General features: G+C 50.5%; 100 protein-coding genes and 4 tRNA genes (2 of these 104 running past the window's edge). 71 read left to right on the plus strand and 33 right to left on the minus strand.

Going from position 1 to position 115,343, the window contains the following annotated elements; all coding sequences use genetic code 11:
* Positions 1–1,637, plus strand: partial view of a carbohydrate binding domain-containing protein gene (locus ACX1DY_RS04485; protein WP_458963002.1) — the 3' portion only. The gene continues 1,345 nt to the left of window position 1, outside the view; only the last 1,637 of its 2,982 coding nucleotides appear in the window; its start codon lies off the left edge, out of view; it ends in the stop codon at positions 1,635–1,637.
* 136 nt (positions 1,638–1,773) lie between these two features.
* On the opposite strand, the gene ACX1DY_RS04490 is transcribed toward ACX1DY_RS04485, so the two are convergent.
* Positions 1,774–2,436 (minus strand): Crp/Fnr family transcriptional regulator, encoded by a 663-nt coding sequence (locus tag ACX1DY_RS04490; protein ID WP_458963003.1) that lies wholly within the window; start codon positions 2,434–2,436, stop codon positions 1,774–1,776.
* A gap of 160 nt (positions 2,437–2,596) precedes the next feature.
* Here ACX1DY_RS04490 and ACX1DY_RS04495 point away from each other — a divergent pair, with 160 nt between their 5' ends.
* Together ACX1DY_RS04495 and ACX1DY_RS04500 are read left to right on the plus strand one after the other, a co-directional pair.
* Positions 2,597–2,917 carry a cupin domain-containing protein gene (locus tag ACX1DY_RS04495; RefSeq protein ID WP_458963004.1) on the plus strand — a complete coding sequence of 107 codons (321 nt, stop codon included), beginning with the start codon at positions 2,597–2,599 and terminating at the stop codon, positions 2,915–2,917.
* A gap of 24 nt (positions 2,918–2,941) precedes the next feature.
* Positions 2,942–3,286, plus strand: a complete 345-nt coding sequence (locus tag ACX1DY_RS04500; protein WP_458963005.1) for a cupin domain-containing protein — start codon at positions 2,942–2,944, stop codon at positions 3,284–3,286.
* A 314-nt stretch (positions 3,287–3,600) separates the two neighbouring features.
* On the opposite strand, the gene ACX1DY_RS04505 is transcribed toward ACX1DY_RS04500, so the two are convergent.
* The gene (locus ACX1DY_RS04505; RefSeq protein ID WP_458963006.1) at positions 3,601–4,608 is read right to left on the minus strand and encodes a LacI family DNA-binding transcriptional regulator; all 1,008 of its coding nucleotides are present in this window, start codon (positions 4,606–4,608) and stop codon (positions 3,601–3,603) included.
* A gap of 203 nt (positions 4,609–4,811) precedes the next feature.
* Between ACX1DY_RS04505 and pnpS the strand changes: the two genes are divergently transcribed.
* The 9 genes from pnpS to ACX1DY_RS04550 all read left to right on the plus strand — a co-directional run bounded on the left by pnpS (position 4,812) and on the right by ACX1DY_RS04550 (position 15,206).
* Complete coding sequence (pnpS, locus tag ACX1DY_RS04510) at positions 4,812–6,605, plus strand: two-component system histidine kinase PnpS (RefSeq protein ID WP_458963007.1); 1,794 nt, start codon at positions 4,812–4,814, stop codon at positions 6,603–6,605.
* Between the two features lie 390 nt (positions 6,606–6,995).
* Positions 6,996–7,724 carry a response regulator transcription factor gene (locus tag ACX1DY_RS04515; RefSeq protein WP_458963008.1) on the plus strand — a complete coding sequence of 243 codons (729 nt, stop codon included), beginning with the start codon at positions 6,996–6,998 and terminating at the stop codon, positions 7,722–7,724.
* A gap of 173 nt (positions 7,725–7,897) precedes the next feature.
* Positions 7,898–8,653, plus strand: a complete 756-nt coding sequence (gene pstB, locus ACX1DY_RS04520) for a phosphate ABC transporter ATP-binding protein PstB (protein WP_458963009.1) — start codon at positions 7,898–7,900, stop codon at positions 8,651–8,653.
* A 68-nt stretch (positions 8,654–8,721) separates the two neighbouring features.
* Complete coding sequence (gene phoU / locus ACX1DY_RS04525) at positions 8,722–9,381, plus strand: phosphate signaling complex protein PhoU (protein WP_458963010.1); 660 nt, start codon at positions 8,722–8,724, stop codon at positions 9,379–9,381.
* Between the two features lie 177 nt (positions 9,382–9,558).
* Positions 9,559–12,228 carry a DNA polymerase I gene (gene polA / locus ACX1DY_RS04530; RefSeq protein ID WP_458963011.1) on the plus strand — a complete coding sequence of 890 codons (2,670 nt, stop codon included), beginning with the start codon at positions 9,559–9,561 and terminating at the stop codon, positions 12,226–12,228.
* A 51-nt stretch (positions 12,229–12,279) separates the two neighbouring features.
* The gene (gene mutM / locus ACX1DY_RS04535; protein ID WP_458963012.1) at positions 12,280–13,122 is read left to right on the plus strand and encodes a DNA-formamidopyrimidine glycosylase; all 843 of its coding nucleotides are present in this window, start codon (positions 12,280–12,282) and stop codon (positions 13,120–13,122) included.
* Positions 13,123–13,287: 165 nt separating this feature from the next.
* Positions 13,288–14,040 (plus strand): manganese efflux pump, encoded by a 753-nt coding sequence (locus ACX1DY_RS04540; protein ID WP_458963013.1) that lies wholly within the window; start codon positions 13,288–13,290, stop codon positions 14,038–14,040.
* A 9-nt stretch (positions 14,041–14,049) separates the two neighbouring features.
* Positions 14,050–14,646, plus strand: a complete 597-nt coding sequence (gene coaE, locus ACX1DY_RS04545; RefSeq protein WP_458963014.1) for a dephospho-CoA kinase — start codon at positions 14,050–14,052, stop codon at positions 14,644–14,646.
* The gene (locus ACX1DY_RS04550; RefSeq protein WP_458963015.1) at positions 14,643–15,206 is read left to right on the plus strand and encodes a lytic transglycosylase domain-containing protein; all 564 of its coding nucleotides are present in this window, start codon (positions 14,643–14,645) and stop codon (positions 15,204–15,206) included. The genes coaE and ACX1DY_RS04550 overlap by 4 nt, the downstream gene beginning before the upstream one ends.
* Before the next feature lie 87 nt (positions 15,207–15,293).
* On the opposite strand, the gene ACX1DY_RS04555 is transcribed toward ACX1DY_RS04550, so the two are convergent.
* Positions 15,294–15,509: a small, acid-soluble spore protein, alpha/beta type gene (locus tag ACX1DY_RS04555; protein ID WP_458963016.1), complete on the minus strand. Its 216-nt coding sequence runs from the start codon at positions 15,507–15,509 to the stop codon at positions 15,294–15,296.
* A gap of 129 nt (positions 15,510–15,638) precedes the next feature.
* Here ACX1DY_RS04555 and nrdR point away from each other — a divergent pair, with 129 nt between their 5' ends.
* The 7 genes from nrdR (at position 15,639) to ACX1DY_RS04590 (ending at position 19,606) form a co-directional block, all read left to right on the plus strand.
* Positions 15,639–16,115 carry a transcriptional regulator NrdR gene (nrdR, locus tag ACX1DY_RS04560; protein ID WP_458963017.1) on the plus strand — a complete coding sequence of 159 codons (477 nt, stop codon included), beginning with the start codon at positions 15,639–15,641 and terminating at the stop codon, positions 16,113–16,115.
* A 274-nt stretch (positions 16,116–16,389) separates the two neighbouring features.
* A tRNA-Ala gene (locus ACX1DY_RS04565) sits at positions 16,390–16,465 on the plus strand.
* An 11-nt stretch (positions 16,466–16,476) separates the two neighbouring features.
* A tRNA-Lys gene (locus ACX1DY_RS04570) sits at positions 16,477–16,549 on the plus strand.
* Positions 16,550–17,266: 717 nt separating this feature from the next.
* The gene (locus ACX1DY_RS04575; protein WP_458963419.1) at positions 17,267–17,344 is read left to right on the plus strand and encodes a hypothetical protein; all 78 of its coding nucleotides are present in this window, start codon (positions 17,267–17,269) and stop codon (positions 17,342–17,344) included.
* A gap of 223 nt (positions 17,345–17,567) precedes the next feature.
* A complete protein-coding gene (locus ACX1DY_RS04580; RefSeq protein ID WP_458963018.1) occupies positions 17,568–18,578 on the plus strand; it encodes a zinc-dependent alcohol dehydrogenase family protein in 1,011 nt (336 codons plus the stop codon).
* A 12-nt stretch (positions 18,579–18,590) separates the two neighbouring features.
* Positions 18,591–18,785, plus strand: coding sequence for a hypothetical protein (locus tag ACX1DY_RS04585; RefSeq protein WP_458963019.1), 195 nt, complete (start codon positions 18,591–18,593; stop codon positions 18,783–18,785).
* 32 nt (positions 18,786–18,817) lie between these two features.
* On the plus strand, positions 18,818–19,606 hold the full coding sequence (locus ACX1DY_RS04590) for an SDR family oxidoreductase (RefSeq protein ID WP_458963020.1): 789 nt from the start codon (positions 18,818–18,820) through the stop codon (positions 19,604–19,606).
* 214 nt (positions 19,607–19,820) lie between these two features.
* On the opposite strand, the gene ACX1DY_RS04595 is transcribed toward ACX1DY_RS04590, so the two are convergent.
* Entirely contained in the window at positions 19,821–21,254 is a 1,434-nt protein-coding gene (locus ACX1DY_RS04595; RefSeq protein WP_458963021.1) for an MDR family MFS transporter, read from the minus strand.
* Positions 21,255–21,363: 109 nt separating this feature from the next.
* Here ACX1DY_RS04595 and ACX1DY_RS04600 point away from each other — a divergent pair, with 109 nt between their 5' ends.
* From ACX1DY_RS04600 to ACX1DY_RS04615, 4 genes are all read left to right on the plus strand, one after another.
* Positions 21,364–21,972, plus strand: a complete 609-nt coding sequence (locus tag ACX1DY_RS04600) for a TetR/AcrR family transcriptional regulator (RefSeq protein ID WP_458963022.1) — start codon at positions 21,364–21,366, stop codon at positions 21,970–21,972.
* Between the two features lie 477 nt (positions 21,973–22,449).
* A complete protein-coding gene (locus tag ACX1DY_RS04605; protein WP_458963420.1) occupies positions 22,450–24,651 on the plus strand; it encodes a right-handed parallel beta-helix repeat-containing protein in 2,202 nt (733 codons plus the stop codon).
* A 399-nt stretch (positions 24,652–25,050) separates the two neighbouring features.
* A tRNA-Ala gene (locus tag ACX1DY_RS04610) sits at positions 25,051–25,126 on the plus strand.
* Positions 25,127–25,136: 10 nt separating this feature from the next.
* Positions 25,137–25,209 (plus strand) — tRNA-Lys (locus ACX1DY_RS04615).
* Positions 25,210–25,444: 235 nt separating this feature from the next.
* Here the strand turns inward: ACX1DY_RS04615 and ACX1DY_RS04620 are convergent.
* From ACX1DY_RS04620 to ACX1DY_RS04660, 9 genes are all read right to left on the minus strand, one after another.
* On the minus strand, positions 25,445–26,356 hold the full coding sequence (locus ACX1DY_RS04620; RefSeq protein WP_458963023.1) for an SDR family oxidoreductase: 912 nt from the start codon (positions 26,354–26,356) through the stop codon (positions 25,445–25,447).
* A gap of 206 nt (positions 26,357–26,562) precedes the next feature.
* Positions 26,563–27,564, minus strand: a complete 1,002-nt coding sequence (locus ACX1DY_RS04625) for an ABC transporter ATP-binding protein (protein WP_458963024.1) — start codon at positions 27,562–27,564, stop codon at positions 26,563–26,565.
* The gene (locus ACX1DY_RS04630) at positions 27,564–28,346 is read right to left on the minus strand and encodes an ABC transporter permease (RefSeq protein WP_458963025.1); all 783 of its coding nucleotides are present in this window, start codon (positions 28,344–28,346) and stop codon (positions 27,564–27,566) included. The genes ACX1DY_RS04625 and ACX1DY_RS04630 overlap by 1 nt, the downstream gene beginning before the upstream one ends.
* Before the next feature lie 28 nt (positions 28,347–28,374).
* On the minus strand, positions 28,375–29,193 hold the full coding sequence (locus ACX1DY_RS04635; protein ID WP_458963026.1) for an ABC transporter permease: 819 nt from the start codon (positions 29,191–29,193) through the stop codon (positions 28,375–28,377).
* On the minus strand, positions 29,193–30,386 hold the full coding sequence (locus tag ACX1DY_RS04640; protein WP_458963027.1) for a serine hydrolase domain-containing protein: 1,194 nt from the start codon (positions 30,384–30,386) through the stop codon (positions 29,193–29,195). Before ACX1DY_RS04640 ends, ACX1DY_RS04635 begins: the two co-directional genes overlap by 1 nt.
* 204 nt (positions 30,387–30,590) lie before the next feature.
* Positions 30,591–31,892 carry a TerD family protein gene (locus tag ACX1DY_RS04645; RefSeq protein WP_458963028.1) on the minus strand — a complete coding sequence of 434 codons (1,302 nt, stop codon included), beginning with the start codon at positions 31,890–31,892 and terminating at the stop codon, positions 30,591–30,593.
* Between the two features lie 52 nt (positions 31,893–31,944).
* Positions 31,945–32,511 carry a hypothetical protein gene (locus ACX1DY_RS04650; RefSeq protein ID WP_458963029.1) on the minus strand — a complete coding sequence of 189 codons (567 nt, stop codon included), beginning with the start codon at positions 32,509–32,511 and terminating at the stop codon, positions 31,945–31,947.
* A gap of 156 nt (positions 32,512–32,667) precedes the next feature.
* Complete coding sequence (locus ACX1DY_RS04655; RefSeq protein WP_458963030.1) at positions 32,668–33,033, minus strand: VOC family protein; 366 nt, start codon at positions 33,031–33,033, stop codon at positions 32,668–32,670.
* A gap of 14 nt (positions 33,034–33,047) precedes the next feature.
* Complete coding sequence (locus ACX1DY_RS04660; RefSeq protein WP_458963031.1) at positions 33,048–33,920, minus strand: LysR family transcriptional regulator; 873 nt, start codon at positions 33,918–33,920, stop codon at positions 33,048–33,050.
* Positions 33,921–34,032: 112 nt separating this feature from the next.
* Here ACX1DY_RS04660 and ACX1DY_RS04665 point away from each other — a divergent pair, with 112 nt between their 5' ends.
* Both ACX1DY_RS04665 and ACX1DY_RS04670 read left to right on the plus strand, forming a co-directional pair.
* Positions 34,033–34,458, plus strand: coding sequence for a tautomerase family protein (locus ACX1DY_RS04665; RefSeq protein WP_458963032.1), 426 nt, complete (start codon positions 34,033–34,035; stop codon positions 34,456–34,458).
* The gene (locus ACX1DY_RS04670) at positions 34,445–34,774 is read left to right on the plus strand and encodes a carboxymuconolactone decarboxylase family protein (RefSeq protein ID WP_458963033.1); all 330 of its coding nucleotides are present in this window, start codon (positions 34,445–34,447) and stop codon (positions 34,772–34,774) included. The genes ACX1DY_RS04665 and ACX1DY_RS04670 overlap by 14 nt, the downstream gene beginning before the upstream one ends.
* A 57-nt stretch (positions 34,775–34,831) precedes the next feature.
* Here ACX1DY_RS04670 and ACX1DY_RS04675 read toward each other — a convergent pair whose 3' ends face one another.
* Entirely contained in the window at positions 34,832–35,719 is an 888-nt protein-coding gene (locus ACX1DY_RS04675; RefSeq protein ID WP_458963034.1) for a fructose bisphosphate aldolase, read from the minus strand.
* A 247-nt stretch (positions 35,720–35,966) separates the two neighbouring features.
* Here ACX1DY_RS04675 and ACX1DY_RS04680 point away from each other — a divergent pair, with 247 nt between their 5' ends.
* The 3 genes from ACX1DY_RS04680 (at position 35,967) to ACX1DY_RS04690 (ending at position 40,303) form a co-directional block, all read left to right on the plus strand.
* The gene (locus ACX1DY_RS04680) at positions 35,967–38,042 is read left to right on the plus strand and encodes a serine hydrolase (RefSeq protein ID WP_458963035.1); all 2,076 of its coding nucleotides are present in this window, start codon (positions 35,967–35,969) and stop codon (positions 38,040–38,042) included.
* A 160-nt stretch (positions 38,043–38,202) separates the two neighbouring features.
* Positions 38,203–38,787: an RNA polymerase sigma factor gene (locus tag ACX1DY_RS04685; RefSeq protein ID WP_458963036.1), complete on the plus strand. Its 585-nt coding sequence runs from the start codon at positions 38,203–38,205 to the stop codon at positions 38,785–38,787.
* Positions 38,753–40,303, plus strand: coding sequence for a DUF4179 domain-containing protein (locus ACX1DY_RS04690; protein ID WP_458963037.1), 1,551 nt, complete (start codon positions 38,753–38,755; stop codon positions 40,301–40,303). Before ACX1DY_RS04685 ends, ACX1DY_RS04690 begins: the two co-directional genes overlap by 35 nt.
* A 90-nt stretch (positions 40,304–40,393) precedes the next feature.
* Here ACX1DY_RS04690 and ACX1DY_RS04695 read toward each other — a convergent pair whose 3' ends face one another.
* Complete coding sequence (locus tag ACX1DY_RS04695; protein ID WP_458963038.1) at positions 40,394–41,284, minus strand: GyrI-like domain-containing protein; 891 nt, start codon at positions 41,282–41,284, stop codon at positions 40,394–40,396.
* 172 nt (positions 41,285–41,456) lie between these two features.
* Here ACX1DY_RS04695 and ACX1DY_RS04700 point away from each other — a divergent pair, with 172 nt between their 5' ends.
* Positions 41,457–42,371 carry a nucleotidyltransferase gene (locus ACX1DY_RS04700; RefSeq protein ID WP_458963039.1) on the plus strand — a complete coding sequence of 305 codons (915 nt, stop codon included), beginning with the start codon at positions 41,457–41,459 and terminating at the stop codon, positions 42,369–42,371.
* Positions 42,372–42,399: 28 nt separating this feature from the next.
* Entirely contained in the window at positions 42,400–45,267 is a 2,868-nt protein-coding gene (gene uvrA, locus ACX1DY_RS04705; protein WP_458963040.1) for an excinuclease ABC subunit UvrA, read from the plus strand.
* A 1,193-nt stretch (positions 45,268–46,460) separates the two neighbouring features.
* Here the strand turns inward: uvrA and ACX1DY_RS04710 are convergent.
* The 3 genes from ACX1DY_RS04710 to ACX1DY_RS04720 form a co-directional block, all read right to left on the minus strand.
* Positions 46,461–46,925: a hypothetical protein gene (locus ACX1DY_RS04710; protein ID WP_458963041.1), complete on the minus strand. Its 465-nt coding sequence runs from the start codon at positions 46,923–46,925 to the stop codon at positions 46,461–46,463.
* A 236-nt stretch (positions 46,926–47,161) separates the two neighbouring features.
* Positions 47,162–47,941: an ABC transporter ATP-binding protein gene (locus tag ACX1DY_RS04715; protein WP_458963042.1), complete on the minus strand. Its 780-nt coding sequence runs from the start codon at positions 47,939–47,941 to the stop codon at positions 47,162–47,164.
* 38 nt (positions 47,942–47,979) lie between these two features.
* The gene (locus ACX1DY_RS04720; RefSeq protein ID WP_458963043.1) at positions 47,980–48,666 is read right to left on the minus strand and encodes a FadR/GntR family transcriptional regulator; all 687 of its coding nucleotides are present in this window, start codon (positions 48,664–48,666) and stop codon (positions 47,980–47,982) included.
* Positions 48,667–49,812: 1,146 nt separating this feature from the next.
* On the opposite strand from ACX1DY_RS04720, the gene ACX1DY_RS04725 reads away from it, so the two are divergent.
* Entirely contained in the window at positions 49,813–50,181 is a 369-nt protein-coding gene (locus ACX1DY_RS04725) for a DUF4180 domain-containing protein (RefSeq protein WP_458963044.1), read from the plus strand.
* A 381-nt stretch (positions 50,182–50,562) separates the two neighbouring features.
* Here the strand turns inward: ACX1DY_RS04725 and ACX1DY_RS04730 are convergent, their stop codons facing one another.
* Positions 50,563–51,126 (minus strand): FlxA-like family protein, encoded by a 564-nt coding sequence (locus ACX1DY_RS04730; RefSeq protein ID WP_458963045.1) that lies wholly within the window; start codon positions 51,124–51,126, stop codon positions 50,563–50,565.
* A gap of 194 nt (positions 51,127–51,320) precedes the next feature.
* Here ACX1DY_RS04730 and pyk point away from each other — a divergent pair, with 194 nt between their 5' ends.
* The gene (pyk, locus tag ACX1DY_RS04735; RefSeq protein ID WP_458963046.1) at positions 51,321–52,439 is read left to right on the plus strand and encodes a pyruvate kinase; all 1,119 of its coding nucleotides are present in this window, start codon (positions 51,321–51,323) and stop codon (positions 52,437–52,439) included.
* 15 nt (positions 52,440–52,454) lie between these two features.
* Here pyk and ACX1DY_RS04740 read toward each other — a convergent pair whose 3' ends face one another.
* Positions 52,455–53,222 (minus strand): ABC transporter ATP-binding protein, encoded by a 768-nt coding sequence (locus ACX1DY_RS04740; protein ID WP_458963047.1) that lies wholly within the window; start codon positions 53,220–53,222, stop codon positions 52,455–52,457.
* Positions 53,222–54,328, minus strand: coding sequence for a FecCD family ABC transporter permease (locus ACX1DY_RS04745; protein ID WP_458963048.1), 1,107 nt, complete (start codon positions 54,326–54,328; stop codon positions 53,222–53,224). Before ACX1DY_RS04745 ends, ACX1DY_RS04740 begins: the two co-directional genes overlap by 1 nt.
* Positions 54,329–54,526: 198 nt before the next feature.
* Between ACX1DY_RS04745 and ACX1DY_RS04750 the strand changes: the two genes are divergently transcribed.
* The 7 genes from ACX1DY_RS04750 (at position 54,527) to ACX1DY_RS04780 (ending at position 67,292) form a co-directional block, all read left to right on the plus strand.
* Complete coding sequence (locus tag ACX1DY_RS04750; RefSeq protein WP_458963049.1) at positions 54,527–55,597, plus strand: ABC transporter substrate-binding protein; 1,071 nt, start codon at positions 54,527–54,529, stop codon at positions 55,595–55,597.
* A gap of 675 nt (positions 55,598–56,272) precedes the next feature.
* Entirely contained in the window at positions 56,273–57,328 is a 1,056-nt protein-coding gene (locus tag ACX1DY_RS04755) for an Atu2307/SP_0267 family LLM class monooxygenase (protein ID WP_458963050.1), read from the plus strand.
* Between the two features lie 47 nt (positions 57,329–57,375).
* Complete coding sequence (locus ACX1DY_RS04760; protein WP_458963051.1) at positions 57,376–58,491, plus strand: SMI1/KNR4 family protein; 1,116 nt, start codon at positions 57,376–57,378, stop codon at positions 58,489–58,491.
* Positions 58,436–58,633 carry a hypothetical protein gene (locus ACX1DY_RS04765; protein ID WP_458963052.1) on the plus strand — a complete coding sequence of 66 codons (198 nt, stop codon included), beginning with the start codon at positions 58,436–58,438 and terminating at the stop codon, positions 58,631–58,633. Before ACX1DY_RS04760 ends, ACX1DY_RS04765 begins: the two co-directional genes overlap by 56 nt.
* A 113-nt stretch (positions 58,634–58,746) precedes the next feature.
* Positions 58,747–59,418, plus strand: a complete 672-nt coding sequence (locus tag ACX1DY_RS04770; RefSeq protein WP_458963053.1) for a hypothetical protein — start codon at positions 58,747–58,749, stop codon at positions 59,416–59,418.
* Positions 59,419–59,620: 202 nt separating this feature from the next.
* Positions 59,621–66,433, plus strand: a complete 6,813-nt coding sequence (locus ACX1DY_RS04775) for a choice-of-anchor I family protein (RefSeq protein ID WP_458963054.1) — start codon at positions 59,621–59,623, stop codon at positions 66,431–66,433.
* Between the two features lie 145 nt (positions 66,434–66,578).
* On the plus strand, positions 66,579–67,292 hold the full coding sequence (locus ACX1DY_RS04780; RefSeq protein WP_458963055.1) for a glycosyltransferase: 714 nt from the start codon (positions 66,579–66,581) through the stop codon (positions 67,290–67,292).
* Between the two features lie 64 nt (positions 67,293–67,356).
* On the opposite strand, the gene ACX1DY_RS04785 is transcribed toward ACX1DY_RS04780, so the two are convergent.
* Positions 67,357–67,896: a hypothetical protein gene (locus tag ACX1DY_RS04785; protein ID WP_458963056.1), complete on the minus strand. Its 540-nt coding sequence runs from the start codon at positions 67,894–67,896 to the stop codon at positions 67,357–67,359.
* A gap of 174 nt (positions 67,897–68,070) precedes the next feature.
* Between ACX1DY_RS04785 and ACX1DY_RS04790 the strand changes: the two genes are divergently transcribed.
* Positions 68,071–68,463: an iron chaperone gene (locus tag ACX1DY_RS04790; RefSeq protein WP_458963057.1), complete on the plus strand. Its 393-nt coding sequence runs from the start codon at positions 68,071–68,073 to the stop codon at positions 68,461–68,463.
* 73 nt (positions 68,464–68,536) lie between these two features.
* Here the strand turns inward: ACX1DY_RS04790 and ACX1DY_RS04795 are convergent, their stop codons facing one another.
* On the minus strand, positions 68,537–70,228 hold the full coding sequence (locus ACX1DY_RS04795) for a M3 family oligoendopeptidase (protein ID WP_458963058.1): 1,692 nt from the start codon (positions 70,226–70,228) through the stop codon (positions 68,537–68,539).
* A gap of 98 nt (positions 70,229–70,326) precedes the next feature.
* Here ACX1DY_RS04795 and ACX1DY_RS04800 point away from each other — a divergent pair, with 98 nt between their 5' ends.
* Complete coding sequence (locus tag ACX1DY_RS04800) at positions 70,327–70,809, plus strand: DUF1801 domain-containing protein (RefSeq protein ID WP_458963059.1); 483 nt, start codon at positions 70,327–70,329, stop codon at positions 70,807–70,809.
* Here the strand turns inward: ACX1DY_RS04800 and ACX1DY_RS04805 are convergent.
* On the minus strand, positions 70,781–71,554 hold the full coding sequence (locus tag ACX1DY_RS04805; RefSeq protein ID WP_458963060.1) for an alpha/beta fold hydrolase: 774 nt from the start codon (positions 71,552–71,554) through the stop codon (positions 70,781–70,783). The two genes, ACX1DY_RS04800 and ACX1DY_RS04805, sit on opposite strands and share 29 nt — an antisense overlap.
* A gap of 133 nt (positions 71,555–71,687) precedes the next feature.
* Here ACX1DY_RS04805 and ACX1DY_RS04810 point away from each other — a divergent pair, with 133 nt between their 5' ends.
* From ACX1DY_RS04810 to ACX1DY_RS04825, 4 genes are all read left to right on the plus strand, one after another.
* A complete protein-coding gene (locus ACX1DY_RS04810; RefSeq protein ID WP_458963061.1) occupies positions 71,688–72,125 on the plus strand; it encodes a GNAT family N-acetyltransferase in 438 nt (145 codons plus the stop codon).
* Positions 72,126–72,646: 521 nt separating this feature from the next.
* Positions 72,647–73,726 carry an IS200/IS605 family element RNA-guided endonuclease TnpB gene (gene tnpB / locus ACX1DY_RS04815; protein WP_458963062.1) on the plus strand — a complete coding sequence of 360 codons (1,080 nt, stop codon included), beginning with the start codon at positions 72,647–72,649 and terminating at the stop codon, positions 73,724–73,726.
* Positions 73,727–73,844: 118 nt separating this feature from the next.
* Positions 73,845–74,111: a CD3324 family protein gene (locus ACX1DY_RS04820; RefSeq protein ID WP_458963063.1), complete on the plus strand. Its 267-nt coding sequence runs from the start codon at positions 73,845–73,847 to the stop codon at positions 74,109–74,111.
* A gap of 332 nt (positions 74,112–74,443) precedes the next feature.
* Positions 74,444–75,007 carry a GNAT family N-acetyltransferase gene (locus ACX1DY_RS04825; protein WP_458963064.1) on the plus strand — a complete coding sequence of 188 codons (564 nt, stop codon included), beginning with the start codon at positions 74,444–74,446 and terminating at the stop codon, positions 75,005–75,007.
* Positions 75,008–75,029: 22 nt separating this feature from the next.
* On the opposite strand, the gene ACX1DY_RS04830 is transcribed toward ACX1DY_RS04825, so the two are convergent.
* Entirely contained in the window at positions 75,030–75,845 is an 816-nt protein-coding gene (locus ACX1DY_RS04830; protein ID WP_458963065.1) for a sugar phosphate isomerase/epimerase family protein, read from the minus strand.
* Positions 75,846–76,012: 167 nt separating this feature from the next.
* Between ACX1DY_RS04830 and ACX1DY_RS04835 the strand changes: the two genes are divergently transcribed.
* The 3 genes from ACX1DY_RS04835 to ACX1DY_RS04845 all read left to right on the plus strand — a co-directional run bounded on the left by ACX1DY_RS04835 (position 76,013) and on the right by ACX1DY_RS04845 (position 79,226).
* Positions 76,013–77,005: a Gfo/Idh/MocA family protein gene (locus tag ACX1DY_RS04835; protein ID WP_458963066.1), complete on the plus strand. Its 993-nt coding sequence runs from the start codon at positions 76,013–76,015 to the stop codon at positions 77,003–77,005.
* Positions 77,006–77,055: 50 nt separating this feature from the next.
* Complete coding sequence (locus ACX1DY_RS04840) at positions 77,056–77,868, plus strand: GNAT family N-acetyltransferase (RefSeq protein WP_458963067.1); 813 nt, start codon at positions 77,056–77,058, stop codon at positions 77,866–77,868.
* 71 nt (positions 77,869–77,939) lie between these two features.
* Positions 77,940–79,226, plus strand: a complete 1,287-nt coding sequence (locus tag ACX1DY_RS04845) for an amidase (RefSeq protein WP_458963068.1) — start codon at positions 77,940–77,942, stop codon at positions 79,224–79,226.
* Positions 79,227–79,458: 232 nt separating this feature from the next.
* Here the strand turns inward: ACX1DY_RS04845 and ACX1DY_RS04850 are convergent, their stop codons facing one another.
* The gene (locus ACX1DY_RS04850; RefSeq protein ID WP_458963069.1) at positions 79,459–80,685 is read right to left on the minus strand and encodes a hypothetical protein; all 1,227 of its coding nucleotides are present in this window, start codon (positions 80,683–80,685) and stop codon (positions 79,459–79,461) included.
* A 28-nt stretch (positions 80,686–80,713) separates the two neighbouring features.
* Positions 80,714–81,967: a S8 family peptidase gene (locus tag ACX1DY_RS04855; RefSeq protein ID WP_458963070.1), complete on the minus strand. Its 1,254-nt coding sequence runs from the start codon at positions 81,965–81,967 to the stop codon at positions 80,714–80,716.
* A gap of 168 nt (positions 81,968–82,135) precedes the next feature.
* On the opposite strand from ACX1DY_RS04855, the gene ACX1DY_RS04860 reads away from it, so the two are divergent.
* The 6 genes from ACX1DY_RS04860 to ACX1DY_RS04885 all read left to right on the plus strand — a co-directional run bounded on the left by ACX1DY_RS04860 (position 82,136) and on the right by ACX1DY_RS04885 (position 89,189).
* A complete protein-coding gene (locus ACX1DY_RS04860; protein WP_458963071.1) occupies positions 82,136–82,519 on the plus strand; it encodes a hypothetical protein in 384 nt (127 codons plus the stop codon).
* A 179-nt stretch (positions 82,520–82,698) separates the two neighbouring features.
* Entirely contained in the window at positions 82,699–83,415 is a 717-nt protein-coding gene (locus tag ACX1DY_RS04865) for an alpha/beta fold hydrolase (RefSeq protein WP_458963072.1), read from the plus strand.
* A gap of 138 nt (positions 83,416–83,553) precedes the next feature.
* Positions 83,554–84,528, plus strand: coding sequence for a phosphotransferase enzyme family protein (locus ACX1DY_RS04870; protein ID WP_458963073.1), 975 nt, complete (start codon positions 83,554–83,556; stop codon positions 84,526–84,528).
* Between the two features lie 53 nt (positions 84,529–84,581).
* Positions 84,582–85,424, plus strand: a complete 843-nt coding sequence (locus ACX1DY_RS04875; RefSeq protein ID WP_458963421.1) for a phosphotransferase — start codon at positions 84,582–84,584, stop codon at positions 85,422–85,424.
* A gap of 150 nt (positions 85,425–85,574) precedes the next feature.
* Positions 85,575–86,999: an FAD/NAD(P)-binding protein gene (locus tag ACX1DY_RS04880; protein WP_458963422.1), complete on the plus strand. Its 1,425-nt coding sequence runs from the start codon at positions 85,575–85,577 to the stop codon at positions 86,997–86,999.
* Between the two features lie 348 nt (positions 87,000–87,347).
* Positions 87,348–89,189 (plus strand): UbiD family decarboxylase, encoded by a 1,842-nt coding sequence (locus tag ACX1DY_RS04885; RefSeq protein WP_458963074.1) that lies wholly within the window; start codon positions 87,348–87,350, stop codon positions 89,187–89,189.
* Positions 89,190–89,806: 617 nt separating this feature from the next.
* Here the strand turns inward: ACX1DY_RS04885 and ACX1DY_RS04890 are convergent.
* Complete coding sequence (locus tag ACX1DY_RS04890; protein WP_458963075.1) at positions 89,807–90,970, minus strand: stalk domain-containing protein; 1,164 nt, start codon at positions 90,968–90,970, stop codon at positions 89,807–89,809.
* Between the two features lie 205 nt (positions 90,971–91,175).
* Here ACX1DY_RS04890 and ACX1DY_RS04895 point away from each other — a divergent pair, with 205 nt between their 5' ends.
* Positions 91,176–91,748 (plus strand): GNAT family N-acetyltransferase, encoded by a 573-nt coding sequence (locus ACX1DY_RS04895; RefSeq protein WP_458963076.1) that lies wholly within the window; start codon positions 91,176–91,178, stop codon positions 91,746–91,748.
* A 6-nt stretch (positions 91,749–91,754) separates the two neighbouring features.
* Positions 91,755–92,672, plus strand: coding sequence for a helix-turn-helix transcriptional regulator (locus ACX1DY_RS04900; protein WP_458963077.1), 918 nt, complete (start codon positions 91,755–91,757; stop codon positions 92,670–92,672).
* Positions 92,673–92,799: 127 nt separating this feature from the next.
* Here ACX1DY_RS04900 and ACX1DY_RS04905 read toward each other — a convergent pair whose 3' ends face one another.
* On the minus strand, positions 92,800–93,960 hold the full coding sequence (locus ACX1DY_RS04905; RefSeq protein WP_458963078.1) for a glycosyltransferase family 4 protein: 1,161 nt from the start codon (positions 93,958–93,960) through the stop codon (positions 92,800–92,802).
* Positions 93,961–94,105: 145 nt separating this feature from the next.
* On the opposite strand from ACX1DY_RS04905, the gene ACX1DY_RS04910 reads away from it, so the two are divergent.
* The 6 genes from ACX1DY_RS04910 to ACX1DY_RS04935 all read left to right on the plus strand — a co-directional run bounded on the left by ACX1DY_RS04910 (position 94,106) and on the right by ACX1DY_RS04935 (position 99,950).
* The gene (locus tag ACX1DY_RS04910; protein ID WP_458963079.1) at positions 94,106–94,825 is read left to right on the plus strand and encodes a lantibiotic protection ABC transporter ATP-binding protein; all 720 of its coding nucleotides are present in this window, start codon (positions 94,106–94,108) and stop codon (positions 94,823–94,825) included.
* Positions 94,818–95,576 (plus strand): lantibiotic immunity ABC transporter MutE/EpiE family permease subunit, encoded by a 759-nt coding sequence (locus tag ACX1DY_RS04915; protein ID WP_458963080.1) that lies wholly within the window; start codon positions 94,818–94,820, stop codon positions 95,574–95,576. Before ACX1DY_RS04910 ends, ACX1DY_RS04915 begins: the two co-directional genes overlap by 8 nt.
* A 1-nt stretch (position 95,577) precedes the next feature.
* Positions 95,578–96,342: a lantibiotic immunity ABC transporter MutG family permease subunit gene (locus tag ACX1DY_RS04920; protein ID WP_458963081.1), complete on the plus strand. Its 765-nt coding sequence runs from the start codon at positions 95,578–95,580 to the stop codon at positions 96,340–96,342.
* A 20-nt stretch (positions 96,343–96,362) separates the two neighbouring features.
* On the plus strand, positions 96,363–97,049 hold the full coding sequence (locus tag ACX1DY_RS04925; RefSeq protein ID WP_458963082.1) for a response regulator transcription factor: 687 nt from the start codon (positions 96,363–96,365) through the stop codon (positions 97,047–97,049).
* Positions 97,050–97,064: 15 nt separating this feature from the next.
* A complete protein-coding gene (locus ACX1DY_RS04930) occupies positions 97,065–98,495 on the plus strand; it encodes a sensor histidine kinase (protein WP_458963083.1) in 1,431 nt (476 codons plus the stop codon).
* A 138-nt stretch (positions 98,496–98,633) separates the two neighbouring features.
* Positions 98,634–99,950, plus strand: coding sequence for an MFS transporter (locus ACX1DY_RS04935; RefSeq protein ID WP_458963084.1), 1,317 nt, complete (start codon positions 98,634–98,636; stop codon positions 99,948–99,950).
* Between the two features lie 170 nt (positions 99,951–100,120).
* Here ACX1DY_RS04935 and ACX1DY_RS04940 read toward each other — a convergent pair whose 3' ends face one another.
* A complete protein-coding gene (locus tag ACX1DY_RS04940; protein ID WP_458963085.1) occupies positions 100,121–101,101 on the minus strand; it encodes a zinc dependent phospholipase C family protein in 981 nt (326 codons plus the stop codon).
* A gap of 193 nt (positions 101,102–101,294) precedes the next feature.
* On the opposite strand from ACX1DY_RS04940, the gene ACX1DY_RS04945 reads away from it, so the two are divergent.
* The 3 genes from ACX1DY_RS04945 to ACX1DY_RS04955 all read left to right on the plus strand — a co-directional run bounded on the left by ACX1DY_RS04945 (position 101,295) and on the right by ACX1DY_RS04955 (position 105,740).
* Complete coding sequence (locus ACX1DY_RS04945) at positions 101,295–101,711, plus strand: VOC family protein (protein ID WP_458963086.1); 417 nt, start codon at positions 101,295–101,297, stop codon at positions 101,709–101,711.
* A gap of 380 nt (positions 101,712–102,091) precedes the next feature.
* Complete coding sequence (locus ACX1DY_RS04950) at positions 102,092–103,783, plus strand: methyl-accepting chemotaxis protein (protein WP_458963087.1); 1,692 nt, start codon at positions 102,092–102,094, stop codon at positions 103,781–103,783.
* Positions 103,784–103,955: 172 nt separating this feature from the next.
* Entirely contained in the window at positions 103,956–105,740 is a 1,785-nt protein-coding gene (locus ACX1DY_RS04955) for an aminopeptidase P family protein (protein WP_458963088.1), read from the plus strand.
* Between the two features lie 171 nt (positions 105,741–105,911).
* Here ACX1DY_RS04955 and ACX1DY_RS04960 read toward each other — a convergent pair whose 3' ends face one another.
* Positions 105,912–106,805 (minus strand): NAD-dependent epimerase/dehydratase family protein, encoded by an 894-nt coding sequence (locus tag ACX1DY_RS04960; protein ID WP_458963089.1) that lies wholly within the window; start codon positions 106,803–106,805, stop codon positions 105,912–105,914.
* 36 nt (positions 106,806–106,841) lie between these two features.
* Positions 106,842–107,594 (minus strand): RNA polymerase sigma factor, encoded by a 753-nt coding sequence (locus tag ACX1DY_RS04965; protein WP_458963090.1) that lies wholly within the window; start codon positions 107,592–107,594, stop codon positions 106,842–106,844.
* A gap of 186 nt (positions 107,595–107,780) precedes the next feature.
* On the opposite strand from ACX1DY_RS04965, the gene clpP reads away from it, so the two are divergent.
* The 5 genes from clpP (at position 107,781) to ACX1DY_RS04990 (ending at position 113,227) form a co-directional block, all read left to right on the plus strand.
* A complete protein-coding gene (gene clpP, locus ACX1DY_RS04970; protein ID WP_458963091.1) occupies positions 107,781–108,362 on the plus strand; it encodes an ATP-dependent Clp endopeptidase proteolytic subunit ClpP in 582 nt (193 codons plus the stop codon).
* Positions 108,363–108,381: 19 nt separating this feature from the next.
* Positions 108,382–108,588: a hypothetical protein gene (locus ACX1DY_RS04975; RefSeq protein ID WP_458963092.1), complete on the plus strand. Its 207-nt coding sequence runs from the start codon at positions 108,382–108,384 to the stop codon at positions 108,586–108,588.
* Positions 108,589–109,412: 824 nt separating this feature from the next.
* Positions 109,413–110,612 (plus strand): saccharopine dehydrogenase family protein, encoded by a 1,200-nt coding sequence (locus tag ACX1DY_RS04980; RefSeq protein WP_019911926.1) that lies wholly within the window; start codon positions 109,413–109,415, stop codon positions 110,610–110,612.
* Between the two features lie 20 nt (positions 110,613–110,632).
* Entirely contained in the window at positions 110,633–111,769 is a 1,137-nt protein-coding gene (nspC, locus tag ACX1DY_RS04985; protein ID WP_458963423.1) for a carboxynorspermidine decarboxylase, read from the plus strand.
* A 477-nt stretch (positions 111,770–112,246) separates the two neighbouring features.
* Entirely contained in the window at positions 112,247–113,227 is a 981-nt protein-coding gene (locus ACX1DY_RS04990; RefSeq protein ID WP_458963093.1) for a phosphotransferase enzyme family protein, read from the plus strand.
* Between the two features lie 359 nt (positions 113,228–113,586).
* Here the strand turns inward: ACX1DY_RS04990 and ACX1DY_RS04995 are convergent, their stop codons facing one another.
* Positions 113,587–115,179 carry a stalk domain-containing protein gene (locus ACX1DY_RS04995; protein ID WP_458963094.1) on the minus strand — a complete coding sequence of 531 codons (1,593 nt, stop codon included), beginning with the start codon at positions 115,177–115,179 and terminating at the stop codon, positions 113,587–113,589.
* Positions 115,180–115,328: 149 nt separating this feature from the next.
* Between ACX1DY_RS04995 and ACX1DY_RS05000 the strand changes: the two genes are divergently transcribed.
* A protein-coding gene (locus tag ACX1DY_RS05000) for a deoxynucleoside kinase (protein WP_458963095.1) crosses the window boundary here: on the plus strand, positions 115,329–115,343 show its 5' end (the start). It continues 609 nt past the right edge of the window; the window shows 15 of its 624 coding nt (coding positions 1–15); it begins with the start codon at positions 115,329–115,331; its stop codon lies off the right edge, out of view.

Genomic DNA, 115,343 nt, shown 5'->3' on the forward strand with positions numbered 1-115,343 from the left:
ATAATCCGGCGCTCCGCACAGGCACCCAGCGTGAAATGTGGTCTGCCCAGAATTTGTACGCGTTCTCCCGCCGTGTAGACAGCGGAACTAATGTGGGCCAGGAGGTTATCTCCGTATTCAGCAACAAATCCAGCGGATCGCAGACAGTCACCATTCCGCTGCGCGCAGAGAGTACGCTGGCTGTTGGAACTGTTCTGATTAATCAATTGAATACATCCGACACGGTAACTGTTCAATCAGGCGGCGCAACCGGCAAGCAAATTACCGTAACGGTGGATGCAAACTCAGCCAAAATCTATTCCAAGACGCAGCCTATTGTGGATACTGAGGCTCCGTCTGTCCCGGGAAATGTGACGGCCACAGTGCAGAGTGCATCCAGTGCGCTCGTAAGCTGGACGGCTTCCACTGACAATGTCGGGGTAACCGGATATGAGATTTACCGCGATGGGGTGAAGGTGGGTACCTCTGCCACAACCTCTTACACCGACAATGGGCTTTCCGCCCAAACGAGCTACAGCTATAAGGTAAAAGCTTTTGATGCGGCAGGCAATCTGTCGGCACTCAGCGCAGCGGCTCTGGTAACCACTCCTGCCGGAAATAATGTAACCATCTATTACAAGCAGGGCTACACTACGCCATACATTCATTACCGTCCGGCAGGAGGAACGTGGACGACAGCACCGGGTGTAGCGATACCGGTATCCGAAGTGCCGGGCTATAATAAAATTACGATTAACATCGGCTCAGCCTCTCAGCTTGAGGCCTGCTTCAATAATGGCAGCGGCACTTGGGACAGCAACGGCGGCAGTAATTATCTGTTCGGCACCGGCACCTGGACCTATACGCCAACCGGAAGCATCCAGTCGGGCGGACCGGTGACACCAACGGCGTCGCCAACGCCGACAGTGACACCAACACCAACGCCAACGCCGACAGTAGCACCAACGCCTACACCAACGATTACGCCAACACCGACACCAACGCCAACAGCAACACCGACGGTTACGCCGACAGCGACGCCAACCGCGACACCTGTGGGTACCACGGCGACGATTTATTACAAGAATACAGCGTATACGAACTCGTATATCCATTATAAGCTGGACGGTTCGACAGTATGGACCACAGCACCGGGAACGCAAATGCAGGCTTCCGCGTTCTCTGGCTACAAGGCCATTACGCTCCAACTGGAAGGTGCATCAGGGCTGACCGCAGCCTTTAATAACGGAAGTGGCACGTGGGACAATAACGGCGGCAATAATTATCATTTTGCCGCAGGGGTCTGGAGTCTGGTGAATGGCAGCATCGCGGCAGGTGAACCCCAGGCGGACAGCGTGACGTTCCGGGTCAGCGTTCCCGGCTCGACGCCTGCGAGCGGACCAGTCTACCTGACAGGCTCATTTAACAGCTGGAATGCGGCGGACCCCGCTTATCAGCTGACCAAAGGCAGCGATGGCGTGTACTCGATTACGCTGAGCCTGCCGGCCGGTACGGCAGTACAGTATAAGATTACGCGCGGAAGCTGGGCGACCGTCGAGACGGCCTCCAGCGGCGCAGATATCGCGAACCGGACATTGACCCCGGCAGGCGGGGCCCAGACCGTTTCCTTGACCGTGCAGCGCTGGAAGGATCTATAGAGACAGCCCAGTCCATTTAATAACCGCAAAAAGACAACAGAGCAGCGATTCTCCCATTTTTGGAGGATCGCTGCTCTTGCATTTTCGGTCATTTATAACGGTTTGTCGGCTTGCGTCGGCAGAACGAAGAGACCCGTTATTCACTTTGAAGAAGCCGGAAGGCATTGCGGGAATACGTGAGGACACCTTCTGCCTTCATCCGGCTTAGCTCGCGGGACAAGGCGCTTCTGTCCACACCCAAGTAATAGGCCAGCTCCTCCCGCGAAAAGGGAATGGTGAAGCTGGGGCTGTTATTTTTTTTCGCTTGCTGCTGCAAGTAATAGAGAATTTTGTTGCGAAGATTTTTATGCGTCACGATGTCCAGCTTGTCATACAATTCCTGATTCTTGTGCAGAATAAGGCTGACGAGATTCTCAATAATCCTGGCTCTCAGCGAGCAGATCACCTGGCCGGGACGCACGATCTGATCAATCCGGATAAACAGCACTTCGCAATCGGTTGCCGCCGCAATCTCATAGCCTGTCTGCTGCTGGCCGGCATGAAGCGCCGTTTCCCCGACAATGGCCCCTGCGTTTAGCTCCGAAAAAATAAACCGCATCCCCATAGGATCTTCCTTGCACATGAACAGGGTGCCCTGCAGAACGACCCCAATCGAATGCAGCCGCTCCTCTTTGTTGATAATAATCTCTTTCTTCCGGTAGGTTTGGCTGTACCCGCCCAGACAGGCTAGGGACTGAACAATCTCCTGCTCGGAAAAACCTTTGAACAACGCCGTTTCCTTAAACGTATTGCTGTACATTTTCGAAAATTGTCACCTCCTGTTGCCATGGCAACCGAAAATTAGCGTAAGCTCTGCTATACTTTCAGTAATTGATAAACATTCTCAATGACTTGCTAAGTCCATTATAGTTCATTTTGCAAGTTGTGACTGCTATTTTTGCATAAGTTAGGAGGCTGCTATGAACATTCCCTTTGAGCAGGCAGTAAATTTGCCCGATTTGGTGGTATACCGTGACCGGCAAATTACGAGCCGCACACTGGCAAGCGAGGTTAATATGGATCTGTTGCTGTACGCAATGGACTCCGGTGAGAGCATCAGCAATGAATCCTCGCCGAATACGAAGGTCATCTATGTGCTGGAAGGACAACTGAATCTAACGCTTCAAGGGCAAACTGTTGCCGTTAACACCGGTGAATTCTTCGCAATTACAAGGAATACGGAGCACTCTATCGAGGCGCCGGCCAGATGCAAGTTTGTGCAAGTGAATGGGTTAAATTAACAGAAGAAGAGGAGCATGATCCATATGGAAAACAACCAATATATCAAAAAGCTGCCGCACTCGCAGGTCATGAAGCTGGACGAGCTGATCCCGGTAGCCCCTAATCAAACCTCAAGCATGACACTGGTGCAGCGCCCGAATCTGGGCATGACGTTATTCTCTTTGGACCAAGGGGAAGGCATTAAGATGCATACGACAAAAGGGGATGCGCTGGTTCAGATACTGTCGGGCGTGGCCGAGATTACGATTGGCGATCAGCAATATACCGTCTCGCAGGGGGAATCCATTGTGATGCCTTCAGAGATTCCGCATGCGCTGCAGGCGCGGGAAGCTTTTCACATGCTGCTGACGGTGGTCAAGCCGGACTAAGAATAGAGATCAGGGGGGCGGGGGTTCTGAAGCCAGGCGGGGTGTTATTGACTCATGATATTATGCTGACCCCGAGCACTCCCGAAGGTCTGGTGGATTCCTTAAGGGGCATCATTCGGGTGAATGTATCAAAAGTCTAAATTATATCGTAGTCAGCAGTAGAAAATAATACGTAGCTACCGGGGCGTCCCATACGGGCGACCCTTGCGGCGCAAAAAGAGGCCAAATACGGCCTCTTTTTGTTGCGGGCAGGAACTGGCAGCTTATTCATCAAATTCTGGAAAGCATCCGGATTTTTAATGTGAAGTTAGCTGTTATCTCGCAGAGGACTCCCGCACAATAAGCTCCGGCTCCAGCTGCATTTGCCGTGATGCCATGCCGCTGCCCTGAATGCGCTCCATCAGCCACTGGCCGGAGGTTACGCCAAGCTTGAAGGTATCGATATTCAGCGAGGTCAAGGGAGGAGTCGTATAGCGTGACAAGGGATATTCGTCAAAAGCAGCAACGCCAAGCTGTGCGGGAACTTCAATTCCCAGCTCGCGGGCGGCTTTCAGCACGCCGAAGGCGACATAGTTGGTCATGCATACAACAGAGTCAGGGCGTTCTTCAGACGATAAAAGCTCCCGTGCGGCCCGGTAACCCTCATGCTCGTCGGCCCGGACGTTTACAGTCCAGTCCTCCCGGGCGCTGAGGCCTGCCTGCTGCAAAGCCTGAAGATAGCCGCTTAGTCTCCGGGTGAAAATCCGCTCATCCCGTTCTCCGCCAATAAAAGCGGGTCTGGCATAACCCTGCTGCAATAGATGGCTGGTCAGCATTCTGCCCCCGGCTTGATTGTCGAAATCCACCCAGCTTGCGGGAGCATCAATCTCACCGATGGAGACATAGGGGAAGTCCAGCCGGTCCAGCTCCATGGACAGCTCTTTGGTCAGCACCGAGTTGTTGGCAATAATGCCGTCGACACGCTGGTTCAGCACAAGCCTGTTCAGGAAATGGCCTTCCTCATCATTATGCTGAACATTGCAGATCGTTAATTCATATTTCAGAGGTCCGATTACACTCTCAATCCCCCCGATAATATTGTAAAAGAACTGGTTGAGGAATTCGCTTTCCTTGGACATGTCCACCAGCAGCCCGACCGTATGGCTTCTCTGTCTGGCCAGACCCGTAGCTATACTGCTCGGTGTATAATTCATTTGCTTCATGATCTCGCGGACTCTGAGCTTGGTTTCAGCGGAGATTTTGGGAGAATCGTTCAGCACCTTGGAGACGGTGGATTTAGCCACATTGGCAGCTTTGGCAACATCCGAAATTGTTACTTTCATCGGCTTCCCTCGCGAACTTTAACATTTTTGTGAGCATGAGCTTCTGCTTGTCATAATACCATAATTTCAAAAAGGCCTCTATTCGGCTTTAAGCTCCTCTTAAGTTTACACTGCGTTGATAATCTTTGAGGAACTGGTATTTTGGCGAAAATGAAGGTAGGATGTTCTCAAGGACATAATGATAAGAAAGAGGACTAATTCTGATGAAACCGTTTCGCATTCGCCTCACGGTCATACTGATGGCACTGATTGGAATATCCATGATCGGCGCCGGTATAACTATGGCCCAATTGTTTAAGAACTCCCATATTTCGGCGCTCGAAGAGAACATGTCCCGGGAAATAAAATTGCTCTCCGGCACCTTCAAATTCACTGATATGAATGGTCCGGATGCTATGACTTACTACACGGCGGAGGCTAAACGTATCGCCAAGCTGACCAATTCACGAATAACCTTCATTACAAAAGATGGCAAGGTTATCGGTGATTCAGAGAAGAACCCGCTGGAAATGGACAACCACTCGACCCGTGAAGAGGAAATGCTTGCAGCCAAAGAAGGAATTGGCCGGGCGATCCGCTATAGCGACACGCTGGACCGTAAAATGCTGTATGTGGCCGGAGCCGTTGTCTCGGATCAGGGCTTTGACGGCTATATCCGTCTTTCTATGGGCCTCGACGCTGTGACGGAGGGGCTGAACCGTGCCTGGATGATTATGGCCGGCGGACTTGTGCTGCTGTTCATCGCGGCGACCTTTGTCAGCTACAAGGTAGCTTCCAGCATGACCTCACCGCTTGAGCAGATTACAAGGGTGGCCCGCCGCATTACCGACTTGGACTACGATGCCAGAGTACCGATGCGGCGCAAGGATGAGGTCGGGCAGCTCGCGAACGCGATCAATGCCATGGCGGACAGCCTGCAGGCCCAGCTTAAGACGATCCGTGACAACGAGGATCTGCTGCAGAGCGTGCTGGACAACATGACCGGCGGGATTGTCATGATCAATGCCGAAGGTGAGATTGCGCTGCTGAACCGTGCCTCGGAGCGGCTGCTGGATGTGAAGAACAGCGAGATGACCGGACACTCCTATAAGGAGCTGAAGCATCATTATGAGCTTACCCGTCTGATTGAGGAGGGCGTTTCCCGCAAGGAGCCGATTCATGAAGAGCGGAGCATCTATAACCCTGCGGAGCGGATTGTGCGGCTGGATGGCGTTCCAATGATGCAGGACGGCACCTGCAAGGGAATGCTGTTCCTGCTGCAGGAGGTGACGGAAATCCGCCGTCTGGAGAAAATGCGCAGTGAGTTCGTGGCTAATGTGTCCCATGAGCTGAAGACTCCGGTTGCCGCTGTCAAAGGCTTTGCCGAGACGCTGCTCGGCGGCGGTGTGACGGACGAGAAGACTGCCCGCTCTTTTCTGCAGATCATTCATGATGAGAATGAGCGTCTGAACCGTCTGATCGGAGATATTCTGGAGCTGTCCAAAATTGAATCCAAACGTGTGCAGCTGGAATGCTCGCCTGTGCATCTGATTGAATTTTTCGATTCTATGCTGGAGACGATGAGCAAGGTTGCGGAGAAGAAGAATATCAGTCTTAGTGCAGATGTGCCTGCAGAGCTGTTCGTGGAGGGCGATGAGGACAAGCTGCGCCAGATTTTCATGAATCTGCTCTCCAATGCAATCAATTATACCCATGAAGGGGGAAGCGTGAAGGTAACCGTTGTTAACGGGCAGAAGACCGATGGCACGGAAACGGTTGTCTTTACCGTCAGAGATACCGGGATGGGCATTCCGCGTAAGGATTTGCCCCGGATCTTCGAGCGGTTCTACCGGGTGGACAAAGCGAGATCCAGAAGCTCCGGCGGAACCGGCCTTGGGCTGTCGATTGTCAAGCATCTGGTAGAGCTGCACCGCGGCTCGATCTCGGTAGAGAGCGACCTCGGCATCGGCAGCTCCTTCATCCTTGAACTCCCGCTGCTGCAGGATGAGGCGGAGTAGGCTGGGAGGCTGGCTTTTGGAGCGGCGGGCGCTGGATAATTGTATTTTTTGCAGTTAATAAGCAGGCGTAGGCCGCGTTTTTACCAATAAATGTACTCTGTACAGTTAAAATTGGCGAAAGGTCCTCTTTTGCTGCTTCGCTTCCTGTTTAAATGTACAGATTACAATTAAATTGTTTCCAGTGCTAAAAATGGACTTTTTAGTTGTAGCAAATACAATTAAGGCAGGGACGAGCACCTTGAGCGTTTCTGGCAAGCAGCATAGTATTAAATTTATAGCGCGGAAATATAATGAAAGCTTAATTATTTTACACCGGCTTAACATTCTGGTGATATGATGGGCATGCCAACAGTTTTGTAAATTTTAAAACATATGAAGACGGGGGAACCTATGGCACAACGATTGCTTGTCATTGAAGATGAACCGACACTTGCCCGGCTGCTGTCCTATAATTTGACGCAGGAAGGCTATGAGGTGACGGTGGAGGATCATGGAACGGCAGGATACGACCGTGCGACTAGAGAACCTTTTGATTTAATCGTATTGGATCTCATGCTGCCTGGTATGAACGGAATTGATATTCTGGATAAACTGCGCGGTCAGGGCATCCGTACGCCTGTTATCGTGCTAACCGCCAAAAATGCTGAAGAGGATGTAGTCCGCGGACTGAAATCCGGCGCCGATGACTATATTACCAAGCCTTTTGGCGTATCGGAGCTGCTCGCCCGGGTCAGTGCGGTGCTGCGCCGGATATCCGGGATGGCTGAGGAGGTGCAGCCGGAAGCTGCTGTGGCCGCTTCAACCATTATTCTGGGCCAACTTGAAATTTACCCTGAACGGTATGAGGTGTCGCTGGGCGGACAGAGCATCAATCTTCGGCCTAAGGAATTCGAGGTTCTGCTGTATCTGGCCCGCAAGCCGGGTGTGGTGCTTACCCGGGATGATCTGATGAATGCCGTCTGGGGTTTTGACTATATCGGCGGACAGCGCACAGTGGATGTTCATGTCAGCTCCCTGCGCAAGAAGCTCGAGCTGGACCCGGAATCGGTGCATATTGATTCTATCCGGGGGGTAGGCTATAAACTGGTCGTGAACAAAAAAAGAACGCCTGTCATTTGAGATGACGGCGTTCTTTTTTGACAGCCAGGTAATAGATTATAAGATGTTTTTTTCTGGGTAAGGCGCAAACCTGACATGTGATTTTACACTGCGTTAACAATCCTCTTCAACTCTATTTACACTGAAAGCTTATCATGGGGTACGAAGATGATGAGAAGGAGACACAAAAACTAATGAAATCCATCATTGACATAGAGAAGCTAGATCTCTACTATGAGTCTTTTCATGCGCTAAAGAGCGTTGATTTACAGATTCCGGAGAAGCAGGTGACCGCATTTATCGGTCCTTCCGGCTGTGGTAAGTCTACCTTGCTGCGCACACTTAACCGAATGAATGATATGATTCCCGGAACACGTATTGAAGGAACAGTGAACATTGGCGGCAAAAACATTTACAGCGACGAGGTGGAAGTGGAAAGCCTGCGCAAGCAGGTCGGCATGGTGTTTCAGCAGCCCAATCCTTTTCCGAAGTCGATCTATGACAATGTGGCATACGGTCCCCGTCTGCATGGAGTACGCGGCAAAGCCGAGCTTGATGAGCTGGTAGAACAAAGCCTGCGCCAATCGGCCCTCTGGGATGAGGTGAAGGATTTCCTCAAGAAGTCCGCTCTCAGCTTGTCCGGTGGACAGCAGCAGCGTTTGTGTATTGCCAGAGCACTTGCTGTGCAGCCCGACATTCTGCTGATGGATGAGGCGACCTCGGCGCTCGACCCGGTCTCCACGCTTAAGATTGAGGAGCTGGTGCAGGAGCTGCGGGACAAGTATACGATTGTCATGGTCACACATAATATGCATCAGGCTGCACGGGTATCGGGCCGCACAGTATTTTTCCTGAACGGTGTAATTGTGGAGGCTGCGGATACGGAAATGCTGTTCTCGAATCCCAAGGACTCCCGCACTGAAGACTATATATCTGGACGCTTCGGCTAAGCGGCGGAAGGGACCCGTTCCTGGAAATGACAGGCTGACCATATGTTTTTGAGGAGGCTCGCTTTTATATGATTCGCAGAAAAGAATTCGACAAAGATTTGGAAGAGCTGCGCAGCTTGCTGCAGCAGATGGCAGAGCATGTAACCGATGCGCTGGAGGGTGCGGTGCTGGCTCTGCAGACTATGGATACTGCCCGCGCACAGGAAATTGTAAAAGCAGATTTACGGCTGAACGCCATGGAAGACAGAATCATGGAAATCGGTTCACGGCTCATCATTACCCAGCAGCCGGTAGCGAAGGACCTGCGCCGTATTATTGTTGCCTTCAAAATATCAAGCGACCTCGAGCGTATGGGCGATCTGGCGCTGGATGTGGCAAAGGTAACTATGCGTATTCAGGGCCAGCAGTTAATCAAGCCGCTGGTGGATATTCCGCGTATGGCTGAAATTGTAACAGGAATGACAACGGAAGCGATCCAGTCCTATCTGGATGAGAATACGGATCTGGCTTACAAAATGGCTCAGGACGACGATCATGTCGATCAGCTCTACAGTGCGATGATTAATGAGCTGTACGCCTACATGGTTGAGAAGCCGGATTCTTTGAATCAGGCGATGCTGCTGACGCTGGTCGGCCGTTATATTGAGCGGATTGCCGATCATGCCACCAACATTGGCGAGAGCGTAGTTTATCTTGTAACCGGCAAACGTCCGGACTTGAATCAATAACAGCCGAGTGGCTGAGCGGATTTTCCGCATATGCAAACAGCAAGCTTTCTTAACCGGAGGCTTGCTTTTTTATGCAGTTCATTGCATCATCCTTATAAATTCCGGCGAAGCCGTTTTTGCTTGCGCGGGGCATATGTTAAAATGTAAGTAGTATGCGAGATAAGGCGAGGTGCTGAAGTGGACAAGTTGATTCTTATAGATGGAAATAACATTATTTACCGCGCATTTTTTGCAATGCCGCCGCTGACGAACACCGCAGGACAGCAGACAAATGCGGTATACGGATTTACGACGATGCTGCTGCGCTTGATTGAGGAGCATAAGCCAAGCCATATGATCGTCGCTTTTGATGCGGGCAAGATTACCTTCCGGCATGAGGGCTATGAAGACTATAAGGGAGGCCGGCAAAAGACACCACCCGAGCTCTCCGAGCAGTTCCCGATGCTGAAGGAGCTGCTGCAGAATCTCGGCGTGCCGCAATTCGAGATCAACGGCTATGAAGCCGATGATATTATCGGCAGCATCTCCCGCGAGGCCGACGAAGCAGGTCGCCAGGTTATGATTGTGTCCGGGGACAAGGACATGCTGCAGCTGGCCTCTGAGCATACAACCGTAGCTTTGGTGCGCAAAGGTGTTACCGAAGTCGAAATGTTCGGTCCTCAGCAGATCCGTGACAAATATGATCTGACACCTGCGCAGATTATTGACCTGAAAGGCCTGATGGGCGATGCCAGCGATAATATCCCCGGCGTTCCGGGCGTTGGCGAGAAGACGGCGCTGAAGCTGCTGCATCAGTTCGGGTCGGTGGAAGGCGTGCTTGCCGGAACGGACGAGCTGAAGGGCAAGATGAAGGAGAAGCTGGAGGAGCATGCTGACAGCGCCGTTATGAGCAAGAAACTGGCGACAATCTACAGAGAGGTTCCGCTGGAGCACTCCTGGGAGGATATGGTGTTCACCGGGATTAAGAGTGACACCGCCGGACCTGCACTTGCCAAGCTGGAGTTCAAGTCCCTGCTGGAGCGTCTGTCGTTGAGCGCCTATGCGCCTGCGGCGAACGGGGAAGGTGGAGAAGGCGCCCAGGAGGCTGCGGCGCTGGATATTACCATTGTAGGCGAAGCGGAGCTTGAGGACCTGATTGCCGCGCTGCCCGGCATCTCTGCGCTGCATGTGGAATCGAGCGGCGAGAATCCGCATCGTGCGGAAGTGATCGGCATCGGCCTTTCTTCGCCGGAGCGGCACTATTTTGTACCATTTGAGCTGCTTAAGAGTCCTGCTGCGGCGAAGCTGCGGGATTGGCTTGGGGACGATAAGGCGCCGAAGAGCGGCTATGATCTGCACCGTGCAGATCTGGCGTTACACTGGCAGGGAATCGCTTTTGCGGGAGCCGCCAATGATGTGCAGCTCGCTGCCTATCTGCTGGACCCGACGGAAGCCAATCAGAATTTGAATGATCTAACCGCCAAATACGGATTGCCCCGTTTGTCTCCGGATGAAGAGGTGTTCGGCAAAGGCGCGAAATATAAAATACCGGAGCTTGACATTCTGGGTGAGCATGTCGCCCGCAAAAGCGCCACCGTACTCGGCATCGTACAGAAACAGCAGCAGGAATTGAACGATACGGCGATGACCGGCCTGTTCGTCGATCTGGAAATGCCGCTGTCGCGCATCCTGGCCGATATGGAGAAGCAGGGGATTGCCGTTAATAGAGAGGATCTCATTGATCTCGGCAAGGAATTTGAAGCGCAGATTTCCAAGCTGGTGTCGGATATTTATTCAGTTTGCGGCACCGAGTTCAACCTCAATTCGCCGAAGCAGCTTGGAGACATCCTGTTTGTGAAGCTGGGTCTGCCTGTAGTCAAGAAGACGAAGACAGGATACTCCACGGACGCCGAGGTGCTGGAGAAGCTGGCTCCTTACCATGATGCCGTAAGGCTGATTCTGCAATACCGCACGATTGCGAAGCTTCAATCGACCTACGTGGAAGGGCTGCTGAAGGAAATTTCTGCGGAGACCGGCAAGGTGCATACCTTTTACCGCCAGACGATTGCAGCAACCGGACGGCTGAGCAGCCAGTTTCCGAATCTGCAGAACATTCCGATCCGGCTGGAGGAAGGCCGCAAGATCCGCAAGGTATTTGTACCCTCTGAGCCGGGCTGGTCGATTCTGGCGGCGGATTACTCGCAGATTGAGCTGCGGGTGCTGGCGCATATCTCCGATGACGAGCGTCTGAAGGAAGCTTTTGTACATGATATGGATATTCATACGAAGACGGCGATGGATGTGTTTGGTGTTGCCGCCGACCAGGTGGACAGCAACATGCGCCGCTCCGCCAAAGCGGTTAACTTCGGCATAGTGTATGGCATCAGCGACTACGGCCTTTCCCAGAATCTGAATATTTCCCGTAAGGAAGCGGCCCATTTTATCGAACAGTATTTCGATGTATTCAAGGGTGTGCGCCGCTACATGGATGATATCGTAGTGGAAGCACGCAAGCAGGGTTATGTAACCACGCTGCTGGAACGCCGCCGCTACCTGCCGGAGATTAATGCGAAGAACTTTAATCTGCGATCTTTTGCCGAGCGTACAGCGATGAATACCCCGATTCAGGGAACAGCGGCGGATATCATCAAGCTGGCTATGGTTCAGATGGACAAGGCGCTTTATGAGCGCGGGCTGAAGAGCCGCATGCTGCTGCAGGTGCACGATGAGCTGGTGTTCGAGGTGCCGGAGGACGAGCTGGAGCTGATGAAGAAGCTGCTGCCTGAGGTTATGGAGGGTGCGCTGAAGCTGTCTGTGCCGCTGAAGGCAGAGGTAAGTTTTGGAAGTAACTGGTATGAAGCGAAATAGGCTCCCCGCAGGGAGTGCATATCCGGTATAATGGAGTAGAGGTGAGCCAAGATGCCGGAATTGCCGGAAGTAGAAACAGTCAAAAGAACACTTAATGCCTTAATTACAGGCAAGCAGATACAGAACGTTACCGTCCGGCTGCCGCGGATTATTCAGCGCCCGGACGATATTCAGGCTTTTGCCCATATGCTGGCAGGTCATACTGTGGTTAACGTTGAGCGAAGAGGGAAGTTTTTGCGTTTCGTGCTGGATGGTCTGGTGATGGTGTCCCATTTGCGGATGGAGGGCCGCTACGGTCTTTATCAGGGAAATGAGCCGCTGGACAAGCATACGCATGTTATTTTTCATTTTATCGACGGCACAGAGCTGCGTTACACGGATGTGCGCCAGTTCGGCACCATGCATTTGTTCCAGCCGGGTGAGGACCTGCTGCTTCCTCCGCTGAAGAAGCTTGGTGAGGAGCCGCTTGCGCCTTCGTTTACACCGGAACGGTTCAAGGAGATTGTCGCAGGCAAAAGCACCAAAATCAAACCGCTGCTGCTGAACCAGGAATATGTGGTCGGCATCGGCAATATTTATGTAGATGAGGCGCTGCACCGTGCCGGCATTCATCCGGAGACAGGAGCCAAAGCGCTCACAGACAGTCAATTGGATAAGTTGCACCATGCCATTGTGGCGACCTTGACGGAGGCGGTTAATGCCGGCGGTTCCTCGGTGAAATCGTACGTCAACGGCCAAGGGGAGAGCGGAAGCTATCAGCATCAACTGCTGATCTACGGACGTAAGGACCAGCCCTGCACAACCTGCGGCACATTGATTGAGAAGAGTGTTGTGGGTGGCAGAGGCACGCATTATTGTCCAAGCTGCCAGCCATCCGCTGCAAAAGTAAAGTAAGCGCTTATAGATCAAGCTTATGCTGGAGTTGTCCATGCTGCCGTAAAAGGCAGGCACTCACTGCCCGTCCCGCCCATATACTGTGTGAAGAATGCGATAAGCTCGAACGGAGCCTATGGCGGAGAAGTCCGCCGGGCTGCCGGTTCTTCACGGGAGGGATTACGGGTGGTGAGCCCATTTTTTTCACTGCTGCTGTTGGCATTTGCCTTGAGTTTGGACGGTTTTGGTGTTGGCATTACATATGGGCTGCGTAAAATGAAAATACCGCTGCTCTCTGTCCTGATTATTTCGCTTTGCTCGGGGATAGTAATTTGTGTCTCTATGCAGGTCGGCGTGCTGCTGGCCAAGGTTGTGTCTCCTAATGCCGCATCCAGTATTGGAGCGGTTATTCTCGTCTTGATGGGCTGCTGGTCCTTGTTCCAGATGCTGATGCAGAGGGAGAAGGAGCAAGGTGACGCTGCTGCCGGGCAGGAGTCTGAGCAGGGAGAAGAGACGGCGAGGCTGGAGACAGCCGCTTCCGGCTTTGGAACTTCGGTTCATGCCGCTGCGGACGAAGCTGAGCGTGAGCCGCGTAAAGCGGCAGTTTTCTCGCTCGAGCTGCGGCATCTGGGCGTAGTGATTCAAATTCTCCGTACTCCGTCTTCCGCCGATATGGACGCCTCCGGCAGCATTTCCTCCACGGAAGCTATGGTGCTCGGAATCGCATTGTCGCTGGATGCGTTCGGTGCAGGTCTGGGAGCGGCTCTGCTGGGCTTCAGTCCAATCTCCACCTCTCTGACGATTGCTCTTTTCAGCGGGACCTTTCTGGTGCTGGGGATGAAGACAGGGCTGAAGCTGTCAGGAAGCTTCTGGATGAAGCATGCTGCGGCACTGCCTGCGTTATTATTAATTGCAATGGGAATAATGAAGCTATTATGAGGTGAGTACATGATAATGGGCTTAACCGGAGGCATTGCCTCCGGAAAAAGCACCGTATCCGCGATGTTTGTGGATAAGGGAGCGCGGCTGGTGGATGCCGATGTAATCGCCAGAGAGATTATGCTTCCAGGGTCACCGGTGCTGGCCGCTGTAGTGCAGCAGTTTGGGGAAGAAATCCTGCTGCCTGATGGTACGCTCAACCGGGCCAGGCTTGGAGAGAGGGTCTTTCATGACCCTGAAGCCCGGCAGAAGCTGAACGATCTGACGCATCCGGCGATCCGCCGCGAAATCAAGAACCGTATGTATAGCTTAGAGCAGGAAGACGCACAGAAGTTAATTATTGTTGATATCCCGCTGCTGTATGAATCTCACCTGGATAACCTGTTTCAGGAGATTGCGGTGGTCTACATACCCCGCGAGATGCAGCTCACCCGCCTGATGGAACGCAACCAGCTAACGCTAGCGCAAGCTGAAGGCAGGCTGAAGGCTCAGATGGATATTGAGCTGAAGCGCAGCATGGCTACCTATGTCATCGACAACAGCCGTGATCCGGCCCATACAGGGCAGCAGGTTGCCGCATTGTGGGCCAGGCTGGGGTTATCATGAAATGGCTGCGTAAAAAAAGAGTGCTGCTCCTGCTGTTTATAGGCTTTACGGCCATCCTGTTCCTGAGTACGAACTGGATGTCCTGGTTTTATCCCATCTATTATAAAAATGAAATCCGCAAGCACAGCGTCACCTATGAGATTGACCCGTTCCTGGTAGCGGCGATTATCCGGGTGGAGACGAATTACAAAACCGGCCGCGAGTCCAAAAAAGGCGCAATTGGCCTTATGCAGTTGATGCCGGATACCGCCAAATGGGCGCTTGAAAAGGCCAAGCTTCCCGATGTGTCCATGGAGCGGCTGAAGGAAGAGCCCTCGGCTAACATTGAGCTGGGGACGTGGTATTTGTCTTTGCTGTCCCGTCAGTTTGACGGCAACCGTACTGCGGTCATCGCTGCTTACAACGCAGGCCCGGGCAAAGTGCAGCGCTGGCTGGATGAGGGAGCATGGGACGGTACGGAGGCGTCGGTGAAGGACATCCCGTTTGGCGAGACCCGCCATTATGTGCAGCGCGTAATTTATTATTACGAGCAGTACACGGAGATATATAACGAGTTCTAGGCCGCTTGGTGCTCTTTAATTACTAAAAAGAAGTATTAAGCGGCATGTAGCCGATTAATACTTCTTAGGCAAGCTTATAGGGACAGGTTATTTGAATTGACCTGCCAGAGATTGTTCAGCCAGAGTTACAAGACGTTTAGTGATGTAACCACCGATCGAACCGTTTTCGTAAGAAGTTTTATTGCCTTGGTATCCATCTGGGGAGAGCGTGATACCGAGCTCTTGGGCAACTTCGTATTTAAGTTGATCCAAGGCACCGCGTGCATTTGGAGCTACCAGGTTATTGGAGCTGCTTTGGGCCATTGCTGTTCACCTCCTATCGGTTGGTAACAGTATTATGTGCTGGACAGGGCAACTTCATAACATCAAATAAACGGTGTTTTATGGAAATCAGAAAATGGCATCAATATAACAAAAGGAAGTGATAAGCTTATGAAATGTCCTTACTGTGATCACACCAATACCAAAGTGCTTGATTCGCGTCCGGCCAACGAGAATAAGTCAATCCGCCGCAGGCGTGAATGCGAGCTGTGCAGCCGGCGCTTTACCACCTTTGAGATGATTGAAGAAACGCCGCTGATTGTGATCAAAAAAGACGGCAGCCGCGAGGAATTCAGCCGCGACAAAATCCTCCGCGGCCTGATCCGCGCCTGCGAGAAGCGCCCCGTTTCCGTCGAACGCCTGGAGTCCATTGTCTCTGAGGCAGAGAAATCCCTGCGCGGCATCGCTCTAGCCGAAGTGGAGAGCCGCCAGATCGGCGAGCTTGTTATGGAGCAGCTCTATCCTGTAGATGAAGTTGCTTACGTCCGCTTTGCCTCCGTCTATCGTCAGTTTAAGGACATCAACATGTTCATGAAGGAACTGAAGAGCCTGCTGTCCAAAAACGACGGGGAGCTCGAGGGATTGTAAGCCTTTCCGTACTGCGGTGATGCTTAGAGGGCTGAAATGCAACCGGGACTCAGCCGTCAATTAGGCCAATTTGAGCGGACGCGCACAACGAAACCGATATGACGATGCTGAGACCCTTTCCGGGGAGTAAACTTTTTTCACAAAAGTGTTGACATGTGGCGCGAAATTTTATACTATATAAAAGTCGCCTACGAAATAAATAAATGACGAAAGCGATACGGTTTTACAGCATAAATCAGTTTTGCTTACATAGTGTAGTTGTTAAGCGCACTATGGGGCCATAGCTCAGCTGGGAGAGCGCATCGCTGGCAGCGATGAGGTCAGGGGTTCGATCCCCCTTGGCTCCACCACAACATCATATGGACTCTTAGCTCAGTTGGTAGAGCAGTTGACTCTTAATCAATTGGTCCAGGGTTCGAGTCCCTGAGAGTCCATCACAAAAAAAGAAACGGCAGAGATGCTGTTTCTTTTTTTGTGATGGACTAGTTTTTTCTACAATCATTGCACATGTGGACTGCGGTGTGTAGTGGATATTATTCTGATTTACTTTAATGACGCTTGATGACGAGGTCCTTTTTAGCGGAGGCGCGCCAGTGACCGTGTTGTAGGCAAACATTACTTGTAAGCGTGTACAGACCGCCTTATGATAGATAGCTTGCAATCCATAAGGCGGTCTTTGTGCTGTCTTCAGATTGCTACGGGTTCGCTCTGAGATAGGCGTATAACAGTAGGATCGGCTTTGAAGGCGGGGCATCCGAGGCAAAGGTTTAGAGAAAGTAGTAGCATTGGCCGGGAATTAGCCCTTGCTCTTGCGCGTTACTGATCACGGTCAATAATTGCCTCATGGCCGTTACAGTACTGCGCATGCTTTCCTCGTCTGGTTTGAAATCTGCGAAAGCGCCTCCGAACATCAGTTAGGCTCAAAGATCATATTGACTTTCTAAAATGGAGTGGGTACAATGATACCTACCAGAAACACTGTTTCCGTAAATGCGAAGGACTTAACTTTCATAAGAATCGAAAATTACTTCTGAGCAATGGGTAACAGTGTTTCTGGATTACAACATAGTATCGAAAAGGGGAGCAGCACTATGACAAATAAGGGGAAATAGGCGCTCGTCACGGGAGCTTCTTCCGATATTGGAGAGCAATTGGCGAGACAACTGGCCAAACAAGGCAGCCATCTGGTACTCGTCGCCCGAAGCGGAAGAAGCCTCCGCCGGAAATAAAGACACACCAGAAAGAGTCGTAGAGGTTGCACTTCGCGCGTAGAAGAAAGGAAAGTGTATGTCGTTCCGGGTGTACAGAATTATCTAAAGGCGCAGTTATCGCGTTCATTACACGAAAGCAAAATCTTTGGCTTGTTGGAAGCATGCTTCGTCCGCGTGAAGGATACAGCAGCAGTAATAAGAATCTGGGTAATCAATCTGATCTTACAGGGAGGACAATACGATGAAAGCTATACAACTGACAAACGGCTTCGGCTTTGAGGAATTAACCATAACGGAACTCGACAAACCAACGCCAGGCCCTAAGGAGGTGCTGATCCGCATGAGGGCAGCTTCTCTCAATTATCGGGATCTAGTGGTCCTCGGCGGATTAATGCCGATCGAAGTCAATTTCCCCTTCATTCCATTATCAGACGGAGCGGGAGAAGTTGTAGCCATTGGCCCAGGAGTAACTAGGTTTCAGGTTGGACAACGAGTAGCAGGTAATTTTCAACAGGGCTTCATTGGCGGCAACCCAAGACCAGGGGTGTTAGAAGAAAGTCTGGGAGGTCCGTTGAATGGAGTAGCGGCCGAGTATGTCGTTCTACATGAAGACGGAGTCGTCCCTATTCCCGATCACCTCACTTATGAGGAGGCCTCCACCCTGCCGATCGCGGCATTAACCGCATGGAGCATGTTAATCGAATACGGTGGTTTGCAAGCAGGAGATACTGTGCTGCTGCAAGGAACAGGCGGTGTCTCCATCTTCGGGCTTCAATTCTCGCTTATGACCGGAGCACGAGTCATCATCACGTCGAGCAGCAACGACAAGCTGGAACGAGCAAAAGCTCTTGGCGCATGGCAAACGATCAACTATTCGGAGGTTCCTGATTGGGATAAGGCAGCGTTAGAGCTGACTGGCGGCGTTGACCATGTTCTGGATGTTGGAGGAGCGGCAACGATAGGGAAATCCATAAATGCACTTCGCACTGGTGGGACCGTAAGTATGGTCGGGTTCTTATCGGGCTTGACCATTCCGGAATACGATGTCTCCAGCATCTTGCATAAAGCCGCAACGGTTCGCGGCAGTCAAGTCGGCAACCGGGATCATTTTGAAAAGATGAATCGAGCGATTGCCCATAATCGTTTACATCCCGTTATCGACCGTGTATTCCCTCTAGACCGAATTGGAGAAGCATTCGCGCTCTTGGCTGAAGGAAAGCAATACTTTGGTAAAATCGTAGTCCAAATCTAAAATCTCTCAAAAATGACATTGGAGGCGCAAGCCGCACCAGCGAAGCATGGGCTTGCTCCGGAGTTCAGTCCGCAGGGAGAGCTTATCGGAAGCTGGTATGATCTGGAAGGCAAACTGTATGGCGTAACTACAGCTGCAAGCCATAACGGATATTTATATCTAGGAACGGCACCTGGAGGCAGCAAGGGCGTTTACGTGTGCTTTTAACAAAATAAGGTTGGAATCTGGGAGGGTGCGAAATGAATCTGGATGATTTGGAGCTATCTTGGAATGAGAAGGAGAGTCTGACCGGCAAAGTGGCCTTGGTGACAGGCGCTAGCAGCGGAATCGGGGCATCGATCGCCAGGAAACTGGTAAAGCGCGGCGCCCATGTGACTGTAGTGGCACGTCGACGGGATCGATTGGATGAGCTGGTTAAGGAATTGCATCAAGAGGGATTGTCCGAGGTTATGGCGGTACCTGCTGATATTCAAAAGGCTGAAGAAGTACAGCGTGTGGTCAATGAAACGATTAACCGCTGGGGCCGTCTTGATATTATAGTTGCCAATGCAGGATTCGGGTATCGAAGTCCTTTGGTAGAAGTGGATCTGGAAAGATGGGAGGAGCTGTACAGGACGAATGTACACGGTCTAATGTTGACGCTGCACTACGGGCTTCCGCCAATGCTGGGTCAGGGCAAGGGAGATGTCATCATCATCTCCTCCATTGCCGGCAAGGAAGTGATTGCCGGAGGAGGTCCCTACAGCGCTACCAAATACGGCGTTAACGCTATAGCGTCTGCATTACGTTTGGAAACAATCGATCAGGGGATTCGCGTTACGACGATTCAGCCCGGGGCGGTGGCAACGGAATTTTCTCAGGTAGCCGGTTATTCCGAGGATGAAATACGCGCGTTTGCTTTGAAAGTCCTGCCGTTACATCCCGATGATGTTGCAGAGGCAGCACTCTATGTATTGGAGCAGCCTGAGCATGTCAGCATTCCGGAACTAACCATTATGCCTTCAAGGCAAGCCCAGCGGTTCAAATAAAACGACGTCCAAATATGAACCGCCGTATGCCAAAGGTATGGACGGTGATGTGAGAGGTCGGGGACTTACTGTCTTGTTTCGTGTGGTTGTGAATCGGATTCAGTAATCGCGCAGTGCAGCGTTTCGTCCGTAGCCGGCCAAAACTCAGTCCCACGAATAAGTGAAGGACTGAGTTTTTCGTTGTTTTAACAACAAATGCCCAAGCTGGCTTGTATCAACCAGCCCGGCTTGCAGTGGTCCGTTTTACGGCTGGTAGCAGGGCTGCGGGTATCAATCCGACCAAAGTGAAGCCGAGCGACCAGAGGAAGGTGTGGTCGTACGCCTGGGCGGTGGTTGCGGCGGTCAGTGGAGCGACCAACTGATTCTCCAGGATGACGGCCAAGACGGACGCGCCGAATGCGCCGCCCACCTGTTGAATGATTCGGGTAGCGCTGCTGGAATGGCTGATCTGCTCGGGGCTCAAGCCTTGATAGGAGGCGGCGAGCACTGGAAGAAACACCGCCCCGAGGCCAGCTCCCCGGACAACGAGGGCGAAGCCGAGCATATACAGACTGGTCTCGGTGCCCGCCAGCGTAAACGGCAGCGTACCGAGCGCAGTGAGCAGCATGCCAGCTATGACTACCGGACGCGGGCCGATTTGGTCGGTCAGCTTGCCAGCCCATGCCCGGGTGAGCAGCATGCCCACGCCTTGCGGTACAAGCAGCAGTCCGGAAGCAAGAATGCTTTCGCCGCGAACCTGCTGATAATACATAGGTAAGAGCAGCATGCCGCCATAGGTGGACAGCCCGGATAGGAAGAGCAGCAAGGAAGAGGCGGTGAACGAGCCTACCCGGAACAACCTGAGATCAATGATCGGCACCTCGGCAATTCTGAGGGCATAGACGACGAAGGCGGAGAGCAGGGCTACTCCCCCAAGCAATGGGATTAGCACGGCAGAGTATCCAAATCCGTGATGTGTCCCTACCTGAGTCAACCCGTAGATGATAAACACCAGAGAGGGAGAAAGCAGCATAAGGCCGATACCATCTAGATGTGCGGACTGCCCGGACGCCGTATCCTTCGGCAGCCAGCGCCAGGCCAGCACCAGCGCGATGAGGCAGATCGGAATGTTCACATAGAAGATCCAGCGCCAATCCAGCTTGTCGACGATGAGCCCGCCCAGTACCGGACCGAGAATCGGCCCGATTAGGGCAGGCAGACCGGCGACCGCCATCACCTTGCCGAGTTTTTGGGAGCCGACGGCGCGAACGAGCATCGTCTGCATGACCGGCATCATCAGACCGCCTCCGATCCCTTGGATAGCGCGGAATACGACTAGGCTGCCCAGATTCCACGCCAGGCTGCACAGCACGGAGCCGGCCAGGAATATTGCCAGTGCGGCCATCCATATCCGTTTTCCGCCGAATCGGTCCATACCCCAGCCGGTCACGGGGATGACTATTCCCAGCGCCAGCAGATAGCTGGTCATGACCCATTGGATGCCGGATACGGAAGCATGAAGGGCTTCTCCCAGCGTATGAATGGCTACATTGGTAATAGTGGTGTCGAACAATGGGGCGAGTGTTCCGATCAGAAGAGCTGCCATCATCCGCACGAGGGTGGGGCTCATGAACGATGCTGGCTCTTGAGAATCTTGTTGCGATTTCATACAAACCACTCCTTGAACATTTAATAAGATACCATTAGTTTCTTATTTGCATACTATGGTATAATAAACGAATAAGAAACGCAAGGTTTTTTATTGATGGAGGACGACGATGAGCGAGAAAACCCGGGAAGAAGCAAAAAGCGACATTCGTCGCAGAGGACATCAATTGGAAGCGGCCATTCATCAAGCCGTGTGGGAGGAACTCGCGGCGGTCGGATTTCCGAGGCTCACGATGGAAAGTGTCGCCGCGCGGGCGAATACGAGCAAGCCGGTTCTGTACCGGCGGTATGCCAACAAGACCGAGCTGGTGCTCGGCGCCATACAGTCGCGAATTCCCACTCCAGAGGACGAAATTCCCAATACAGGAGAGCTGCGCCAGGACCTGCTGGATGCTCTAGCAAATATGAACCGCAATGTGGAGAGGATCGGAAGCGACACCATTCGCAGCCTGTTGGTTGAGTTGGACGATCGCCCGCTATCTGCGACTCTCTTTCCCAAAGGCCGCTCCAGCCATACGATGAAGACCATTCTCGGTCGTGCGGAGGCTCGGGGAGAGCTTAGTATGGATCGGATTTCTACCCGGATAATGGCTATGCCCGTCGATCTGATGCGCCATGAGATATTTTTGTCCAACGAGACGGTATCTCCGGAAACGATTCGGGAAATTATCGACGAGCTTTTCTTGCCGCTGCTTCGCACCGTCGGTTTGAAGGGATAGCGCGGCAGAATCAGGGAGCATGGAGGTTATTGCAGGCCTGTCCGTTCAAAGGACGGGCTGTTTGGCGTGGACAATAAATATTGAAATAGTTCCATTTTTATCTAAATGCAACGGCGAAGCTATTCTTCATTATTCCTTGAAAAATCCTCCATTTCTTCCCATACATCTGCATTTGCCAATGTAGCTAACAGAACAATATTCAGGATATCCTCAATTATTCCAATATAGTACTCATGCGTTTATCGTGGCTTTGTCAAAAAAATCAATAAGTGTATAGTGTATCGCCGTAAGAATCATAAATCTTAAGCTGTTATAAGTCGATAAAATAACTAGGGCTTATATATACATAGGTTTTAATCTCAGAACATACTTAGTAGTGAACTTAAGCCCATGCGTAGAAGCCGTATCTAAAATACAATTCATTACAGGAGGTAGGTTGTGGATAGGAGAAAAGGCAGTAGGTTTTTAGTTGTGATTATGCTGATTAATTTATTTGCTTTTAATTTGGGTGGGGAAACTGTAAAGGCAGCTTCCGTATATTATGTTTCTACGACGGGGAATGACATCACTGGAACCGGTACACTTTCAAATCCATGGAAAACCATACAAAAGGCAGCAGATACCATGACAGCTGGAGATACCTGTATCATACGAGGGGGTACATACCGGGAAACAGTAACGCTTAATACTTCCGGAACTTCTGCAAATCCTATAAACTTTAAGGCTTATACAGGAGAGACCGTAACAGTATCCGGTGCCGATCCGGTTACTGGCTGGGTAAATTACTCCGGGTCCATTTATTATGCGGCCATGACTGGTTCCCTTGGAACAAAAGATCAGATATTTGTTAATAAGCAAATGCAATTTGAAGCCAGATGGCCCAATTCAGCAACACTTGATCCCTTAAATTCAACATTTGCAACAGTTGATTCCGGTTCCACCACAACCATCAATGATGGGGATTTAACTCAGGCAGCAGGATACTGGGTTGGCAAAACCGTTTGGTTTGTTCCGGGAACAGGCTACAAATCTTATCAAAGTACCATCACCAGTTCAAGTGCCGGCTCCATTACCTTTGATAAAGTGGCTACTGCAGCGGCAGCCGATAACAGCTATTATATTACCGGTAATCTCAAAGATCTTGATAGTGCGGGAGAATGGTATTATGACAGCAGTACCGGAAGGCTTTATTTATGGGCACCTGGTGGAGTTAATCCGAATACTTTGACAGTAGAAGCAAAGAAGCGTACTTATGCATTTGATTTAAGTTCCCGCTCGTACATAAATATTACCGGAATTAATATCTTTGCCTCCAGCATTAAAATGTCTGATTCTAATTACTGTAAAGTTTCTAATATGACTGCGGAATATGTCAGTCATGATTCGGATGTTACCAGCCAATATAGTACAGGGATATTTATGTCCGGTACCAATAATGAGCTTAGAAACAGTACTTTGACCTACAGTTCCGGTAATCTGGTGAGTATACAGGGGACAGGAAATAAGGTAATTAATAATCTTATTCATGAAGCAGATTATTCGGCAGCGGATATTCCGGCAATCTATCTACTGGGGGAAAACCATCTAATCAGTCATAATACGGTATATAACACCGGGCGTCATCTGATATTTATGCCTACCCAGAATAGCCGGATACAGTATAATAATCTGTACAATGCAGGAAAGCTGACAAAAGACTGCGGAATACTCTATGATTTTGCCTGGGATGGGCAAGGGACGGTAATTCATCATAATTACATCCATGATAATCTGGCAAAAAATTATTCCGGCACTGGTATCTATCTGGATAATGGTAGTAAAGGTTATATTGTGCATCACAATGTTGTATGGGGAAACTATACAGGGATAAGATTAAATACACCTAGTAATTTTAACCTGATCTATAACAATACCACCTATAGCAACGGAAATGTGGGATATTGGGGAAGTGATTTTCAGTCAGATATGTACGGGGACAGAATTTTCAACAATATCTTTACTACAGCCTTTACACTGCCTGGTACTCATATAGAGGGAAAAAATATTACCTCAGGAACCAATCCGTTATTTGTGAATCCCGCAGCATATAATTTCAGGCTGAAGTCTACTTCTCCGGCTATTAATGCAGGGGTCGTAATACCTGGAATCACGAATGGTTATGTTGGTGCGGCACCGGATATTGGAGCATATGAGTACGGCGGAACTGACTGGACTGCCGGGCATAATTTTTCTTCACCACCGAACCCGGTTTTTGAGAATGTCAGCGTACTTTATGTTAATAACGTAAGGCAATCTGATTTCGAGAAAGGGATAAACTCACCCTGGGTAACAGCATATTCAGGTACTGCTGCAAGTGTATCGGTACCAAGAAGCGGCTCTAAGAGTGTTAGACTGGGAACCGGGGAAGATGGTATCGAGCAGGTACTTACGGGGCTAAGTCCTAATACCAGCTATATATGTACCGCGTGGGTTAAGGCAGACACAGGAGAGCAGATTCAGATTGGTGTTAATGGCTTTGGAGGAACGGATGTATCTGCAACATCTGCCAGTACATCCTGGACAATTGTAAGCATTCCTTTTACAACCGGAGCAGGTGCTACCAGTGCAACAGTGTATGCTTACAAGAAGTCCGGTACAGCATATGTTTATGTGGATGATTTTGGGGTAGTTGAACAATAAAATATTTTACTGGTTTTCATGTTTGACAGGATAGGCAGAAAGGCAGAGGAAACCCTCTTTGTGGTTTAATGACGATCCGACGAAAAAGACAGAAGAAGCGCTCTCCAAATAATTTGATGACTTGCGTGTGACGGCTGAGATGGGAAGCAAGTAATCCATTGGTACACGTAAACAGAAGGGTTTAATTCTGCGTTTTGGAAGTGGTGTGCCCGAGGGGTCAGGCCCAGAACAGCCAATATGGGGGCCGGACCCAAAGGTCGCCTGAGGAAGCAAAGAGGACACAAGATGAAGAATACGCAGACGGGAATAAAAAAATTATTGGATGGTTGACAGATCTTACGAGTTCATGATATGATCTATCTTGTGCTTGAGAAATTGATAGAACGTAATAAGCGCCACGGGGCCATAGCTCAGCTGGGAGAGCGCATCGCTGGCAGCGATGAGGTCAGGGGTTCGATCCCCCTTGGCTCCACCAGACGTCATATGGACTCTTAGCTCAGTTGGTAGAGCAGTTGACTCTTAATCAATTGGTCCAGGGTTCGAGTCCCTGAGAGTCCATCACAGAAAAAACGGCAGAGATGCCGTTTTTTTGTTGTTTTGGGGAGCGGAGAGAGGGATTATAGAACCTATCTGTGACAGACTAACCATTGCTCCCTGAATTCCTACTGGTTACTGTTACGGACCCCACAGACCTTATTTTCTCTGATTGGCATAAACTGCATCTGAGTCCGTAAGATAGACGGAACAGCGTTTTTAAAGGAAATAAAGACTCTACGGTCCGTAACATTCGCGTTTATCTATATCCTTCAACATTCGCCGGTTTACCGGCATCTATGACCTCGACCATGTAACGCCAGCAATCCGGTTGCGAGTTGTCGAGATCCGTAAGCCTGTAAACTTGCGCAAGCTCTCCGCTTGACAGGGATTGTCCATTCCATCGTGATAGCTCGGGATCTTGAGCAAGGGCAGCAACGGCCCGGCCTACATAACGGGGGGATTCCGAGATGATGAAGTGAGGTTCCTTAGCCGCAGCATCTTGCCAATTTTCTTCATGTACTCCATAATGTTCGAGCATCATTTCCGAACGAATCCAGCCTGCCGTGAGCGCCACCGCTGTACATCCATAAGGTTGAATCTCCTGGGCAAGAGCCCATGCCATGCGAATAACGGAGGTTTTAGCCTGATCATAGAACATAGATACCCTGTAATTTTTATTATTATATTCAGTTATTCCATCCGTCATCTCTACAATCAAACCATCCTTATTTTTAATTAGGAGAGGTAGCGCAAAATGGCTTGTAATGAGATGTGTATCTATAGCGAGCCGTAACATATGCAGACCATTTTCAAGTGAATGTTTCCACAGCGGGACATTCCATTCAATCATCTTTTCAGCCCCCCATATATCATTCACGAGAATGTCTAGCCGGCCCTGCTCTTGCTCAATACGATTCACCAATTTCTCTACCTGGACAGGGTCCAAATGATCGACTTGAACCGGGATTCCGTGGCCGCCAGCCATGGTGACAAGCTCGGCCGTTTCTTCTATTGTTTCAGGACGATCGTATTCGGAACGATGGGCTAAAGTCGATCTTCCTGTCACATAAACCGTCGCGCCAGATGCTCCTAACTCGACGGCGATACCACGGCCGGCTCCCCTTGTAGCCCCAGCTACTAAAGCGATTTTTCCTTGTAAATCCGTCATTTCGTTTATACCTCCTTTGATGAATACAACTCCATTATAGATTGTAATGACGACATCTCTTGTCATATATGAAGGATATGTGTTTAGAAATTGGGGGAAAACGGATCGAAGCCAGTCACAAAGAGGTACATCACAGAAGAAGAGAGACGGCAGGGATGCCCTCTCTCTTCTCAGTAAAGTAATACGATCCGCCCGAAATCAAACCGCTATCCGGACGCACCTTCCGTATTTTCGTAAATATTCATAACCACCTGCTGGATCGGCAGTTCTTTGACCGAAATGTCGGTGAACCGGTGTTTCCTGGAGATGTCTTCGATAAAATCGCTGATGGAAATATGTGCTGTATCCACTTCAAGCGTAATTTGCAAGTCAGACTGCCGCTCAATTACCTTGGTGTAGGCATTGTCGAAGTTGGTCCTGTGCACAGACTCCGCAAAAGTAAAACTAACCCGTTTCTTCTCTCCCAGAAAAACCTTCAGCCGCTGAAGCGAATCATCAAAAACCTTGCCCCCGTGGTTAATGACAATGACCCGGTGCGCAAGCTCCTCCACATCCTCAAGATCATGGGTGGTCAGAATACAGGTCATATTCTGCTTCTTGTTCATCTGGTGGATGAATTCGCGGATTTTGACCTTGGCGATCACATCAAGCCCGATAGTCGGCTCATCCAGAAACAATACGTCCGGCCGGTGCAGCATAGCCATGACGAATTCGCATTTCATGCGTTCGCCAAGGGACAGCACTCGTGTGGGTTTTTCGATCACATGCGCAATATCCAGCAGCTCAGTCAGCTCTTCCAGCCGGCTTTTAAAGTCCTGATTGGCGATTCCGTAGATTGCCTTGTTCATGTTGAAGCTGTCGATAGGCGGAATATCCCAGATCAATTGGGATTTCTGGCCGAATACGGCTCCGATTTTGCCGACATAGCGCTTCCTGTCCCGGGCAGGCGAATAACCAAGAACTTGAATTTCCCCGCTTGTGGGATACAGTGCGCCGCAGAGCATTTTGATCGCCGTTGATTTCCCTGCCCCATTGGGACCCAGAATCCCGCAGATTTCCCCTTGCTCAATGGCAAAGCTGATATCGTTGACGGCATGGACCACGACTTCTTCGCGCTGGAAGAAGCTCTTAATGGTCTGCCCCATACCTGCGCCCCGCTTATAGGTTTTATACGTTTTGGTCAAATGCTTCACATCAATAACCGGCATTATCCGCCAACCCCCTCGTACAATCTGATCATATGCCGGTATACCCATACTCCCGCTGCCAGAAATAAAAAGCAGGGCAGAACAGCAGCAAAATCGCTGGCGTGCACCCGGCCGAGAAGAGCTGAAGCAGGGAAGAAGCCTACCATTCCCACAGGAATTATCATCGTGGCCAAAGCCTGTACAGCCTTAGGAAATATGGGCAGCGGATATTTTCCGATATGAAGCACACTGTCAGCAAGCTCGGAAATTCTCGAGTTTCCCACCCATTTGAAGGACATAGCGGCCATCATTAGAGATAATCCTGCCAGGACCGCCGTCCCTGCGATAAACATCCCGGCAAATTGGAGCCAGGAAAAGACCGGAATGGCGCCTACATGCATAGCGGAGAATATGAATAGCGAAACACCGCCCAGAAACAGGCCAATACTATCTGTAGAAAATGTAGTGGCAATAATAAAAAACAGCGGATTCAGCGGTTTCATAAGAATAACCTCGAAGCTTCCCTCACGGACATGCGACATGGTGGTCCAGAGAACACCGCCGAAAATAAGGCTCGAAAGGCCGCTGGACATGGTGAATACAGACTGGATCAACAACACCTCGAACAAGCTCCAACCGGGAAAGCTGGTGCCCGCCCGGTAAATAAGCAGGGTCACCAGCGGAAACAGAATGTTGCCGATCAGCGTGATCAGACTGCTGGTGATGAAATTCATACGATAGGCCGCAGCCGACTGGAAAGCGGAATACATGCACTGCCTGTAAATATCCAGATACCGTTTCATGTAAAGAACTGTCCTTTCATGGGGTCATTCACGCGCCGACAGCGGTAAACTGCTTCATGGCGAGTCGGCGGACAAGCTCATTAAATCCGAACGTAACCAACAAGGCCACCGCTTGTAGGCCCACAGCTTGCTGAGTGGAAAGCTCGATGCCTCCAAGTGAGTAATGGCCGGTAAAAACCATTGCGGGCATGTAGGCCATGTACTGAAACGGCAGGAAGAACTGGATTACCTGAAGCCAGTGCGGAAAAAAATCAAGCGGAATAAGCGCACCCGAAAAAATACCCGACACCAGCATAAAAGCGCTTCGTATTCCATCTGACTGGACAAGCCAAAATGAAGTCAGGCCAATCATGTAGTTCACATAAAAAATCATCAGAAAGGTAAGCACCACCGACAGAAACGTCCATGGAAGGCTTGCCGGCCGCATATCGACTCTAAAAATAAAAATGAAGATCAAAAGGCAGGGCAAAAATTCGAACAGGAAACCCAGAGACCGGTGTCCGATTTTCTGAAACAATGCGAAAGAACGGTGATGGATCGGGCGCAAATGAAAGGTAAGAAATTTACCGGTTCGCACAAGCATGGACAAGTTCCAATCGGCAAAATCCATGACCAGGTAACTGATAAGCGCAGTAGCGCCGAAGTACCGGATCATCTGAGGGAGCTCAATACCGCCGAGCGAAGAGTGATCCCCATATACCGCCGTCCAGATAAAATATTGCACCATAAAATATACAGGACCGACGATGATGGACACCATGGAATGAGTGCGGTAGGCGCTCCACTCTTTGTAGGTCACGTCCGCCACCGTGCGGCAGACAAGCCATTTGTGTCTAAGGCTGTTCATCAGGTGAGTCCTGACCAAATGATGTTGGTCACATTAAACAACCCTTCAGCGTACCAATTATCACCTACAAAAGGTACAAACCATACGGCAGCGAGCTGTTCCGTAGGGTCAATGACCATGGAGCAGGCTCCCGCGCCTTCATGACCATAGGTAGTTGGGGAGTAAAGGAATCCGGGACCTCTTCTCATATCGAGTCCAATTCCGTAGCTCCGGTCGCTGTTATTGGCTCCCCAGCAGTGATCGGGAACCCCGTAGAGGGTCCGGGTCGTAATTTTCTCGACTGTTTTGCGGCCAAGAATACGTGTATCGCCCAGCGTTCCCATACCCAGGAGCATGTTGGCGAATCGGATGAGATCAGCCGGTGTAGAGGCGAGACCCCCTCCGGTTCTGGAAACCGTATTCCATAGCTTCTCCATCTGCGAGACTTCCGGCTGACTGCCATTGATGATATCGTTCAGGCGCTTTTCGTGTCTTTCGTTTCTTATAATGGTGCGTCTGGCTAATTCGGGCGTCAGATCAAAAGCTGTGTCCTTCATGCCCAGAGGCTTCAAAAGTTGCTCTTCTATGTACTGCTCAGCAGTTACGCCAGTTACTTTTTTAATGATTTCTCCGAGCAGACAGAAGCCAAACGAGCAGTATTGCCATTCTTCACCTAATTTTTTGTTAACCCCGCCGCTCAGCGCAGCTTTGATCCAGTCCGCCTCACCGTCCTCAGGGTTATATCTTTCAAAATACTCATCAATGATCTGCCAATAAGACTTATGATAGGGATTTGTGATATCTGCACAGTCGGGAAACATGCCCGAGGTATGGGTCAGAAGGCTGTAAATGTCGATTTTATCAAATGGGTCCACATTAAACGGCTCCAGTATGGTGCCGACAGGGGTGTCAAACCGGAGAATACCGTCCTGGGCAAGCTTGGCTATCGCAACTGAGGCAACGGCTTTGGTGATGGACGCGATATAATGAATGGTTGTTGGTAAAAGCGGCTCTGTTCTGTCTTCCCGGAAAGAAAGTGGTCCAATGGCACCATGCATAAAAGTCTTTCCATACCTTGAAACGCAGTAAGATGCGGCCTGGATCTTTTTTTCTTCGATCAGCTTCTGGAAATGGGCATTCAAAACCTCGATTCTTGAACTGTCATAGCCTACCTCTGCCGGTGAACAGTCGGTAACGCCTTGAGTATGCAGCATAACATATAAGCCTCCTTAGAAATATCTGTGCCATGCAAGGATAACCACTCAATAAAAGCGCTCTCAAAATGACTCGCCTATACGGGTGCTTGCAAGGCAGTTGCTGCCAGTACAACTACCTTTAAGTATATTTCCAGACATTGGATGTTACAATGGCAAGTTTGATTTATAACCAAACTTGCCCGAGTAGTGTGCTGCGTTTGTTTATTTGCTGCCGGCTTCCCATCTTAGATTCCAGTTATAATACTGATCCAATTCCTGGTGCCCGCTGAAATATTCTACGAGTCTCTCTACGCTGAGTGTCTCATCATTCTGATTACGAATCATGGCGATGGCACACATACCCTTATTGTTGTTATGCTCATCCAGCCGGACCTCGATCTCCGGTCCACCCTGCTGTTTGATGGTTACAACAGCGTCAGCCTCCGACCAGTTCGTGATTCCCTCATAGATGAAAGCAAAGATAACAATTCTGCTGATTTCGGAAAGATAATGGCCATTAATCCGCAGATTCTCGCCCGTGGCTATGGAGCCGGTGCGGTCATCCCCGTCAAGGGAGATGTAAGGCGGCCTATTCAAGCTTCCGAAGGATTCGCCGAGTGCTTGGACAGAGCCCTTAATGCCATTTTTTAATTCAAACAGACAACCAAGATCAAGGTCGACGCCTTTACTTCCGAACCAGCCCGATGATTTTTTTTGATACCAGTTGAGGTTGATCCGTATCTCGCCCAGGGAATCAGTCCCTTTCTGGAGTTTGATCATCTCCCCGTGTTTCTTAAGCAAGATGGTATTGAGATTTAGAGGAGGGGCTGGAGGTGATGCTGGTGAAGAGGGGGGCAAATTGTCCGTCTTAGGCCGTGACCGCAGCTCTGGGAGAGGAAAGGGTGACTGCTTCGATTGAATTACTGGGTTAGCGGGTTGAACTGACGGCAGTATGTCAGCAACCTTTATTCCATAACTTTCGCATAAGGCGGCTAAGCCTCCAGCATATCCGGAACCCACAGCGCTGAATTTCCATTCATTATTGTATCTATAGATTTCTCCGGCGACAACGGCGGTCTCTACAGAAAAAGCCTTACCTAGCCTGTAGCGGATAAGCTCCGTTCCATCAGCGGCGTTGATAATCCGTAAATACGCATCGTCCAGCAGCGAGAAGTTCTGCTGCCGCTTTTCAGCCTCATAAATCGTTAGCGCAAATGCAATCCGTTCGTAGTCTGCAGGAATTTGCCGGAGCTCGACAGCGATTTGTGTGTTGTCGGTTAACCCCGCGTAGGCTCTTTTATCGGATAGCACAGCTACGGATTGATTCGCAGTAGAAGGGTTGCCGTAAAAAATAAGGTCCTCATCTTTAGCGACAGTCTGGGCTGGCGTAAGCAAAAAAGCAGAAAAATCAACCTCAATCTCAGATCTGGTATTATGCCAGCCCATACCTACTATAATACGGGTAAGATGAGGCTCGTCCTTCGTTAAATTGCATTTTTGTCCCTTAATTAGATCAATTGTCATTAGAATCAGCCTTTCAAAAGATTAGTAGAGCTGGAGCAATACCTGGAGCAGGTTACCATCTGCCGCGTCTTCCGGCGTCGAGATTCGGACCGTTCAGACCGGATAGCTTATCCAAGGTTTGTTCGTAAATACGTACAATATCCTGCACCTTTTGGAACTCCGGATCCGAGGGACCCAGATTGTCCATGAACATACGCTGCAGGATTTCCTTATAAAACGAAATGCGGCTTCCGATAAGCCCACACTCGTAGTCAATGACCTCTTCAACCGTGTGCTGCTGGACAAATTCCATCAAGTCATCGGCCGGGTTATCGTGTGACTCCCGCTCATTGCGTGCGGCAATCGGAGTGTTAACATTATCGAGGTCAACGGTAGAACGTATATTGGATAAGATAATACCTTCTTTCGCCAGCATTACCTGAAAAGGCTTGTGCTTGAACAACTCTTGTACGACAAGAGCGCACATCGTCTGATCCCTCAGCAGCATGCCATCAAAAGGGTGAAGAACCCATCCGCTGTCATCCCGATACAGGTTGAACGTGAAGTATTCACCTCCATATTCATATTTCAGATTGATAGCAGTCTCTGAAGTAAGCTCATATTGAAATGCATCCATCATTCTACTTGCGCCTCCTGCTTATTCATCTTTGTGATTTTTATTAGCATAGCAGAATATGGGGAATCTTGGGAGAGAAGATTTTTTGAAGAAAGGAAATAGACCGCATCCTTCGTGGTCGAGGGCGGTCTATTTCTTTTTAAGGTGATTCACGCTGGCCTAGCTGTGCTCCGCTAACTGCACCTCGAAGCCGTCCGGGTCCAGTACATAAAAGTATCGCAGGCGGGGATTCGGCGTGATGGGTCCGCGCGCTATCAGGATCCCCTGGCTTGTCAAAGTCTCTATGGCCTCATCCAGCGATTCCACCTCGAAACCAACAGAAACGCCGCATTCCGGCTTCAGGATCTGACCGCTTCCCTGAATAAGCTCAATCTTGGGCTGCCTCTCCGTGCCTAACATGGCAATCTGTCTGCCTCTGCTCTCAAATCTCCGGTGAATTGGAAGCCCCAGAATCCTGTGATAAAAATCAAGGGAAGCCTCCAGATCGCGCACTCTGAGCGTAATCCAATTCAGGTTTACTTTCATGATTTTAAACTCCTTTATTGTATAGTTGCCTCTCGTATATGCTGCATTAGAAGCTTCCGGGAAGATGACATGTATTCGAAGTTACGCAATTGCAAGAGACCGACAGGGATGGTGGAGCCTGTTAATTCAACAGGTATTCTGACCACCTCCGGTGGTAAGGGTGTGGAATTCAGAACGGCTCCTACCGAAGGGATGCGCTGGACGAACCCCGGAATGGAAGAGATTTGGCTTACGGTATAGAGATGAGGTGTTTCAGTGTAACGGGCAAACTGCTTGGCAATATGCAAATAATATAAGCAGGTATTTCCGCCTACGAACATTGGGTAATTTAAAAGCTTTTCAAAAGTTATTCCGCCGCAAGCTGCCAAGGGATGAGTGTCTGCAACGACAAATGAAATCGTCTCCTCGTACAACGGTTCAAAGTGAAAAGGGGAGGGTTCGGCAGGTTCTCCGCATATTGCAAAATCCAATTGTTGCTTAAGCAGCAGTTGGGACAGGGAGTCTGTGTTTCCGATCGTAAAGTGACAGGTGACATTGGGCTTTTGCTCCCGAAATCGCATCAATGCATTGGGCAATACATCATCCGTCAATAATTCCAGGCTTCCAATGTTCAGCATGCCAATTTCCTCTTGCTGCAGAGCTTTGGCTTGTTCAGAAACGTAGCTCCAGTGCCGGATAAGATTGTCGATTTCTGCGGCAAAAATACGCCCGGAGGCGGTCAGCTCTGCATCCCATCCCCGCTTAAATAGCTGGATACCCAGTTCTTTTTCAAACCGCTGAATTTGATTAGTAATGGTTGACTGTGCGTAGTTCAATTTAGCGGCTGCCCGGGTAAAGTTGCCTTCTTGAATAATAGTCTGAAATGTGGTCAGTTCCTTTAAATCCATTGTTAGTGGCATCTCCATCTATAAAATCGAATTTTATAATCATTTTATTCAATTATACAGATTGACTGGGGAGAAGTACAATTAGAACATCAACTGAAGGAGTGATAGAATCATGCCATTTGTCAGAGTAAGTTATATGAAAAATAAATACGATGCCGGGCAGCTACCCGTCATTAGCCGTTCAATTATGAGCGCTCTAATAGAGTATTTTCATGTGCCGGAAGAAGATTTTTTTCAAGTCTTCCATGCCCACACCGCAAGTGAATTTTTTTATAGTCCCAATTACTTAAATATTAGTCGAACGGATCAATTGCTCTATATTCAAATCACGCTCAAATCGGGAAGAACCACTGAACAGAAGCAAGGCTTTTATAGAAAGGTAGCTGAAGAGTTATCAAATACGCTTGGAGTTAGAAAGGAAGATGTTTTTGTTGTGCTGGTGGATACAGAATTCGCGGATTGGAGCTTTGGTAACGGCATGGCTCAAATGATTGAACAAACGGCTAATGTGGAGGTGGGGCAGATTGAAGCACCGTGAAATTGCATCACACGCCCGCCAAGCTTTTGGAGATATCGCCCCTGCGTTTGTCCGTTACACAGAGGAGGTATTGTTCGGGGATGTGTGGAGGAGAGAGAACCTTTCGCTTCGTGAACGCAGCTTGATTACAATATCCGCGCTTGTCGCCGGTGGACTTGCAGACCAATTGCCCTTTCACATCCGATTGGCCCAAGAAAATGGCCTGACAGAGCAAGAACTGACAGAGGTGATGACCCACCTCGCATTTTATGCGGGTTGGCCCCGTACCGCTTCTGCGCTGCAGGTTGCCAAGGATGTGTTTCTGGAGAATCCTTAAGAGAAAAGAACAACCCTCGGACTTAAAAAAGCCCGGGGGTCGTTCGGTAATCTTCCCTTAGGTAATGGAAGCTTCGTAGATATTTTGGGTGGATTGTGCGAGCATGGCGTTGAATTCATCGTCTGTTTGCTGGTCGCTGAGCCCCTGTGATAAGGCGCGGGAGAAGCTGGCGATTAGCCCGTGGTTATGTGCCAGCTTGGCATTGGCTTCCGCTTGGGTATAGCCGCCTGACAAAGCTACGACCCGTACCACATGCGGATCTTTGATCAGGTCGCTGTAGAAATTGTCTTCTGTCGGTATGGACAGCTTAAGCATGACCTTTACGTCTTTGCCGAGGGCGGATAATTGCGCGGTAAGCTCATTTTTTAAAAGCTGCTCCGATTGTGCCTTATCCGCGCTGTGGATATCAACCTCCGGTTCAATGATCGGGACCAGACCATAACCGGCAATTTGCTTGGCGATGGCGAACTGCTGCTCGGCGACCTGTCTGATGCCCGCAGGGTCCGCTTTCTTAATCAGCGAGCGCATCTTCGTCCCAAAGATATGCTTCTGGACCGCCCGTTCCAGCAGATCATCCAGACCGGGGATGGGCTTCATGAGCTGAACCCCGTTTTCGGGGTCGGCCAGCCCCTGATCGACTTTTAAAAAAGGGACAATACCCTTCTGTTCCCAAAGGTAATCGGCGGTTAATTGGCCGTCAATGGAGCGATCCATCGTGTTCTCAAAAAGAATGGCGCCCAAAATGTACCTGGAATCAAACGCAGGACTCTTAATAATACGCGTTCTCATCTCATGCACCAGCTCAAACATCTCTTCCTCATTGGTATAGCGGTCTTCCTGAATGCCATATTGCAGCAGAGCTTTTGGAGTGCTTCCACCGCTTTGATCCAAAGCCGCAATGAAGCCTCTTCCCGTGTGAATCCGATCCAATTGTTTCGTATTCATGGTCATTTCTCCCTTCCCTTCCGTGAAAAAATGGCAGCTTGATTCTGTTATTATAGCAAATTCGTACGCAAGCATACATTTACAGCACATTTTCATCTGAGCGTGACAACAATGTCACATTACACTCCTGCTTGTCATCTGAATCAAACGACAGTACTGGCTATGGAGCCATACAATTAGTTTGGTGGACCGGCCTGTTCGTTCAGAATAGGTTAGCCCTAAATTTGAGAGTGGGAGAGGATTGTACTTGAACAAGAAGAGGCGTAACCGCCGCATGTGCGGCATTCTAACCGCTGTGCTGCTGACGACATTTGCCGGAGAAGCAGGTGCGGCTGCCCGGCAGCCTGAACCGGCCACGCCGGTCTCTGTCCAGCAGCATGCCATACCCGGCAGTAACGCCTTGGAAGCTTATACGAGCGGACCGCGGGATGCCAAGGAGGTGGAGAAGTTTTTCGATGCGTTTTTTGCTCAGGCTGCGATTAAAGGGAAGGCCGGGGCCGCTGCGGTGTCCGTCGTACAGGACAGCAAAATGCTTTTATCCAAAAGCTATGGTAGTACGACCCCAGCCTCGAAGCGGGCGGAGGACGGAGTGAAGGATATCTTTCGGATCGGCTCCGTCTCCAAAGTATTCACGGCTGCCGCTATTATGCAGCTTGTTGATCAGGGGAAGCTTTCCCTTCAGGACAATATTGAAAAGTATCTGGACGGCTACAAAGTAACCAATCCCTTCAATGAGCCTGTAACAATCGAGAATCTGTTAACGCACACGACCGGATTTGAAGTGCGCGAACCTTCGGATGCCAGCTATTTGATGGACCCCTCCCGGCAGCCGATCACGTTAAAACAAAGCATCTTCGAGGTGTTCCCTCCGGTGATCCGCAAGCCGGGAACGGCCTATATGTACGACAATTTCGCTTCGCGGCTGCAAGGGTATATTGTCCAGCAGGTAAGCGGAGAATCCTTCGGGAGCTATATACAAAAGCATCTCTTTGGTCCGCTGGGTATGAAGTCAACCAGCTTTAGCATGACAAAGGATTTGACCCGGCGGCTTGTACCTTCATACGACCCGTCGGGCAGTGCGATTCCGGTATACGGATTTTCGCCAAGCGAATGGCCGGAGGGCAGCATGATCTCGACAGCCTCCGATATGGCGCTTTTTATGAAAGCTTTTCTAAATGGGGGGCGGGCGGCTGACGGTACGGTGATCCTGTCTCCTGCGTCGGTAAAGGCGATGTCGGCTTATAAGATGGCCATTCATCCCGATTTTCCGGATACGACTTACGGCTTTGAAGCGCCTGTGCTTCCGTCCAAAACGAACGGTGAGCATGTGATTTCCAAAGGCGGCGACATTCAGGGCTATAGTTCGCTACTATGGCTGCTGCCTGACCGGAAAACGGGTGTCTTCGTTACCTACAATACGAATCAGGATTTGCGCAACGACCTGTTTACAGCATTTATGGACCATTATTATGCGGGCGGCAAACCGGCTTACGAAACGAAGGGATACAAGGCGCAGTCCGCAGACAAACTCGCCAAATTCGAAGGGCTGTACTCCGATTTACGGATCAAATTACTGACCAGGGTCGAAGTGGCCGGTGATGGTGCACTGAAGGTGAGCGATGCTTTCGGCAGCCATCAGCTTCAGCAGATCGACGATCTGTTATTCATGGATAAGGAGGGTAATCCGCTTGCATTTGGGGCGGATGCCACCGGCAGCATCACTTATATGAAATACACTAATCTATACAGCTATGCGGCGAAAATACCGGAGGATCTGCCGGTTTTCCCGGACGTTGGTGTTGATCATCCGTACGCGAGTTATATTCTCAGCCTGAAGTCACTCGGTTATTTGACAGAGGATCTGTCGCAGCCGTTTCAGCCGCTGCAAACCGTTACCCGTGGAGCGTTCATCCATGCATTCAACGCGATCTGGAGTATTCCAGCATCCTCTAACCCGTCCGTATTCAAGGACACTGAACATACTCAGTATCGAAAAGATATCCAGGCTGCGATAGAGTCCGGCTTGCTGGAGGGTACGGGGAACGGCTTGTTTGAACCGGACCGCCCGATTCTCCGCGAGGAAGCCGCCGCTATCTGTTACCGCCTGCTGACTGCAACGGGGATTCGGCAGCCGGATGCTACAGCGGCGCTGGCGCCGGGTACGTCGAAATGGGCGGCCGATGCTGTCAGTTCTGCAGTGGCGTGGAAGCTGCATGGGCCTGAGGTTACCGAAGCGGACGGCAAGTTCGATTACGGCTCTCAGCGGGCATTGAACAAGCAGGAGCTGGCTGCGCTCTTGTTCACTATGCTGCTTCCGCAGTAAGGTTGTCCGTTATGTATAAAAAGAGAAGATTTATCCGGGGCGATTATTCGCCCCCTTTTTCTGTGGATGCGTTTCTTCGCCAGATTTTTTCTTAGAAAAGTGAGAAGGTTCAGTGCTCTAGCGCGTCTTATATATAAATAATTCATGATGGAGGCGTTCAATGAAGGAGCAAGACAACGATGAAGCCATCATTGCCGAGGTACTGGCGGGCAACCGTGAAGCCTTTGCGGAGCTGGTAGATAAATATAAGTCACGCATATACGGTCTGCTGCTCGGAATGGGTGCGAACCCCCAGGATGCGCAGGATCTGACACAGGAAACGTTCATCACAGCATACCAAAAGCTTCGCGGCCACAATAGCCAGTCCAGCTTTGCCGCTTGGCTGCATGCGATTGCAATCAACCGGTTAAAGTCACTAAAGAGAAAGAAGAGTTTCGGCTTCTCAAGCAGTCCCCTTTATCCGGTTATAGATGGCAGCGCCACCCCTGAAGAACAGTATATGCGCAAAGAGTCTGAACTGGAAATGCACAGCAGGCTAGCGAAGCTGCCAGAGCGGTACCGTATTGTTTTGCTGTTGTTCTATAACAACGAATTAACCTATGAAGAAATATCCAATATTACGGGCATGCCTATGCACCAGGTTAAAAACCGTCTCCATCGTGCCCGCCTTAAGCTAAGAAAGCAATGGTCGAAACCTAAGGAGGCTTCCAATGAAAAAATGGGCTTATACCAATTCAGAGGATAATGGCGGGTACGGCGTATGGCCGAACGGCTTGGATATCACAGGAGGGCAGCGTTTAAACGATAATTTCACAGAGCTTGTAATGGAACAAATCCGCAGTGTGGAGATGCTGCCTGCTTCCAATGTGAAACAGGGAAATCTATCAGGACTAGCCAGAAGAAGACGAACAAGAAGGGGACTGCAATGGGGAAGTGCGTTCGTAGCCACCATCTGTGCGATGACAGCTGTACTTTTTCTGCTGGATCCATCTGCCCCTCAGCCTGTTCTATCTAGCAGTACTTCACAAAGGCTGCACATTCTGCCTAATGAGTGGGCGGATTATCACCTGCTGAATGCCAAGAAGCTAGGGGTCATACAGCAGCCGAATATTGAAGTCACTGACGGAGGATACACCGTAACTCTGCAAGAGGTTGTAGCCGATCCGAACCGCTTGATGCTGAACATCCGAATTACCGATAAGAACGGACAACCTGCCGATGAAGCTATGTCGATGTTTGACACCGATCAGCTGCAGCTTAGAAATGCTGACGGGCGTGAAGTTGGAAAGCTGCGAGTAGTTGATAGCATGGAAACCATGCTGGGTAAAGACAAGTTCAGGCAGGAGTATCTGCTGCTGACTTATATTTTCCCGGATGAGCAGCCTGGAGATACATTATTTATTCAAGGGAATATTCACAATCTGGTGACCCATCACAAGGACAATCAAAGTGTTCAAGGAGACTGGAGCTTCAGCTATAAAGCTGACTTACAGACAGCCAACAAGCACACAACTATCACTGATCTGGGTAAATCCTATTCCAGTCCTGATGGGATGGAAATCGAGATGGAACAACTGGTGCAAACACCTGCCGGAATCAAACTTACGTTCAGCACCTCGCTCAAGGATACTGCAATAGCCCGAACTCCAGCGGACCTACTGAATAATCAGGGAGTCATGTTTCATTTCGAATCCGCAACCGGGGACATGCTTACTGCAATCAGAGGGGAAAATGACGGGGTCTACACTTTGGATACCACAGACTCTTCCGGCAAGTTTCACTGGACTTACTATTTCTATGAGCTTCCTGTTGCAAGCAAGGATGTCCGCTTCGTATTAGACGGCTATAATGTTCCTGTACGATCGAATGATTCCTTCACCTTCCGGCCACAGGATCTGAAGAAGACACCATCCGTGTTCAAAGCCCATGGGGATACAATGTACGTGAACAGCATGAAAATCAACCAAACCACCCAGCATCCGGGCCTTTCCGGTTGGATGGCAATCAGTGGTACTTTCAGCAACAAGTTTGCACTAGATAAATGGATTGCCGAAGACGATCAAGGTACAAAGTATGATGTCACCCGCTGGGGTTCCTATAATCATGGCGAAACTGTTACTTTTGGTCAAACCGGCTATCAAACCAATCTAATCTATCTGATTGCGAAAGGCATGACAGCACTGCCCAAGGAACTGACACTTACCCGTACAATCACAGATATGAAATACACCAATGTAGACTGGAGTTTCGAGCTGCCTTAAATGGATAGGCTTGTGTTCAGGCAATATGAAAGACCCCAAAAACCATGACAGATGGCTTTTGGGGCTTTTTTTGTGAAGCCTGGAATGGTATCACACCCGCGAAATCGGATAATACAAATTGCATTCGCAGTAGTGCTTATTGCATTTGGCGTAATTGATGAGCTCGAAGCTGAACTTGTCCTCCAGCTCGAATTGCACGGTGGGCATCCACGTTTCGAAGATGATCTCCCAGATGGCGCTTAAGGTTCGGGAGCTGATTTCTTCCGGGCGATGGGGACCCATGTAGGTGAATACACCGTATTTGTGGGGAGCAATCTGCTTTACCGTCATATCAGGCGGAACGATGCTACTCTGATTTACTTGTACGGAGGGTTGATACCAGGTATAGCCCTGAAACGGGTCAGGAACAGTGGTGAGCCCGATGTAGGTATCTTTATTGACCGGATTGATAATTCTTGGACGGCTATGATAAAAGAAATCGACGCCAAGCCGGTTCGAGGTCTGATTTGCCATGTTGTCATTAACATCTACCCGGTGCTCCAGGCCGGCAAGCGAAAAGGAGGGTAGTATGCTGGTGGAATGAAAATAGACAAGCCCTTCCCCGGCGCGGTGCAGAAAATCTGCATTGAACCGGTCCATGATCTGCAGCGGAGTGGGACTTCGCCGCCATTTGGCCGGGCTGATGTTGAATTCTTCCTTAAAAACTCTGGTGTAGGTGCGTTCGCAGCCGAAGGAGTACTTGGACGAGATAAATTCAATACTGCTCGGCTCATGCATCAAATCCCCCAGAGAGCAGGCAATCCGCCTTCTGCGGACATATTCCATCAGTCCGGTGGACGTGGCTCCTTTCCAGATGCGCAGCAGATGGAATTTGGAGATGTTCACCTGCGCCGAGATGTTATCCAGACTTAGCTCCTCCAGCAAATGGCTCTCGATATATTCTGTGGTTTGGTTAATCGTTTCCAGGAGATGAAGATCCATGTTGGCTCCTTTTAAGGACGGCAAAGCCGTTTCTGCTTGTAAGATGAACTTCATGTTTTATAACACAGCAATTTTTGTCCGGTTCCTATAGCAGCAGTGTAGTATGATTTTACCATAACGGGGGGATGGGAACGATTACTTTATGAAGAAGGCAGGGTGAGAGTAAGAGATTATGGACAATGTTGCACAGGCAGAACTGAAAGCACGCTATATAGCAGCGCAGGAGAGCTTTATCGGGAAGGTCAAGGGCGATCCGAATGTGATTGCCATTATTGTCAGCGGGAGTCTCGCATATGATGTGGTCTGGGAGAAAAGCGATATTGATATGACCATGATTGTCCGCGACCAGCCCCTTGTCACTAAGTCCTATTGCATTGATGAGGACGGCATTCTTATCAATGTGTACCTTATGGTCCGCAGTGAATTCAAGAGAGGCATGGAACGGGCAATAGGAGGGTCCTTCTCCCAATCCTACTTCTCCAAGGGGAAGATGGTCTATTCCACAGATGAGACCCTGATCGAATATTTTGAAGACCTGAAGCGGGTTGGCAGTGATGATATCGCAGTTTCTGCACTCCATATTGCCGGAACGATTGTTCACCTTCGCGACAAAACCCAGAAGTGGCTGACCGTGAGAAAGGACCCGCTGTACGCCCAGTATTATCTGCTTAAGGCTGCGGAGTCGGTTGCTCATATGGAGCTGTGCATCCACGGTGAAGCGATATCCAGAGAGGCGATCCAAAGAGCGGTGGTTCTAAATCCTGAGGCGATTGCTCCATTTTATCAGGAGGCCATGTCTCATCATATGAGCGTGGAGGAAATAGAGAGCGGCATAGAGCGGCTGGACAAGGTGCTGGAACAGCATCTCCCCATCTTTTCCAAGCCGGTGATTGAATTTATGAGCGATCAGGAAATCAAGACCGTTACGCTGATCAATAAGTATTTTCAAGTGAGCAGCGATGCGCTGTTTGGCGTTATGGACTATTTAGTGGATAAAGGGGTCATAGAAAAGGTAACCCAGACCATCCGGATTACGCCCAAAAGCAAGCGTGCCGTTGAGGAAGTAGGCTATTTGTATATTCCGTAAATAAAAGATGCAGAAAGGAGCCTTATTCATGTCAGTAAGAACAACCATCGAGATATCCGGGGCCAAGCAAAATAATCTGAAGAACATTTCTGTGGAAATTCCGCGGGACAAACTGACGGTGATTACGGGAGTGTCTGGCTCGGGAAAGTCCTCGCTCGCTTTTGACGTGATTTACGGGGAGGGCCAGCGGCGGTTTCTGGACTCCATCTCCACCTTCGCCAAGAGCCGGATCAGCCAGCTTAAAAAAGCAAAGGTAGACTATGTGCGCGGCTTGTCCCCGGTAATCGCCATCGAACAGAAAAAAAGCAATAACAATCCCCGCTCAACTGTTGGAACGGTTACGGATATCAACGATTATTTGCGTCTGCTCTACTCCACCGCAGGTGTCGGCAAATGCCCGGAATGCGGCCATTCCTTGAAGCAGCTCTCTGCGGCCCAGATTGCCGAGCGGATCTCCTCATTGCCATTCGGTACAGTGGTAGAGCTGCGCGCTCCCGTCTATAAAGTGTTCGGAGAGGATTACAACTATACCTTTCAGCAGCTTCGGGAAAAAGGGTATAAGAATCTGCTCGTAGACGGTGAAGCTTTTTCATTGGCTGAGAAGCGAGAGCTGGACGAAACCAGGGACTACCACATTGAGATGATCATTGACCGCTTTCATTTGAAGAAGGATACCTACATTCAACTGACCAAATCCATAGAAGCGGCGATGCTGGCTCTGGAAGAGGATATTATGATTAAGGTAGAGGTTCCGGGAGGCGTGAACCGTTCCTTTTATCAGGACTTCGGGTGCCCGGAGCATCATTTCTTCCTCTGCGACATGCAGCCCTTTCATTTCTCCTTCAACTCGCCTGTAAGCGCCTGCCATACCTGCCTCGGGGTGGGGATGTCTTATGTGGTGGAACCACGCTTCCTGGTGGTAGCGCCGGAGAAGAGCATCAATAAGGGGGCGCTCAAGAATACAGTCTTCAACCCGGCGGGGAAGGATAGCTACCGCTCCGTGCTGATGTACAGCTTGTCCCAGAAGTATAATTTCAGCCTGGACACTCCTTTTTGCGATCTTCCGAAGACGGTGCATGACATTCTGTTCTATGGGACCAAAGGTGAGGTTGTCCCTATGCTCCAGCCGGCCAACTCTACGAAGAGGAATTGGCTTATCGGACGGGACCGGCCGTTCTGGGGCTTCGTCAATGAGATGGAGAGCTGGTATAAGCACTACATACGGAAGAGTTCGACTACTGAAGCCTTCGAGCCGAATTTTATCAAGGAGTGTATGATTGAGAGAATCTGCCCTGAATGTCATGGAGCCAGGCTCAAGCAGCAGCGGCTTCAGGTAAATCTTGGAGAAGAGAATATAGATCAGCTAAGCCGCAAACAACTGCCGGAGCTGCTTCATTCGCTGGAAGCGTTGACGTTCGATGAAGAGATTCAGGACGTGGCCTCCTCCATCATTCAAGAGATCAAGACCAGAGTGTCTCTGCTCATCGACATCGGGCTGCACTATATCAGCCTTAGCCGGAGAAGCGACAGTATCTCTGGCGGAGAGATGCAGCGGATCAAAATGTCGACCCAGATCAGCAGCGAGCTGATGGGGATGCTGTACGTCATGGATGAGCCGAGTATTGGCCTTCATCCTAGGGATTCCAGCCGGGTCATTGATACGATGAAGAAGCTGCGGGATATAGGCAATACCGTAATCGTGGTTGAGCATGACATGGATACGATACAGAGCGCGGATTATATCATCGAAATTGGTCCGGGTCCGGGGATTCATGGCGGCAATGTTGTAGCGAGCGGCGGACTGGAAGATATTATGCACGAGCCGCAGTCGGTAACAGGTCGATATCTGTCGGGGCAAGCCTGTATTCCTGTTCCTGAGAAGCGTCGGAGCTTGGGGGATGACTTTTTAAGCATTCAAGGTGCAAGGGAGAACAATCTGAAGAATGTGGATCTGGATATTCCGCTGGGGCTATTCATCTGTGTGACCGGGGTATCCGGTTCCGGGAAAAGCTCGCTAATCAACGAAATCCTGTACAAGCAATTGAAGATTGATAAGACTTCCGCCCGGATTGTTGCGGGGGAGCATGATTTTCTGTTTGGTTCGGACCTGCTGAACAATGTTATCAATATCGACCAGACGCCAATCGGCAGGAACAGCAAATCCAATCCGGCAACCTATATTGGCATGTACGATAAAATCCGGGATCTGTTCGCCATGCAGCCGGAGGCCATCGACCGGGGATACCAGCCTATTGATTTCAGCCTGACCCATGCGGGCGGCACCCGCTGTGAGCAATGCGCGGGAGACGGAATTATCGTGACCAACCTGCAGTTTATGGCGGATATCGAAACCATTTGTCCGGTATGCAAAGGACTGCGGTTCTCGGAAGAAGGTCTTGAAATCAAAGTTAAGGGCAAAAGCATCGCCGATGTGCTGGAGATGACGGTCGAAGAAGCCCGCGATTTCTTCCGTGAGCACAAGTACCTCAAGCATAAGCTGGACATTATGGATGAACTGGGGCTTGGCTATATGCGGCTAGGACAAAGCTCGACCACCTTGTCAGGCGGGGAGGCACAGCGTGTCAAGCTAGCCCATGAGCTGTCCAAGATCAAGCGGGGAGCCCATAATCTGTACATCCTTGATGAGCCAACCACAGGGCTGCATCTGTCGGATATCCAAAAGCTGCTGCTGTCTCTGGGCAAGCTGGTGGATAAGGGGCATACCGTAATCGTTGTCGAGCATCATCTGGATGTCATGAAATCCGCCGATTATATTATTGACATGGGCCCGGAAGGCGGCCATGAGGGCGGTTACGTGGTTGCCGAGGGCACACCGGAGCAGGTTGCCCAAGTGGAGGCCTCCCATACAGGGAAGTTTCTGCGCACTGTTCTGTAAAGCGGGGAAGAAGTATAGATGATGGAACAAACGGCGCTAATTCCTGCTGGGGAAGTCGAATTAAGGTAGGCTTTCCCGGCATTCGGGACTTGCATTTTTTTGACGAGTGGGTTGAATTATTCTATAATGTTGCGAAACAGAAAATGGGGGATAAGCTGCTATGGGGAGAAGAAATCCTAAAGTCGAGGTTAAATTGGATTCAGGTGATATTCGCAGCTTGTCAGATCTTGAAGCACGAGCTGCAATCATCTCCTGTCTATGGTTATTATCATGATTTGAAGATAGAAGATATCATGCACCGAGTAGACTGGATGATACGTAAAGGGTATCTGGAAGTTGAGTACAGCGACAGGCTGCCCATGATTGTTTTTTCGGATAAAGGGTGGGCAATTGAACGTGAGACATATCCCATACCCCGAAACAAAAGCTACTGCTCTTATTCGATTATGGCGATGAATGGCATTTTATCGTGCAGTATCTGGGGATACAGAAGTGAAGTCGGGCCAGAAATTACCCTTGATTATAGAGACTAAAGGGGAGGCACCCAATCAATATGGCGGCTTTGAAGAAGAGGATGAATTTGAGGAATAAAGGGCGAAGATAGGTACATTGTTGAGGATTATGTCAGAAGAATGACAGGCAGATAAGCTTTTAGAGGAGAAAAGGAGGAGTTATGAACTGGTCAGTAAAAAGCTCTACACCTCTAAGAAGCCAGCGAGTCCTCGTCAACATTGGACGGTGCCTGCTTGGATTTAATTATTTTCGTTATGGATAAGTGCGGATTTTGCACAAACAGGCGAAAAATAGACTTTTGTAAATAAGCGGCAACGGTGGCTTCGGAGACTACGGCATGGGAAGGCGTACACAGATAGCGGAAAAACAGCCCCGATAACCTGCTTCATTTCCCGAAACGTGAACTCGATCTTGAAGCGATAGCCGTATAAGCGAATGATGTCTGTGGTAGGTAGCGTGAGATCCGTACTGACCAGAATGGAGTAGCGGCCTTGATGAATCACCAGCATAAAACGCAATTCCTGATACCAGCCTTGTCCCCAAAGTAGATCCACAGCTAGATATTGGCCCCTCTCTTCTTTGCCGTATAGGAGAACGTTGGCGGTTAGAAAATCGGTAACGCGAGTCGTGAACGGCTCCTTTAGCTTAACCGCCTTGCCTTTTTTAGGTGGTGGCTTTCGTCACCAGATGCATCCGGGCTTCGGAGCCCGAATGGCACGCCGCAGCCGCTGCAAGGCAGGAACGGACAAAAAGTAGCGATCCAAGAGCAGCAGTGCTTGGCTGAAGCCTTTCGCGGCCTCGAACCCTTGTTCAATCATCTGAACGACATGGGAAGGCGACTCCGATTCATAATCTGTTTTCTTCCAGCTCAGGATGGTTTGGATGCCGTCTTGCAGATTCATGAACAAGGGCAAACAGAACCATTTCCGGGAATCGCTGATCAGAATGCCGATGGCCCCAAACAGATGGCCGAAAATATACTCGCCTTTGGAGACGTTCTCGTATTCCTGATGGAGCTTCTTGACCCCCGGCATCCGGCGACCTTCCTTGGCCTGTTTCATCCCGTCACCGACGAGAACCACGCGATTCTGAATCACCAGCAGGGGAGCTGACTGGCGGACGACCTGAAGCCACATCTGCCGCAAAGAGGGCAGGGATCATGCGATGAACGGAAGAGGTGAAGGAGCGTTTCATAGCAACGGCTGCATAGCGATAGATCCCGAATGACCGAAGTCACGCCTAAATGGTCGGAGCGCAGCATAAAGCCGACAACGATAACGACAAACCACTCGAAGGTGGCCATTGCCTGATTGGGTTATTTTTCTATGTTGCGATTTTTCGACAAGAGCTTTTGACTGTCCAGTATTCAATAAGTTAATTATTACTCATCGGTAAGTGTAAGCCACTTACGGTTATGATGTTCCTGTACTTCAACAGGGGTATCGAAGAAATCGCTTAACACATCGGAACGTAAGCAGTTTACTGTCTCGTCCCCTTTGTAGATTTCACCGTTTTTCACCAACAGCGTATGCGTGAAGCAAGGCGTTATCTCTTCGATATGATGCGTTACATACAGCAAGGTCGGTCCGCCGGGCTGCTGCGTAATCTTCTCGATCATCTGCAGCAACTGTTCCCGGGCAAAGATATCAAGTCCTGTACATGGCTCATCCAGGATCAGCAGGTCCGGATTGGCCATTAGCGCGCGCGCAATGATGATTTTTTGGCGCTGTCCTTGCGACAAGGTATCGTATGTACGAGCTGCCAAGGGAGAGCAGCCAAGGAATTCCATCAACTCCTCGGCTTGTTTCAAATCCTCCTCATTCGTCTTGTCATACAGACCGATGGTTGCGAATTTCCCGCTGAGGACAATTTTCAGCGCAGTCTGATGGCCGTACAGCTTCTGCTGTAGCGAAGTGCTGACCCAGCCGATTCGTTTGCGTAGCTCCCGCAGATCGACATCGCCGAAGCGGTGGTCCAGCACTTCGACTTGCCCCATCGTCGGCCAAATATAACCATTCACGACGTTCAGCATCGTCGTCTTGCCTGATCCGTTCAGACCGACGATACACCAGTGCTGTCCTTGCTCCACTTCCCAGTTCATATCGCGCAGAACCATCGTCTTATCCCTTTGCCAGGATATATTTTGGAGTGATATGATCATGCCCAATTCCCCTTCCTTATTACAGTCTACTTTTAAATTTAAAGCTCGGAAAGTGTGCTATTTAGAATTTTCAGAGTCCAATATACTGCCTGATCGGAATCACCCTTTTTAATAGATTCATACACTTGTTCATGGTAGTAGGATCGGGGATCATGGGAACTATAGCTGCGGTTCAATTTATTCATAGCCTCTGATAGAACATGAGAAAATGTTCGATATAAGTCAATGATCACCGAATTTTTACTGGCAATTGCTACGGCCATGTGGAATTCAATATCTGTTCTGGCATAGAGCTCACGGTCATTCTGCTCCAGTGCCATCTTCCGTGTATCTAAATGCTCTCGCATGTTGGATAGATCTGTGTTATCACGCCGCAGAGCGGCCAATCTTGAAATTTCTATTTCGATCATTTTCCGGGCTTCGAAGACCTCAATCAACTCTGCACGGTGTAAACGATGGGTAAGTGGCTCTTGAATCATGGGGCTGGATTTTAAATACGTTCCAAATCCCTGCTTTTTCTCGAGCAGTCCGGCATGAACCAGCACACGAATGGCTTCCCGGATTGTTGAACGGCCTACATTGAACAGATTCATTAATTCAGGTTCGGGAGGCAATTTGTCTCCAGGCAGAATAAGCCCTGTTGAAATTTTGTGTTGAATTTGATTCACAATATCGTCTACCAGCTTAACGGGTTGAACTGGTCGAAACGACCCCTCTTCAAACATCTGATCATCTCCTCTTTGTGCAGAATACCATGATATTCTTTACTTAACAAGTAAGATTTTGTAATTCCTCTTCATGAAGAAAAACACCACAATGACGGGTGATTAAGAGGGAGCTTATCGATTGCACATTTCCTCAGTTGGAGCTTACCGGGCTCTTCATGACTGATCAGCTTGTGAGTAGGACTGAGATTCCGCTATTGGGGTAAAACTGGCGAAATGGCGGGGCATTCGGACTGAAAATCTGTTATCCTCCTCATTTGAGCTTAAAATAAGGTATTTCAGGACGCTTAACGGAATCTCAGTCCACTTCAGCAAGATAGCCCGTTTAGGAGCATCCATATTCCGGATTGCCACTGCGGACAGCGATAAATAATCAAAAAATCCGTGGTCAGCTGCCGGATGGGCTCATTCATCTGTGTATATTTGGACTTGCTGCTCTCTATACAAGCCGCTTCCAGGCAAGGCTCTGGCTGTTTATTCGTAATGATTCCCGTAGCCTTGCTTAAGGGAATGATCGTAAATAAAGCGGCCTTTGCTAATTTGCTGGCATCAAATACCGGATAAACCTCACTCTGGCGCATAATTAAACTGCTGGGCTATGCTTGACTCCAGTTGGGAATGCATTGTGAATCCATGCTCCCGGGAGACACCGTCTACTCCGAGGAACATTTTAAGAACATTGACCTGCTTCGACTTCGTTTACAATCAGGAATTGAACCTTGCTGAGATGGGCATGTTCAAATCCGACAACACTTCGAAGTCATATCCCGTCACCGACGAGGACCACGCGATCCTGAATGACCAGCAGAGGCGCAGACCGGCGAACGACCTGAAGTCAAATCCGCCTCAAAGATTGCAAAGACTAGGCGGGTGAACGAAAGAAGTGAATCAGCGTCTCATAGCAGCGAGCATTAAGCGAGAGATCTCGAATGACAGAAGTCAAACCGAGAAGGTCAGAACGCAGCATGAAGCCGATGACGCGTACGATAAACCAGTCGAAAGTAGCTTGTCTGGAAAAGCACGAACGGAAGGGAAGTAAGAGGTCATTCAGATATTTGAGCATAGGTATGGTCAATCGCTCGGAAATGAGGTACACTTTTGGTCGTAACCCATTCAGCGATGTTATCCTTTTTGGAGTGAGAACCTATGAATATAACTAAAGTTGAAAAAGATGGCGTAAATATCGCAGTTGTCAGCGGCAGCGGGACAGTGATTGAAGATGTTCAGTCCGCACTTGATCTTATGTCCACCGTACGGTATGAAGCTGACTGCGAGCGGATCGTGATACACAAATCTTTGGTGAGCGAACAATTTTTCGATTTGAAAACACGCCTGGCTGGCGAAATTCTGCAGAAGTTCATCAACTATCACGTGAAGGCCGCTATTGTTGGTGATTTCTCTGTGTATTCCAGTAAGAGCTTGCGGGACTTCATTTATGAGTGCAACAATGGGAACGATATTTTTTTCCTGAGGACGGAAGAAGAAGCGATTGAAAAGTTGAAGCTGTGCAGGTAGAAGATGGAAGACTGATGTTGATCCCTGCCTGCGAGGAGGAGTTGTGCGTAAGGCAGGACAAAAGCTGGCGAATGCGTGGGGATTGTATAATATGCTCGATAATGTGTGGCCAGGCCGCTGGGCGCTAATTTTCCTCATTCTGTTCCCCGTTTTCGGCCAGGCCATGACGGCAAAATTTCAGTCTTTACAAAGTTTGATACTCATCTACTATACTAATATTGAAAGCTTCGTACCTGGTTCCTGCTGACTTGTCTCGCCGGTTTTTGTATAAATTACAGCTTTTTCACTGGTGCTGGATTTTTCCTCTGGCATGTCTGAATGCCCTGGAACTTTGTTTATGTCTACTTCGCCATCCTCTTTAATGTTTTCCTCTTGCTTATTTTAAACCTCTTTCACTTCATTCTCCTGCTTTTGATAATCAGAGATTGCCTCATTTGTCTCGTTCGCTTTTGTAAATATTGCTTTAGTAATGCTATTTACTTTTGCTTGTAACTTGGTTTTTTCTTCTTCGCTGCTTGCCGTTCTCAATCTACCCTCTAACTCTGTTTTAATTTTACCCATCCCTGCCATCTGATCTTTTGCGGAAGAAAAAGAAATAATGTACCCCATCTCCTGTGTATCCATTCCAGTTTTGCTAGCTTCAGATTCATCATTTCCGCTATTATCTTCAACATTTGCCTTTTCCCGCTTTTCTTGTTGCATTTCTAGTTTTCTTTGCTCCATCTGTTTACTTAAGTCTTGAAGCTGTTGCTGCAATTCCTTCTGTTTGTCCAGCTTCTCTGCCGCAGACATTTCCTTATTGTTTGAGAGGTTTTGCAGTTGATTCTGCAAGTTTTCAATTTGACCTTGAATAGATTTCAATTGACTGTCCTGATTCGTGCCGTATGTACTTAACGTCTGATTATAACTGGCAGATTTGGTCGCTGTACTATTTGTGATTTGCATGACAAAGTCCTCCTTTGGCATACTTTTCCATATAGAATATCGGTTAATTTCAGAGAAAATTTAATTCTTTTGGAAATATTGTGTATTTCATTTTTTGATCAACAAAGTCATTATGGGGAAGTGAATACATACTACTGTGGCGGCAGTGGAAATAATATGATGTGACCGCAAATCGAGTATGGGAGTGATTATTTTTGGGCGTTGATTTGATCTGTACAATCGGTCCGGCCAGTTCTTCTCCGGAAGTACTTAAGGAATTATTGCTTGGCGGCATGACGATTGCCCGGCTTAATATGTCACACAGCAGCCACGAAGAACATAAAGAAGTGATCAATGCTTTGAGAGCCGCTTCAGCCGAATCAGGGAAATCTGTAAAGATCATAGGCGACTTGCAGGGACCAAAGATCCGCTTAAAAAGTGTGCAGGGGGACGCGGTTCAATTAGAAGTCGGCCAGCCGTTTATCTTTGACCAGTCCGACGAGCCGGGAGGCCGGGAGCGGGCGGCGCTCGATAACGCCAGTGTGCTGGATGATATTCAAATAGGAGATACAGTACTGATTAATGATGGAGAAGTCAAGCTTGAGGTGACAGATAAAAAGCCGGGAAGCATCGCAACGCGCGTCACTGTAGGCGGAACGATCGGCAGCCGGAAGGGCGTCAATGTTCCGGGAACGAGACTTCGCTTACCGGCAATTACAGCCAAAGACAAGCAGGACCTTCAATTCCTGCTGGAGCAGCAGGTTGATTGGATTGCATGTTCTTTTATCCGCGAGGAGGCTCATCTGGAGGAGATTCGGGAGTATATCGCTTCTCTGGGGAAATATAAGCAGCCGGGCCTCATTTCCAAGATTGAAACCGTTCATGCCGTTCTTAACTTCGCTTCAATAATGAAGGCTTCAGACGGAATCATGGTTGCCCGGGGAGATCTTGGTGTGGAGCTGCCTTTTGAGCAAATCCCGTTCATTCAAAAAGCGCTTCTCCGCGAGTGCAGCCGTTCGAAGACCTATGCCATTACTGCTACGCATATGCTCCAATCCATGACCGATCATCCCGTACCGACCCGTGCCGAGGTGACGGATATCGCCCAAGCCGTACTGGATGGTTCAGATGCCGTGATGCTGTCGGCCGAAAGCTCAGTCGGTAAATTCCCGGTGCAAAGCACGAAAGTCATGGACACTGTAGCCAAATTTGCGGAGAAAATGAGCTTAGAGGTGAAAAGCGGGGAGGATAGCCGTGATTTTACATTGGAGATGATATACGGCCAGCCTCCCTTTGACAAGCTGCGTAAGAATATTAGCTCTGCGGGAAAATAACAAGAAACGGGAAAACTACCTCGTTTCCAAATAAGCAATGGCGAGCGCCCCGGTCACGGGGTTGCGGTAAGTCTCACAGGCCACATCGAATACCTGGCCAATCAATTCCTTCGTCAAGATATCCTCTGGTTTTCCGCTGGCTGCGACCTGACCTTCCTTCATGACATAGAGATAATCGCAGTATTCTGCGGCTAGGGCAAGGTCATGGAGCGCAGCGAGAATGCCGATGTCCAGCTTTTTAACAATATTCAGGATTTGCAGCTGGTATTTAATGTCCAAATGATTGGTAGGCTCATCCAGAATCATGAATTCCGGCTGCTGCGCCAGCACGCGGGCCAGGATGACACGCTGCTTCTCTCCACCGGATAATGAATTATAGCTGCGGTCTGCATAACCTTCCAGGTTAACCTTGCGGAGTGCGCCGGAGACGATGCTGTAATCCTCCCGGTTATCAGTCTCCAGCATTCCCTTGTGCGGGGTTCGGCCCATCGCGACCATTTCACGGACGGTGAAGTCAAAGCTCAGCTCGTTGAATTGGCCGACTACGCCCAGCTTTTGCGCCACAGCTTTGGGGCTTGATTTCATGACATCCAATTCTGATAAGAAAACATCGCCCTGACGCGGCTTGATTACTTTATAGATACTTTTTAGAAGCGTGGATTTGCCGCAGCCGTTCGGTCCAATGAGGCCGACAAACTGCTTGTTGTGAACTTTCAGAGATACATCCTTTACAATATTGGCATTAGAAAAAGAAACGGACAGACGGTCAACATTTAAATTCATCAGGATTTGCCTCCAAACGCATAGCCTTTTTTGATCAGCATGTACATGAACATCGGTGCGCCAATCAAGGCGGTAATAATCCCAATCGGAAGCTCCACATTCGGCACAATCGTCCGGGCGATAACATCCGTCCAGATCAGGAAGATGGCACCGAACAGAATGGACGCCGGGAGCAGCCTGCGGTGATCAGATCCGACAAACCCTCTCACCATATGGGGGATAATCAGTCCCACGAATCCGATCATGCCGCAGCTTGCCACCATTACCCCGGTAATCAGCGCAGTAAGAATCATGTAGGCCTTGCGGTATACACTCAGATTAATTCCCAGCGTGACAGCAGCCTCATCTCCGAGCAGCATCGTGTTCAGTACCCGGGATTGCAGCAGGAAAAAGATAACAGCAAGCAGGACAGCTACCCCAATCAGCGGCAGCTTATCCCAGCTCGAAGCGGCCAGGCTGCCCATCGTCCAGAAGGTAACCGTCTTGATGCCTTCAGCATTGTTCGCGAAATAGACGATGAAATTGGCAAAGGCTGTACATAATGCATTAATGACCATACCGGCCAGAACCAGCTTGACGGAGGTCATTTTGCCGCCTGCACTTGCAAGGAGCAAGACGAGAAGCGAAGCGCCGACCGCACCGGCAAATGCCCAGAAGGCAATCCCCGTTTGACCCAATAGCCCCATAGAACCGAAGCCGATTAAGATCGCAAACGTTGCTCCAAGAGAAGCGCCGGAAGAGATACCAAGTATGTATGGATCGGCCAGTGGATTCTGAACAGCGGCCTGCATGATGGTTCCGCATAACGTAAGGCCGGCACCGATGAACATCGCCATCAGGACGCGGGGGAAGCGGATTTTCCAGATAATATCAACATAAGAACCGGAAGTCAGCTCCTGAACATCTCCGATTTGGATGCCTGTAATGTGATGGAGCAGAATCCGGTAGGATTGGGATACGGGAATGTCAACCTGCCCGAAGGAGACTGCTGCGCCAACCGACAGGATTGTAACGATCAGCAGGACAAGGATGACCGTCATGAAGCCGTAACGGGTATGAATAATGGATTTCTTTGGTTCGGATTGCTCTAATAGATCAGTTTGCATGGCATTCAAAAGGCTCCTTAATGATTATGTTTAATTTAAAATATAATTCACAATGAGAACGATTGTCAATGATAATAGTTCTCATTGACAGATGGTCCGACTTTCTATATTCTACGAGAAGTATCTCATGCTAGGCAGCGGCTTGATGCCTGCCGGACAGGATACACACTTGTATTTATAGCAAAGGGGACTAGAATCATGAAAAATGTATTCAAGAGATATGCGCCGCTGCTCGCGGTTTTGGTAATGGCGGTTATGATAGCGGCTTGTTCTTCGAAGACACAGAATCAGAATGAAGCGGCAAGCTCGGCAGCGCCTGAGAGCAGCAGCAACACCAGCACAGAGACGGCGGCTCCAAGCAACAAGACAGTATACCCGCTCACCACCCAGAACTACACGAAGAAAGGTGAAGGAACGGAATGGACGGCCAAATCCCAGACCTTCGACAAGGCTCCTGAAAAAGTTGTAGCCAATACCCAGGGCGCCGCTGAGCTGCTGATTAAGCTGGGCTTGACCGACAAAATGGTGGGAGTTGCCGCACTCTACGGCAATGGTGATCCCTCTGTTCAGGAGGAATTTAAGAAAATTCCTGTAATCTCCAAGGAGTATGCAAGTAAAGAGCTGGTTGTTGGGGCAAGTCCGGATCTGGTCCTGGGACGCGGTGATCTGTATGCGGATGCCGACTGGGGCGTTGGAACTGTAGATGGACTGAATGAGCTTGGCATTAAGACATTCGTACAGAACACCAGCGTTAAGGGAGCGACCCTTGACAGCTTGTACAAGGATATTGAGCAGCTTGGTCAAATCTTTGATGTTCAGGACAAAGCAGCCGCCTATACCGAGGAATTGAAGAGCCGTGCACAGAAGCTGAAGGATGATTCTGCCGCCAGAGGCGAGAAGACCTTTGCGTATGTTTCCGATGGCGGAAATGGGGAAATCAAGGTGTACAGCGGGAATATCGACACTTTTGCCGGAGATGTGCTTGGCCTGCTTGGACTCAAAAACAGCTTCGGTACGGTTACAGGCGATATCAGCAAAGAGCAGCTGATCGCGACCAACCCGGATGTTCTGCTGCTCTCGGTGTATACCGGAGGAGTGGACCCGGAGCAGACGCTGAAGGCATTCTACGCCGATCCGTCACTTCAAAGCCTGAAAGCCATCAAGAACAAGGCGATTTATAAAATCGACTTCAACCAGTTCTGGGGCTACAGCTACTCTATCTTCGACGGGGCTGAGAAGCTCGCATCCGAACTCGTTGCTAAGCCATAAATAGAGCTGCTATTCGCTCACTTTACTAGAAGCGGATTGGGCCGTCACTAGAGTGACGGTTCGATCTGCTTTTTGTGGTTTGGGGAATTATAACTTTCTTTCGTCGTAGATAAGGTAGGCATCGTCCGAAATACGATAGTGTTCAGAAACAACGGCAAAAATGCTGTTGTTGAAGCGCCCCGGCGGGAACCGGGCGGAACAACGGCAAAAATGCTGTTGTTGAAGCGCCCCCAGCGGGAACCGGGCGGAACAACGGCAGAAATGCCGTTGTTAGAGCGCCCTCGGGGGAAACCAGGCGGAACAACGGCAAAAGTGCCGTTGTTGGAGCTGAGAGTTGGGGGTGGGTTGGAGCCCCCGGAGGTCTGTTAGTTCCTGCCTGGATAGATTGAATTTAGAAATACCAAAAAGGAAAAGTGACGGAGGGGAAGTTTGGAACTGTAGGAGCGGTAGCGTCCGTCTTTATGATTGAATTTCTACCGCGCGCAGCGGGTTACAATCAGGAAATTCAATCATAACAACGGCCGGAAGTCCAAACATTCCCCGCAGTCACGGCCTGCCCCTTTTTAGAAAATCCTAAGCTCAATCTATTATCTTAATTTTAATTTTGAATATTAAGCACTAAAGATATAAACTATAGTGGCTAACGATTTGATAAGAGCTTGGGGGAACAGAAGAGTGGAACTTGGAATAAGCACCTTTGTTGAGACAACACCTGACGTTGAAACAGGAGAGACGATGAGCCACGCGGAGCGGATGCGTGAAGTGGTAGAGGAAATTATACTTGCCGATGAGGTAGGCTTGGATGTATACGGGGTGGGGGAGCATCACCGTCCGGATTTTGCCGCTTCATCGCCGGCGGTTGTGATGGCTGCGGCTGCGTCCCGGACAACGAGAATCCGGTTGACAAGTGCCGTTATGATCCTGTCGTCAGCCGATCCGGTGCGGGTGTTTCAGGATTTTGCTACATTGGATGGCCTTTCGAATGGCCGGGCCGAGATTATGGTCGGCCGTGGTTCGTTCACAGAGTCTTTTCCGTTATTCGGATGCGATCTGAAAGATTACGAAGAATTATTCGAAGAGAAGCTGGATTTGCTGCTTAAGCTCCAGGAGTCCGAGTGGGTAACCTGGGAAGGCAAACACCGGCCTGCTATACATAATCTGGGGATCTATCCGCGTCCGGTGCAGCAGCCTTTGCCGGTGTGGATCGCCAGTGCGGGGAGTCCTGAGTCTGCGGTCCGCGCAGGGGCGCTTGGTCTGCCTTTTGCGCTGGCGATGATCGGAGCGGTGCGTCCGCTGGAATTTGCGTCACAGGTGCAGCTCTATAAAGAAGCTGCGGCCAAGGCGGGCCATGACAGCTCACGGCTGCCGATTGCAGCGCATGCTCATGGCTTTATTGCTGAGAGCACGCCAAAGGCTACCCAGCAGTTTTTCCCATCCACTTATGCCAGAACAAATGTGAGAGCGGTGGAGAAGGGATTGCCTGCCTATCACCGGTCGGATTATGATGCCGCCTGCAGCTTTGACGGAGCTTTGTATGTAGGCGATCCAGAGACGGTTGCGGACAAAATCATCCATCTGCGCAAGCATGTGGGGATTACAAGATTCCTGCTCCATGTGCCCCATGGTACAATGCCGCATGCCCAGGTGATGGAGGCCATCAGGCTGCTCGGCACAGAAGTGGCGCCCCGCGTGCGTGCGGAAGTTGAGCGTTGGGAGCAAGACAACCTGTAGGCATAGTTAATATAACAAGTAATGGCAACACACGGGAGGCGGGTCCGATGAAATCGCAAATGGATATCTGGAAGCGGCAATGGGAGGAGCTTATTGAGGAGCTTGGGCGGCAAGGTGCAGACACCCGGCTGAATATTGGTCCTCCTGCTATGGAGGGCGAGCTTGCCGAAGCGGAGTTCCGGCTCGGAATTCGGCTGCCAGATGAGCTTCGCTCCCTGCTGAGGGAGGGGGCAGGCCAAGCTTACGTCTACTGGAGCTTGCCGGACGAAGCAATTCTGCCTTTTGAGGTGAGCGGTGAAGTGGGCTGGGCTGTGGAGCATCTGGAATTCTTCGCTTTCACTGAGGAAGATTCCGATGAGAATCAGCGTTATCTCAACTTTCATACGGCAGGTAACGGAGATGAGCTGCTGCTGGACCTGCACAGTCCTTCCGGAACGGCAGTCGTTCACTGGGCACATGAAACGGCAGAATATTTGCTGCTTGCGCCATCGTTCACGGAGTTCCTCGACCGGGTCACAGCGCTGGGTTGTGTGGGGGCGGAGGAATGGCAGTACCCCGGATTTTGCGGGAAAGCCGGACTGGACCCGGAGCTGCCCACCAGCAGGCAATGGAGAGCTTGGCTGCATCAATATCTGACACTGACTTTGGAGCAGGCGCAGAATGACCTGAACTCACTCCTTCTCTACACGGAAATGTTCGGTACAGATAAGGAGACAACCGAAGCCTTTGCGCAATATAACGCCGAAGAGGTGCTGCAAGCCTTTGTAAGGCGGGCAAGCCATGAACAGAGCGGCAGCAATAAAGAAGCCATTATTTGTCTTGCCGGAGAGGTGCTTGGGCAGCAGGCAGCAGGTTTTGTGCGCTCACTGTGGTCAGGTGCTCCGCCCGTTGCAATAAGCCGGAGTTCACTTGCCTATCTGTCTGCTCTTTGCCTGCCGGAAGGCGAAGGATTGGAGCGTGTCCTCACCATGCTGGAGTCTTCTGCGCAAGCGCAGAAGCTGAGCGGTTATGAGGCGAACTCACTGCTTCAATTCTTTCACAGCCGCCGTGTGCTGGACTGGATGGAGGACAAGGTCGCTTATCCTTATGACGGGTGGGATTCGTTGTATGCTCACTCGCAGCCCTCGCCTTCAGCGCCAGATTGCCATTTCTGCATTGCCTGATCTGCTCGACGAGAAAGGGACTGAAGTCTTCAGTTCAGTGGATTTGCAGCAGATCCGCCGTTTGCTGGAGCAGGCGCTTGCGGAGGCTGTGCTGAAAAAAGAAAAGCAGGCTGTCCGCGAAGCTCTTGAGCGGATGGGTTAAGCGTTATTTTTTAACATTCCCGCCTGTAATCTTGTCTATTGCATGTCTTGTCTATAACAAGATGTCGCTTCCAGCCTTGGAATGGTATTATAGGAAGTGGGGTGAATATGATAATGAACAATAAGTTAACGAGTGATGAAGCAACAAATGAAGAAATAACCCAAGAAGCTGAAGCAAATGAGGAGCCTACCGGCACCGAGGAACCGTTGACCGAAGAAGAAAAGCTGGCGGCGCTTGTCAACGCGGTTCACCATAACGGCATCGTTGCGCTGAAGATGCATTTCCAAGAGGTTCAGGGTCAAGTAATGAATCTGGAAGCGTATGGTCCGACTTTTGTGTTTCATGTTATGGACGAAGCGAAGGATGTATATTCCTGCGGGTTTTTCCTGCGTGAGCTGGTTGCCAGATTCCAGACGAATAACAGCCCTTCAGTGTGGATGGCATCATTCTTCATCGACTTGATGAAGGTCAAGGGAGGCAAAGCCCTCTTATCGCCGCCTACAAGCGAAGAAGAAGCCAAGGCCATGATTGATAACATATTGGTGCCACATTGTATCGCAGCTGTGCAGGAAGAGTTTGCGCCTGAGCAGGTACACGCTGGCCTGGCCTGGAACGAGGTTCATGGTCCGGTATTTGAAGCGGGATTCCCGGCGATTACCGAAGGAAATAACGTTTGTGCAATTCCTCTGCATCTGTTGCTGATACATCTTCAACTGAACCGGGACCCTTCGGAGCTGCTGCTTCAAGGCATGTACAACATTCGGAAAGAGCATGGCATGGAATAAGCATTTCTTTCAGCTGCTGTGCCAATAATGAAAGAGATAGACTGCATCCTTTTACAAGGAGGGCGGTCTATTTTTTTACATATATATTGGTATTTACAAATAGGTTTATTAACAAGGATACCTGAAGATTTAACACAGGATTGCCGGTGATTTTACATCAGTCTCTTAAAATTAAAGGTATAACAATACTAGGGAGGCTTATATGATAACCAAACATCCTCGACAGATAATCAGCGCATTCATGGCGATAATCATGCTGCTTACGATGCTGCCGGTATCCAATTCTGTCCATGCAGCAACTGCTGTAACCGTTGCCGAATGGGATTTTGTGAATAATCCCGATGCAACCAAAACCTTAACGAGTTTTCCCGCTACAAGTGCTGTTGCTGATCCAAGCACAGTGACGCTGACCACCTACATGGGCGAGAATGGCACTGGCGGTAGGATTTCAACGTATACGGCAACAAACAAGTCGATTTCACTAAATGGCTGGGATGATGGCGCGAATACGAAATATTGGCAAATCGCCTTATCCACAGCCGGCTATGAGCATTTGAAGCTGGCTTTTGGTTCCTACGGTTCGAGCACCGGTCCCAAGGAATTCAAGCTGCAATATAGTACAGATCAGGTTACTTATACAGATGTTCAAGATGGGGCCTATGTAAATACGGCAACTCTGGCAAAATCGGAGTTCACCTTGCCCGCGGATGTAGACGATAAGAGCAAAGTGTACCTGCGGCTGCTGCAAACCAGCAATGTCTCGATTAGCGGTGGAACAGTTGGGGCGACAGGAACCTCCCGTATGGCAGATATTAAAATCACGGGTGAGCAAAAAGCCGACTCCACCACAGTCGCAGCTGTCGTAGCTTCCCCGGATACGGGGAGCGAGATTGCCCAAGGCAGCCCGGTTGTGCTGTCGTCGGTAACTTCAGGTGCAGCCATTGAATACACATTGAACGGTGGAGCGGTTCAGACCATTCCAGATGCTTCCGGCCCCGTTGTGATTGATCAGTTCAATCAGACTGGAGATACGGCCGTCATTAAGGCAAAGGCTGTAAAAGGAGCGAGCGTGAGTGCGGAAAGAACCTTTGTCTACACCCAGGCACAGGTTCGTCAAGTACTTGCAAGCAAAACGGGCTCTGTTCCGGCCGGAACGGAAATCACGCTGAGCTCTTCCACCGCCGGAGCGAAAATCAGCTACATTCTGACCCGAAAAGCCGGCGAGCCCGGTGAAACTGTGAGTCCGAAAGCTGACTACAGCACTCCGATTAAATTAACGGCAGATATGCTCCCCGCCACAATTCAGGCGTTCGCCACGCTTGATGGCTACAAGGATAGTGTGAATTCAACCTTTAATTATACGCTTAAGGCTCCAGGTCAAGAGGAGAAGGTATACTTCGGACAATTGCACGGGCATACCGATCAATCTGATGGTTCAGGCAAGCCGGAAGAAGCTTATGCTTATGCCAGAGATATTGCCAAGCTGGATTTCTTCGCCTTGACGGACCATTCAAATTATTTTGATGCCTCAACTGCTCCTGTGGATTATGCGGCAAGTGTTACGAATGCCAAATGGCAAGCAGGACAAGCTGCTGCGGCAGCGGCGGCAACGCCTGATTTTGTACCGTTTTACGGCTATGAAATGACCTGGGCGGGCGGTCCGGGCCATATCAATACTTTTGCTACAGACGGCTTTGTCAGCAGAAACCATAAAGACTATGCATCCGGCGTGTCCGGCATGACCAATTATTATAAGCTGCTGAAGACCATTCCGGGCGCGATTGGACAGTTCAATCATCCGGGGCCGACGTTCGGCGACTTCAATAACTTTTCCAATTATGATCCTGAAATCAATCAGCATATGACTCTGATCGAAGTCGGAAACGGCGAAGGGGCGGTTAGCTCAGGCGGATATTTCCGTTCCTATGAATACTATAACCGTGCTCTGGACAAAGGCTGGCATCTGGCGCCTACCAACAATCAGGACAACCATAAAGGGCTGTGGGGCAACGCCAATACGGCGAGAACAGCGATTGTGACAGACACCTTCACCAAAGAAGGCGTATACGCAGCGCTGCGTGAAATGCATGTGTACGCTACAGAGGACCAGAATCTGGAGATCAAATACACGGCAAATGGCGAACTTCTTGGTTCAAGCCTGCCAGCGGGGATCGGCGAATTGAACATCAACGTGGATCTTTCAGATCCGGATGCCTCCGAGCAAATCGGACAGGTATCGGTGATTATGAATGGCGGCAAGGAATCCTATATTCAGAAATTCGAAACCAATCAGGCTAATTATTCGGTGAAAATCAACAATCCGGCAAACGGCTACTACTATATCCGTGTAGTTCAACCGGATGGGAATATTGCTGTAACCGCTCCGGTCTGGGTGGGTGAGGTTGACAAGGTCGGCATTAATTCGGTGACCTCGTCGGTCAGCATGCCGGTAACTGGAGAGCCTTTGCAGATCACAACAGAGCTGTTCAATAATGAAGCTGCTCCGATTACGATTGAATCCATCGGTTATACGATTGGTGGTACCAGTATTGCGGACAAAGTTCTTAATGCTCCAATCGCTTCCCTGGGAACGCTGAAGGATTCCATTGATTACACACCTTCAACTGCTGGAATCGCCACTGTACAGGTTACAGTGCATGCCCTTGTGAACGGTGCAAGCCGGGTATTTACCCAATCCTTACAGCTCAATATAAGAGACGCCTCGAAGCTGATCAACATCGGGGTGGATGCTTCGCACAAGAATGAATATGTTGCCGGGAACTATGCCAACAGCATGACGAACTTCGCTAAGCTGGCCGAGGAATATGATGTCCGGCTTGTGGAGATCAAGGATGGGATTACGGCTGACAAGCTGGCTGGTCTGAAGGCTCTGATCCTGACACCGCCGAACCGTAAAACCTCTGTAGGTCCGCTTGGTGAATATTCGGCTGAGGAAATCGCGGCGGTTAAGGCATTTGCGGACAGCGGTAAAACGCTGATCGTTACCGGACTCGCGGACTATGGCGATAGCAAGAACCCCCCAGCCAACCACGCGGCCTACCAGCAGAATCTAATTCTGGCTGCAGTCGATGCCAAGACACGTCTGGTTGACGATGAGATGATTGACAATACCAATTATGTGTCCCAGAATTTCCGGCTCCGGTTCAAGAACTATAATACGAGCAGCCCTTATACGTATGGAGTAGATCCGGCCCAGGAATACAGCTTTTACAGCGGCTCTTCGATCACGGTCGCCGAGGCGGACAAGGCAAAGGTGACTAGTATCGTTACTTCCCATGCGACCTCCGAGAGTCTGGACTCCGATAAGGATGGACTGGGCGGAGAGGGCAATCCTGTTGTTAAGGGGAATATTCCGGTATTGACTGTAGAAACTTTGGCTAGTGGTGCTAAGCTATTTACAGCAGGTTCGGTATTCATGTCCAACTTTGAAGTGCAGGCTACACTGGACAATTCGGGAGAGCTGGGCTACAGCAATTACAACATCACTCAGAACATCCTGAAGGAGCTGGCTCCAAGAACTGTAACTCCGATTGCTGAGGTGCAGAAGGCCCAGGAAGGTACATCTTTTACCATTCAAGGTACTGTAACCTCCAATGCGAGCGGATATGATCAGAATACAGCCTTTTTCGACTCGATTTATGTACAGGACAGCACGGCGGGGATCAACCTGTTCCCGGTTTTCGGCAACTTCAGAGCGGGTCAGAAGGTTCAGGTTACCGGAACGGTCGGCGGCTATCAGGGCGAGAAACAGCTAACCGTGAAGAGTATCGAGATGCTCGACAGCAGTGTAAATGATATTTCTCCGGCTCAGGTGACAACGGCTGAAGCAACCTCCGAGGCGAACCGGGGCAGACTCGTCAAGGTTGAAGGCAAGGTGGTCTCTATCGGTTTAGACGGCGAAAAAGTAGGCGCCATCGTTGTCAATGATGGTTCCGGTGATGTGCGGGTCTTTATTGACGGATATATCACTAAGACAGTGAATCTGGAATATCTCAAGGCCGGCGACCGGATTTCGGCCATCGGGCTGTCCTCCATTGATCCGGTTGGCAAAAGAATCCGTGTGCGCGACAGAAATGAAATCAAGCTGCTCAGCCCAGGAATTATGACGAAAATCGGCAGCTACTCCACAGGCTTCTCCGATCTGGAGGGCGGCGTTGCGGAGATTGTGAAGTACAACAGCGACAATCAAAAATTTTATCTGGTAAACGGCAAGGAGAAGCAGATTGACATTGTCAGCCTGAAGTCCCTGGTTTCCGGGAAACAGACTGAGCTTGTGCTCGATAAGCGGATTGATGTCAGCAAGATGATTGACGGGTTCACTTTTGGCGACATCACCAGTGTTGATATCAATCCGGCGCTGGATACCATTGCAATTGCTGTACAAGAAGCGGATTATCAGAAGCCCGGCGCAGTCCTGCTGCTGGACTATGACGGGAATTACAAAGCACATTATAAGGCAGGCGTACAGCCTGACATGGTAACCTTCACACCTGACAACAAATATGTGCTGACGGCTGACGAAGGGGAACCTAGAGAAGGCTACACCGCTCCGGCAGTGGACCCTAAAGGCTCTGTAACGCTGATCAATCTGGAGAAGCAGACGGCTAAGGTGATTGATTTCACCGCGTTCGACAGCAGCGAAGCACGAAATACGCTTTTGTCCAATAATGTGATTTTGAAAAAACAAACCGCGCCTTCTGTGGATCTGGAGCCAGAATATATCGCAGTATCCGCAGACAGCAAGCGGGCGTTCGTATCTCTTCAGGAGGCCAATGCTATTGCCACACTGAACCTTGAAACAGGTTCGTTTACGAGCATTAAAGGTCTGGGCTTCAAAGACCACAGTGTTCCAGGCAATGAGCTGGATATGCGCAGAGACGGCAAAATTGACATTAAAACCGAATCGAATGTTCTCGGCATGTACAATCCGGACGGAATCACTACCTACACTGCCGGCGGCAAAACCTACGTGATCACGGCAAACGAAGGCGATTCGCGGGACTGGAATGGCTACAGCAATGAGAAGGATGTTACACTCGGCAAAGGCCAGGATGGCGATGCCACCAAGAATATGAAGGTAACGACCTTTGACACTTCGGATTATGAGGTGGGTGCAGGCGGTGCAGGATTTGCGGGCGGAAAAACCTATCTGTTCGGCGCACGCTCCTTCTCCGTCTGGAATGCAGACGACATGTCACTGGTATATGACAGCGGAGCAGATTTCGAGCAGATCACGGCTAGACTGGTTCCAGAAGGCTTCAACTGGTCGAATGATGATTATGTCTTCGAGAAACGAAGCGCCAAAAAAGGCCCTGAGCCTGAGGATGTCAAAGTTGGCGTTGTAGATGGCAAGCCATATGCCTTTATTGGACTTGAGCGGGTCGGCGGCAATATGATGTATGACCTCTCGAACATCAGCGCTCCTGTCTTCTACGACTATCTGAATACGAGAGATTTCAAGAACTCGGTGGACAATTCAGGCACGAAGCCGGCTTACCGGATTGCCGGAGATGTATCGCCTGAAGGCCAGAGCTTCATTCCGGCGGACCAAAGCCCGACACGTTATCCGCTGTTGCTTGTAGCGGGTGAGGTATCAGGAACGGTATCCGTCGTTGAAATTCCGAAAGGCTATTACACGCCGGAGACACCGACAACAACACCAACGCCGACAGCATCAGTGACTCCGACAGCGTCGGCATCGGCAACGCCGACACCGACACCAGTGCCAACACAACCGGCAGGGACGGCAGTACCTGCAACAGCAACCGTGCAGCCAAGTGCTTCGCCACAAGCGACGCCTGGCGTTACGGTTACGGACACTGTGGCAGTAGCGGCAATGACGCTGAATAAGGAGACAGGCGAGGCGAAAGTGGTACTCGCGGATGATGCCAGCCAGAAGCTGCTGGATAACGCCAAGGCAAGCGAGAAGGCAGGAAAACAAACCGTGGTGGAAATTCGCGGGGAAGCTGTGCAGGGAGCTACCAAGGTAACGGTTGAGCTGAGCACCGCATTCTTGACAGGGCTGTCTTCCGGCACAAAGGCTGATCTGAAGATCGGCACCGGGTTTGGAGCAATTACCTTGGGAAGCCCGACCCTTGCGGCGATCAGTAAGGCGGCCAAGGGCCAAACCCTGAAGATCAGTATTGCACAGGCTTCGAGCACGGCTTGGAGCGGCAGCACTCAAGAACTGACAGCAGGCAGACCGGCCTATGATTTTACCATCTCTGATGGAGCAACCAGCATTACAAGCTTTGCAGGTGAAGCGGTTAAGGTTCAAATTCCTTATAAGCTCGGCACAGGAGAGAATGCAAATGCGGTTGTGGTGTATTATGTGAATGGCAGCGGCAGCACCGTAGCTGTAGCCAGCAGATACAACGCAGCGACACAAACGGTGGAGTTCAGAACCAGCCATTTCTCCACCTTTGCAGTCGGCTACAATGCAGTAGGGTTCAACGATACTACGAATCATTGGGCGAAGGACAGTATTGATTTTGCGGCAGCACAAGGCTGGCTCACAGGCACTTCAAGCAACACCGTTGCACCGAATCAGACCGTAACCCGCGGGATGCTGGCTACGATCCTGGGAAAAATGTCAGGTGCGGAGCTGTCCATTGTGTCTTCCTTTACAGATGTGAAGGCCAATAAGTATTATTCGCCTTATATTGCCTGGGCTGCATCGAATGGCATCGTTCAGGGGACAGGCAACAAGGCCTTTGCCCCGGACCGGACGGTTACACGAGAAGAACTGGCAGTGGTGCTGAACAATTATGTGAAATATTCGAAGCTGCCGCTGAAGAATTCGGGTACTGTCACTGCATTTGCGGATGATGGACAGATTTCTGGATGGGCGAAAGACGCGGTAGCAGCAATTCAAGGCCAAGGCCTAATCAGCGGCAAAGCGGGCAACCGCTTTGATCCAAAGGGAACCGCAACAAGAGCCGAGGTAGCCACGCTGCTGAAGCGGGTTTTGAATAACAGCCTGGATGTGAAGTGATTTTTCAGTAAAAGCATACAGCATGAATAATAAGAGGCATCCTTCGCGGATGCCTTTTATTACAATCTAAGGAGAAGCTAAGCCCGCACTGCTGGTTGGTTCCACTCATATGTTGAATGGACGACAGGGAGAGGAGCGGCTGGTCTTGGGGAAAAGAACAGGCACCACGGGAGTTTCGATTATCGTATGCACCAATCGCCCACGTTTTTTCGATCATATTGTAGTCAATTTCCGAAACCAGCTACACGCGAACAAAGAATTAATCATCATCCTTAACAACGACAGCATGGATCTGAAGCTGTATCGCAGCAAAGTTCGTGCCTACAGCAATATTTCGGTATATAAGCTGCCGGCGCGAACTTCATTGGGGCAATGCTTGAACTGTGGAATTGTCAAAGCAAGGCATCCGCTAATCGCCAAGTTTGACGATGATGACTACTACTCCCCTTACTATCTGACGGAGCAGCTAAAGGCTCTTGCCCGCACCCATAGTGATGTTGTAGGCAAACATGCATGTCTGGTATACCTTGCGGCGAGCAAGAGGCTTATCATCAGATCCCCCGCAGAGAACAATAAAGCTGTCGATTTTGTGCAGGGAGGAACACTGCTATTTAACCGGCAAGTGACCAGACAGGTCCGTTTTGCAGATCGTTCTATCGGTGAAGATGTAGCTTTTTTGAGGAAATGCGTAGCCAAAGGCTATAAGACGTTTGCCACATCTCCCTACAACTATGTCTATATACGCAGAAAAGATAAAAAGAGCCATACCTGGAAGGCGCGGGACCACTTTTACCTGCAAGGCAGTAAGCCGGTCGCAGTGACGGATAATTACCGCACTCTCGCGACCCGGAAAATATGAATGAATCGGGAATAGGCCGCTGTCTCCAAACTGAGCGCGGTCTGTTCCTTGTATATGCCATGGCTTAACTCTTTGCCTTTTTCGGCCAAATGAAATAAGAGCTTGTAATGATAAGATCAATTCCCACAATCATAGACCATGTCTTAATTACACCTGACAGTGCTACAGTGCGTGCCGGATCGTCAATCCACGTAATCAGTCCGTACAGAACTCCCGCTCCAATCAGAAATGCCAGCACATGTCTCAGAAAGCTTTTTAAATAATGTCTGGCATGCTCCGTCCCGTACCGCTTGATTGGCTTGTTGCCCTGCTTCGTCACATAATAGCGGAAGCGTTCGTCGGACCAGGCGATCATGCTTTTGCCGAACACAAGAGATACGGAAATATAGACGGCTGCGAGGGCATGCGCTGTTGTGGCGGAGGCGCCGCGATACAGATCAATGCCTGCAATAGCCAGCAGAATAATATCGAGAACTGGAGTTAGAGCCAGGAAGAACAGCCCAAGCTTCTTTCTTGAGAAAATATAACGTGCCGTGAGACCTGCCACGATCATGACCCAGAATAAAACCTCGCAGGTGACGATCGCCCATACCACAAAATTCATCCTTACACCCCTTCGGTAAAATCAATCGTTGATGACAACAACTGGATTATAGCAATGAAATTTAATTAATACAACTGTATTAATTAAATTTGTGCTTTGAGTTCTTTCGCAGGCTATAATAAGGACATGCTATAAATGATGGACCATGTGGAGAGAAGCAGAGAGGAGAGTACTATGGAGCCGGTGAAAATCACCTATGAATCAATTGATGATTATATTGCCAAATCGCCGTTTGAGGTTCAGGAGAAGCTTGAAGCCTTGAGGAAGGTGATTAGAGAGTGTGTCCCCGAGGCAGAGGAGAAGATAAGCTACCAGATGCCAACCTTCTACCTGCACGGAAACCTGGTGCATTTCGCGGCGTTTAAGAAGCATATCGGATTTTATCCGGCGCCCCGCGGCATTGAGGCCTTCAAAGAGGAGCTGTCGCAGTATAAAGGGGCAAAAGGGTCCGTACAGTTCCCTCTGAATGAGCCGCTGCCCTATGACTTGATCCGCAGAATTGTTAAATTCAGAGCAGAGGAGAATATCAGTAAGGCGGAAGCAAAAGCAAACGCCAAGAAGAAGTAGTTCTGGCCGCAGTTATCGGCAGTAATTATAAAGACCGGGAGGGCGGATGCTCTTCCGGTCTTTAGGTCTTGTATTACAGCTGCTTGTCGTCTACACCGTTCAGCCAGCCTTCAATATCTCCAATGACGGAGCTGATGCAGCCATCCTGAAAAGGCGAGGTGAGTCCGGCAAGCTCGACCAGCTTGAGGAAGGACAGGCTTCCCCCGGCCTGGCAGAGCCGCAAATAATCGCTCCAGGCGGATTTGAAATCCTCATTGGACCGTTTCCAGAACTGGAACGCGCAGAGCTGGGCCAATGTATAATCAATGTAGTAGAACGGGGAGCGGAAGATATGGGCCTGTTTGTGCCAGAATCCGCCGTTCTCCAGATATTCATTGCCGTCATAATCGCGGAGAGGCAAATATTTCTTCTCAATTTCCCGCCAGGCTTGCTTGCGTTCGGCAGGGGTCGCTTCAGGGTTGGCATAGACAAAATGCTGGAATTCATCCACGGAAACTCCGTAAGGAATGAACTGCAGGCTATCCCCCAGATGGTTGAAGCGGTATTTGCCGGCATCCTCCTCAAAGAACAAATCCATCCAAGGCCAGGCAAAAAACTCCATGCTCATCGAGTGGATTTCCGCTGCCTCGTAGGTTGGAAAAGCATATTCCGGAATGTGGATATGGCGGCTCTGATATACCTGGAAGGCATGCCCTACTTCATGGGTCAGAACATCAATATCGCCGGAGGTTCCGTTGAAGTTAGAGAAAATAAACGGCGCCTGGTATTGGGGGATATAGGTGCAATAACCGCCAAACTGCTTGCCCTTCTTGCTGACGAGATCCATAAGCCCATTGTCCAGCATGAATGTAAAGAACTCATCCGTTTCCGGGGACAGCTCTTTGTACATCTTGGCCCCGTTCGCAATAATCCAATCAGGATCACCTTTTGGCGTAGCGTTGCCGCTATTGAAATTCAGACTCTCATCGTAAAATTTCAGTTCAGCCAGTCCCAAACGCTCAGCCTGGCGTTTCTTCAGCTTCCCGGATACAGGAACGATGTGCTCCTGCACCTGTTTGCGGAAGTTCGCAACCATTTCAGCGTTGTAGTCGGTGCGCATCATCCGGTCATAACCGAGTTCTACGAAGCTGCTGTATCCAAGCTTTTTGGCGATACCGGTACGGACCTTAACGAGATCGTCGTAAATCCGGTCAAATTCAGCCTCATGTTCTGCCATGAAGCTATATCTGGCCGCCGCTGCGCGCTTCCGCATATCGCGGTCTGGCGACAGCTCAAAAGGTGTAAGCTGGGATAATGTGCGTTCTTCACCTTCAAACGGAATCTTGGCGGAGGCAATCAGCTGGGAATACTCTGTGGAGAGTTTGTTCTCAAGCTGCAGATCCTCAATGATTTCCGGACTGAATGTCCGAAGCGAGATTTCTGCAATCTGGAGCAGCTGCGTACCCCATTCCTGCTCAAATTCGGCTCTGAACTTGGAGTGGACAAGCGCTCTGAAGTAATCGGTTATGTACTCCTGAATGACAGGCCCGGTTTCATCCATGTAATCCTGCTCGGCTTTGTAGAATGCATCTTCCGTGTTGATAGAGTGTCTGATGCTGACCAGTGTCTCCATGGTGTTAAATTCATCACGCAGCTTATTAATTGCGGTAAAAGCGGCGCGCTGCTCCTCCAGACTATCCGCACTCAGACCTTTCAGCAGTTCGGTAAAGGAAATCTTCAACCGGTCTACATCCGGCCGCTCATAACGGTATTCGCTAAATTTCATGAAAACATCAACATCCCTTCAGGTTAACTTTTATAACATGCATTTTTATTATATAATCTGAAAGACATTTATTACAGCCGCAGATTGGAGAAAAAAGGATGAAATTCGAATCGGCAAGTCCCGAGGACTATATCAGCCAGCTCCCGGAAGAGCGGAAGAAAGCTGTGGAGAAGCTTAGACAGACGGTTAAGGCAAACCTTCCGGCAGGGTTCCAGGAAACCATGTCCTATGGAATGATAACTTACGTTGTCCCTCACGGGCTCTATCCGCCGGGTTATCATGTCAATCCGGAGCAGCCGCTGCCTTTTATCAGCATAGCTTCCCAGAAGAACTTCATTGCACTGTATCATATGGGAATCTACATGTCGCCCACGCTGCTGGCATGGTTTCAGGAGGAGTATCCGAAGCATGCTCAGACTAAGCTCGATATGGGGAAATCCTGTATCCGTTTCAAAAAAACAAATAGCATCCCGTATAACCTCATCGCTGAACTAAGCAGGAAGATCAATGTGAAGGAATACATCGAACGATATGAGAACGCAATAGCCGAAGCTAATTCGAAGCCGAGACCGAAGCAATAGGATGCATCTTCAAAAATTGCAGAATCGAATCATTCACCAATAGAGGACTCTCTCTCAGCATATGCGGTCTGTGGCTGCCTCCCGGGACAACAAGATACTCGGAGTGCTTGGCAAGGGCTGTCAGCAATTGAAGCTGAGCTTCCTTTACAAAAGGATCATGCTCTCCGGCGATAAACAGCGCGGGGCAAAGGATGCTGCGGAGCTGCTCCTCAGTAAGCTGAGGGAATAACCGCCAATCTGCCGCGCTCTGCCGCATGAATTCCTGCCAGTTCCCCCGGTGCGCCTCCTGATGCCTTTCGAGCATTTGCTGGATGAAGTCGTGCTTGCCGTGTGCTAGAAGCCATTCGGGTTCATATTCATCTGCGCCAGCCGGATCATTAAATCCACTATGGCCGATGGCAGTCAAGGAAGCTACCCGCTGCGGCGCGTTTACGGCAACATAGGCGGCGACACCCGCCCCCAGGCTGTAACCGATTAAATGCGCTTTGGGGATGTTCATCTTATCCATAAACTCCAAAATATCATTGGCGAGCTGCGGGGTGCTCCAAGCCAAACTCTCACATCTGGTTCTGCCGTGACCTCTGAAATCCGGGAAATAGCAGGTGTACGCATTCTGGAAATCAAGAATTTGACTGGCAAAAGCCAGAATTCCCCGCGAATATGAGCTATGAAGAAAGATTACGGGCTCCCCGGTCCCCATTTTCTCATAAAACATGTCTAAGTCGTTCAACTGGATATGTGGCATAATACCTCCCTATAAGAACAAGCGTTCCTTTTATTCTACTCCTAATAATTGGATGTGTCACGGTCAAAATTCACACAAACCTATGGTATAATGTGTAGGAATTTATTTCCTGTATAGAGGAGTGCCGACATCAATGATTAGTCTTAGAGAGATTGACAAGAGCAACTTTTGGAGAGTTATCAGCCTTAGTGTTGCCGAAGAACAGAAGGATTTGGTCGCTGCCAATGCAATCTCCATTGCACAATCAAAGGTACAGCCTGAATGCGTTGCACTCGCTGTTTATTATGAGGATACACCTGTAGGATTTGTAATGTATGCTATGGACACGGATGATCATGAGTATTGGATTTACAGGCTGATGATCGACAGGAAATTCCAGTCCAAGGGATATGGGCGGCAAGCAATGAGGCAACTGCTCTCTTTGATCCAGGAGGACAAAAGCCATCAGGTCATTTACATCAGCTTCGAGCCAACGAACGAGAGGGCGAAACTACTGTATCGAAGCTTGGGATTTACCCCGGATGGCAGGATTATTGATGACGAGATCGTCTATAAATTAGCTTATGTGTGAGCTATATAAGCTGAACTTGAAAAATGAATAAAAAGGGCCGAAGTGACGGAGGGGAAGTTTGGAACTGGAGGAGCGAATGCGACCGCCTTTGTCTGCGGATTTCCACCGCGAAGAGCGGTACAAATCAAGAAATCTGCAGACAACAGCGGCCGGAAGTCCAAACATTCCCCGCAGTTACGTCCAGAGCCCAACATACAGTTGATTAGGAGGTGGAAACCGATGAACTGGGTTATTGATTTTGTACTCAATAAGCTCCATGCAAAGCCTGCAGAACCGAAGGCGAAGCTTGCATGGAGCGAATGAATTTCGCCTGTATTTAGGAATGAATAGCGGTTGATTTTGCAGGCTTTGCCCTTAAAATATCAAAATCATTTTAACCATCAGTTGTCAGAATTCCCCCAATTCTAAAGTGGCGGGATGAATGGCAACGGTCTTTCTTATACAAAAGGAAATTAACTTCCATACATAAGAACATTTGTGCTATAATAGATTCGTAAATTCCTGGAAAGGAGTTGCGTGTCATGTTAGTACTAAAAGCTTATAAGTACCGGATCTATCCCAACCATGAGCAACAACAATATCTAGCAAAGGTGTTCGGATGTGTCCGTTTTATCTACAACAAAATGCTTGCGGATAAGATCGAACACTATAAACAAACGGAGGAAATGCTTCATAATACACCTGCCAGGTACAAGAAAGCATTTCCGTGGCTGAAAGAAGTGGACAGCCTTGCATTAGCAAACGTCCAACTCAACCTGAAGAAAGCCTATACGCATTTTTTTCGGGATAAGAGCGTGGGCTTCCCTAAATTTAAAAGCAAGAAAACGAACAACCATAGCTTCACAACGAACAATCAAAACGGAACGATAGCCATTCAAGATGGAATGATCAAAATTCCCAAGCTAAAGACAAGAATCCGAATCAAGGTACATCGTCCATTTACGGGGCTGATCAAATCATGCACTATATCCAAAACACCATCAGGAAAATACTTTGCATCCGCACTTGTGAAAACAGATATAACCCCTCTGCCGAAAACAGAAAAGAAGATTGGCGTTGATCTAGGACTGAAGGACTTTGCAATTACTTCGGATGGTGAAGTTATCGCCAATCCAAAACATCTATGTAAATCTGAAAAACAATTAGCCAAGCTACAGAAGGACTTGTCGAGAAAGAAGAACGGGAGCAATAACCGAAGTAAAGCAAGGCTGAAGGTCGCCAAGCTTCATGAAAAAATAGCCAATCAGCGTAAAGACTTCTTGCACAAAACGTCAACCCAAATGATCAGCGATAACCAAGTGATTGTTATGGAAGACTTGCGTGTAAAGAACATGATGCAGAATCACAAATTAGCTAAAGCCATTTCAGAAGTATCCTGGAGCATGTTTCGAGCGATGCTCAAATATAAGGCGAAGTGGCACGGGAGAAGTTTGATGATTGCACCCAAAAACTTTGCGAGTAGCCAACTATGTTCCAACTGCGGCTACAAAAACGCAGAAGTGAAAAACCTTGCAGTACGAGAATGGACTTGTCCTGAATGTCGCACACAACACGACAGAGACAGGAATGCGGCTGTAAATCTTCTGAAATTAGCCATGTAAATTGCACTTATCGGGATAGGAACTATCCTCTAAGCTTGGGTAAACTTGGAGCAGAAGCTCTATTGACCAAGAAGCACCCACCTCTTAGGTGGCGTGTAGTTCACGGAGCGAGCCCTATATGGATTATTTAAAGGCAACAGAGTTATTTCCGGAGCGACTGCTCAAGGAGATTCAGCAATATGTTCAGGGAGAATTCATCTATATTCCCACCCGTCCGAATGAGCGCAGAAAGTGGGGCGAGAGCTCTGGCGCAGCGCAGTATTATTTGGAGCGGAACGAAGACATCCGCAGAACCTTCCATACCGGCGCCAGCATAGATGAACTGTCGGAGCAATACGGATTATCTGTGGAGAGCATCAAGAAAATTGTATATTCGAGAAAATAGTCAAGTGCCCGCAGATCATGTCTGCGGGCAAAAACATTTTACATAAGAACTGTGCCTACTGCCGCCCCTTCCAATCCCTTACAATAAAGACAACACAATATAGTAGGGGATGAGTGTATATGGCAATAAATTATAGGGCGTATACTTCGGACGATATGATGAGAGTGCACCAATTTCTCTCGCTCGCCTATGCAAGATTCAAACGGCCGAACAACTGGACGATTAGTTTGCAGGGATGGGGATTTTTACTTTCAGCTTGATACGGACGACCCGCAGGAGGAGCTGCTGCGTGAGATGTTCGAATTCATCGAAGAGAAGTCAACGCCGGAACCGTGAAGCTCGCGATTCCACAATTCATGCCCAAGCTGCAAAAGATGGCTCACAGCCGGGGATATGCGCTTTTTCCGAATGAAAGTGATAATGTTGTCTCGATCAGGCTGGATCAGGATTTTCCGGTGCAAATTCCTTCAGGCTTCAAGCTTCAATGCGGGGAGGAAGTAGCCGATAAGACGAAGGCGCAGGGGCATATTATGGCGTTCAATTATGCGGGTACTGCACATGCAGAGCAGATGCTGCAAATGTACGGGGGAATTCGTCAAGCGCTGGGCTACCGCCCCGGACTGGATCTGTCACTCGTCAATGAGCAGGGGGAGGTCGTATCCTTCTGCAATGCTTTTGTGGATGAGGCGAACGGCATCGGGATTCTTGAACCTGTGGGAACACATGTCGATTACCGGAGGCGGGGGCTGGGCCGGGCAGTAATTTATGCAGCCCTGAACAGACTGCGCTCATTGGGCATGGTCCAAGCGTATACGGGTCCTATGCAGCCCTTTTATCAGCATATTGGCTTTGAGCTGGATGTGGAGTTCCAGGTGTGGGGATCGCAGCGTGTCTGAGACCCCCTCATACCTGCCTGTCCTATTTGAAAATCGCCTGAAGCCACGCGGCCGACTTCTCCATGTAAGCCAACTGGTCTGAAGCATCAAAATGCTCGATAGCCAGCGTATCCTCGTATCCCATTGCCTTCAGCCGCTTCGCAATTTCCTCCATTGGGATGCAGCCGGAGCCAACGGGAGATGGGAACAGCCGGGTTCCATTTGTGCTGAGCTTCGGCGTTTCGCCACTGTGCTCCTCCAGCGAGCGGTCTTTGCAGTGGACATGAACGATTCTCGATTTCAGCTTCTCGAAGGCCGACAGTTCATCTTCGCCGCGATAAATGAAATTGCCTGTATCGTAGGTGCAGCCGAGCTTCGGAATCTGCTCCAGAAACCATAGCAGTTCACCGGAAGTGGAGAAGGGCGCACGGCTGTCATCGAAATCCTCCAGGGTGACTGTAATCCCTTTCTGTTCCGCATAGTCACATAACACTTTCAGTGCTGCAGCCATCCCGTGGAGTGCATGCTCCCGCTGCTCCATGCTGACTGCTTCATCAATAAATCCGGGGATCACCAGCACTTTTCCTGCACCTAAGTATTCAGCCGTATCTATGAATTTCAAGCCGGGCTCCACATCGGGAGCATTGCCGAAATCAAAAAAAGCATACATCGAAGCCACCGAAATCCCGGCCTGCCCTAGCAGCTCTTTCATATCCTGGCGGCTTGGCTGCACCTCGTCGAGATCAAGCTCCACTGCGCTGATGCCAAATTTACGGGCCTGTTTCAGCACCTCCGGCACCGACAGTCCCGTCTGCTTACTCGCAGTAACAATATGGTTGTAAAAAACAGAAATTTGCATCTCCATATCCCTCCTGTTCCATATGAATCTTGTAATCGCTTCCTTGCTAAGTATATTGGATATTCAGCAAGGATTCCACCGGTTATGGATAGAGGGACAGTTGTCCTTCGCTACCAGTCGAGGAATGGGCTATTATAGAATTATTGCCCTTAAAGGAGAGAATACATTTGAGTACAGCGAAGCTTAGTTTTATCGGTGCCGGGTTCCATGCGTCGACTAATATTTTTCCATCAGCAATAGAAGCAGGTGCGGAAATCACCGCGATTGCGACCCGTAATCTTGAGCGTTCCAAGGCCGCACTTCTGCGGTTCGGCAGCAGCGGCAAGCCCTATGACGACTACCAAAGGATGCTGCAGAATGAAGAATGCGATGGAGTAGTAGTTGTTGCCCAGCCGCATGACCAAACCCCGCTGGTGCTGGACTGCATCCGTGCCGGGAAACATGTGTATGTGGACAAACCTCTCGGCTGGAATGGGGTGGAGGCCCTTCAGCTTGCTGATGCCGCCGAGCAGGCCGGTGTCGTGCTGATGGTCGGATTCATGAAACGCTACGCTCCTGTATACATGAAATTGAAGGAGCTGATTACAGGAGGGACACTCGGAGCAGCGCGTTCTTTTCAAGCCCGGTTTGCGGTAGACAGCACCCCCTTCTGTAAGGACGAGGAGCAGTTCCTGAAGCTTGCTGCCATTCATATTATAGATTTGCTGCGCTTTTTGTTTGGCGAGGCTGTACAGATATCAGGTTTCACTAACAACAATGGCGAACAGATCTCCCAGAGCCTCTCGCTGAGATTCGAGAACGGGATTGTGGGAAGTGTGTATTTTACAGGGATGAGCGCCTGGTCCAGAGAAAGCGAGAGTGTAACGGTTACGTTCGATCACGGGTTTGCCTGTGCGGATGAAATTGTGAAGCTGTCGGTTCACCATTCTCTTGCAGCCAGCGGCCTGCCGTGGCAATCGCTTGCGGAGCAGGATACTGTATTCACCCCTTCCGCGTCAGCGATGTCCGGCGGCTATAGAGATCTTTATTTGCGCGGCTTTGTAGGTGAAATGGCGCATTTCATGAAATGCTGCCAGGAGGGTCTGACCCCAATTTCCAGCGGCAGAGATAATGTGAAGACTATGGAACTGTGCGATGCGATTCTATCTGCCTTAAGATAAAGAGGACGTTAGGAGACCCGGACGGATACCTGATTTGGAGGCCGTAAAAGTTGATAACTGAGCTGCGCAAAACAGAGTTTTACAGGATCAGGCACATTGCAGACGCCTGCAGCAATATTGAGGTAAAGGCCATAGTTGGCGGAATGAATCCGGGGCGGGTATTTGCCGATCATCCTGAGAATATAAGAGCTGCTCTAATCTGGATTCAGGGCCAGGGCGGGTTCCATATCGTGGGAGATCCGCAGAGCAAATCTCTTGTAAGCGGCCTTGCATCCTATATGCAGAGTGAGATTGAGCCCTGGCTGAAGAAGCTGAATACAGGCTATGTCGAAATTAGCTGTGAAACTGCAGGCTGGGTGGAAGCGATAGAGGTTATTTTTGGTAAACACAAGCTTTCGAATTGTCATCAGCATGTCTTCAGGCTCGGGGAAGCTATGAAAATGGATGGAATCCCGGGCGGCAACGTGACGGTTCATAGAATGGACAAGAATATATTCACAGACAAGCGGTTAAGCAATCTAGCTTTTGTAGAGGAAAAGTTATCCAGGTTCTGGGACTCGCCAGATGATTTCTTCCAGCACGGGTTCGGTTATTATGCCCGGTACGACCATACAGTGGTAAGTCTGTGCTTCTCTGCTTTTGTTGCCGGTCAGACCCATGCCATTGATATCGAAACGATAGAAGGTTATAGAAAAAGAAACTCTGCTGCCGCAGTAGCACGGGCGTTTATGGAGGAATGCGGCAGCAGAGGGGTCCAGCCGTATTGGGACTGTTCGCCGGATAATCCCGGCTCTATTCGTCTGGCGGGAATGGTGGGGATGGTTCCTCATTTTGACTACAGGATATTTTGGTATAGCTTGTAGTCTGTAACTTCTTGAATGTGTATCCGTAAGTAGTACTAGCTTGTCCAAAAACTTCCTGCGGAGCTGATACCATGAAACTTGCCAAAGCATCATTAATCCAGCACAACAATCAGGGTGAAACGGAATGTTCTCTTGAGAAGTCATTAATTCTGTACCGTCAGCGCTTTGAACAACTGGAGCCTCATATCCATGCTTTTGTCCCGGAAGCTGACGTTGAGGAGCGCCTGGCTATGGAGATAAACCGCTTATCGAAGGCATACGCTGAAACTGCCGCGAGACCGCCTCTGTATGGAGTTCCGGTCGGCATCAAGGATTTGCTGCATGTGGAGGGCTTGCCGACTCAAGCCGGTTCGCAATTGCCATCAGCGTCATTGTCCGGCAAGGAAGGCTCTTTGGTGGCCCGGATTCGGTCACTGGGGGCTTATATCGCTGGCAAGACGGTTACTGAGGAATTTGCTTATAACGGTCCTATTGCCACCCGTAATCCGCATAATGTTGCCCACACCCCCGGGGGCTCAAGCGCAGGCTCGGCTGCATCGGTTGCAGCAGGAATATGCCCGCTTGCGGTTGGCACCCAGACGCTCCGTTCGGTGATCGCGCCCGCTTCGTTTTGCGGAGTTGTGGGCTTCAAACCGGGCTATGGCCGGGTTCCGCTGGATGGCGTCATTTTGCTGGCACCTTCTTTTGACACTGTAGGGTTCTTCACTCAGACTCTGGATGATATGCAGGTTGCCGCAGACTGTCTCATCCCGGATTGGAAGCCCTGTAAGACTGATAGAAAGCCAGTACTCGGTATTCCCAAAGGCGTATATATGGAGCTAATGAGCAGTGAGGTGAGAGCGGCTTTTACTGCGCAGGTTGAAAAGCTTAAAGGGCAAGGCTATCAAGTGAAGCTGGTGGATATGCCGTGGGAGGATGATTTTATTTATGGAGATGCCATGCTGCGGTTCCTCGAAGGTGAGATGGCGCGTGAGCATGCCTCCTTATTCGAGCATTATGCGGATAATTACGGCGCCCCGGTAAGGGAAGCCATCCTCAGAGGCCAGCAAATCCCCGAGGCCGAGCTGGAGACATACCGGCAGAAGCAGTCCAGGCTGCGGCAGGAACTGGATATCGTCAGAACAGCGGAGGGCGTGGATCTCTGGGTGTCATCTGCACAGGGAGGAACAGCACCGAAGATCGGTGAAGGTACAGGATGGTCCGGGATGACGGCAATCTGGACCTTTGCGGGCTGTCCAACGATCAGCCTTCCCGGGATGACAATAGACGGCCTGCCGCTGGGCTTCCAGTGCATCGGAAGTTATGGGGAAGATGAGCAACTTGTAGCTTGGGCGGAGCAAATTGCTGAGCACTTGTAATTCATCTATATCAGTTGAACTTAAAAAACATAAAAAGGTAGGAGTGCGGAGGGGAAGTTTGGAACTGGAGGAGCGACAGCGTCCGCCTTTGTCTGCGGATTTCTACCGCGAAGAGCGGTTATAATCAAGAAATCTGCAGACAACAGCGGCCGGAAGTCCAAACATTCCCCGCAGTTACGACCAGACCCCAGAATGAAAATCTATAGTTCAACTGATATAGCTACCGGAATCATTATCCGCAAAAAATATGCAAATCCGCCCCGGCAACATAGCCGTAACTAGCATAACAGCCAGCAATGCTGTGAATCGCTTGCTTGGAGTAAAGATCTATAAGCTGGAACACAAAAGCATCCTTATCTGGTAGGTACTTGCGAGTGGATGCATACCGCCCGTTGACCAAACGGACCATCGCACGGGTCTCACCAGTGAGCAATATTTCACCGCTGCTAACATTGACTAAATTTTCTTGCTCTCCAATATTTTGAATACCAAAAGCCTGTAAATCTTCTGTCAAATAGAGCCGGTCATAGGTTTCTTCAATCCGTTGCCTCAGCAGCTCTTGCGTAACCGGATTGTACAGACACAGCTCGGAAGTGTCATCATCAAAATGATGCTTGTACAATGAAACTGCTCCACTAATACGGGAGGTATACGCATATCCGCAGGTTGGATCACACTGGTCAATGATAAAGGATTCATCGAGCGGAATGTTATTCTTAACCCGGTCAACGAAAGCTTCCAGCGGGATGAGAACCACGCTATGGGTAGCGACCCCTTCGATCATGTCATATTTGCGGTGCTTCCATTCCTCCCGCTTCTCGTAAGCTTGAATTCTGCCGGTTACGAGCATAAGCTGCTCCGTATCCCCATGCTCAAGCACAGTAACCTCAGATGTATGTACAATCCGGTCCTTCGGTCCGATGCTGTCCGGGACACTGAAGTGCTGCTGAAGCTCAAGGTCAATCAGCAAGTACCCGGAGAAGCCGGAATTATGCTTCCTGTAGTATGGATCATCAATCTCAGGGACTGCTACGAGAACATACCGCTTGCCCAGACCATGAAATTCAGCCCGCCGCAGGGGGGATACGTCCTTATTTTCCGCAAAATCATCGGTTAAGCGAAGGGTGTATACCTCCCGTGTCTTCATGCTTCTGCAATCCAATTGATACAGGACATAGACAGCAGTCTGCCCCTCCCATTTCAGATCCGCGTAGTAAATCCACTCTTTGGCAGATGAGACATTTTCAATATGGGAGCCTGGCCCGTAGCTGATAAACTCCTGCGACCCATTCACTAAGTCATACCGTAATATACCAGCCGTATACGGCTCCGCTGCGGTAATCTCCTCTTCAACTCTAACATCGGCGACATAGAAAAGAGCATATCTATCTTCTATCGTAATCCCTGCATAGCTCACAAATTGGTTCACAAATCCTTGTATTTGCCTGGTATGGACCATTTAAGCGAAATCTCCTTTTTAAAAGCTACTAATGGCGCTTCAGAAACCGCACGTTCACCTCGCCGCTGCCTGCGGTGTTCGGCTTCAGCCCTAAGCGAAACGCATGTTTCTTCAGCTTGGCTTTAACCTGACAGGGAGTCAGGGCGGGGCAGCGCTGCAGCAGTTGTGCCGCCGCACCGGAGACGATGGGCGTAGAAATGCTGGTGCCGGACAGCACGAAATATTGTTTGTCGAACGTAAGGTACCGAAATTGCCTCGCCAGCTTGGAGCCAGGAGCCCGAAGCGAGATGATGGACTCTCCCGGAGCTACGAGATCCGGCTTGATTCTTCCTCCCGGCGCCGGTCCCCGGCTGGAGTAGAAGGTGATCCGGTCGTCGCCTTGCCAGACAGTCCGGCGGTCATCCACTGCCCCGACTGTGATTGCAGAGGGACTTATCCCCGGAGACTCTATCGTTCTCCGTCCGGGGCCGCTGTTGCCGGCGGCGATCACAACGGTGAGCCCGGCCTTGACCGCTTTTTCGACCGCTTGGCTGAGAAGATCATCTTTGCTTGAGGCACTCACCGGTCCGCCGAAGGACATCGACAGAATGCGCAGCTTTAACCGCTTGCGCTGGGCAATACACCACTCGATTCCCTTGATAATCGTGGAGTCATAACCATCGCCGTTTCGATCCAAGACTTTGACGCCCACTATTCCCGCTTCAGGGGCCGGGCCTTTGTATTTTCCTTTGCTGGACCAGCCATTGCCTGCCGCATCGCCGGTAATATGTGTGCCATGGCCGTTGTCGTCATAGGGATTTCTGCGGTGATTGATAAAATCCTTGAAGGCGATGATACGGTTCATGGGCCGGATCAGATCCGGATGCCGGAATACACCAGTGTCGAGAATGGCGATGTTAACACCTTTACCGGTAAGCCCCCTTGCTCTTTGAACCGCTGTTGCGCCAATGGAGGGAGTAGCAATATCTAAAGATATTGTTTTAATTTCGTCGAGGTATACCTTGTGAACCCCGCTCCAGCAGCACATCCGTTCCAGGGATTTCAGAGAAATCTGCGAGGACACCGCGTTCAGCAGGGGAATTCGGTGTTTGACAGGAAAGGAATGTGGACCTAAATGCTTCTGCAAGGCTTGTATGCGGGAGGGGGAGAGTTTCTGTTTGAATTGAATAATGACCGGAACCGCCGCAGGCTTAACACCTGATTGCACAGATTTCCGAACATGGCGTTTCAATGGCCGATTGATTTTGGCAGCATGCTGCTGCATCCAGAGCGTATCACTCATTGCTGTCGGATCACCTCTTCAGTGCATGGTATGCACGGAAAGACCAGGCGGATACATATCTATGAAACTGAGATATCAACACATTTCTCGAACGGTAGGCAGGAACTTGTTTCAGACAACATGCAAACTACATTTACTAATGTATCCTAAAAGAAAGTGGTGAAGCAAATGAAAGAGTCCGAAAAGAAAGCATTGCTGGCAAAAAAAGCATTGATGGCAAAAAAGGAAATGATGGCCAAAAAAGCGAATGCAAGAGTAGTGAAAAAAGTAGTGAGACAGAGACGCAGAGTTAAACAAACGTTTGACAGATTCGTCGTGCTTGCTACAAGTCTCGGCAATGTGAATAAGGACACTACTGGCTGGACAGCTGCCTTGACCACCGGTACAGTAACGGTAACTACCGATTTTGACGATTTTGGTGTGGCTAGATTTCCTACTATTACGACTTTAACAACGGTATCCTATACTTTGAGAATAAGAGATGAAGCGGGCAATCTCTTAACAACCAAATCTGTCTCTGCCAACCGTGAGTTTTTTGTCGCCAGATTCTAATTAGAACTGATTCATAGTGTGAAGGAAGCAGCGTGTGCCGTTACTGGCGGTATGCGCTGCTTCCTTTTTTTGCGACCATATTTCCTGGTCATTGTTATATCATTTTCGGATTAGCAGCTTCCATGATATTCTTTAGGAGGTTGAATTTAGGGATATGAATCTACTTGGAGGGATTCCGATTGAAAAGCTATTTTGTCCATAATGGGCCTGTGTCACTGCATGTGCTGGAAAATGGAGAACCTTCTTCCGTGGTACCTTCTCTTCTGGTGATCAGCGGGTTATGGGAGCCTGCCGAGCGGGCCATTCCGCTTTTGACCAATCTGCCGGGGCATGTGGTTGCCCTTAGCTTCCGTGGCCGAGGGTTAAGCTCAACACCGCAAGCAGGTTATGATCTTGAGGATCACTTGTCAGATATTGCGGCTGTGGTTGCGCATTGCAGGCTTGAGAATTACTGTGTACTGGGATTTTCCAGGGGGGCGTCCTACGCGCTTGGCTGGAGCCTGCAGAACCAGCATCAAATGAAAGGTCTTATTCTTGTAGATCAGCCGCCTATCCATAGGAGTCTTTCAGAGGAAACCGTGGATTTTTGGAGCGGGCTGGTTTATCTGCAGGTGCCTATCCTGAACTTCATGCGCCGTGAGGCAATTGAGGGGCTGGGGAGAGAAGCCCGCGAGGTAGATTTCACTGCGCAGCTATCTCAGCTTAAGCTCCCTGTTACATTGTTTGCCGGAAGAAACCCGGCTGCCGGGATTCCATCTGATATCTCAGATGAGACTTTAGACAAGTATACCCGGTATCTTTCATCCTTCCATGTGGTTGAGTTTTTCCATTCCGGGCATATGATCCCGGACGAAGAGCAGCAGAAGTATATCGCCGAAGTCGGGTTATGTCTGTGATCCGCTTATGCATATAATGGAAGTTGAATATACCGGAGCGTTGCAACAAGACAGAGACATCAGCTCTGATCAGTTGGCTGCGTTTGCCGGATACATGTTGGGTGAGATTTTTAAGGAAGTGGAAGGGTGGACGCATAAGTGATAAAAGCTGCAGAAAAAGTGCTCTTGTACTATGAGATTCAGGAGCCGGTTGTTGAGTTCATCAGACATAATGAAAATATGACTTACAAGGTAACGGATACAAGCAATGGCAAACATTATTTGCTGCGCCTTCACAGTCCTTCAACTGCGGGGATGCTGGGTATTCAGCACACGCTTCAGGGCTTGGAATCAGAAATGTACATATTGCAGGAGCTGGCCCAGGTCAACACACTTAGGGTACAAAAGCCGGTGGTCAATCGCCTGGGCGAGCTGGTGACCGAATATGATACCGCTGACAATGGTGTTGCTTATGCAACCCTGCTGGAATGGATCGAGGGCTCCACACTTACTTTGCAGGAAGAGAACATAGAGCAAATCGCATATTCACTCGGAGAGAAGTTCGCAGCTTTTCATAATTTCTCACGTCATCATGAACTTCCCGGCTTGCAGAGGCATGTATACGATAAGGAAAGAATAGATACCTCCATTGAAGAGCTGAAAACCGGTGTAGAGTCAGGTCTGTACAGCCAGGAACAGTATGAGATTATTGCAGAAGTCCTTCGAATTGTAAAAAAACAAATGCAAGAGCTGGATTCCATTCCCGGGCAATGGGGGATCGTCCACGCTGATGTGCAGCCGGGAAATGTCATTATCACTGAGGCTGGGCCTTGCCTGATAGACTTTGGATTTTGCGGATATGGCTATTATTTGTTTGATTTGGGCAGTGCGGCTTCTGTTTTTCCCGGTGGGCTGCGAAAGCGCTTCTTACAGGGCTATGCTTCAGCAGCAGATTTTTCAATTGACCAGATAAGGTATATTGAAGGACAGATATTTATGGATACGTTCATCAGCTATCTTTTCTTCATAGGCGATTCTAACCGCAACGGCTGGGTTAAAGAAAGTGCAGCCAAGCTTTGTGATACGCTGTGCAAGGATTTTATTGCAGGAAAAGAAGTGTTCTACTCGCTATAGTTGTATGTACGGATTATCCATCTCATAGAAGGAGGCAACAAGCTGTGAATACTATGCTGGGGAAAAAAATTGGCGAAGGTGGGTGCTCGGAAATACACGAATGGGTAGGCACGGCGAAGATCATTAAGCTGGGTAAAAGCAACACCGGAATGGATGTGCTTCAAAACGAGCTGAACAAAACACAACTCGCTTGGGATCATGGGCTACCTGTACCCCGTCCTTATGGACTGACTGAAGTCGATGGCCGTCCGGGGCTGATAAGTGAACGGATCTACGGTGAGTCGCTGATGGAACGGTTCATGCGGCTCTTCATGCAGCCGTCTGCCGGCAGGGAATGGAGCGCAGAAGATGATGAGAATATACGTATCACTGCCCGCATTTTAAGTGATATTCATAGCCAATCCATCCCGTCGATGCCGCCGCAAAAAGAAATGCTCGGCTGGAGCATCCGAGCGGCCCATTATCTGACCTCCTCGGAGAAGGAGCAGGTTATTGATATGTTAGCTAGCTTGCCGGCAAAATATCAGCTCTGCCACGGAGACCCCAATCCGGGAAATATCCTGATCCGGGAAGGCGAGCCGGTGATTATTGATTGGATGGATGCCTCGACCGGCAATCCAGAAGGAGATTTGGCTGAGTACATTGTCATGATCAGGTACTCGGTTCTTCCGGCTGGTCTGCCAGGTGAGGTAACTGATTTTTTTGATTCCGTAAGAGAGCATATTATCTCTGTATTTTGTGAGGAGTATGAACGGCTGACCGGACTTGCTTACCGTGAAGTGGAGCAGTGGCTGGTGCCTATTGCAGCACGTAAGCTAAATGCTGATGCCATCGGTGAGGAAGAGAAGGAACGGCTGGTGAAGGTTATAAGAGAGGGACTTTTGTCAAGATCATAGACATGCTTTCTCCAAATTGTTAGTGATGCGGTACAAAGAGACCGGCGGATTTTGGCTGCCATGACAATAAACTTGACATCACCATTCAAAAGACGGGGCATACACGCTATAATATGGCCTAAAGATGCCACCCGAAAGGTCTGAGAAATGATGAGTCTGGAAATCTTAAATGAACGAGTGCAAACCGATCTTTCCTACCTTGCTTATGGCGGCGCAGACTGGGTTCGTCCGCTGGATCATGCTGATGGGCATGTGTACGACGTTGTGATTGTGGGCGGCGGCCAGAGCGGCCTCGGGGCTGCTTTTGGATTGCTGCGTGAACGGATATCAAATATTCTGGTGATCGACGAGAACCGCGAAGGGATGGAGGGGCCTTGGGAGACATACGCCCGGATGGTCACGCTGCGCACACCCAAGCATTTAACCTCTGTAGATCTGGGGATTCCTTCGCTGACCTTCCGCTCTTGGTGGGAGGCGCAGCATGGACCGGAAGGCTGGGAGGCAGTGGACAAAATCCCGCGCGGCGACTGGATGGATTATCTGCGCTGGTACCGCAAAATTCTCAGCCTGCCTGTGGTAAATGAGGTCCGGCTCAAGCTGATTGAGCCTGGGCAAGACGGAATTCACCGCCTGCATATCGCAGGGGCGGGAGCACCGTCTGAGCAACTGCTGGCGCGCACAGTTGTGCTGGCAACAGGCATTCAAGGCGGCGGCGAGTGGCATGTGCCGCCGATGGTGGCCGATAATCTGCCCAAAGCGCTGTATGCCCACACTTCGGAAGCCATAGATCCTCTGCTGCTCCGGGGTAAAAAAATTGCTGTCCTCGGCGGCGGTGCCTCGGCCTTCGACAACGCCAACTTTCTGCTCTCGGAGGGGGCGGAGGAGGCACATGTGTTTGTCCGCCGCGAGCAGCTGCCGAGCATCAATCCGATCCGTCAGATGGAGGTTTCGGGCATGATTGAACGGTTCCATACGCTGACGGATGCAGATAAATATGCAGTCATATCACACTTCTTCAAATATAATCAGCCTCCGACCAATGATACCTTTGCCCGTGCGGCCGCTTGGCCGGGCTTCCGGCTTCATCTCGGTTCACCGTGGCTGAGTGTGGAACCAGCGGGCGGCAAGGCGGTGGTCACAACCCCGAAAGGGGAATTCTCCTTTGACTTTGTGGTAGTGAGCACCGGCCTGCTCAGCGATCCGGGTTTGCGGCCCGAGCTGCGGCTGGTGGAGAGCCATATCGCCCGCTGGAGCGACCGCTATGAAGCCCCGCCTGAGCTGGCGAATCCGCTGCTGGATGCGCATCCGTATCTCAGCCCCGGCTTTGCGCTGCAGAGCCGGGACAGCGCAGGCCACGCGCTGGTGCACGGGCTGTTCGTCTTCAATTATTCGGCGCTCGCAAGCTGCGGGCTGTCGGCGTCGGCCATCTCCGGCATGAAAAATGCGGTGCCGAAGCTTGTAGCCGGAGTAGCGGACCAGTTGTTTCTGGACGACCGCGAAGAGATTTTAAAGGCTTTTTTCGCCTATGATGAGGTTGAATTTACCGGTGTGTGGCCTTTGAAGCAGCAGGAGTGATGAGCCAGTGAGATATGTGTAGCCTTAGGAACCCCAATTAGGTTTGGGGTTTTTTCTGTTCTATTGCACTTTATACAGCAGATCGAAGAGATATTTACTAGAAAATGAACTCTATTGTATTTGGTACAGCAGATTTTCGCTCAGAAGCAGCAAAGTGGCAAGTTTGGTCTTTTTTGAGTGTATAAAATGCAACAGAATTGAAAATCCGCTTGACTGAGACCCATTCTATTGCAGAAAGTGCAGCAGAAGAGTTGGCGTGGTCCTAAATCCTTCCTGGCGTTGACCTTGAGTCCTCCCTCATTGATAATAAAGAGAGTTCACATTTCTTCTGAAGATTGGAGTAAGACCATGAGATACCGCAGTATGGAAGAATGTATTATGGATTTGGAGAAGCACGGACATTTAATCCGTATTCATGAGGAAGTAGATCCCCATTTGGAGATGGCGGCAATTCATCTGAAGGTCTATGAGGCAGGAGGTCCGGCCCTGCTGTTCGAGAAGGTCAAAGGCTCGAAGTACCGCGCGGTGTCGAATCTGTTCGGGACCATTGAACGCAGCAAGTTCATATTCCGCGATACCTGGGATTCGTCCCAGGCTGTTATTGCTCTGCGCAGTGATCCCATGAAGGCGCTCAAGCAGCCTTTTAAATATATCGGCACGGGCCTGGCTGCGAGAAAAGCGCTGCCGCTGAAGAAGCGGGGCGGAGTTCCCTCCGGCTTCGAGGAGATTCAAATCTCCGATCTGCCGCAGATCAAGCATTGGCCGGAGGATGGCGGGGCGTTTGTGACGCTGCCGCAGGTCTATTCCGAGGACCCGGATAAGCCGGGAATTATGAATTCCAACCTGGGCATGTACCGTATCCAGCTTAGCGGCAATGAGTATGAGCTGAACAAGGAGGTCGGTGTCCATTACCAGATTCACCGGGGAATCGGCATCCATCAGGCACAGGCGACAAAAAAAGGCCAGCCGCTGAAGGTCAGCTGCTTCATCGGCGGTCCGCCGGCCCATACGCTGTCGGCGGTGATGCCGCTGCCGGAGGGACTCAGCGAAATGACTTTTGCCGGACTGCTTGCCGGACGCCATTTCCGGTACAGCTATGTGGACGGCTTCTGCATCAGTAGCGATGCCGATTTTGTCATTACGGGTGAGATTTATCCCGGTGAGACCCGGCCTGAGGGGCCTTTTGGCGACCATTTGGGCTACTACAGCCTGACTCATCCGTTTCCCGTTATGAAGGTGCATAAGGTATATGCCAAAAAAGGAGCGATCTTTCCTTTCACCGTTGTCGGACGGCCGCCGCAGGAGGACACCTCCTTCGGAGAATTGATTCATGAGCTGACAGGCGGAGCGGTGAAGCAGGAGGTGCCAGGAGTTAAAGAGGTGCATGCCGTAGATGCGGCAGGTGTGCATCCGCTGCTGTTCGCTATCGGCAGTGAGCGCTACACGCCTTACCAGCGGCTGAAGCAGCCTGCGGAGCTTCTGACCATTGCCAACCGCATACTCGGGACAGGCCAGCTCAGCTTAGCGAAGTACCTGTTCATTACTGCGGAAGAAGACCGGGCGATCAGCACGCATGACATCGCGGATTTCCTGACCTATATTCTGGAGCGGATCAATCTGCGGCGGGATATCCATTTTCAGACGAATACTACGATTGATACCTTGGACTATTCAGGTACGGGGATCAACAGCGGCAGCAAAGTGGTTTTCGCGGCAGTGGGGGAGCAGAAGCGGAGCTTATGCACCGAGGTGCCGGAGCAGCTGAAGTCGTTACCGGAATTTGGGCAGGCCCGGATGATTATGCCCGGCATCGTGGCCCTGCAGGGACCGAGGTTCGCAAGTTACGAGGAAGCACAGCAGGAAATAGAGGAGCTGTGCGCCGCCATTCAGGAGCAAGGTCCGCTGGACTCCTGCCCGATGCTCATTTTGTGTGATGACAGCCTGTTCATGAGCGAAACCTTGAGCAACTTCCTGTGGGCCACCTTTACGCGCAGCAATCCCTCGCATGATATTTACGGTGTGAACAGTACGGTGGAGAACAAGCATTGGGCCTGCGACAACGTCATCATTGATGCCCGCGTGAAGCCACATCAGGCGCCGCCGCTAATTCCCGATCCTGTGGTGGAGCGGAATATTGAACGGCTGTTTGCGGAAGGGGCCAGTCTGGGGCGTCTTAATAAACGGCGCTAGGCCAGGCTCTGGGCGCACATGCCGATCGTACCGTAAGAAATACGCAATGGTGTGGCGTAAATGAAAAACCGCGGCAGGCGCAAAGGACGCATGCCGCGGTTTTTATATGATCTGTAGAGTTCGGGAAATCAGGTGCTGGTGAGCATCGACGGCCTATTTTGGCGCTAAATGTACTTCGTACATTTAAAAACGCAAAAAATAGGTTATTTCAGAAGATACCTGCATTTCATACAACTATTTGGACGGGATTCGGCGATTGGAGCCTAATTGTTCTATTCTAGCTGCAGCAAATACAACTAAAGTTGGGAAGCAGCCATTTTTGTCTAAAATAACTGCAGCAAATACATTTATATTGCTCCTGCCGGACTCCAGCCGAGATTCAGGTTACGTACCAGTTCTGTGCAATCCGACGCCACTCCTATGCAGATCTGCCTCAGTCCCAAGCAGTTTCGCACCATTCCCGTACAATCCCGCACCACTTCTGTTCCATGCCACTCCCGTTTCGCCAATCGCCCCGCGAACTTCCACCAATATACCTGCGTTGCCTAGCAGTTCTCCGCAAGAGCTGGAAAAGTTCCGGCCCCTGAGCTTTCCCCACTGCCGTGTTTACAGAAGGTTTACTTCCCTGCCGGTAAAGTGTAGGTATACGTCTGATCCTTGCCCCCGGTGTTATATCCGGTAAAGGTCAAGGTGTTGCCGCTGCGACCCGTCAGGCGGATATAGTCACCGGGGAACATGCCGTCGGTCTGCTCCAGTACACGCTGCCGGTCGGCATCGACCAACTCCTTATAGAGCAGGGTTCGCGCGCCGGTGCTGCGGTTGACGAGTGTCAGAAAGGCCGTATCGCCGGGGCGGACCAGCAGTATATCCGAATACACAGCCTCAACGTTGTAGTATACATTCTTCGTAACAGTGCTGCCCATTAAGCGGGTCAAATTAATAGTTTCGCTGACTGCTCCTGAGCCGTCCTCAATCAGCCGCAGCGTCTGACCGTCATTTAGCACTAGCTTGCCATCTGACCAGAGAGCGGGTTCACTGAAGGTGGTATGAAAATCAGTATGGCTCTGGCGGATAATCATGCCGTTCTTCAAAATAAAGGTGTAATATCCATTGTAAATATGCGGTTCGCCGTAATTGTTGCCTACGCGCAGTACGGTCAGACCGCCCGGTGTCTGTTCGAAAGTAAAGTCTACAACATCCAATCCGCTGCCAAGGCTGGCGAGCTTGCGTTTTACATTTTTGCCGGAGGAGATGTACAGCTCGCCGGAATCGAGGGACACAGAGTAGACGGACCCGCCGAATGATTCAGAATAGCCGCGGTATATATGCAGACGATTTGCCTGAATTATATTTTTCTTGGTATCCCACCGAACTGGACCGCCTTCCAGCGCGGATACAATAAATTTAACCGGGACATAGAGCTCTTTGTTGTACATATAGGGAATGCCGCCAATGTCGATCTTCTTTCCATCAAGCACCCCGGTACGGCTGCCAAGCTGTACGGTGAAGCTTTTCTCCCAGCCGCTAAAAACAGCACGTTTGCCCGAAGCCTCCCATTTGATCTCAATCCCGGCGGCGCTCACCATGGAGGCTGGCATATAAGCGATGCCATTTTTGACTTGCCCATCTCCCATTGCAGCAGTGGACAGGGTTGTGCCATTGTTATAGGTCAGCATAACCTGTACGGTTGCAGGCGATGCAGCCGAAGCCGGGGGCGGTGTTGCAGCGGATAAGAGCAGGAGGGATAGGGCGGAGAGCAGCAGCAGTTTTTTTACTTTCAATGAAGTTCATCCTTTCAGGATTAATTATGAGGACTTATCTCCAGTGCGCGACTGTTCATTAGACGGAATTAAGAATAGAAAGTTTCGGTAAAATTTGACTTTAAAAAGAAAATAGATTGTAAATTATGGGTTCGGATTGCTATATTGTGGTGTGGATCAAAAACAAAGCACCGACTAAAATACATATGTGGAGATGGATACAAGGATGAAAGAGATGGAAACGCAGCGATTAACGATAAGGGTCTTTAAGCCGGAGGACTGGGAGGACTTGCACGAATATCTCTCACAGGAAGAGGTTGTGAAGTACGAGCCTTACGGTGTTTTTGATGAAAAGGGCAGCAGAGACGAGGCGATCAGACGCTCTACGGATCATGCTTTTTGGGCGGTATGCCTGAGGGATACGGGCAAGTTGATCGGCAACCTGTATTTTCAGCAGCAGGAGCCGGAGCAGTTCCAGACCTGGGAGCTTGGTTATGTGTTTAATAGTCAATTTCAGAGGAGCGGCTATGCGGTAGAGGCCTGCAACCGGCTGCTGGAGTATGGATTCGGCGAATTGCATATTCGAAGAGTAGTGGCCCACTGCGATCCGCGCAACACTCCTTCCTGGCGGCTTCTTGAGCGGCTGCAGCTTCGGCGGGAGGGGCATTTTCTACAGACCGGATATTTCAAAACCGCTGCCGACGGCCAGCCGCTATGGCATGATACCTACGCATATGGGGTGCTTGGACAGGAATGGCTGGGCAGTCATCAAGAAGCAGCGGGCAAGGAACAGGGATAGCAGAAGATGAAAATCGACCGCTTGCTGGGGATCGTAGTCTACCTGCTTAATCGTGATACGGTCAGCGCCCGGGTCCTGGCTGAGAAGTTCGAGGTGTCGCCGCGCACCATCCAGCGTGATATTGAGTCGATCAGTCTTGCGGGAATTCCCGTTGGCTCGCTGCAGGGGCAAAGCGGGGGATACTATATTGTGGACAGCTTCAAAATGAACCGGCAGCTGCTGCAGGCTGAGGATTATGCTATTATTGTGGCTGCGCTTAAAGGCCTGCTCTCCGGGTATGACAGTCTGCGGGGGCAGGACACGGTGGAGAAGATGACGGCTCTCTTGCCAGACAAAGCGGTGCTTGGGCAAGCATTTCAACTGAACCTGGGTGTGCTGCGCGAAGGAGGAAATACGGCTGGGGACATCGCTATATTGGAGCAGGCCATAAAAGAGAAAACGATGATCCGGTTTCAGTATACGGATGCACGAAATATAGTTTCTGGCAGACGTGTGGAGCCGCTGATTCTGACCTACAAATGGTATGCCTGGTATTTGTTCGCTTATTGCTGCGATAAGCAGGATTACCGGCTGTTCCGCGTCTCGCGGATGCGGCAGGTTGCTTCGATGTCGAAGCCTTTTATCACTACTCATGCGGACGCGGAAGATCTGCTGGCAGCTCACACGGATCACCGGCACAGCATTAACGTGAAGCTACTTTGTCCGGCAGAGGGCAGGGTGCTGCTGGAGGAGGCTTTTCCAAATGCAGAAGTGCTGGAGGTCCGTGGAGAAGGGCTGGTGATGTCTTTCACCGTTCCAGATGAGGAAAACGGCTGGTTCGGACGGCTGCTGGAACACAGTGATCTGATTGCTGTGCTTGAGCCTGAGAGCCTCAGGGAGAGAATGCGCAGTCTGGCAGAGCGGATTGTGAAGAAATATGACTGAAATGACGGCAGACATCCAAGTTGTTATCAGTGTGAACTAACACAAAAAAACTATTGATCTCCTTAGCTTAGAAGGCTAGGGCAGTCAATAGTTTTTTGTGTGTTAACAGACTTGCGCCGATCTGCCGCTACGCCGTAAATATCCCCGCTCCGCTCTTCACGCGTCTGCTATCAATGACTTCCTCATAATCGCGGATCAGTCCGTCGAAAATCTGCTCCCAGGAGCGGCCAAGCGCTGCTCTCCGTCCCTCAATACCCATAGCTGCCCGCAGCACGGGCTGATCGGCTATTCTGCTGATTTCCTCCACCAGCGCCCCCGGATTCTGCGGCTCAAACAGCCTGCCGGTGACCCCGGGTGTGATTAGTTCTTTGCTTCCACCTGCACCGGCGGCAATGACCGGGAGACCTGAAGCCATTGCTTCGAGCACCACGTTGCCGAAGGTTTCCGTTCTGGACGGAAAGACAAACAGGTCGCCGGAGGCGTACAGCTCCGCCAGCTCCTCGCCGTGCTTGGCTCCGGTGAAGGTAACATTGTGAGGTGCGTTCGCCCGCAGCTCAGGCAGCAGCGGACCGTCGCCGACTACAAGCAAGTGGACTCCGGCTGCGAGGGATTCCGGCAGCTGCCGCATGGCCTGGAGCAGGGTGGCGATATTTTTTTCCGGAGCAATCCGTCCAACATAGAGTAATACCAGCGGCGCAGAAATTCCATACTGCTCCCGTACTCTGCCAGTGTTGCGTTTGTCGGGGGAGTACATCCGGCAGTCAATTCCTCTGGACCAGAGCTTCAGCCGCTCAATACCTTGCCGAGAAAGTGTGCTGACCGTTTCCTGGGACGGGGCAAAGGTGGCGTCGCAGGACCGGTGGAACCATTTCATGTATTTCCAGTAAAGGGGAACAATCGGGCGCATCCGGTAATATTCGAGATAACGGTCGAAGTGGGTATGGTAAGAAGCTACGTGAGGAAGGCCGTGCTTATGTGCATAACGGAGGCCGCATAGGCCAATGTTGAACGGCGTGGCCATATGCAGCAGATCAGGCTGGAACGATTTCAACTGGTTCTGGATAGAAGACATGCTTGGCAGGGCCAGCCTGCATTCGGGGTACAGAAAAAAAGGGATGCTGGCAACAGGACGCACCGGATCGGGATAACTGTCCTCCGGAGCGGATTTCGGCGTGAACAGCAGATGCTCAATCCCCCGGCGGTTCAAATGTCCGGTTAAGCGGCTAAGCGTGCGGGCTACACCATTCGTCTGCGGCAGAAACGTGTCTGTGAATAAGGCTAGGCGCATGGAATCCCTCCCTGTGTTCTTCTTGCCCTGATCTTAGCAAGCGAATATTTCAAGGGCGTTAACCGGGGGTTAAAGAACAAACATTATAAAATCTTTATTTTCTCTGATTAAGCTGTGTTCAGACAGATAAGAGAGGATGAGAGAAATGCAGTCATATATTTTGGAAACCAAGCAGTTAAGCAAGCGGTTCAAGCGGCAGTCGGCTGTGGAGAATGTCTCGCTGAGTATCCCGAGGGGAGCGATTTACGGTCTGCTTGGACCGAATGGTGCCGGCAAGACGACAACCTTGAAAATGATTACAGGACTTTTGCGTCCAAGCGAAGGGCAGATTTTGCTGGGAGGCAAGCCTTGGGAGAGACGGCAGCTTGACCGGATCGGTGCATTGATTGAAGCCCCCGCGCTCTACGGGAACCTTACGGCCCGCGAGAATTTGCGGGTGCATGCCAAGCTGCTCAAGCTGCCCCCGCAGAGGATAGAAGAGGTGCTGAATACTGTGGATTTAAAAGATACCGGCTCCAAAAGGGCTTCACAGTTCTCCCTTGGCATGAAGCAGCGGCTCGGCATCGCGATTGCCCTGCTGAACCGGCCGGAGCTGCTGATTCTGGATGAGCCGACGAACGGGCTGGACCCGCTCGGGATTCAGGAGCTGCGCGAGCTGATCCGCTCTTTTCCGGCGCAGGGCATCACGGTAATTCTCTCCAGCCACATTCTGTCCGAGGTCGAGCAGATCGCTGATCACATCGGCATAATTAGCGGCGGGCGGCTTGGCTATGAGAGCAAAATGCACAAAGGCGAGGATCTTGAAGCGTTGTTCATGCAGGTTGTTGCGCAGAACCGGGAACAGGAGGGGGTAAGGCATGCTTAATATCCTTCAGGCTGAGCATTTAAAATACAGACGCAGCTTTTCGGTGAAGCTGGTATGGGCCGCCCCGCTGTTCTTTGTGCTGTTTGCGCTTGTTGTCCTTCTCTTTCTTCCAGAAGGGGAGAGCATCCCGGGCAAAATGTTCCTCAGTATGGTGTTCAACTGGTGGCCGTTTATATTCGTGCCGCTGGGTACGGCCCTGCTCTGCGCGCTGGCGGAGGTCAGGGAACGCAAAGCCGGCAGCTACCGTGGTCTCCGGCTTCATAATATTCATCCATCAGCGCTGTGGTTCGGTAAAATTGCGGTGCTGGCCTACTATATGCTGCTGTCATCGCTGGGAACTATAATCACTGTTCTCATCGCAGGTCTTCTGATTACGGATGGAACACTTCCCGTGGGTAAGGTTGTCTACGCCAGTCTGCTCACCTGGCTGGTCTCACTGGGCCTGATTCCGCTCCAGCTGCTGGCAGCGGCGTGGAAGGGCATGGCAGCGTCTATGGGTCTTGGCGTTATAGGCATGTTCGCCGGAGTATTAACGGCTCCAAAGCCGAATTGGCTCTATGTGCCGTGGAGCTGGTCGCTGCGGCTGATGGGTTCGGTAGCTGGAGTGGGCCCGAACGGAGTTCCGCTTCTTTCCGGTGACCCGCTGCTGGACACCTCTGTGATTCCAGTGGGTATTGCAGTTTCCCTGCTGTTCTTTGTAATCTGCTCCTGGCTCACGGGAGTATGGTTTGCCCGAAGAGAGGTGAAATAAGATGCTGCTGCGTCTAGTTTCCTCCGACTGGCTCAAAACAAAGCGAACGCCGATCCGCTTGCTGACGGTTGCGGCGATTCTGGGTTATCCTGCGCTGCTCTTGTGGTATTTTGCCCGTCCGGCGCGTACGGCGGAGCTGCCCTATGTAATTCACCAGACCTTCTTTGACTCGGTCAGTATTGTTCTGCCAATTGGTACTGGCCTGCTTGCAGGTCTGCTGGCCGCCCAGGAAGAGAACGCCGGACATTTCAACGGCTTGCTCGGCCAGAATGCGTCAAGGACGCTGATCTATATAAGCAAGCTGCTTCTGCTCGTTATGCTGGTGGCAGTGTTCCTGTTCGGTTCCATGCTCCTGCTGCTGCTCGGGATGCGGTACATACTTCATCTGGAACAGCCCGGCGTAGAAATGTTTCTGATCAGCGGCTTGCTGGCGCTGGCGGGAAGTCTTGCTGTGTGCACATTCCATCTGTTCCTGGCGCTGGCTTACGGGCTTGGGGCTTCCATTGGTGCAGGGGGCGCGGGTCTGCTGGTTGCCGCCATTATAGGCACAACTTCCGTTGGCGATGCCATCTGGCCTTACGTGCCATGGTCCTGGCCGGCAAGGCTGGCCGGATTTCCGGCGGCCGCCATGCCCGGAAATCCCCTTTCGTTACTGCAGGATGGGCTGCTCCAGGGTCTGGTTCCGGCATGTATGGTATTCTTGATTGCAGCCGTTTGTAGTATACTATGGTTTTGCAGATGGGAAGGCCGCAAGAGCTACGAATAACAGAGGACAGGAGGGATAAGGTGAGCAGAATTCTGATCATCGACGACGAGGAGGCTTTAGTTAATCTGCTCGCGGATGAACTGCAGGCCAGGGGACATGAGGTGCTGACAGCCTATGACGGCATCGAAGGGGTCCGGCTTGCAGAGAGCGAACCGGAGCTTGTTATTCTCGACATCATGATGCCGGGGATGAGCGGCTTTGAGGTATGCCGCAGCATTCGCGATCAGGTAAGCTGCCCGATCATTTTCCTGAGCGCCAAGCAGTCGGAGGCAGACAGGGTTCGCGGCCTGACGCTTGGCGGAGACGATTATGTGGTCAAGCCCTTTGGCCTCCGCGAGCTGCTGGCCCGGATTGACGCCAACCTGCGGCGGGAGGAGCGTTCGCGGCAGAAGCCGCAGCAGATCAGCAGGCTGCGATTCGGCAAGCTGGAGCTAAGCCTCAAGGAACGGCTGGTAAGCATTGCAGGCGAGCCGGTTGCTCTGACCCGGCGGGAATATGACATTACCGAGCTGCTCGCGCTGCACGGCGGCCAGGTATTTTCGCGAGAGCATATCTATGAGAAGATCTGGGGCTACGATGCCGAAGGCGATGCTTCCACCGTGGTTGAGCATATCAAGAAGATACGAGCCAAGCTGGCCGCAGCCGATCCGTCTGGAGATTATATTTCCACCGTGTGGGGCATCGGATACAAATGGACAAATCAGTAAGCAAGGAGCTGCCGCATGAACAGAAAACCGCTTAAAACGCAGTTTCAACTGACTTTTACCTTTATTATTCTGTGCAGTGTGGTGGCGACAGTGATCACCTACGCGCTGGCCATAATGCTCTATATGCGGGTAGAGAACAAGCTGGTGTATCCCGGAAATCACTATGAGAAGCGGCTGCCTGCTATCGAAAGCTATATCAAGCAGGAGAAATCCGCTCTGCTTGACCCGTCTGCCAGGCAGGCGCTGGAAGCGGTGATTCCGGGTGAAGGGATCCACTATCAAGTGGTGGACGGAGATGCCCGTAAAATATACGGCACACTTGAGGATGTAAAGGTTCCGGACAGCGAGGCGCTATACAAGCTTTTTAACGAAACCAGCAGGATGCAGGGCGGGTATGTGGTGACGGTACCCATTATTGAATCGGGCGGTGTGATCAAAGGCGCGGTGATGTTGTCCTATGGGCTGCAGCCTACATACGTGCATAAATCCGGCAACTGGTGGCTGACGGTCATCTTCATCGGTGCGCTGCTGTCGCCGTTCATCTATATTATCCTGTTCACCCTGCTCTTCTCGCGGTTATTTACGAATAACATCAATAAGCCGCTGCGGCTGCTGATGGAGGCTGCGCGGAAGATTAAGGAGAAGGATCTCGATTTCGAAATCGGCTATCATTCGGACAATGAGTTGGGGCGGCTGTGCGGCGCTTTTGAAGAAATGAAGGCTGAGCTTCAGCAATCGCTCTCGGCGCAATGGCGGATGGAGCAGGAGCGTGTGGAAATGGTCGAAGCGCTGGCGCATGATCTGAAGGCTCCGCTGTCCATCATCAGCGGCTATACCGAAGCATTGATTGATTCCGGGGCGGGGGATGAGAAGCAGCAGCGTTATCTCGGCGTGATCCGGGAGAATGCGGACAAGAGCAGCGAGCTGGTGCGGCAGATGCAGTATACCTCCGATCTGGAGCGGACGGATTCCGTGCTCCAAGCGCAGACTTTTGAGCTCGCGCCTTTTCTGGAGCGGAAGATGAAGGTGTACGAGCTGGAGGCCGGACGGAAGGGCATTGAAATGCTTTTGCAGATGGCGGCTGCGGCGGGGATTTCGATATACACCGATGCGGATTTGCTGGAGCGCATTCTCGATAATGTGGTGATGAACAGTCTGGAATATACGCCGGACGGTGGCGTAATTTCAGTGTCGGTTAAGACAGAAGGGTACCGTATATTCTACGAGATCAGGGATACCGGTCCCGGGTTCAGCCGCAGAGATCTGGAGAAGGCTATGCAGAAATTTTACCGGGGGGATGACGCAAGGGGCAGCAGGGACGGACATTCCGGGCTTGGCCTTTATATTGCGGGACAGCTCGCAGCGAAGCTGGGCGGTTCCATTCAGCTAAGCAATGCACCCGCAGGCGGGGCATGTGTGGTTGTGGAGCATACAGGAGTCATTTGACTTTTCCGTTTCCTGTGAATTAATACTCCCCGAACATGGGCTGAATACCATGCTGACATTTTCTGTGTATACTCGATGCTGACGAATACAAGCTTGCATGGCTTGGAAAATTGGTTTGATGAGAGGGAAATGATCAGGATGAATAAATCTGCGGTACGCGCATGGCTCATGTATGACTGGGCGAATTCGGCCTATGCGACCACGGTATTGGCAGCAGTGCTGCCGATTTTTTACAGCTCGGTGGCGGCGAAGGGACTTGGCGAAAATACAGCCGCTTCCTATCTGGCTTACACACACGCCGTTGGCATGGCGCTGGTTGCGCTGGTGTCACCGCTGCTCGGTGCTATTTCCGACGTTTCGGGCCGCAAAACAAGCTTTTTGACCGTGTTTGCACTGCTTGGCATCGTTTCTACTATGGGGTTTGCCCTGGTCGGCGAAGGGGACTGGCTGCTCGCTTCATCGCTGCTCGTCCTGTCCACACTCGGGTTCGCCGGGAGTCTGACCTTCTATGATTCCATGCTGCCTGACCTGGTTCCCTCCGGTAAAAGGGATGATGTCTCGGCCAAAGGCTATGCCATCGGCTATGTCGGCGGAGGTGTGCTGCTGGCGGTCAATCTGCTGATGATCCAGCAGCCGGAATTGTTTGGCATGAAGGATACGCTGATGGGAACACGGGCTTCGTTCGTATCCGTAGGGCTATGGTGGCTGATTTTCTCCATTCCGGTTATCCACCGTGTGCCTAATCTCCCCCGGCAGCTGACCGGCTTAAGCGCAGGAGGATATGTGCGCGCGGCAGGGCGGAGAATCATCGGATCATACCGTGATATCAAGCGCTACCCTGAGCTGGTCCGGCTGATTGCTGCCTTCTGGTTCTACAATGACGGGATCAACACGATCATATTGATGGCTACGATCTATGGGACGACGCTGGGAATCGGTTCAAGCGATCTGATTCTGGCCCTGCTGATTACCCAGTTTGTCGGCTTTCCAAGCACCATACTGCTGGGCAAAACGGCGGAGCGCTTCGGAGCTAAGAAGATGCTGCTAATCTCGCTGTTCGTTTATTTGCTGATTGTGCTCCTCGGCTTCGGTATGACGAGTGCCACGCATTTCTACATTCTGGCGATCATGGTAGGACTGGTGCAGGGAGGCAGCCAATCCATTTCGCGTTCCTTGCTCAGCGACTTGATGCCGCCTAAGCGGACAGGGGAGCTCTTTGGCTTTGTGAATATTACAAGCAAGTTCTCTTCCATCTTCGGCCCGTTTGTCTTTGGCCTGGTCGGCCAGCTCACCGGGAATCCGAGACTGGGCATCCTCTCTCTGCTGCTGTTCTTCGGGCTTGGCATTGCCATTGTACTGAAGCTCGACGTAAACCGGGGCAAACAGGATGCGCTGCACAGCGAAGAGCCGCTCGCCCCCTCTCCGCTTCCGGTGCATGGGACGGCAGAAGCATGACCGGTATACAAATGGTTGTATCGTGAGTCCGCGAGAGCTCCGGTTCATTCGAATGTGACACCTGCCGCTATGCAAGCGGCAGGTGTTTGTGCTGTAAAGAAAGGCAACACAAAAACAGACCTCCCTGCGGAGATCTGTTTTGGATCAGCCTTCCAAGCGGCAGCAGGCGATCAGGAAATGATGCCTGCTTCCCAGATCGGCTCGGCATACAGATTCTTCAGCTTGCTGCTGCATTCCTTGCCGGTATCGTAGGAACGGTCGCCCAGCACATGCTTGAAATGCTCCTGTGTCCGTGCAGCCTCCGCCGGCACGGTGCTGTTCACCCATGCGGAGAGCGCCCGCAGCACCGCCCGGCCTTCCGAAAGCGCCTCCTCCCACAGGTCCCAGACGCTTTCGGTCCGCACTTCGGAGTAGAGTGCGGAATGCCGCCACTCGCCATGCTTTTCGTTCAAATAATCAAGCCGTTCCTCGGCAGGGGATGGCTGTGCGGAGAACAGGCGGCGGGCTTTGCCCCATAGCAGCGCCTTCTTCCAGCCCTTTGGATCGAACAGGCATTTATGAGCCAGCAGCATATCCAGATAAGCCTCCTGCCAGATTTCCATCGGGAGCCGTTTGGCTTCCGGGTACCAGGCAGCGGCGGTTTCGTGGAGAATCGTATGAATAGAGAAGGGCATCTGGGAGCCGACGTTGATTTTTTTCCAGGAGGCGTTTCGCCAGGTATCCAGCTGCTTCAGCCGCTTCATGAACAGGGTGTCGAGGACAATCTCAAAGCGCTGGTGATCCCGGTGCTTGTAGCCCGCCTTCCAATTAATATAAGGATGAAGATTCCGGTCCAGCAGATGATGGGTAAGGAACCCGAGGAAATACTGCTGCGCTTCCTTCATCTCGGCAGGGGGAAGCGAAAGGGTCCGCTGCCAGAATTCTATTAATACCGGCCCGCAATTCTCCGTGTGCATGAGGTCGCCTAGCCGGAGCGCCGGGGTATCCTTTTTCCAGGGAAGAAAGCTGTGATACAGCAGAAAATCCGGTCCTTGGCAGCCAAGCTGATACAGCTCGGGACGATCCCTCATATCCGCCAGAAAAGAAAACTCCTCTCTGAACTCCTCCGCGAGCTGCTGTCCGTATTCAAGATGCATCCAAATGTTCGGCATTCCTTTCACCCTCCCGTCTTATTTATCTCCAGCATACAGGCCGCGTGTTAGAAGAGATTGAATAATGCTCAAGCCAATTGTAATTCTTGTTGTGAAAAAATAATACACCCGAATCCGGCTGTTATCAACTTTAGCGGATATTGCGCTATAATCATGTGGTAACACTCAAAATACATGCAGAGGTGATCAGAAAATGGGATTTCAGGCTCGTCAGTTGTTTGTCAATTTGCCGGTAAGCGATCTGCAGGCGTCGATTAACTTTTTTACCGCACTCGGTTTCGAGTTCAACCCGCAGTATACCGATGAGAACGCCACATGCATGATTATTAATGAGAACACTTTTGCCATGCTGCTGAAGAACGAATTCTTTAAGACCTTTGTATCCAAGGAAATCGTCGACACCTCCCGCCACACCGAAGTGATTCTGGCTTTCTCTGCAACGAGCAGAGCTGAGGTGGACGAGCTGGTTCACAAGGCGCTGGACGCCGGAGGCAAGAAGTATAATGACCCGGTAGACCACGGCTTTATGTACAGCTGGAGCTTCCAGGACATCGACGGCCATCTGTGGGAGATCGTGTACATGGAAGAAAGCACAGCGGAAAACGCATAGCAGACATCCATGCCGCTCTTTTACGGCACTTCAGACGATGAAATTTCATAGAAGAATAATTATCAAAGTAATCTAGTCCTATTCGCCATGCCCGGTGGATAGGACTTTACCTTTTTTGTTAACATTTTCGCAACAGATTCTTTACGATCTGCATACAAAAGCTAGGAGTTTCGTTAATATCCAGCTCCTACAATGAGTGTGTTAGTAAAATATACCTATTGTAATACGAAGTTTGAGATGAAGGGATGATTCGTTTGAAGGGAAACCCGCTGCACTTTTCTATGAAATGGAAGCTGATTTTAAGTTTTTCCGCCATTACGCTTATTTTTCTGGGGGTGGCACTGTACCAAGGGAATAAGATCAGCGAGGTAGAGCGTTCCATGGAAAAGCAAAAAACGGAGATGGAAAAAAGAATCACCGTCTCAACGATCACCCAGTTGCTGCAGGAGATGAACCGGGCGGAAAGTGCGCTTGCCGAGTCGAGTGATGTGGAGCTGGCCGGGCAATTTAAGGACAAGCAGCAGCAGCTTGCCTCTGAACTGGCGAAAGTGAATTTTGAGGCAGATACGCCTGCCTTCAAGGTGCTTCAACAATTGCGGACCCAAACCGGAGAATATAAAGGGATCTTTGACAAACTGCTTGGGGTGATGGGAGATGCCAGCCTCGATCCATTGACTGTGCTGGAACAAATTGATGACTTACATACGAAGGCAGCGGCACTCAGCCAAGCCATGCTGAAGACGAATGGCGAGCTGTATACGGCGGCTGCCGATAATGCCGAGAAGGCGCAAAGTTATTCTTTTCTTATGCTGGACCATACGGTATCCATCGTTGTTTATGCGGCAGTGGGCGTATTCCTCTTCACCTTGCTGCTCGCCTGGATGCTGATCCGCTCTTTCATGACACCGGTCGGCAAGCTGCAGGCGGCTCTCAAGGAGATTTCCGAAGGGGATCTGCGGCAGCAGATCAACTCCCCCTACAATGATGAGCTTGGACGGCTTAGCCACCATTTCGATCATATGGTGAGCCGGGTCCGCGATATGCTGCGGCAGACCTTGTCTGCGGCTTCATCGCTTGCGGATTATTCCCATTCCTTCCAGCAGTCCTCTGCAATCACCGCCCACGCCAATCAGGAGATCCTCCGTACGATACAGGAAATCTCCGTGGGAGCCGGACAGCAGGCGGTGCAGTCTGAACAGAGCTCAGAGCTGCTGCAGGAGCTGGAACGCGAGGTTCATGAAATTACCGATCATACCGATGTGATGCTCACGACCAGCGAAACGGCTAACCGGAATACACGCAAGGGCTCCGAGACGGTCACTGCGCTGCGGGAGATTTCACAGCAGTCCCGCACTTCCATTAATAAGGTATATGAGGCACTGGAAAAGCTGGTTCAGCAGTCGGGAGATATTTCGCGCATCACCAATTCCATTACGGAGATCTCCAAGCAGACGAATATCCTGTCCCTGAACGCCGCCATTGAAGCAGCACGGGCCGGCGCTTCAGGCAAGGGCTTTGCCGTGATCGCTGATGAGGTTCGGCATCTATCCGTACAGACGAACGATTCATCCATACATATCAGCCGGATTATCAGTGAGCTGCAGATCAGCATGGCGGATTTCCAGCAATACATGCTGGAAACCAAAAAAAGCCTGGAGGACCAGGATCATCAGGTAGCAGAGACCCTGGCTTCCTTCGGGGCCATTGACGAATCAATTACCGGAATTAGCCGCCAGATTGGACAAATTCATCAGAAGGTGGAGCAGACCCGGAAGATCAACTCCCGGCTGGCTGAATCCGTACATTCTGTAGCTTCCGTAGCCGAGCAGACCGCAGCGGGCGTGCAGGAGGTCAATGCTTCCAGCACCCAGCAGGATCAGGCGATCAGCGATATTGCCCGGCAGGCGGTAGAGATCAATGAAATATCGCAGCAGCTTTTTAAAGAAATTAATGTGTTCAAAATCGAAGAGCAAACCGCGCCGGATACCCCGGCTGGTCTGCTGCTGATCATGGATGAACCCGCCCATGAAGATGCCGAAACTACAGGCAAGCTGCTTGCGGTCGGAGAGTGAAGGAAATGAAAGCCCGCCCCGCGGGCTTTTGCTGTATTCATAATCAGTTTCATGATCGGATTTCTTTGGAAGGAACTGGTATATTTATTCTTGATTTATCTGCACTAACGGACGTACACTGGGGAAAGTTGAAATAATAGATTCCACATTTTACCTCAAGGAGACGTTACACATGGAAACCCGAGAAAAGCTGTCTTTGCTGCGGCAGTGGATGGACAAAGAAAACATTGATGTTTGCTACGTGCCCAGCAGCGACGCCCATATGAGCGAGTATGTAGGAGAGCATTGGAAAAGCAGAGAGTGGATAAGCGGATTTACCGGATCGGCGGGAACGGTGGTTATTCTCAAGGAGAGCGCCGGCCTATGGACGGACGGGCGTTACTTCATTCAGGCGGCACAGGAACTGGAAGGCTCCGGGATTACGCTGTTCAAAATGGGTGAGCCCGGCGTGCCTACTATAGAGGAATGGCTGAAAGAAAATCTCCCCTCCGGCAGTCGCTTGGCAGTGGATGGCAGAACCGTGTCCATACGGACTATGGAGACCTTGTCCAAGGCCACCGAAGGCAAAAATATTGTATTCCTCACGGACAAAGACCCGATTGGTGCCATATGGCAGGACCGTCCGGAGATTCCAGGGGAAAGCATTTTTCTTCATGCTGAAGAACTGGCGGGCAAAAGCAGAGCAGAGAAGCTGACTCTGATCCGCACGGCCATGAAAAGTCATGGAGCGGATTATTACCTCCTGCCGGTGCTGGACGAGATTTGCTGGCTCTTGAATATACGCGGCCGGGATATTCTCTACAACCCCTATGTAACCTCATACGCAGTTGTGGGACCGGATTCCGCATGCCTGTTCACCGATCTCCGCAAGGTGCCGGAGGAAACGGTCCGCGCCTTGGCAGATGACGGAATCCGGGTGCAGGCTTATGAAGCCGTGTACGGCTATTTGCACGGATTGAAGGCTCCGGCGGCCCTCATTCTTGATCCTGGGAAAACCAATGTCCGACTCCGAACCTCCATTCCTGAGGCTATCCGGGTGATTGAAGCGCCCAGTCTGGTTACGCTGCTTAAGGCCGTCAAGAATGATACGGAAACCGGCCATATCCGGGACGCTTATCTCAAGGACTGCACCTCTTTGGTCCGCCTGTTCAAGTGGATCAAGGACAACGTGGCCCAGGGAGGCATTACCGAGCTGGATGTTGTGGAAAAGAGCCTGGAATTCCGCCAGGAGCTTCCTTTATTCCAGGAGTTTAGTTTTGCGGCCATTTCTGCCTACGGGGACCATGCAGCGATGATGCACTACAAGCCGGTTCCCGAAGGACAATATACCCTGCAGCCGGAAGGCTTCTTCCTACTGGATTCCGGCTGCCACTTCCATAATGGCACTACGGATATTACCCGGACCCTTGCGCTTGGACCGCTCACGGATGAGCAGAAAAAGGACTTTACCCTGGTGCTGAAATCCGTTATTGCCTTGTCCACTGCCCGGTTCCTGTACGGCTCCACCGGCTCCAGTCTGGATATTCTGGCCCGCAAGCCCTTGTGGGATAACGGACTGGATTACAAATGCGGCACCGGACATGGTGTAGGCTATTTCTCCAATGTCCATGAAGAGCCGCAGCGGTTCAGCCATAAGCCCAATATGGCAGTTCTGGAAAAAGGGATGCTCATTACTGTGGAACCCGGTGTCTACAAGGAAGGCCGCCACGGTATCCGGACGGAAAATACTCTGCTTGTAGTGGAGGATGAAACCACCGAGTTCGGCACCTTCTTCCGGTTCGAGGAGCTTTGCTATCTGCCGATTGACCGGGAAGCGATTCTTCCCTCCCTGCTGACTGATTCGGAGCGCAGCTGGCTTAACCTGTACCACCAGGAAGTATATGACCGCCTGAGCGGCACCGGCATGCTGAGTGCTGGAGACCTGGAGTGGCTGAAGCGGGAAACCGCAGCTATTTAATTCTCTGAACTTATAGCCAATTAAACAGCCTTGGTCCCGGATTCCATCGGACTAGGGCTGTTTTGGCTTGTAACCAAGTGATGAATGATTCCAGCAAGGGGGCGACTGCCCCTGTTGCGCCTCGTTATGCCGCCATTCTTAGCTGTGTCAGATGCCGAAACAACGGGCAAGCTACTCGCGGCCTGAGAGTGAATTATTCAGCGCTGCTACCAGCTCCGGGAACCATTCCGCCAGCTTCAGGAAGTGAAAGCCCGCCCCGCGGGCTTTTGCTGTATCCATATGCCAGGACTCTTCGATTCCAAACGGGGACATATCCGCACTGGCAGTTTCCTTCACGACAACTGCCTGCCGGCCTGTCTCTTGCTCAATCACAGAAATGATCTCCCCAATCGCCAGCGTGCCGTCCGAGCATGCGTTCACGGGTCCCGTCAGCGGTGAGAACCCCAGCCAGTACAGGAAATCTGCAGCTTCATCGGAGCGGATAAACGAGATAACCGCACCAGGATTCGGTATCCCGACAGGTCTGCCTGCGCGGACATGCTCAAGGTGAAAATGCAGCCGCTTCGTGTAATCATCCGTTCCGAGCACAATCGGAAACCGGACCGCAGCGACTGGAAAAGCCGATTGTGTCAAAAGAACCGTCTCGGCCAATCTTTTGCCCTCCTGGTAACTGAAATCCTCCTTCGCCCCCAATTGCAGCGGATAGGTTAATGGATCAAAATCGGCCTCAAGGAGAATGTCCGGCCTTGGGTCATACACAGACAGGCTGGAGGTCAGAATATATCGCTTAGCCGTGCCCGCGAATATCCGGCTGGCCGCAGCCGCCTCATCCGGGGAATAGCAGATGTTGTCATAGACCACATCCCATACAGCAGCTCCCACCGCTTCAGCAAGCGCTTTGGAATCTGTCCGGTCCACGTTCAGCCGCCGGACACTGTCCCCAAAGCTGTCCTCCGCGAAGCCCCGCGTAAGAAGAGTTACCCTGGTGTCTGCGTCCTGCAGCAGCCGTTCAACCAATCTTTTGCCAAAAAAACGGGTTCCCCCGAGTACAAGTATGTTCCTCATCGTATACACTCCTCTAAATTGGGTCAGCCTGCCTCATTATGCTGCCATTCTTAGCTGTGTCATAGTTCCGGTAGCCGAGTTAGCGTTGGTGCTGATTCCGCCAAAATATCCCTGCACGGTGCTGCTGCTTACTGCCATCGTCATTTCTGCCGCTGTCTCCTGGCGGAGCAGCTCCAGCATAACGGGAAGCTGGCCTTTCTCATAGGAAGCGGCAAGCGCGCGCAGCAGAATTCTGAAATCCATGTCCTGCGGCAGCGCGGGGCCTTCGTGATCTGTCAGCTCCCGGCGGACCGCTTCTAAGGCATACCGCGCCCGGTGCAGCGCAGCTTTGACCGCTCCTTCAGTGGTACCGAGCATCTCCGCTGCTTCGCTTGCCGGATAACCGAGCACATCACGCATCAGGAACACGGTTCTTTGCAGCGGCGATAGATGCCGGATCAGAGCCTGGAACGCAAGCTCGATTTCGGTAAGGCTGTTCTCCGGCGCATGCCCGGAATTGGGACCGGAGGAAGCTAACGAGCGCTCCAGTACGCGTACAAGGGACGTTTTGCGCCGCACGGCGTCAATCCAGGTGTTCTTGGCAATCCGCAGCAGCAGCGCTTCGGGATTCGGGGCAGCCGCGAATTTCCCGTAAGCAAGCGCTTTGGTCCAGGTGTCCTGGGCCAAATCCTCTGCGTCCGCCAGGGAGCGGGTCAACGACAGGCAATACCGCTGCAGGGCTTCACGAAGCGGCGATAGGCTGCTCTCGTCTATCAGGCTCACGGTGCTGTATGGTTCAAGGATCGACACTTGCGATCATCTCCTTTTTGTTTATGCTGAGTATTCTGTTGCCTCTATTATATAAACGATCAGCTCATTGTAAAAGATACGCTGCACCCGCAGCGGTTGACTTTCTGCTTCCTTCGTATCCTTCACAGCTCTTCCTCCGTTTACAGAGTATAAAAAACAAATGCAACTCACTTAGGAGGCATGAACATGAGTATAGTTCCTTATGTTATTGAACAAACCGGCAGAGGCGAGCGTTCTTACGATATTTATTCCCGGCTGCTGAAGGACCGGATTGTATTTGTGGGTGCGGCGATTGATGATCAGCTGGCGAACAGCATCATTGCCCAGTTGCTGTTCCTGGCGGCAGATGACCCGGACAAGGATATCCAGATGTTCATCAACAGTCCGGGAGGCTCGACTACCGCAGGCTTCGGCATTTATGATACGATGCAGGTAATCAAGCCGCAGGTCAGTACGATTTGTACAGGGTTTGCAGCTTCTTTCGCCTCACTGCTGCTGCTGGCTGGAGCCACAGGCAAACGTTATGCGCTCCCTAACAGCGAGATTATGATTCATCAGCCGCATGGCGGGGCACAGGGCCAGGCCAGCGACATAGCGATCAGCGCGAGACGTATCCTGCAGATCAGGGAGAAGGTCGTGCAGATCAGCGCGGAGCGCACCGGACAGCGGGCTGACAAGGTGGCGAAGGATATGGACCGGGATTATTTCATGTCGGCCCAGGAGGCGCTGGAATACGGTATTATCGACAAAGTGATTACCAAACTTTAAGCGGGGGAGCGGGATTCAAATGCTGACAGCTTTGCTTGGGCAAGAGGTAACAATTCATTTTCTGGACGGCTCGAATGTCGTAGGCGGTGTACTAGAGGAGCTTGACGAACGGTTTGTGAAGTATCGCACGGAATATCAATTGCTGTACATTCCCATCACCTCCATCCGGGCGGTAGCCGTGGAGACGAAACCGCGTGAACGTCCCCGGGTTGGTTTTGGGCAATAGCAGCGGATTACACACTGCGTGGACTTTTTATCAGGTCTGAACAATGAACAGCCTTCATTTCTCTATTGTTATAGGGGAGTGGAGGCTGTTGTTCTTTACTGACGGGTGCGTTGTAGCTGGAACGTATCTTTTGTCAAAGCTTGCAATGGTAAATTAAGTGGAAAAATGTCACTTAATCAGAGGAATTCAGCGATTTTTCAAGATTTAGGTGGAATTAGTACAATTAATCAAGTAGATAACGTAGAAATGGCCAAAAATCGCCGAAATTAGGTGGAGAAATTCCAACGTGCGACCCCAGTTAGTGTTCCACCACACCCTTTAGTTGGAGAAATTCCAACATGCTATCCAAGTCAGCATTCGATTACATTATTAGTTGGAGAAATTCCAATTGGGGAGGAACAAAGCTGTTATTCCGGGCAAGCCGGGTATTGGATTAGCTGGGCTACACATAATAAGTCTAATGGGGCATAACGGTGCGGCTCCCATATGATAGGGGTATGAGCAATTGCAGAGGTGAGCCATTTCATAGCTTTTCAAATAATATTATGAAGTGGGCCGCTACTGTGGTACAATTGTCTAGTTGCTCTGATCTACGAAGAGTCATTTTAGTTTTGGCTGCGCAGCATCATGGATTTGAAGAAGAAACCGAAGGGAAACGGAGTATTTCAGTGCATTTCCATGCGTTTCAGAGTATTAACGTGAAAAGTAGAAGATTTTACAGTCTCGGTATCAATTTTTGTCGTTTTTTATTGATTTATTGCTATGCATTATGTATAATCAGCGTTGTTGATTTTTCAATATGTAATTTTAGGAGGTAATCAATTTTGGGAAAAGCGTTAATTATTGGCGCTGGCGGTGTAGCAAGCGTTGTAGTTCATAAATGCTGCCAGAACCCGGATGTATTTGAAGAGATCTGCATAGCGAGCAGAACCCTCGCGAAATGTGATGCTCTGAAAGATAAATTGGCCGGAGGCCAGACGAAGATTTCTACGGCGCAGCTTGATGCAGACAACACTGAAGAGGTAATCGAACTGATCAAGAGCTTCCAGCCGGATGTCGTGATTAATGTCGCTCTCCCATATCAGGACCTGACCATTATGGATGCTTGCCTGGCAACGGGAGTGCACTATGTAGATACCGCCAACTACGAACCGCAGGATACTGCGAAATTCGAATACTCCTGGCAATGGGCCTACAAAGAAAGATTCGAGAAAGCCGGAATTACCGCGCTGCTCGGCAGCGGATTCGATCCCGGTGTAACCGGCGTATTCACGGCTTATGCGCAGAAGCATTATTTTGACGAAATCCACACGATTGACATTGTTGACGCGAACGCGGGCGACCACGGTTATCCGTTTGCGACCAACTTCAATCCTGAAATCAATATTCGTGAAATCACCGCCAACGGACGTTACTTCGAGAATGGCGAATGGATCGAAACCGCTCCACTGTCTGAGAAAAAAGTCTACGATCTCCCGGAGATCGGCCCGAAGGATATTTACCTGCTGTACCATGAGGAGCTTGAATCTCTGGCTGCGAACATCAAGGGCGTGAAGAAAATCCGCTTCTGGATGACCTTCTCGCAGAACTACCTGACTCACCTGAAGGTGCTTGAGAATGTGGGCATGACCTCCATTGAGCCGATTGTATATGAAGGCAAGGAGATTATTCCTTTGCAGTTCCTGAAGGCAATTCTGCCTGACCCGGCTTCTCTGGGACCAAGAACGAAGGGCAAAACGAACATCGGCTGCATTATTCAAGGCACTAAAGACGGTCAGCCAAAAACATATTATGTCTACAATGTCTGCGATCATGAAGAATGCTACAAAGAGGTTGGCTCCCAGGCCATTTCCTACACTACGGGCGTTCCTGCGATGATCGGAGCGATGATGATTATAAAAGGCATCTGGAAGAAGCCGGGCGTATACAACGTTGAAGAGTTCGACCCGGACCCATTCATGGATGCACTGAACAAATACGGACTGCCTTGGCAAGAAGATTTCTCGCCAACGCTTCTTGACTAGGACGTAAGGCAATGAAGGATATAGATATTGATATCAGCACGCTGCCGTCGCCCGCTTATCTAGTCGATGAACGGCTGCTTAAGAAGAACCTGGAAACGTTGAACTACGTGCAGGAGCGTACCGGTGCTAAGATCCTGCTCGCGCAAAAAGGCTTCTCGATGCACGCGCTCTACCCGCTGGTCGGCAAATACCTGCACGGCGTAACCTCCAGCTCCTTGTTCGAAGCGAGACTCGGCTATGAAGAAATGGGCAAAGAGGTGCATGTCTATGCACCGGCTTATGTAGACCGCGAGTTCGACGAGCTGCTTGGCTACACGGACCATATTGTGTTCAACTCGTTTGACCAGTGGAACCGGTTCAAGGACCGGGTGCAGAATGCGCCTAAGCGTATCAGTTGCGGCATCCGCGTCAACCCGGAGTACTCCGAGATTGAAGTGCCGCTGTACGATCCATGCTACAACTACTCACGTATGGGAGTAACGCTGCCGAACTTCCGCCCTGAAGAGCTGGATGGCATCGACGGGCTGCATTTCCATACGATGTGCGAGCAGAACTCGGATACGCTGGAGCGTACGCTCAAGGTAGTCGAGGAGAAATTTGGGCAATATCTGCACGGCATGAAATGGCTCAATTTCGGCGGCGGACATCACATTACCCGTCCGGATTATGACCTGGAGACGCTGATTAAGTGTATCCTGCATATGAAGGAAACTTATAATGTTCAGATCTATCTGGAGCCGGGCGAAGCTGTTGCGCTGAATACCGGATATCTGGTAGCGACTGTACTGGATACAATGCACAATGGAATGGATATCGCCATTCTCGATACTTCGGCGGAATGCCATATGCCGGATGTGCTGGCGATGCCGTACCGTCCGGGCATTATCGGTGCCGGAGAGCCGGGCGAATACCCGTACACGTACAGACTTGGCGGCATGACCTGCCTGGCGGGAGATGTTATCGGGGATTATTCGTTCCCTGAGCCGCTCAAATACGGCGACAAGCTGGTCTTCCTCGATATGGCGCATTATTCCATGGTCAAAAACCATATGTTCAATGGCGTGAACCTCCCGTCCATTGCTTCCTACAACGAGGAAGAGGGCCTTAAGGTGATCCGCGAATTTGAATACAAGGATTTCAGCGGCCGGTTGTCTTAAAAAAGGTTTATATAAAATGAACCTGAAGCTTGATATGTTAGGTTGTGGTCGTAACTCCGGGGAATGTTTGGACTTCCGGCCGCTGTTGTCTGCAGATTTCTTGATTTGTACCGCTGTTCGGTTGAAATACGGAGACAGCTTATGCTTACGATGCCAGCTTTCCTACGGAAAGCTCTCAGGCGGACGCATTCGCTCCTCCAGTTCCAAACTTCCCCTGCGCACTCCTACCTTTTTAATCAGTTTCTAAGTTCATTTTATACAATAAGGGGCGTTCCGCTGGCCGTTAAGGCTGGCTGGGACGCCTCTTTTTGGCGTATAGAATGTCTTTACTCATTTATTACATGGCTGCTGCGAGAGAATTCGGGTAAACTCGGCTTGCAAGTGAAGGGAGTGATCGGCATGAAACGCCGGGCTAATAGAACGACTGCTGCAGTAAAGGTGAGCGAAACTTGAAATTATAAGGAGCTGCTGTAGGGCGTGTTGAAATTAAAATATTTGTTCAATAATGTGGATTTGGCGGAAATGCTGCTGGGGAACTGGGAGTTTGACCGGGAGTCGCTGCATTTGTTTCAGTATTATAGGATATCGTCCAATGCGATTTATCCGTTTGAATGTGGTGAGAGCAATCAGCTTCTGAGATTCGCCCCGCAGGCGGAGAAGTCAAAGAGAAATCTCCTGGCTGAGCTGGAATTTATTGCTTATCTTCGAGCCCGGGGGTATGGAGTGCTTGAAGCTGTGCCTTCCCGGGGAGGGGACGAGCTAATAGAGGCGCAGACGCCCTGGGGCGCTTATTATGCGGCGGTGTTCAAGCGCGTGGCCGGAGTTCGGATGGATAATGTATTTATGGATGACAAGACCGTATTCCGTTACGGTCAAGCCTTGGGCGAGCTTCATCGTCTATCCAGTGAGTACAGTCCTGTTCGGAATACACGATGGACACATAGCGGGGTGCTGGATTGGATTCGGCAAGTACTGAGCGGATTCCCCGGAGAGACGGCGGCGATGGCGGAGACAGAGCTGCTTGCAGAGTACTTTCATACCTTGCCGATTACCGAGGCCAATTATGGACTGATTCATTATGATTTTGAGCTGGACAATGTCTTTTATGACGAGGCAGAGGATGCGGTCAACGTCATTGATTTCGATGATGCCATGTATCATTGGTATGCGGCAGATATTGAGCAGACGCTGGACAGTCTGGAGGAAGCAGTTACGTCCGAGGAGCTGGATCATAAGAAACAGTGTTTTATGGACGGCTATGGCAGCCGGTATCCGCTGCCTGCGGGTGGTCCTTCCTCTGCGGCATGCAGACGTTTTACCAATTTGTACGGGTATGCCCGCACCCTGTATTCCACTGCGGAGAAGTGGGAGCATGAGCCGGAATGGCTGACCGGACTGCGCCGCCGTCTGGAGGATTACAAGCAGGACGAAGCTTCCCGGTTCGGCAAGAAGCTCTGAATATAAGGCGGCTCAAGCTGTGAGTTTGCGGCCTGGTTCGCCAAGGAAATCTTGCCCGAATTGCCAGAATAACATGAGTTCTGGGATAATTGTATTCTGTGCAGCTAAAAGCTCACTTTTGCGGGTGATTATGAAGTTAGCTGTATTCCGTACAATAAAGAACGCCACAGGAAGCCATAAATCCGCAAAGTCCGATTTATAACTGTACAAAATACAAATAAGTCAAGAAATTGGCTGTTTCAGCATCGGATAGCTGCATGAAATACATTTATCTTGTTCGCGCCTCCGCGCGATCTTTACACATACGTCACAAATACGGCCGGTCTCTACATGATGTGGAGGCCGGCCGTTTGTTCTGGTTATTTCATTGTAATGGCAATAGTCTCCTGCTGCGGAAGCCAGTTGACTGAAGCGCCAAGCTGCTCGCTGATAAACCGCAAAGGCAGGTATACCGTACCTGAGACAATAAAGGGAGGCGTAGGCAGTGTTACACTTTTATCGTTGACGGTTGTTGCCCCGGTTACCGTGTTGATTGTAATGGACAGCGCCGGCTTGTCAGCGGCGTTCCGGGTAATGGTTACCTTTTTATCCACCGTGCTGATCATGCCGCCGGGTTTGTCTTTGCCGGCAGGTACAGTTTTGATATCCTCTTTATAGGCCACTGTTGCTCCCAGCTTGTCGAACAGAGAACGCAGCGGGATAAAGTTCTGACCATTACGGGTGATCACGCCATTCGTTAGGCTGACGTTCTCGCCGTTCAGAGAGATGGCAATCGGCTTCTGCATGGCTACAGGTGCGGGATAGTTGAACTCATACTCTCCATTGCCGAGCTGGGCATTTTTGTTGATCCCCCAGCCCCAGAGGGTACCGTCTGTTTTTTGCATAATGACGTGGCGTCCACTGCCCTGAATCGACGTGATTTCTGAAGCCAGAAGACCAAAATCTGCGTTTGGATTCATAGATTCACCATCTATGGACGCCGCATACACTTTTCCCCCTGAAGTCAGGGCCACGATGGAGCGCTCTACAATGTACGCATCGGTTACATTCTTGATCGCTGTGAAGCGAACCGGTACGGCCTGCTGATGATAGGTTGTTCCGTCGGAGACCCCCGTAATGGTTGCGCCCCAGAACCATAAATTTGACTGTCCATCTATAGCCAGCATAGAGATTCCGTTGTTGCGGATTGAGCGGATCTTAGGCAAGGAGGACACGGCGGCAGGAGTTACCACGGAAGGATCACCGAGGGTCTCCGGCTCGTATTCGTTCTGTATCGGCCATGTCCAGAGCGTCCCGTCTTTTCGCAGCGCATAGTTCTGCTGAAGATGAGTGACATCCGTAAGCCCTGGAACCTGTGTGAACGTGGCAAAATCATCAAAAGTCGTCCAGACCGTTCCATCCTTCTTCAGGAAAAGGAACCGCTGCCAGTGCTGCTTAGACTTGTTGGACTCATAATAACCGTCTACAGCAGCCACATTGTCTATCCCGGATTCCCGGGTGAACGCCGAATCGGTGGACCTGGCAGTCTGATTATCAAAGGACCGAATTGAGCTGGACAGCGTACCGTCATCCGACACCGCAACCGTTCGGCTGCTGAGGGAGAAAAGCTGCTTCAGCGTTCCCGGCTCTTGAACTGGAGTCGCTGTCGTTGCCAGGGTGGTTGCGGAAGTCTCCAGCTTCCATACAGAGCGGTCTTTCTTCACAGCAAAGGAACCGGCCTGCGAATTGAAGGCAGCTTCAACATCCTGTAATGCAGCGACCTGAGTAGGGACGGACCGGTTGCCTCCCCAGACCCACAGGCTGCCGTCTGTTTTGATCAAATAATCCGCGCCGTAGGAGGCTATCCTTGAAGGGGCGGAGGTATCCGGTGCTGCCCCGGCTGCTGTGCCGGATACTGTTAAGGCAGCGGCCAGACTGAGCATTATACCGAACTGCTTCGTCCATTTTTTCATGCAACAATCCCTCTTCTCTGTATTTTTTTTCTATTATTTAGACGCGGAGTGAAACTTAAAAGTTTCTATAAATTTAAGCATTCATAGGCGGTTGGCGTGTGATACAATAGTTTAGTCTGTTTTTTATTTTGAGGAGGATATCAGCATTAATGGAACATGCACCT

It is taken from the genome of Paenibacillus sp. BAC0078 (assembly GCF_054483875.1).

Coding starts and splice junctions, on each gene's coding strand:
- ACX1DY_RS04490 (WP_458963003.1), bottom strand. CDS start 2,436: ATGTACAGCAATACGTTTAAGGAAACGGCGTTGTTCAAAGGTTTTTCC.
- ACX1DY_RS04495 (WP_458963004.1), top strand. CDS start 2,597: ATGAACATTCCCTTTGAGCAGGCAGTAAATTTGCCCGATTTGGTGGTA.
- ACX1DY_RS04500 (WP_458963005.1), top strand. CDS start 2,942: ATGGAAAACAACCAATATATCAAAAAGCTGCCGCACTCGCAGGTCATG.
- ACX1DY_RS04505 (WP_458963006.1), bottom strand. CDS start 4,608: ATGAAAGTAACAATTTCGGATGTTGCCAAAGCTGCCAATGTGGCTAAA.
- pnpS (WP_458963007.1), top strand. CDS start 4,812: ATGAAACCGTTTCGCATTCGCCTCACGGTCATACTGATGGCACTGATT.
- ACX1DY_RS04515 (WP_458963008.1), top strand. CDS start 6,996: ATGGCACAACGATTGCTTGTCATTGAAGATGAACCGACACTTGCCCGG.
- pstB (WP_458963009.1), top strand. CDS start 7,898: ATGAAATCCATCATTGACATAGAGAAGCTAGATCTCTACTATGAGTCT.
- phoU (WP_458963010.1), top strand. CDS start 8,722: ATGATTCGCAGAAAAGAATTCGACAAAGATTTGGAAGAGCTGCGCAGC.
- mutM (WP_458963012.1), top strand. CDS start 12,280: ATGCCGGAATTGCCGGAAGTAGAAACAGTCAAAAGAACACTTAATGCC.
- coaE (WP_458963014.1), top strand. CDS start 14,050: ATGATAATGGGCTTAACCGGAGGCATTGCCTCCGGAAAAAGCACCGTA.
- ACX1DY_RS04550 (WP_458963015.1), top strand. CDS start 14,643: ATGAAATGGCTGCGTAAAAAAAGAGTGCTGCTCCTGCTGTTTATAGGC.
- ACX1DY_RS04555 (WP_458963016.1), bottom strand. CDS start 15,509: ATGGCCCAAAGCAGCTCCAATAACCTGGTAGCTCCAAATGCACGCGGT.
- nrdR (WP_458963017.1), top strand. CDS start 15,639: ATGAAATGTCCTTACTGTGATCACACCAATACCAAAGTGCTTGATTCG.
- ACX1DY_RS04580 (WP_458963018.1), top strand. CDS start 17,568: ATGAAAGCTATACAACTGACAAACGGCTTCGGCTTTGAGGAATTAACC.
- ACX1DY_RS04585 (WP_458963019.1), top strand. CDS start 18,591: ATGACATTGGAGGCGCAAGCCGCACCAGCGAAGCATGGGCTTGCTCCG.
- ACX1DY_RS04590 (WP_458963020.1), top strand. CDS start 18,818: ATGAATCTGGATGATTTGGAGCTATCTTGGAATGAGAAGGAGAGTCTG.
- ACX1DY_RS04595 (WP_458963021.1), bottom strand. CDS start 21,254: ATGAAATCGCAACAAGATTCTCAAGAGCCAGCATCGTTCATGAGCCCC.
- ACX1DY_RS04600 (WP_458963022.1), top strand. CDS start 21,364: ATGAGCGAGAAAACCCGGGAAGAAGCAAAAAGCGACATTCGTCGCAGA.
- ACX1DY_RS04605 (WP_458963420.1), top strand. CDS start 22,450: ATGCTGATTAATTTATTTGCTTTTAATTTGGGTGGGGAAACTGTAAAG.
- ACX1DY_RS04620 (WP_458963023.1), bottom strand. CDS start 26,356: ATGACGGATTTACAAGGAAAAATCGCTTTAGTAGCTGGGGCTACAAGG.
- ACX1DY_RS04625 (WP_458963024.1), bottom strand. CDS start 27,564: ATGCCGGTTATTGATGTGAAGCATTTGACCAAAACGTATAAAACCTAT.
- ACX1DY_RS04630 (WP_458963025.1), bottom strand. CDS start 28,346: ATGAAACGGTATCTGGATATTTACAGGCAGTGCATGTATTCCGCTTTC.
- ACX1DY_RS04635 (WP_458963026.1), bottom strand. CDS start 29,193: ATGAACAGCCTTAGACACAAATGGCTTGTCTGCCGCACGGTGGCGGAC.
- ACX1DY_RS04640 (WP_458963027.1), bottom strand. CDS start 30,386: ATGCTGCATACTCAAGGCGTTACCGACTGTTCACCGGCAGAGGTAGGC.
- ACX1DY_RS04645 (WP_458963028.1), bottom strand. CDS start 31,892: ATGACAATTGATCTAATTAAGGGACAAAAATGCAATTTAACGAAGGAC.
- ACX1DY_RS04650 (WP_458963029.1), bottom strand. CDS start 32,511: ATGATGGATGCATTTCAATATGAGCTTACTTCAGAGACTGCTATCAAT.
- ACX1DY_RS04655 (WP_458963030.1), bottom strand. CDS start 33,033: ATGAAAGTAAACCTGAATTGGATTACGCTCAGAGTGCGCGATCTGGAG.
- ACX1DY_RS04660 (WP_458963031.1), bottom strand. CDS start 33,920: ATGGATTTAAAGGAACTGACCACATTTCAGACTATTATTCAAGAAGGC.
- ACX1DY_RS04665 (WP_458963032.1), top strand. CDS start 34,033: ATGCCATTTGTCAGAGTAAGTTATATGAAAAATAAATACGATGCCGGG.
- ACX1DY_RS04675 (WP_458963034.1), bottom strand. CDS start 35,719: ATGAATACGAAACAATTGGATCGGATTCACACGGGAAGAGGCTTCATT.
- ACX1DY_RS04685 (WP_458963036.1), top strand. CDS start 38,203: ATGAAGGAGCAAGACAACGATGAAGCCATCATTGCCGAGGTACTGGCG.
- ACX1DY_RS04690 (WP_458963037.1), top strand. CDS start 38,753: ATGAAAAAATGGGCTTATACCAATTCAGAGGATAATGGCGGGTACGGC.
- ACX1DY_RS04695 (WP_458963038.1), bottom strand. CDS start 41,284: ATGGATCTTCATCTCCTGGAAACGATTAACCAAACCACAGAATATATC.
- ACX1DY_RS04700 (WP_458963039.1), top strand. CDS start 41,457: ATGGACAATGTTGCACAGGCAGAACTGAAAGCACGCTATATAGCAGCG.
- uvrA (WP_458963040.1), top strand. CDS start 42,400: ATGTCAGTAAGAACAACCATCGAGATATCCGGGGCCAAGCAAAATAAT.
- ACX1DY_RS04715 (WP_458963042.1), bottom strand. CDS start 47,941: ATGATCATATCACTCCAAAATATATCCTGGCAAAGGGATAAGACGATG.
- ACX1DY_RS04720 (WP_458963043.1), bottom strand. CDS start 48,666: ATGTTTGAAGAGGGGTCGTTTCGACCAGTTCAACCCGTTAAGCTGGTA.
- ACX1DY_RS04725 (WP_458963044.1), top strand. CDS start 49,813: ATGAATATAACTAAAGTTGAAAAAGATGGCGTAAATATCGCAGTTGTC.
- ACX1DY_RS04730 (WP_458963045.1), bottom strand. CDS start 51,126: ATGCAAATCACAAATAGTACAGCGACCAAATCTGCCAGTTATAATCAG.
- ACX1DY_RS04740 (WP_458963047.1), bottom strand. CDS start 53,222: ATGAATTTAAATGTTGACCGTCTGTCCGTTTCTTTTTCTAATGCCAAT.
- ACX1DY_RS04745 (WP_458963048.1), bottom strand. CDS start 54,328: ATGCAAACTGATCTATTAGAGCAATCCGAACCAAAGAAATCCATTATT.
- ACX1DY_RS04750 (WP_458963049.1), top strand. CDS start 54,527: ATGAAAAATGTATTCAAGAGATATGCGCCGCTGCTCGCGGTTTTGGTA.
- ACX1DY_RS04760 (WP_458963051.1), top strand. CDS start 57,376: ATGAAATCGCAAATGGATATCTGGAAGCGGCAATGGGAGGAGCTTATT.
- ACX1DY_RS04765 (WP_458963052.1), top strand. CDS start 58,436: ATGCTCACTCGCAGCCCTCGCCTTCAGCGCCAGATTGCCATTTCTGCA.
- ACX1DY_RS04770 (WP_458963053.1), top strand. CDS start 58,747: ATGAACAATAAGTTAACGAGTGATGAAGCAACAAATGAAGAAATAACC.
- ACX1DY_RS04775 (WP_458963054.1), top strand. CDS start 59,621: ATGATAACCAAACATCCTCGACAGATAATCAGCGCATTCATGGCGATA.
- ACX1DY_RS04785 (WP_458963056.1), bottom strand. CDS start 67,896: ATGAATTTTGTGGTATGGGCGATCGTCACCTGCGAGGTTTTATTCTGG.
- ACX1DY_RS04790 (WP_458963057.1), top strand. CDS start 68,071: ATGGAGCCGGTGAAAATCACCTATGAATCAATTGATGATTATATTGCC.
- ACX1DY_RS04795 (WP_458963058.1), bottom strand. CDS start 70,228: ATGAAATTTAGCGAATACCGTTATGAGCGGCCGGATGTAGACCGGTTG.
- ACX1DY_RS04800 (WP_458963059.1), top strand. CDS start 70,327: ATGAAATTCGAATCGGCAAGTCCCGAGGACTATATCAGCCAGCTCCCG.
- ACX1DY_RS04805 (WP_458963060.1), bottom strand. CDS start 71,554: ATGCCACATATCCAGTTGAACGACTTAGACATGTTTTATGAGAAAATG.
- ACX1DY_RS04810 (WP_458963061.1), top strand. CDS start 71,688: ATGATTAGTCTTAGAGAGATTGACAAGAGCAACTTTTGGAGAGTTATC.
- tnpB (WP_458963062.1), top strand. CDS start 72,647: ATGTTAGTACTAAAAGCTTATAAGTACCGGATCTATCCCAACCATGAG.
- ACX1DY_RS04820 (WP_458963063.1), top strand. CDS start 73,845: ATGGATTATTTAAAGGCAACAGAGTTATTTCCGGAGCGACTGCTCAAG.
- ACX1DY_RS04830 (WP_458963065.1), bottom strand. CDS start 75,845: ATGCAAATTTCTGTTTTTTACAACCATATTGTTACTGCGAGTAAGCAG.
- ACX1DY_RS04845 (WP_458963068.1), top strand. CDS start 77,940: ATGAAACTTGCCAAAGCATCATTAATCCAGCACAACAATCAGGGTGAA.
- ACX1DY_RS04850 (WP_458963069.1), bottom strand. CDS start 80,685: ATGGTCCATACCAGGCAAATACAAGGATTTGTGAACCAATTTGTGAGC.
- ACX1DY_RS04855 (WP_458963070.1), bottom strand. CDS start 81,967: ATGAGTGATACGCTCTGGATGCAGCAGCATGCTGCCAAAATCAATCGG.
- ACX1DY_RS04860 (WP_458963071.1), top strand. CDS start 82,136: ATGAAAGAGTCCGAAAAGAAAGCATTGCTGGCAAAAAAAGCATTGATG.
- ACX1DY_RS04875 (WP_458963421.1), top strand. CDS start 84,582: ATGCTGGGGAAAAAAATTGGCGAAGGTGGGTGCTCGGAAATACACGAA.
- ACX1DY_RS04880 (WP_458963422.1), top strand. CDS start 85,575: ATGAGTCTGGAAATCTTAAATGAACGAGTGCAAACCGATCTTTCCTAC.
- ACX1DY_RS04885 (WP_458963074.1), top strand. CDS start 87,348: ATGAGATACCGCAGTATGGAAGAATGTATTATGGATTTGGAGAAGCAC.
- ACX1DY_RS04895 (WP_458963076.1), top strand. CDS start 91,176: ATGAAAGAGATGGAAACGCAGCGATTAACGATAAGGGTCTTTAAGCCG.
- ACX1DY_RS04900 (WP_458963077.1), top strand. CDS start 91,755: ATGAAAATCGACCGCTTGCTGGGGATCGTAGTCTACCTGCTTAATCGT.
- ACX1DY_RS04905 (WP_458963078.1), bottom strand. CDS start 93,960: ATGCGCCTAGCCTTATTCACAGACACGTTTCTGCCGCAGACGAATGGT.
- ACX1DY_RS04910 (WP_458963079.1), top strand. CDS start 94,106: ATGCAGTCATATATTTTGGAAACCAAGCAGTTAAGCAAGCGGTTCAAG.
- ACX1DY_RS04915 (WP_458963080.1), top strand. CDS start 94,818: ATGCTTAATATCCTTCAGGCTGAGCATTTAAAATACAGACGCAGCTTT.
- ACX1DY_RS04920 (WP_458963081.1), top strand. CDS start 95,578: ATGCTGCTGCGTCTAGTTTCCTCCGACTGGCTCAAAACAAAGCGAACG.
- ACX1DY_RS04930 (WP_458963083.1), top strand. CDS start 97,065: ATGAACAGAAAACCGCTTAAAACGCAGTTTCAACTGACTTTTACCTTT.
- ACX1DY_RS04935 (WP_458963084.1), top strand. CDS start 98,634: ATGAATAAATCTGCGGTACGCGCATGGCTCATGTATGACTGGGCGAAT.
- ACX1DY_RS04940 (WP_458963085.1), bottom strand. CDS start 101,101: ATGCCGAACATTTGGATGCATCTTGAATACGGACAGCAGCTCGCGGAG.
- ACX1DY_RS04945 (WP_458963086.1), top strand. CDS start 101,295: ATGGGATTTCAGGCTCGTCAGTTGTTTGTCAATTTGCCGGTAAGCGAT.
- ACX1DY_RS04950 (WP_458963087.1), top strand. CDS start 102,092: ATGGAAAAGCAAAAAACGGAGATGGAAAAAAGAATCACCGTCTCAACG.
- ACX1DY_RS04955 (WP_458963088.1), top strand. CDS start 103,956: ATGGAAACCCGAGAAAAGCTGTCTTTGCTGCGGCAGTGGATGGACAAA.
- ACX1DY_RS04960 (WP_458963089.1), bottom strand. CDS start 106,805: ATGAGGAACATACTTGTACTCGGGGGAACCCGTTTTTTTGGCAAAAGA.
- clpP (WP_458963091.1), top strand. CDS start 107,781: ATGAGTATAGTTCCTTATGTTATTGAACAAACCGGCAGAGGCGAGCGT.
- ACX1DY_RS04975 (WP_458963092.1), top strand. CDS start 108,382: ATGCTGACAGCTTTGCTTGGGCAAGAGGTAACAATTCATTTTCTGGAC.
- ACX1DY_RS04995 (WP_458963094.1), bottom strand. CDS start 115,179: ATGAAAAAATGGACGAAGCAGTTCGGTATAATGCTCAGTCTGGCCGCT.